Genomic DNA, 115,343 nt, shown 5'->3' on the forward strand with positions numbered 1-115,343 from the left:
GAAGAGCTTCTACAATAGTTGTATCACAGCTTCCTGTCACAAAATGGTTCGAAACTATAGGTGACAGTACCATTGCTGATGCCATTCTTGACAGACTCGTTCATACAGCACACAGAATAGAGCTAAAAGGTGAATCAATGAGAAAAAAACAATAACTTTAATTGCCGTTAAAACGGTAACTGAAAACCCAAAAAGAAGGGGTGGTCAGAATGACCGGATTGGTGGTCAAGATCATCGGATTAAACAATTAACGATTGAACGTTGAACGACTGAACGTTCACCCAACTCCCACTCCCCCAAGTAAGATGATATATTTTGAGAAAAAGGGTTAGTTTTATAAAAAAAGTGCAATTTTTAGTACAATTTTTTAAAAAAAATACCAACAACAGGGTATTTTTTGGAATAAAATAAAGGCTTAATTTTACATCGGTGATTTAAGCAACTTTTCCATTCTTGGTTTACGGTATATAGGAAAAATACAGCGCTATTGTTTTTGAATCCTATTAGTTTTTTTGGGGAAATGAAGTTACGGTATTCATTTCCCCATATTCTTTTATATGTTGAGAGGGTCGAATGTGTTAAAAGTTAATTGTTGAAAGCGTAGAACAATTAGTATTGAACGCTTAACATTGAACAATTAACAATTATCTTCCACCTCCTCAAAGTCTGCCATCAATATGGGATTTTGGTAATATTCCTTTTACATCAAAAACAACCCTGTCTTCTGACTTATTTATTTTGAGTGTTTTGAATTGATCATGGGATACTGCCAATACGATAGCAGCGTACTTATCTAAGTCTAATTCTTCATTTTTTTCCAACATGCTAACATCATACTCCCTTTTCACTCCATCACTATCTACCCATGGATCATATATATCCACATCCATGTCAAAGGACTGTAGCTCGCTATAAATATCAATAACTCTTGTATTCCTATAATCAGGACAATTTTCCTTAAAAGCAAATCCCAAAATTAAGACTTTGGCGTCAAGGACTTTTAAATCCTTACGCATCATCATCTTTATCAACTCTGTGGCAACAAACTTACCCATACTGTCATTTACCCGCCGACCCGCTAGGATGATTTCAGGATGATAACCAACCTCTTGGGCCTTTTGGGCTAGATAGTAAGGATCTACCCCAATACAATGACCTCCAACCAAACCTGGTGAAAACTTGAGAAAATTCCATTTTGTCCCTGCCGCTTCAAGCACCTCTTTGGTATCTATATCTAGCAAATTAAAAATTTTCGATAGCTCGTTGACAAAAGCAATATTGATATCCCTTTGGGCATTTTCTATGACTTTCGCCGCTTCCGCTACTTTTATAGATGAGGCTTGATATGTACCTGCTGTAATTATACTTGCATAAAGCGCATCAACAAACGCCGCAACTTCAGCTGTACTTCCTGATGTGACTTTCAATATCTGTGTGACAGTATGATGTTTGTCACCTGGATTTACACGCTCTGGAGAATATCCTACTGCAAAATCTTCATTAAAGCGAAGTCCTGAAGCCTCTTCCAACACAGGTACGCATTCTTCTTCGGTACATCCAGGATATACTGTAGATTCATAGATTACAATGGCATTCTTTTTCATTGACTTGCCCACCAAATTCGTGGCAGCAATCAAAGGTTGCAAATCAGGCTTGTTGTATTTGTCTATAGGAGTAGGAACTGTGACTATAAAGACATCACAAGCTTCTATAACTTCTGTATCTGATGAAAGTATAAAATCTGGCTTACTTAACACCTCCGCTAATTCTTCATCCGAAATCTCGCGTGTTTCATCTTTCCCTCCTCGAAGACTTGAAATACGCCTTTCGCTGATATCAAATCCTACTACTGAATAATTTTTTGCAAATGCTACTGCTAATGGCAGTCCAACATACCCAAGGCCAATGATTGCAATTTTTGATTCTGTGAGTGATTTAATTGGTGTTTTGCTCATTTTTTTTGAATTGATGTCCAAAGATAAAAAAAGAAACCCCGAATTACCTTAGTAAATCGGGGCTGTGGAAAAAATAATCATAAAACAAAAATAATATAAATTACATTACTTTCATTATGTATAATCAGGAAATATAATTTAATCTCCTTTTCTTTTAAGGTATAAGCTATTTTGAATACTAATGAAGTGCTAAGTACTCAAAAAACACTTTTTTTAAGTTTGGCCTTTTTTTAGAAATAAATATAATTAGGAGAAAGAAGATTACTCTAAGTGGTAAAACGTGGCTCAGTTGCTTTTTCAAAGTCAAATAATTAGGTTGTAAGCTTTTAGTGCTTTGTGATGACAGTTAATGTTAAACTCTTAACATTTAACCTTTAACATCAAACGAGCCTGTGCACCTACTTCCTCGCGTAATCATCCTGCAACCTCACAATATCTTCCTCATTTGATGGATTGTCTCTATCGGTATGTACCCATATTTCGGCGACTACTCCCCAGCCATCTAACCCTATCAGCCTATGTCTTTCTCCTTGTGCAAGTCTGACCACTTCCCCCTCTACCATATCTTTGGCAGGATTTTCAACATCCGTTTCAGACCTAGCTATCGCAGCTTCACCAGCTACCAATTTCCATAGCTCTGATCTTCTAAAATGATACTGCCAAGATAGCTTTTGATTAGGAGCCACCAATAAAATCTTAGGACTGTAAGAAAGATTGTTTTCAAGATCAATTTCAACTTCTTTGAAGAACATCTCTTTGAAAGCTTCTATTTGCTTGGGCTCTATCACGAAAAATCCTCCCCAAGGCCGCATTTGATCTTGGGCAATGATTTCAAACTGAAAGTTTTTCAACTGTACTTCGATCTGTGCGAAGACTTCGCTTTTTTCGAGATTTTGATATAGTGGTTTGAACATTGTTTTTGAAGTTAAGAGGTGAGCTTTTAAGCAATAAGCGTTAGTGTAGATAAACGTTAAGGGTTAAGAGCGTTAAACGTTAAGCGTTAAGAATGTTAAGCGTTAAGGGCGTTAAACGTTAAGCGTTAAGAATGTTAAGCGCTAAACCCTTAACGTTGAACATTTAACGTTAAACGATTAACGTTGAACGTTTAACGCTGAACGATTATCCCTCAAACCAACTCCCTCCTTTACACTCCTACTGCTGCTTTTGAAATAAATATATCAAGCTTACTTGACTATGCACAGAGAATAGGTTTTCGCCTTTTGGGTATTCAGGGGTGCTGTTAGGGGCTAGTTGCCATTGGTAGTTCATACCATTGATTAGTTGAAGTTTTGAACTTAGGAGCAGATTATTCCACTGCTTATCAAATAAGAAACCTACACTGAGATCTATCCAAGGCCGATGTTCTTTTTGCTGACCAAAAACACGGTAGTAAAAATCCTGATGGTTTTCTAAACGCTCAAGAAGAATCCCCATTTTGTTGAACTTTTCTATCAGAGAAACTTCGAGAGTTTGCACATTAGAGCCAGTACCGATGCCAACTCCAAGAGGTTGACCGTAGTTAGCAAACCCCCTAACTTGATAATGAGTATGCCATGAGGTTCCACCTAACAATCCCGCATACCTTATATATCTATTAACAGATTCTTGCTGATGTGTGATTTCTCCCCTGACTTGAATCATTTTATTTTCGAGAGGCAAATCAATTAGCTTTTTGAATCCAAATAAATATGCTCTGGCATGCTCTGGATTGATAATGGCTTCTCTCCAATTAAAATTATGATCTCTCTTTCCAAATTCAAAATACACCTCTGCTTTTGCTTTAGGCGCTACAAATCTCGCAAATACACTCGCTTGCTGGTCACGTGCATCAGAATCAAAATCAACAGAATTTCCATTTTCAAAAACTTTTTCCTTTTGAAACGGGTCAAAAATTGGGAAGTAATCTCTTAATGTATTTCCTCTTTTAACATTGTATTGCTGGTAAGTTCTAGTAAATCCTAAAAAAAGACCTTTTAGCCACTTTGGATTATATGAAATGGTAATTGCATTCAAATACCGCCAATCGCCTGTAAATTTTTTAAAATGCTGATTATTTATGTCATCAAATTGCGTAGGTGCAAATCCAGAGTCTTCTAACCTACCTAAAATCAATTGTCCTTCAAAATTTCCTAAGAAAGTCTTTGCTGGTTTGATTGTATTCAAAGTCAAATGTGGGAATCCCTGTGCATTGTTTGAAAAGGTCAAAGCATTCCATTGACCTGGGCCCCACCAAATGTTTTGCGTGCTGATACCAGTTTCAAATGCTCCAAACTCTAGACTAATTTTCGACTGTCCCCACCATATATTGTTGTATATTCCATCTCCAAATCGCTCTGGAGCATCGTCATTGTTGTAGAAATGAAATCTGTTTTGAATTTCTCGGGTAGTTCTATTATTGCCAAATCCGTCAAATCTCAAATTTTGTGCAATCACAAACTCAGGTTGAATTTGGATTTTTAAGATTGATAATTTCGCAAAAAATCCAGTTGAAGTATATGATTGAAAACCCTTGGAAGGAATCATTGCCCCGTCGGCCCATCCATATGGTCTATTTGAGTTATATTGTATTGTTTGGAAAAATGGCAAAACGCCAAATTTTACTTGTTTAAAACCTTTCTCTTGATTATTGTCTATTATCGATAAGGAAAAGTCTTTGATCTGATTAGGTTGAAAAGGTCTTAAACTTAACAAAGCTTGAATTGTGTCAAGCTCATAATTTAACTGAGTGCTCCTGAATATTCCTGTAATCGAAGATTATTAGAAATAAGATTTTGTGCATTAGTAATCTTAAATTGAAATAAAGATAAAATCAATAAAAATAAAATTCTACCCATTACTAAATCTGTTTCTAATTACATCAATTATAAATATAGGAGTTGAAATCAGATTTCTCTTCCACAATCTTTTTGGTTCTCTTAACAACCTAGGCAACCACTCTAGACCCAAATTTATCCAAAATTTTGACGGTCTTTTAACTGTGCCAGCATAAAAATCAAAAACAGCACCAATGGAACAAATCACTTTTGCGTTTATTTCCATTTTATTTTTGTGAACCCACTTTTCTTGCTTTGGAGCTGTCATTCCTACAAATAAGACATCAGGACTTAATTTGTTAACCTCCTCAATCATAGTTTTGTTATCTTCCACAGAAAAAACTTCCTTGAAAGGAGGCGAAAATGATTTAACTACTATTCTTGGATATTCTTTTTTGATTTTAGATTGAATTAAATCTAAAGTTTGTTCAGATGCTCCTAGAAAAAAACAAGACCCTCCAGACTTGTTTAACTTTTCTAATAAAAATAAAAATATATCAAACCCTGCGATTTTTTCTATTTTCACTTTCTTTAAAATACTTGCGGCATAAACTATTCCAATTCCATCGGGTAATAAAACATCACTTTCGAGTAAAGCATTCCTAAATTCAACATCACTCTTTGCTACATAATAAGAATGAGGATTTATAGTGTTTATAATTGTTCTATTTTCCAAAATTAAATCAGGATATTCAGTTGCAATAGGATAACTTAATAACTCAATCATTATTTATTTAAAATTTGATTCAAAATCGTTACAAACCTTTTTTCAAAACTATCTACTGTACATTCTTCTTCGTATTTAACCTTATATAGAAGATTTCAAAATATCCAAAAGTATTTTCGTGAAATTCTTTTCAAAAATGTCAGTAGTAAACTTATTCAGAAACTTAAGCTCTCCTCTTCTCCCCATTTCAACTCTTAAGTCTTCATTCTCAATTAATTGTAGTAAACGATCAGCTAAAGCAAAATGATCTTTTTTCTGAACAATAAATCCTGTTTCTCCATCTTCAACAATGTCTGGAATACCTCCTTCATTAGTAGACACAATAGGTAGTCTGAATTGCATAGCCTCTAAGTTGACCAATCCAAATGTTTCATTAAAAGTAGGAAAAACAAAAATATCTGAGTTTAGAAAAATTTCATTTTTATCTTCACCATATCTTTTTCCTAAATAATACACATAATTTTCTAAATCTAAATCGATAATTTTTTGCTTCAATTGCTTTATACTAATATCTCCTTCACCTCCAACCAAATTACAACGAAACGTCATACCTCTTTGAATTAAATCTTTACAAGCATCCAATAAAATAAATATCCCTTTTGACTCAATCAAATTTGACAAAAATAGTAGATTAACTTTATCATTCCCTTCCTTTTTCGGTCTAACAAATGAATTAGATATCTTTGGGATACCATTTGGACATATTAATACTTTATTCTCAGGTACATATTTTTTCACGTCACTATACAAAAATCTAGATAATAAAATCACATATACATCATTAAAAAAAATTTTATATAAATAATGGTACAATTTACTATTTTGATTGTTGACCACACCTTTATTGTGGAAATGATACACAAGTTTTTTACCAAAAGATTTTATTAATAAAACGACAATTAAGTCCTTAAATATTCCTTTTTTACTAACAGACGGTGTCATATATACCACATCCGGTTTAAACTTGATTAATGAAACAAAAACTTTCCACAAAATATTAAAAAACCGCAAAAATTTACTTAATCCGACATCTCCAATTTCATCTACTGATAAGGATGTACCTAAATTTATAAATTTAGTATTAAATGTAGAATTAATTAAAAAACTTTCAGATATATACTTTCCAACCATGGCAGCACCATGTATAGGAGGTGGGACATGTAATATAAAAAGTACTTTAGAACGCATTGGTAAGTAGATTATTAATTTTATCTTTTAATCTGTTCAATATGGAAAACTTTTGTTTAAATTCATTGACGAGATTTTCATCAACCTCTTGAAAATGTGAAAATTGAAAATCTCTTTGATTACTTTTATCCAAAATAGTTAAAAAACGTTTTGCACCGACAGTGTGAGTAGCTTCTTTTGAATACCCTATACTTTCAATTTTAGAACGACTTGGGAATACTGTTTTTAAGTTTAATAAAGATTGATGAAAACAGAGCCTAATTGCCCAAGAATCAATTCTCCCCTCCCTCTGATTCTTCAACATTCTAAGCATATCACTACCTCCTCTTAAAAAATTTTTAACTAATTTTTTGTCTTTTAGAAAAACTTCATAGTTACTCATCTCCCAATCTATTTGCTCCCATCTATCCTTCCAAATCCCCCACCCCCAAGATGATGCCCGATATCCATAATAAAAATCCCTATTCCTTGGCAAAGAAGGAAGATTTAAAGTATAACCTGAAACAGAAATTATTTCACTATCATTTTCATAATACTGAAGTGCTTGGTTCATAAAGTCAAGAAAGTTAGGCGAAGTAACAAGATCATCCTCAAGTACTATTATTTTCCCATATTGCCCAACTACATTAGATACACCCTCTATAATTGAATTTGCCAGGCCTTTATTAATTTTAGATTCAAAAATTTTTACGGACTTGAATCCTTCAACTTTATTGATGTATTCTCTTACATCATTAATTTTTCTTTCGGATAAAATATTCTTTGGACCGTCTGAGAAAATAATTAAATCGCTTTCTTTAGCCAAATAATTTTTTCTTAAAGCTTCTATTGTAGAAATTGTTTCTGAAAGCCTATTGTAAGTGAATAAACAAATTGGTGCAAATCTACTCATAACTAAAATTAATTGATTTTAAAACGTTCATAAAAACTTTTGCGGTAAATACAATATTAAATATTCTAAGTTGCGGTACTCCCAAGTACCATAAAACAATTTAAATATAAACCATACCTCAAAAATTATAATAAAAAGTAGTGAAATGTTGAACAACAATTTTTTATTAAAAAAAGATACAGTTCCTACAAAAAGGTATAGTGAAATTGGGAAAAAGAAATATAGATAAAACCCAAATCTTAAAGCTAGTTCAGTATTCTGGTAATTTAACAACACAAATACAGTTAAAAATAGAATTAAATTAAAAATTAAATTTAATCCATTGTATTTATACCTTTTCAAAACAACTAAAAATAAAAGAATATTTAATAAAAATAACAATAAACCCAAATAACCAATTGATTCTAATTCAATTCCTTGGCCTTTATTAGCCATCCTTAAAATTATATAATTCACAAAAGGAACACTTGAGAAAAGTGCTATTATCTTATCAAAAAAAATGTTAAAAAGCATATAAATAATGAATACTATTAATAATAAATTAAAATAATTTTTAACTTTTATTTCCTTGCTCATTAAAGGAAGGTACATTAAGAAAAATACGAGTGAAGTGGAATGAGTCAAAGAGGCTGCAACTAATAAAACAAATGGAGACTTTTTTATAGCAACATATCGCATTAAGGCCAATAAAATCATTGATGAAGCCAAAAACTGTCTTATTAAATGCGCTGAAATTGAAAACAAGTTTGGAAATAGCATTAATATAAGTAATCCAAAAAAAAGAAAATAATCATCAAATTTCATTAATTTTTGTAATAGGCAAAGACTATTTAATATAAAAATGTAACTAATAAATGAATAAATAAAAATAAAAAAAAACTCACTGCCATTTGATAAATGGAAAATTATATAGTTTGAAGCATAAAAAAGTGGTTCCTTGCCTTTTAATATTAAATACTCAATAAATCCATAATCAAAAATTGAATTAAAATCATCCACATAATTGATTAAATCACTTTCTGGGACTTTAAGTGTATTTATAAATGAAAGTATACAACATGAAATAAAAACGAATGACTTTATATCATGATTTTTAAAATTTCCAAAAACAACCTTTAAAGAAATGAATAACCATGAAGATAATGGAGATATTAAAAATAAAAAAAGAAAATAAACCCTAGCCAAATACACTTTTATTAACCTCATTAAAATTAAACCTATATTATACTTACGATTCTTCAGTAATTAAAAGAATACTATGTTGGTACTTCTTATTCATAAAATCAATTTCTATTGGTATTGTCAAAACTTCAGCCATGGCATTGGAATCAATTTATTACCAATGTAAAATGAAAGTATATACTGAATGAAATTAATCACCAAAAGCGAGTAACATGCTCCAATGATTCCAAAATTCACAACTAGAATGTATGATAAAAATATATTCAATAGACCCGTCATAAAAGTAATTTTGGTAACTTCAATTGTTCTGGATGTAAAAAAAATATAATTAACATGTAGTTTGTAAAATCCTTTAAACATTGCTGCCAAAATCAAAGGGAACAAAAACAATTTTACGTCGCTGTAATCCTGGCCAAAAATAAGTTCAACACCAAAATATCCTCCTAGGTAAACTGTTAAGGATACAATTATTAAAATAGCATAAATTCCATAAGACATTTTAACTATATTTCTATTATTTTCTGAGTTTGGATCCTTTAACTTTTCATATATATGAGGCACTATTGCTTTGGATATAGCATCTTCCAATACTGTAATTATTGTTGCTAATGTTACACCAACACCATAACTACCAGTAGCAATTACACCTATTATTGAAGAAATAATAATTTTATTTGCAGCTGACCCTAACCAAATCCCTAGTCTATGTAAAGCAATTGGAAAACTAATTGTTAGTATTGATTTCACATAAACAAACGATTCAGTTACTTTTAATATTTGACTTTTTATAAAGGTTTTAATAGAATAGATCCCAAAAATCGAATAACTAAACAAATGCCCAATTAAAATCCCCTCCCAACCATAATTAAATAATAAAACAAGAATTAGACCTGAAACATTACCAATAATTGATAGTGAAATTGTAAATAAACCATAAGATTTGATTTTATATTCAATACGCCACAAACTTTGCCGTAAATTTGTGAAGTATCTGAATAATATTAAAAAACAGATAATTATTAACCAATTAGGTGGAAAACCTATAATATTTCCCAATGGTTTTGAAAAACAAAAAATGACAAACCATACAAGGAAAAAAAGAATTAAAACTAATAAAAAGGAATTGGAAAAGTATTTTGAAAATTCTTTACTTGTTAATTTATAGTAATTAATTAATATTGAATTATCTATACTTAATGTCACTATTGGCATCAGTACTTCAACCAATGTTTGGTATAAAACAAAAAGACCAACTTCCTCTTTGGAAAGAACCCGCGTTAAAATTGGTAAAATTAAAAAAGGTAGGAGTTTTTCAATAAAGTTAAGTGCAGTGTAGCCCAAAGAATGTTTAACTACCTTGCTGTTTCTTAATTTATTTATATTTAATTTCAAAATATTTATTTACTAATTGTAATTGTTGAAAATGACTATTGTATTTTTGAGCTGAAATAATCGAATGATTTGTATCCATCCAACTTTTTATTGTATTAAAAAGTTGGATGGATAACACTAAAATAAATCATTTTAAACTTTACATGGAATAACACATAATAAAAACAAATTGATTAAGATCATTTATAATATCTAAAGTCCTACTCTAGCAGCTTAAATAGTTTTGAAAAGCTATTATTAACTTTCTCTTTTAAGTCAAAATTTCTTAACTCTAATTTTTCACTATGTTTATCTAACTCTATAGATTCAATAGATTTAAGCGTATTTTCTAAAATTTGATCGTCAAATTTTAAATTCCATTCTGTTTTGTCATACAACTTTAAGAAAGATTCATACTTTGGATTCCATCCAATGGCCAAAGAAGGAATATTTTGTGAAATGGATCCTACCACCACATGGTACCTAGAGCTTACAGAAAATTTTGCATTTTTAAGAATGTATTTAAAAGTTGCAGTTGATACATTATCATTAAAAAGAATGGCGTCAGGGCAGTAATCTTTAATACTCAAACAAACTTCATTATCAGAATTATTTTCATTCAATGTAAAATTATGAACGAGAATTAGTATTTTAAAACGGTTTGATAGTTGTAAATACAATTTATAAAAGTATTCAAGATACTCTTTACCAAATTTTGAGTACATTATAGCACTAGGGGAAAATACTACATAATTCTCATCCAGTTCAAATGGCAGTTTAGCACTTTCTTCTGGATGATATACCAAAGTACTATCTGGAAATGGTCCAAATACTTTTTCTGGACTAACTTTGAAATTTCGCAATACCTCGTTGTAGGAAAACTGACTTCTAGTAAATATTCCTAATGATCTTGATAATATAATTTTTGCTAGAAATATATTATATCCTTTTTTGGCTGGCCCGAAATCTTGAGTAAAGAAAATTAATTTCCCTTTCTTTTTGACAAAGGGTAAATATCTAACTAAATTTCTTAATGTAGAGCGAAAAGAGCCATCATGAAAGTTAATTCCTCCAATGTCGATTGCAAAGTCCATTTCACTTACATCCAAATCAAAAGGATTCAATAAGCTTTTTGGTTTAAATCTCATCACCTTAATTTTATCATTCGATAATCTCGGTAAGAATACATCATTATAATATTCGATTTTACTTGAAACTTCTAAAAAAAGTTCAATTCCGCTAAATCGTTGGGTTAGCTTTTTTATTAAAACTTCTAGCATTGCTTCAGCACCTTTATTCCCACCTGCTTCTGCATTCAATATGGCTATTTTCATAATTCTTATATAAATTGAGAAATTTCATTAATGTATTTTCTTTGAGAATATGCAACATATCCTTCATGTTCTGGATAACCTATGGCAATCGAAACAATGACTTTTTCATCTTCACCCAATCCTAATAGACCTTTCATTTTATCTTCATTTTCTGGAATATCTGCCCAATTAATTAGGCAGGTTCTTAAACCTAAACTTTCTAAAGCCAAAACAAAAGGCATCACTGAAAGACAACTATCTACATAAATTGAATGCCTATTGGCAACATTAGAAAAGGCTCTTTGTTGACCAACAAGAACTGCTATTGCTGGAATATTTTCAGACCAGCCAATCGTACCTGGAGAAACATTGGCAATCTCATTCGTTAATTTCAAATCAGTATTTGAAATGAAATACCTATATGGAAGCCTATTACAACTACTGGGAGATTGTAAAGCAACGTTTAATGCTTTATTGATTAATTCTGAAGGAACAGTTTTTTTTGAAAACCATCGAACTGACTTTCTAGAAATATTTAGATCCAAAAAATCATCAAAAGTAACTTTACTAATGGCGTTACTATTTGGAAAAGGTAATTTTACTGTAGCTTTATCAACATTAAAATGTTCGCTTAAACTTTTGAAAATTTCATTAGCCTTTATATAATTGACATTTTGAGAAGAAACTATTTTAAAATATTGATCAAGCACCTGAAATGACCAATCAAATTCACTTCTCAGAAAATCATTTTTATTATTTTCAACTAATACCTTGAAAGCTACTACGGTTTGATATATGAACCTGACAGCAAATTCACTTCTTCTAGGTCTCATGATCATTCCTTTCTCAATTCTGTGAACATTACGCCTTAGAAAATGAATATTCAAACTGTTTTTTTTTCTAGAGTTCTCGTAAATGAAAGCCCCTTCTAAAAAAGCTTTATGTTCCCTAATATAGTTTTTGTTGAAGCTCAAACTAATAGCAACAAAAAATGTGTTACTTTTTATAATTCTATTTATAAAAAACTTAAAACTCTCTAATGATTCTGCAAGAAACCAGATTCCTCTCTCAGGAATAATTTTTTTTAATAATGATTTCAACATATCCGTTACTCTTCTTGATTAAATACTTGATGACCTGCCTTCACTAAATCCATATCTCTTTTAAATAAATTCAAATCCGACACCATCATATCCTCTACCAGTCCTTGCAGATCATATTCAGGTTCCCATCCAAGCTTAGTCTTAGACTTTGTAGGATCGCCTAATAGCAAGTCTACTTCAGTTGGACGGAAATAGATAGGATCAATTTTTAGTAGTGTATCTCCGATGTTAAGGGTTAAAGCGTTAAGCGTTAAGCCAGTGGATTTTTCGTAGATATCTTGATCAATTGAATCAAGGATACCGACTTCGTTTACTCCTTCTCCTTCGAATCTAATATTGAAACCGACATGAGAGAAGGCCATTTGGATAAAGTCACGAACTTTGGTTGTAACCCCTGTTGCGATCACATAGTCTTCTGCTACATCCTGCTGTAAAATTAGCCACATCGCTTTGACGTAGTCTTTGGCATGTCCCCAATCTCTTTTAGCATCTAAGTTTCCCATGTAGAGTTCTTTTTGAAGTCCTAGGGCTATTTTTGATACTGCTCTGGTAATTTTTCTTGTTACGAATGTTTCTCCTCTTCTTGGAGACTCATGATTAAAAAGTATACCGTTGCAAGCAAACATATTGTAAGCTTCTCTGTAGTTTTTGGTAATCCAAAAACCATAAATCTTGGCTGCACCATATGGAGAACGAGGATAAAAAGGGGAGTTTTCATCATAAAAGCCCTTATCATTTTTGTTTTCCGGCATACCGCCATAAAGCTCTGAGGTGGATGCTTGGTATATTCTAGTTTTCTTTTCCAAACCCAAAATTCTTACAGCTTCCAAGATTCTTAAAGTTCCTATACCGTCCACATTTGCTACATATTCAGGGGAATCAAAGGAAACTTTGACATGAGACATGGCTCCAAGATTGTAAATCTCATCTGGTTTTGTCTCCTGGATTATTCTAATTAGGTTGGTAGAGTCAGTCAAATCTCCATAATGGAGCTTAAAATTGACATTGTTTTCATGCTGATCTACATACAAATGATCTACCCTTTGGGTATTGAAAGAGGAAGCCCTCCTTTTGATTCCGTGAACCAAATAGCCTTTTTCTAAAAGTAGTTCGGCGAGGTAGGAACCGTCTTGGCCTGTTATGCCAGTAATAAGGGCAACTTTTTGTGATGAAGTATTCATGCTTTGATTTGTTGTAATGTTAAGCGTTAAGCGTTAAATGTTGAGGGTTAATTGATTCTAACCTGCAAAACAATTTAGCCTTTAACTGATTTTATATTTTCACTTCTTTGATAGAATCTTGATTATCAAGGAACCATTGGTATGTTGATTGGATGCCTTCCTCAAGTCCAATCTTTGCTTTCCAACCTGCTTGGGTCATTTTTGATACATCCATCAATTTCCTCGGAGTACCATCTGGCTTGGAACTATCCCATATGATATCACCTTGATGTCCAACTATTTTTTGTATCAATTCAGCAAGTTCTTTGATAGTCAAATCAACTCCTGTTCCCACATTGTACAAATTATCCTTAAATTCATTTTCCAAAGCAAACACTACAGCTTCAGCCATATCTTCTACATGAAGAAACTCACGCATTGGAGTTCCCGAACCCCAAAGTGTTACGGGACTATTTCCATTGTTTTTTGCCTCATGAAATTTCCTTATCATAGCAGGCAATACATGGGAGGTGTTTAGATCAAAATTGTCAAAGGAACCATAAAGGTTCGTAGGCATCAAAGAAATATAGTCCTTACCAAACTGTTTTCTAATAGCTTCACATGCTTTTACACCAGTTATTTTTGCTAAAGCATACCATTCGTTGGTAGGTTCTAAAGAAGAAGTCAAAAGACAATCTTCCTTAAGGGGTTGAGGTGCAAATTTTGGATAAATACATGATGAACCTAAAAATATGAATTTTTGAACGTCAGCCTTTAATGATGCATCTATCAGATTATTCTGAATCTGCATGTTTTCCATCAAAAATTGGTATGGGTAATCATTATTAGCAAGAATGCCTCCTACCCTTGCGGCAGCGTCAATGACAACATCAGGTTTTTCTGAATCAAAAAATTCATTAACTTTATTTTGATTTTTTAGGTCAAGCTCTTTAGATGACTTTCCAAGCAGATTGGTATAGCCTTTGGATTCCAAAGCTCTCCAAATTGCAGAACCTACCATGCCACGATGACCTGCGATGTATATTTTGGTGGATTTGTTCATTATTTATTTACACAAAGTTGCGCAAAGGATGCACAGAGTTTCACAGAGATTTAGTGTTAAGGGTAAAACGTTAAGGGTTAATGCTACGCGTTAAAGGTTAAAAGCCCGCCGCGTCGGGTAGATTGTTAAATTCTGGGGTAATTGTGATTATACTAATTTTAATCTTCTTAACCCTACACAATTAACGTTTAACATTTTTACTTTTTCAAAAGCCAACTGCTTGACTGTATCTTATCACCTAATCCATCTATTAATTCTATTCCTAACTCTTGGCAAATAGGAACTTCTGGTATGGATTGGTTATTTTGATCACCTCCGTTGGCGAAAGCAAGCTTATATTCATTTGATAGTTGCTGATGAATCAATCTGATTGTCTCACAAACTGTCCTATCCTTATCAATGGATAAATAGACCTTATCAACACTTTTGATATTAGAAACTATAAATACACGCTCATCTTCTAACTGAAATTCTTTAGATCCCTTCAATGCTCTTTGATGATCACTATTTACAATTACAATCAATTCATCCCCCGCAGACTTTGCATTGTTGAAATATTCAATATGTCCCTTGTGGAGCGGATTAAAATAGCCCGAAACTATGATTGCTTTTTTCATATTTATTAATTTTAAAATATTGTCTCGCAGAGGCGCGAAGACAAGAGAATTAAGGTCGTTAAAAGTTAATGTTTGCCTATGGCTGCACGTTAAACGTTAATGTTTGCCTGCGGCTACACGTTAAACGTTAATGTTTGCCTATGGCTGCACGTTAAACGTTAATGTTTGCCTGCGGCTGCACGTTAAACGTTAATGTTTGCCTACGGCTGCACGTTAAACGTTAATGTTTGCCTACGGCTAAACGTTAAACGTTAATGTTTGCCTGCGGCTGCACGTTAAACGTTAATGTTTGCCTACGGCTACACGTTAAACGTTAATGTTTGCCTGCGGCTGCACGTTAAACGTTAATGTTTGCCTACGGCTGCACGTTAAACGTTAATGTTTGCCTATGGCTGCACGTTAAACGTTAATGTTTGCCTATGGCTGCACGTTAAACGTTAATGTTTGCCTGCGGCTGCACGTTAAACGTTAATGTTTGCCTACGGCTGCATGTTAAACGTTGAACGATTAACGTTGAACGATTAACCTGAATGAGAAGATCGTTAAACGTTAATGCTTTCCTGCGGCTACACGTTAAACGTTAATGCTTCGCGTTAAAATGTTAAATGTTAACGTTTGCCTGCGGCTAGACGTTGAACGATTAACGCTTAACGTTGAACGTTCAACGCTGAACGCTTAACCCTGAACGCTTAACCCTGAACCTCTATCCCGCCTACTTATAACCCTTTCCACCACTATTCTTTAACTTTAAGATTAAACCATTAATTTTAAACTTAATGGTTTCTGTAAGCATAAGTAAGGTTGACAATTGTTCTTTGTTAAAGAAGTTTGCATCAAATGCTCTATAAGCTTGTGATCTAACTTCACCACAAGAGCCTTTTGCAATATATAGAAATTGAATAAATTCTTTATTTCCATCTCTTTCAAACCCCTCCGCAATGTTATCCATAACAGATCCAGCAGCACTATTTATCTGAGAAACAAACCTAAAATCATTTTTAAAAGCTTGATTGGTGGCTTGATCTCTAACAATTTTGGCAAGTTCTCTTGCCTTTTGCCAAATTTCAAGATCTTCAAAAGATTTTATAACCATGATTTTGCCCGTTAAGGTGGGTAAACAGTTAAAACGTTAAACGTTAATGTTTGCCTGCGGCTACACGTTAAACGTTAATGTTTGCCTACGGCTGCACGTTAAACGTTAATCTTTGCCTATGGCTGCACGTTAAACGTTAATGTTTGCCTGCGGCTACACGTTAAACGTTAATGTTTGCCTACGGCTGCACGTTAAACGCTGAACGCTTAACCCTGAACGATTAACGATTAACGTTGAACGCTTAACCCTATACAAGAAGATCGTTAAACGTTAATGTTTGCCTGCGGCTACACGTTGAACGCTGAACGATTAACGTTTAACTCTTAACCCTGAACGCTTAACGCTAATCGCTAAACACCTATCCCATAATGGACAAAGCCCAATTCCTCAAGGTAATTTTTATCGTAAATGTTGCGACCATCAAAGACCACTTTATTATTGAGCAGCTTACCTAGAGCATCCCATGATGGTATTCTGAACTCTGACCATTCTGTCACAAGCAATAAGGCATCCGCATCTACGCAGGCATCATAGGCATCTTTGGCATAAGTAATTTTATCACCAATATAGATATGTTGGGCTTCTTTCATTGCAATTGGGTCATAGCCTTTCACTGTAGCTCCCGCAGCAATCAATTCATCAATAATCACAATCGCAGGTGCTTCTCTTAGGTCATCTGTATTTGGCTTAAAGCTCAATCCCCACATCGCAAAAGTCAATCCTGCAAGATCATCTCCAAAATGGTTTTTGATTTTCTTTACCAAAACATGCTTTTGCGCATCATTGACATCTTCTACAGCTTGAAGTACTTTCAAGTCATAGCCATATTGCTTGCCAGTTTTGATAATGGCCTTCACATCCTTCGGGAAGCAAGATCCTCCATAACCAACCCCAGGGTAAATAAACTTGGTACCAATCCTCGGGTCAGAACCAATTCCTTTTCTAACCATATTTGCATTGGCACCTACTAATTCACAAAGGTTGGCAATATCATTCATAAAGGAAATCTTGGTGGCCAACATGGCATTGGCAGTATACTTGGTCATCTCAGCGGATGGGATATCCATAAAAATAATGCGGTCACCATTTAGTTGGAAAGGCTTATAAAGACGCTTCATAATTTCCTCTGCCCTTTCATCATCTACACCGATCACAATCCTATCCGGCTTCATAAAATCCTCTACTGCCGCTCCTTCTTTCAAAAATTCGGGGTTAGAGGCCACTGCAAAGGTCAAATCAGAATTTCTTTCTTCTAGAGCTGCTTTGATTGACGTTCTTACCTTTTCGCCTGTGGTAACAGGTACGGTGCTTTTGGTAGCTACGACAATGTAATCAGACATCTTCGCTCCTATCTCGTCAGCTACAGCCAATACATATTTCAAATCAGCAGAACCATCTTCGCCAGGAGGTGTCCCTACTGCTATAAAAGCTACTTCAGAACCCTGGATTGCCTCTCCCAAATCAGTTGAGAATTGTAACCTGCCGGAAGCATAGTTTCTTTTGACAATCTCTTCCAATCCTGGTTCGTAGATTGGCATAACACCATTCTTCAATCCTTCGATTTTCTTTTTGTCCACATCTACGCAGACTACATTGATGCCAACTTCGGCAAAACAAGCTCCAGAAACTAAGCCGACATAGCCGGTCCCTACTACAGTGATTTTCATTTTCTATGGCAAAGTTTTATGATTAATGATTAAGGTTGTTTTTGGTTAAGAGGATTAAATAAGTTTAAAAGATTAAAGGGTAAAATGGATTATAGATTAACTTCAATCCATTTGTAATTATCTTCTACGCTACTTATTTTGATTTCTTTTTAAAGTATTTTCTTTATTTCCTAATTGAAATTTATAAAGAGAATTTAACATGTACGCTATCCTGTCTAATTCGAATCTTAATTCCTCGTATTTCTCTTGACTTATGTAATTCATATCAAGGGATGTATTCAAATGATCTATTACTTCCATTGCACTAGAAAAAGCTACATTTGTAAAGTGTGCTTGATCAAAATTAGATGATCTTCCTGATCCTACTGCTATGTTAGTACCTATACTATCAGCTGCCCTTTTAAGCTGACTAACCAAATCATACTTTTCTTCTAATGGAAAAGTTTTTAAGAGTTTTCTTATGTTGACTCGAAATATCCTGCTTGATTTATATACTTCAAGTTTCTCAAAAGAATAGATGTGATAAGCCATAAAAATTATTATACAAATTTAAACTATCCATCTATAAACCTTTTAAACTATTAAACTTTTAACCCAAACTCAATGACATTTAACACCTATTCCTACTCCTCTCCCCACTGCTCTTTCAATCCTTTCAAGAACTCTGATCCGAAGACATATCCTAAGGCAGCTATCACACCTAGTATAGTGAAGATGACTAATATCAATGGTCTATTTGGTGCAGATTTTTCTACAGGTACGGATACAGGTTGAATTACTGAGAATACTGGAGTGTCTTTTGATACTTGGAGCTTGGCTTGCTCGAGCTGCTTGGCGATCTCTGTATAGATATTAAATGCAAAATTGTATTCAGCCTCCAATCTTTGCAATTGGTTCATCGCTGTGGCAGATGATATATTTTGATTTCTATCCCTAAAGTTCGCCAAGCGCGATTGGATTTGATTGAACTCAGCTTTCTTTTCTTCAAATCGTTCTTCAGTAAATTTCAATTGCTCTTTGGCATTGGAGATTTTGTAGGCTATCACTTCTTTTTGCAATAGGTCTTGGGCATACTTCGTCATCTGTGCTGCCATGACTGGTTCAGGTAATACAAAAGACAAGGAAACAAAGCCCTCTTTTTCATTTGGTGCAACTGACATTTGTCTTTCTAACCTTTGGAAATGTTCGAACTCAGTTTGAGAAACACGAATCAAATCATCTTCCATTTGGAAAGTGGAGTCTTCTTGATCTCCTTTCAAATTCTTAATTATTACTCCCGGTAATCCCAGTGTATATTGTTTAACATATCCGAAAAAACCTGGACTGTAAACATCATCATAATACTTTTGATAAGTAATGGGACCTTGAATACCATCCACACTCAGCTCAGCATCTAAAAGTGCTTTCTTAAATGAAACTGAGGAAGTGATCTTCGGATAAAGTAATGGTGGTATTTCTGCTCCTGTAGCATTTCCTCCCAAATTGATCCCTGCCAAAGAAGCAAGTCCACCCAAAGCTCCTCCTGGTCTACTTGGTTCTGAAACTTGAGGTACAAAAGTAGAAGAAGCTGTAAACTCCTTGGGTGAGAACAATGCTACAAAGAGCCCAAAGAGCATAAAAGCAAAAATAATTAATCCTACTTTTTTCTTCTGCTGCCAAACCGTCTTGAAAAGTGCCAAAAGGTCTATTTCTTCCTCAGAGGAATTAGGGGGATTGTGTTGATGGGTTGATGACATGTTTGCGAAAATGAAAGGTTAAGCGTTATAGGTTTAGCGTTCTTGTAAATCTTTGAATTTAATTTGAAGAGCTTTGACCTATTAAATTATTGATTATCAAGGCCAAGGTAGCTACACTTGTACCAAGTCCTATCCAAGCTTGCGCCGGTAATGGTTGCTTTTCTTCTTTACGAGGAACAATAATCTCAGCACCCGGCTCTATATGTGGGTAAAATTTGAAGAAGATAAATCTCCTTGTTCTAGATACATCACCGTTTGCATAGACCACATAAGACCTGCTTCTTCTGGACTTTTCGGTAAATCCACCTGCCCTAGAAATGTAATTTTTGAAACCTGCATGAGCTTTATAACGCGTAGTAGTAGGGAATAAAACCTCTCCACGCATTCTGACAGTTTGAAGCTCTTTAGGAATAGAGAGCACATCCCCTTCCTGCAAGATCAAATCAGAATTTCCTCCCGGATTATCAATGATGGCCTTTAAGTCAATCCCTACCATCTCTCTTGTGTTAACCTTTATTCTTGTCAAACTAGAATCTCTGGAGGACAGGTTTTCCAAAGTCTCTTTTCTAAAGTCATCTGCCAATAGTCCTCCTTTTTTGTTTGCCAAATCTCCTCCACCTTCTGCTATTTTACGATCTATCCTATCGAGCATCAATTTTTCAGACTCAGTATTATCTTTACCATCCCTATTTGCATGAGACTTTACATTGGCAAGGTTTTCTTTTTTGATTTCATTCTCGCTTGGGCCATTGAAAAACTCATTTCTTCTGATGAGTGTAGCACCCTTTGCATAAGCAAATTGATTCAAGCCACCTGCTCTTTTGATTACATCAGATATTCTGTCATCTGCACTGACAAGGGCATATTCACCTGGGTAATATACTTCACCTTCTATACGTACCAATTTCTCTCTTTGAAATCCTGGACTTCTTCTTACAATCACGTGGTCAAAAGGTTGTAAAACAATGTCAGCATTTTTGTCTGTAATCTTTAGATCCTTGTCTATGTCAATTCTAATAATTTCTGCTAATTTACCACTGATATCATCCTTTACCCTTCTTGCAATTTCGATTTGGGAAGAAGTGGCTGATTCCTTGAATCCTCCTGCTTTCAGAATAATATCTTCCACCCGCATATTTTCTCCAAAAGCAAATGCACCCGGTCTGTTGACTTCTCCTGTGATTTTGACATAATATTCTTCTCTTACATCATAGATACTAGGAATGTTAAGGACATCTTCTCTTTTTAATTGAATATCTTCTTCTTCACCCCTTACGATAGCACCAATATTGACTGCAAGAATTTCTAATGAAAAATCAGGTCTAGTTCTATAGAGTGTAGCTCTATTCAAAAAAGCATCATCTCTTAGACCTTCTGCTCTTTTGATCAAATCTCTAATGCCAAGTCCTTCACTCATGGCATAAACACCCGGTCGCATCAAGGCGCCTGTGGCTTGAACTCTATTTTCAAATCTTGTAAGAATTTCGCCAAAAATATAGTTGTCACCTTCTTTGGGAACAAAAGTGTCAAACTGTGCTTGTTCTACATTCTCTACTTTCATCTCAGTGGCTGTAGTTCTATAAACAGTCACCCTACTTGGATATGCAGTACTTCTAAATCCTCCGGCAAATCCGATCAAATCAGCTAATGTCTCCTCTTTTTGTACTTCAAAAAGTCCAGGTCTTCTCAAAGGCCCCTGCACCTCTACCCTTTTCTGTACAGGAGGTACCATAATCACATCATTGTCTTGAAGACTTACATTCGAAGCTTGATTTCCATTGATCAGGAAATCATATACATCTACCTCTGCCAATAACTTGCTATCTCTGTAGACTTTGATAGCCCTAAATGAACCTGATTCAGTAATCCCCCCTGCAGCATAGAGTGCATTGAATACAGTAGAAAAAGAAGACAGGGTATAATTTCCTGGAGCATACAATTCACCTACCATGGATACTTGTATAGAACGAATGTTTCCCACCCTAATCTGCATAAAGGTATTGGGATTTCCACCTGATAAACCTGAATAGATATTGGAAAGTGTGCTTTTTAATCTTGCAGTGGCTGCCTCTACAGTCAAACCACCCAAATTTACCGGTCCTACATTAGGTATAAAAATATTTCCCTCGTTGTTGATGCTTAGATCATAGCGTTGCTGTGAAGCGCCATAGATATCTATCAAAAGCTGATCTCTTGATCCCAACTTATAATTTAAAGGTGTTGGGAGATTCATGTTTGGAGTGAATGTCAATTTGTTATTTCTAAACAAAGAATACCCAAAAATCTTTTTTTGTTCTTCATTCAACTTAGGTCCTTCTTCACGCACTACTACATCTTCGGTGATTCCTTGACGACCTACATCTTCTCCTCCATATACATCGTCATTGTTGCCAGTATTTCTGATTTTTTGAATTCTACTCTGAAGCTTCGAAATCTCTGCGGCAGGCATTCCCCTCTCTCTAGCCATAGAAATAAGCTGCTGCTCATTCATACCTGTACCTTCAGCTCTTTTTACTAGCTGTTCTACTTGTGCATCCGAAAGGTTATCTACATTGATAGATTGGATATCAGAAAGGGATTGTGCTAGCAATATCCCTGACAAAAGGACAAAGTTGATAACAAGAATTAATTTTTTCATAAGGAAATATAGGGAAAAAGGGAAAAGGTTAAAGGGGAAAAGAGGAGTTTAAACGCCTTATTTCTCACTTTGAGCCTTTTGGAAATGTTAATGTGTTTTAGGGACTAGTTTAAAGGGAAAAGGGGAAAATTTTTTTAACTGGAACCTTTACCTCTTTTTCACAGCTTCGCCCTCTCAGTCACATTTCTGTGCTTAGCGAGCAATAAGTATATGTTATAGATGAGAGACCTAGCTTGGACTACTCACCTAGGAATCAATCCTGATTTTGAAACAAAATCAAGGCTTCAGGATCTGTGATAGCGTTTTGTATCTGGAAAACCACATGCTTGTGAATCAAAGACTCTATCTTGTTTTCAAGCAATTCTAAGTAATCCGCATTGAGTTCCTTGCCTGTGATTTGTACTTCGATTTTTCCGGAATCTACACCTCTAGCATAATCTCCTACTAATGCTACCTGATTGACATCGCCCATTCTCTCCAAAACTGTAGCCAAAAGCTTATCAAGACCTAGGTATTTCCTGATAATATCTTGAAGATTGGAAAAAAGGGGATGATCTATATTCGCCTGATAATCAATTTTATTTTTTTCTGCTACCTTGATAAGAAGCCCTGCATCAGTAAGGTTGTTGAGTTCTTTTCTAATGGCATTGGTAGAGTCTCCAAACTCATCTGCAAGTCCGCGCAAATGTCCCTGGTTTTTGGGATTGCTAAAAAACTTTATTAAAAGTTTTAACCTTGTCTTTGACGTAATTAAAGAGTCTAACATAAAAAGCATTACAAGCGAGCAACAAAAGTACTCGCTCAAATATTAATTACAAAAGTTTTTTTTGTTTTTTTTTGAACAAAATTGAGCCAAACCGCTTATGTGCGTTTTATGGAGACTTATCTTAGATATATCTGATAATGAAATCTAAATTATGACTATCCACCTTCTTGCAAGTAGCCAAACAATAGATTGTAGGATGAACGATTTGTGGTACTGTTGGCTATACTGTTTTCTGCTGACGAGTGTCCACAACTTACAAAGCTACTTCTTACCCAACGTGCAACATTGCGGATATTCATAATCTAAATTCAAAAATTTATAACCTATAAACCCCCTCATCTCTTTTTCTTCTTAATATATTTCTGAGCAAGGAACCTGTCAGTCCAGAAAAGCTTCCCAAAATAAATCCAATTACTCCAGTAGCAATCCACAATAAATTACTGTCCGCTAAGCCCATCAGTTCGGCCATTTTGGTAGGTAAGGTGGAATTAGAGGATAAGCTTATATATACTGCTTGAAAAAACCATATCAATCCAAAAGAAAAACCACCTGCCAAAAAAGAGCTTGTTCCATTTCCTCCAATCAAATATGACAAAAGAATTACACCAACCATCATGATTGGGTAAGAGAAAAAAGGTCCAAGTATAAGTATAAACAAGGAGGAAAATACAAGTAGTGCAATAAATCTTATCATGATATTGGTTTAAGTAAAGTGGAAAATAAAATGTTTTGATTGTCTTCTTTTTTCCTCAGTTTGAAATTAACGTATTGTCCATTTGCCCACTTTTGAAGAAAATTATCATAAAATCTACTTCCTGGGTTACCTGATTGCCCTCCTGGATATATGCCAAATGCTTGTGGTTCTTTACCGAGTTCTACCACCATTCGCCAACTCGCACCATGTCTTCCTGATGTAGCATTGAGAATACCTGCTCCTCCTCCCGTAGATACACCTGCATGCGAAAATGATTTGAAATTAGGTACCAAATGCTGGATTGTTGTATTCTTATATGTAGCCCACTCGATATTTCCTTTATCGGTTTTAAAGTTTTCTATTTGCACCAACATGGAGTCAAAACTTACCCTGAGATGATATTTTGCTGTTTCTATTGCAGTTGTTGATTTTATATCAAATAAATTTGACTCAGGTTCAGATTTTAATAATTGGACAGTTTGATATTTGTTTGGTAACACGACCTCTTGTTTCAAACCAATCAAATCTTGCCAAACACTTCTATTCAAATACATCCACCATAAATCAAATATAGTTGCTTCTTCTTGGTTTGGATTGGTGTGGTAATCCCATGTAGAAAGCTGATTGATGATTTTGGCTATGCCATCAAGCTTGACAAATGCACTATCCTCTTGAACCAAGTTCAACATGGTAGGAAGTGCTTCGGAAGCATGCAAATTAAAATTATCAAACTGCAAATTCATCATATCCTCAATGCGAATATCTGTGAGTACTGATAATCTATTATTGAGTCTCCTATTTCTATAATGCTCAAAGCTATTGTCAAAAACAAAGTAAGGATAAGATGGATCTACAGGATGTTGATTTGCGGAAGAGACGTAGCCTCGTTCGGGATTCAGTGTGGCTGCATTGTGCTCATTAGGAATAAACTCCCTCCATTCCATATTTGGATCATTACCATCCATCAAGAACTTTCCTTGGCCCTTCCATTTCAGAGGGAATCTCCCCTGTACCTTCAAAGCAATATCACCAGAACTAGAAGCGAACACAAAGTTTTGTGCAGGCGAAGTATAGAAGTTTAGTGCCTCTATGTAATCCTCATGATTTCGACCTTTATTCAAAAGCAAGAAGGTCTTTTGTTCATTGGAAGGTAAATGTGCTGTCCATTTCAAAGCGAAGTTTAAATCCTTTCTCTCAGAACGGAAGTTTTTATCATATACAATAGGGCCATGATGTGTGTAGACAATCGTATCTACAAAATCAGGTTGTCCTTTTATTTTTATCTCTTCAATTCTAAATGTACTTTGTATCCACTGATCGTTGTAGAGATACTCTGTTCTATCTTCTTTTCGAAACTGAATAGAATACCAGTCCCTTGTATCTCTGGTGGCATTGGTAACTCCCCAAGCTATATTTTCATTGAAACCTGATATTATTCCCAATGCTCCTGGTAATGTAGCACCCTTGACACTATGATTAGGTGTAGTCAACTGCATCGCATACCATAATGATGGTAGATTTAACCCCAAATGCGGGTCATTAGCTAAAATTGGATTACCGCTTTGGGTTTTAGATCCTGCCACTGCCCAATTATTTGATCCAATCCCTGGCTCTGGCTGGATCATTGTTTTTATAAAAATATCTTCTTCGGGATATTTGATACTGTCTGGAATACTTATCTGTAGAGGATCAAAATCCCAAATCTTCCCAGCCTCAATAATGGGGTCATTTTCTTCTGGGAACAAAGGAAACAACTTCTCCAACAGCTCTTCACCCAGTACTTTTCTTAGGTTGGTATATTCTAAATCTCTATCCCCTACAAGCATATCTGCCATGTATTTCAAAAGTAGAATTGATTTGTAAGCCGACCATTCTTCAGGTCTATAATTCAAGATTTTATATTCAATAGGTAACCGAGCGTCAGTGAGCTCAGCAATGTATTGATTGACACCAGCTGCATAAGCTCTCACCAAACGGAATGTTTCAGGGTCATTAACTTCCAAAAACTCGACTCCTTGTTCAGCAGCATGTGGTAATCCTTTTCTTCTGGTCATCCTGTCCAAGTCCAAAGCGATATCACCAACTATCTCAGACAGCCTGCCTGCTGCTGCCATAGTTTGGAATTCCATTTGCCAAAGTCTATGCTTCGCTGTAATGTAACCTTGAGCTCTGTATAGGTCTTCTTCGTTTTGGGCATAAATATGTGGGATCAAATCCTCGTCGTAAGTTACTGTGACAGCTTCTGAGAGTCCTGAGATTTCTATTTCCTCTTCAGAAAGCTGGTCTTCAGAGAAGGCGTTTTGCCAAAATCCATGATACGGATCAAGTAATTTGCCTAGTGACGGAATAGATCCAAACTGAAGGGAAAGTGCTACACCCAGGGATATGGTGACTATTAATGAAAGTGCAAAACCTATGTATCTCATATTAAATTTCCTAAAGGACTGTAATTTAAAGAAAATCTTAGATTTGATATGCGATTATTGGTTTTTTGGATGAAAAAGATGATTGTAAAACGTTATTGGTAATGGGAAGGTTAAGAGGTTAATGTGGTAAAAAGTTGGGAGGTTGCGGGGTTGGTTGGATTAAAGGTTTAAAGGTAGTGAATTGACACATGATATCGGCTAAAATACTAAACCCCTAATCCATAAAACTATTTTTGTTTGATGGATTAGGGGTTAAAGGGTTAGAACTCAAATCTACTTCGCCAAAAACTCTCTCAAAACATAATGAAGTATTCCTCCATTTTTGTAATATTCGATTTCTATGGCTGAGTCAAGTCTGCAAACTACTTCAAATGTCTGGGTGAATTCATCCTCACGTGTTGCTTCTACCTGAAGTGTTTTAAGCGGTGATAATCCATCACTTATATCTTTTATCGTAAAGCTTTCTTTACCTGTCAATCCTAATGTTTCCGCAGTCTCTCCATCGCTATACTGAAGCGGTAAAACACCCATTCCTACTAGATTGCTTCTGTGGATTCTTTCATAACTCTCAGCCAAAACTGCCTTGATTCCCAACAAACTTGTTCCCTTGGCAGCCCAGTCTCTAGAGGATCCACTTCCATATTCTTTACCTGCTAAGACAATCAAAGGTGTGTTTTGGGATTGGTATTTTTGGGATGCATCATAGACACTCATTTCTTCACCACTAGGAATATAAGTAGTGTAGCCACCTTCTTTTTGTGCAAGTTGATTTTTGATTCTGACATTGGCAAAAGTTCCCCTTACCATGACTTCATCGTTTCCTCTTCTTGAGCCATATGAGTTGAAGTCTTTTTTCTCTACTCCCCTGCCATTGAGATATTGTCCTGCTGGACTTTGAAGAGAAAAGGATCCTGCTGGAGAAATGTGATCTGTAGTAATCGAATCACCAAGTTTCAAAAGAACATTCGCTCCGTTGATATCTTTAGGTTCCAAGACTTCCTCAGGCAAGCCATTGAAAAACGGTACTTCTTTGATATAAGTACTTTCGTCAGACCACTGATAGATTTCATCCTTTGGTGCTTCCAAATTCTTCCATTGCTCATTTCCTTCAAAGATCTCTCCATAACTCTTTTCAAAATCTGCTGGTGAGAGCACCTTGTTCATGACTTCAAAAATCTCGTCATTGCTCGGCCAAATATCTTTTAAATACACAGGCTCTAAATTAGGATCGTAACCGACTGGTTCATTGTTTAGATCTACATCTACCCGACCAGCCAATGCATAGGCTACTACCAGCATCGGAGACATCAGGTAATTCATCTTGACCTGAGGATGTACCCTTGCTTCAAAATTTCTATTTCCTGACAATACTGAGCTTACTACCAAATCATTTTCTTCAACTGCTTTTGCAATATGGCTTGGAAGTGGCCCTGAATTACCGATACAAGATGTGCAGCCATATCCGACAACATGGAATCTCAATGCTTCCAAATCATCCAAAAGTCCTGCTGAGGTCAAATAATCCGTCACCACCTTAGATCCTGGTGCCAAGGATGTTTTTACCCAAGGCTTGACATCCAAACCTCTTTCTCTTGCTTTTCTTGCCACCAATCCTGCTCCGATCATTACGGATGGGTTGGAGGTATTGGTGCAGGAAGTGATCGCTGCAATGACTATGGATCCATCATAGAGTGCAAACTTCTCGTTATTGAGCTTTACAACTACTGATTTTAAGCCATTTTTAACCTTAGTTTCGTACTCAACTGTAGCAGAAGTTTCTTTTTGATTGTCGGCATTTTGGCTTCCACCCTCTCCATACCAACGGCCTTCATCCCTTTTGTCTATCGGAATATATTCTCTTCCATGGACTTCACTCAAAAGCTCCCCAAATTTCTGTTTGAATTCACGAACCAAAATTTTGTCCTGTGGTCTTTTTGGCCCTGAGACGGTAGGCTCCACACTACTTAAATCAAGTTCAACTATTGAGCTATACTTTATTTTATCCTCCCCTTCCCTCCACAGCATATTTGCTTTGGTGTACTCTTCCACTAATTTGATTTGATCTGCTTCCCTATTAGTCTTAGACATATAATCCAACGTACGATCATCAATAGGAAAATAGGTAACCGTACAACCAAATTCCGGTGACATGTTGGAAATAGTAGCCCTATCAGGAACTGTCAAGTTATCCAAGCCAGAACCAAAGACTTCCACAAACTTTCCTACGACTCCATGTTCTCTAAGTAATTGGGTAATCGTCAAGACCATATCCGTGGCGGTAGTTCCTAGGGGCAGTTTTCCTGTCAATTTCAACCCTACCACTTCAGGCATGATAAAATAAATCGGTTGGCCTAAAATCGCTGCCTCTGCCTCAATTCCTCCTACACCCCAAGCGACTACACCGATTCCATTGACCATAGGTGTATGTGAATCCGTACCTACCAAAGTATCTGGAAAAACGTTTCCATCTCTAGCAATCACTCCTTGTGCTAAATATTCTAAGTTTACCTGATGGCAAATCCCCATTCCCGGAGGAACAACAGAAAAATTATCAAAGGCTTTTTGTGCCCATTTCAAAAATTGGTAACGTTCACCGTTTCTTTCATACTCTACATCTACATTTTTTTGGTAAGCGTAATTGGTACCAAAATAATCTACTTGAACAGAATGGTCAATAACCAAATCTACGGGAATCAATGGATTGATTTTATTAGGATCCTTCCCCTTTCTTACCGCCTCAGCCCTTAGTGATGCAATATCAACTACCGCTGGCACTCCTGTAAAATCCTGCATCAAAACCCTCGCAGGCTTGAAAGGAATGTCTTTATCGGATGGCTCAGGAGCCCAGTTTGCCAATGTTTCTACATGTTCTTTTGTGATTGCGAAATCATCAAAATTCCTTAAGGCATTTTCAAGTAAAATTCTGATGGAAAATGGTAATTGATCAATCTTGAATCCAGCGTCTTTTAGAGCATTTAAGCTCCAGTAATTAAAATTGCCTTTGGATGTACTGATTGTTTTTTTAGCATTAAAAGGATTGAGTGACATAAATAGACTTCTTTTTTAGTGGAAAATCATTTTAAAAATAATACATATAAATAACCCACTTCCAAAGAGAAAAATTCACTAGTTTGCGATTAATTCACCTTTTGGAGGATATTTTATAATTTAACACCCCCTTTAATAGTTTCAAATAGCTTAAATGTGTTTAATAATGAATTACGTTTTAATTATTCTCTCCAGCTTTTTGATTATTTCAGGAATTCTGCCTTTGATCAAACATGATAATTGGACTTTTAGGGTTTTTGAATACCCGCGAGCACAAAAATTAATTATTTCGATCATTATATTATCTCTTTGGTTTGTAAAAACTGGGCTTAACCATGAACTCTCGGACTTTTTCTTCATATTACCTATTTTCAGTCTAGCGATTTATTTGATGGTGAAAATTTACCCTTTTACTTCATTGGGTAAAAAAATGATTGTGAATAGTACCTCTGATGATATGGAATCAGTGCATCTTTTGGTACTTAATGTCTATCAGTTTAATACTGATTACCAGAAAACCGTTAACCTTATCCAAAAAGTAAAACCAGATGTTTTCTTTCTTGTAGAAACCAATCAGGAATGGGCAGATGCAGTAGCTATTTTTAAAAAAGATTACCCATATCATATTGAAGTACCCTTGGAGAATACTTATGGTCTTCTTTTTTATTCAAAATTTGAAATTACTAATCAATCAGTCAATTACTTGATAGACGAGGAAATCCCTTCTATTGAATTGGACATGATTGTGAATCCCAAAAAGTCAATCCGGGTATACGGCATTCATCCTACCCCACCTGTTCCTGGTGAAAATCCTAGCAGTACAGAAAGAGATGCTGAAATATTGATCATTGGCAAAAAAGCCAAAAAACAAACAGGACCTTGCATCGTCATGGGGGATCTGAATGACGTAGGTTGGTCTTATTCAAGTGAATTGTTTTTGAAAATAAGTGGACTTTTGGATTTACGTAGAGGGAGAGGTCTTTTCAACACCTTTCATGCCAAGTACTTCTTTCTAAGATGGCCGCTTGATCATATTTTTGTAAGCAAACATTTCACAGTTAAAGATATGTGTAGACATCCTGCTGTAGGTTCCGATCATTTTCCAATCGGTACAGTCTTACATTTGGAAAAAAATGGCGACAATGAATGTATGAATGCTGATCAAGCTGATAAGCTAGAAGCTGAACAAAAAATAGAAGCTGCTGAATAAGGGAAGCGTTTTTTCAATCAATGTATACTATTTTGAGCCTCTGCTGAGAACCAAAATCTGCTTGACCCCATTAAAATTATTTGTTGAAAGCTGAATTTTATTGCTTCTATCAATCGCACCAACATAAATCAAATGCTTTTCGGCCAAAATTGATTTAACATGTTCTGAATTTTTCAAATTTGCCTCACTGATATGCTCTCCAACTTCAAGAATGTTAAATTCGGAACCTTCGGCAAATGCCAATTCCGAAAATAAGCTCTCAAGATTTTTTTGAAATGATAATTGGGCAATATATCTGGCTGCCAATTGATGGGACAACACAGTACTAACTTGATCAGTGTGCTCTCTAATCAACTGTTCTACAGTAGGATCCCCAAGAAGCGTAATAATTTTTGACTTGAAGTCAATATTTTCATTTTTGATATTTGCCAAAATCAAGGAAATCCTGAAAGCTAAATCATCTTGCAAGTTAATCACTATGTTTTCATGGTTTGAATGGACAAGAGAGTTTAGAAAATCCTTTTGAAAATAATCCTTTTCTGAATCAAAAACATGGTGAGATTTATTGAGGTTTACAAAGCTGTTGTAATCTATGAAGTCTTCAATGTTTCCAATTGGCCAAGTATTGCCAATGACCGCAATATCTTTGGAAATGAGCTCACTAGGAGCACATATTTCATTCATATCTGCAACTTTTTGCTTAACCAGATGAGGTTGATAATTTAGCGATTTGATATTTCCTGTCAAAAAAATCAACCAATCGTCATTTCCCAAATTTTCACTAAATGGACATAGCTGAACATTTAGCCTACCTTCTTTGGCTCCTGAAAAACCAATCAAGCTTCCACCTGAGAACGACATAAGAAGTTCATGAAAACTTTTTCCAATCAGATTCCTTGCCTTCTTGAATCGCTTTGGATCTACAAAATGAATTCTCGCCCCAGCAAATGAAAGTGTTTCATAGAAAATATTGTAGTAACTCATATCTACCATTGCCCTAGACATCACGCTCCCAATCACATCACTTGGAGTAGTGACTGCAAACAAATTCCCTACTTTAGATGCTGTCAAAAGTTTGGCTATCTGACTACTTTCCTTGTTTGCAGAAAGCTCCAAAAGACATTTTACAGGTTGATTCGCCAAATGCCTGTCATTAAGGTAATTAAAAAACTTTTTGTTGTTGACAAGATTGGTAAGAAGCTTGAGGTTAAAATTATCTGCCTCCAATGTCGAAGTGGTGTTATCGGGTAGCAAAATCACTAATCCTAAGGCTTGAAAGATCCCTTGTCGCTGATATGTCTGAAATGACAATAAATCTCCTTGTCTTAAATAAATTTGAAGATTTGGCCATCTTCCCTTATCCATTTCCAGCCTAAAGCTAGTTACTGTGTTCGTATCTGGAAATAATAACACGACACGCTGTTTTTTTCTGTCTTGAAATGATTTGATATCAAATTCATCCAATATCATTGGCAACTTGATATTGTAATTGACAAAAAGAATATGTCCTTTTTTGTTAAATGGCAAAGTACCGCTTTTGATTTTCTCTATCAATCCAATCAATGCTGCTGACAAAACAGAGATGATAAATGAAAACAATACTAAACCCAACAAAACTTGAATCAACCCAAAAACAAGTTCATTCTTCAACTTCAAATTTGCATAACTCGATGGGTCAGCGAATAACCTGTAGCTCATTGAAAGATCACCGATCAAAACTGACATTCCGAAAATAAGAATCGCACTTACCAGAAAAATTGCTGTTAACTGAACCCAAACAGAAGATAATGCAAAACCATCTAAGGTAAATACTCTGGCTATTTTCCTGAAAAAGGAATTGATCTTATACCACATGAATTGAATTACTCAAAATTTAGAGGTTCAAGATAGGCATAGACCAATAAATAAACAAAGCCAAGGGGATGTAGAAAAGAAGATAATCTCTATTAGAGTGTTTATAACTGCCATTTTACACACTTTGAACTAAGGTCAAACTTTTTTTGATAGGATCTAACAACTTAAAGTATGTGATAATAAACACCAAGAGTATTTATTGAATAATGGTCAATATCTGAAATCAATGATTTTTGTCAATTTCATTGCTCTGGGAAGGATATGGTTTAGATTTGGTTTGTGAGGACACAAACCAAGGGAAGGAGCTTAGTATTGATTGGTTTGTGGGGACACAAACCAAGGTAGAAGGTATATACCATAAAAAAAGCCTCCTTGGGTTGGGAGGCTTTTCTTATGAAGTATTTTGGCGAAATTAATTTCCTTCTGCTTTGTTCATTCTTTTGAATCCTCTTCTAAATGGCCAAGTGTATTCCAATGCTTCCAATCCCCTATTCAAGTTCATTGTTGAGCTATCAAGATTAACAAATGTGCTCTTCAAAGTATTATTGAATTCTGCATCATTGAGCAAAGTACCTAAAGCATTATCAGAACTGTTTAATTTGTTGGTAACAGTATTTAGGTTGTCTGTCATCTTTTGGGCATTTTCAGCAGTTCCTTGTAGGTCTGTGACGGCGCTTTGAAGTTTGCTATACAATTCCTTGTCAGTAGCAAGATCGTTGAATAGCGTCCCTTCTTTGTTGAGATTTGCAGAAAAGGTAGTCATGTCAGCAAGCATTCTATTACTTTTCACAGAAGTACTTTCCAAGTTGAGTAGGATATTCCTGAAATTGATGGCAAGTGTGCTATCCGTCAAAACTGCGCCAATGATACCTTCACCTTCAGCAATTTTCCCAGTGAGGATTTTCAGGTCATTGGTGATTGAAACCAGGTTGTTATTATTTTCTTGAAGAGTTTCCATCATTTTGTCCGTGTCTAGAGGCATTTCAGAGATTAACCTATCACCACTTTCGACCACAGGTGCTTGAGTAGTACCGCCATAGATTACAATAATCTTATTACCAATCAAACCATCCGAACTTATTGTAGCTTTAGAGTCTTTACGAATATATTCTTTTGATTTATCTTCGACATTCATTTCGATCTCTACTTGCGAGTCTCCGTAAAAGTTAATCTTCTTGACAGTACCGATTTTCACACCTGAAAACCAGACATTATTTCCTGTCTGCAAACCAGCTACATCATCAAAAACCGCTTTCAAGCTGATGCTTTTCACAAACCTCTTTTGCTGACCACCTAAAGTCAGGATAGCGGCTACCAAGATTGCAATACCAATCAGTACAAACACGCCAACTAGGACAGATTTCTTATTATCGTTTCTCATTACTTAATGAAATTATAGTCATAAAATGATTTTATTTTTGGGTCTGAGGCATTTGTGAATACTTCATCAAAAGTTCCAATTGCTTCAAATTGACCTTCTATCAATACTGCCATTCTATCTCCTGTTACCTTGGCACAGGTCAAGTCATGGGTAATTACGATAGAAGCAGTGTTATACTCTTCTCTTACTTGATTGATCAAATTATTGATATCAATACATGTCGTGGGATCGAGACCGGCTGTAGGTTCATCATATAGCATGATTTCAGGTTCCAAAATCAAAGTTCTAGCTATACCTATCCTCTTTTTCTGTCCGCCTGACAATTCGGCTGGCATTTGGTTGATTGTTTTGGGAAGTCCCACAGAATCCAATAGTCCTTCGACCTTCATGTTGATTTCCTTTCTTGTCAGGTTCTTGATATTTCTTGTTAGAGGAAATTCCAAGTTTTCTCTAACTGTCATACTATCGTACAAAGCAGAAGCCTGAAAAGCAAAGCCGATTTTCAGACGAAGCTTATTCAATTCTTTAAGCGTAAGATTTGAAGTGTCTTTGCCTAAAATCTTTATTGTGCCTTCATCCTGCTTCAACAAGCCAACCATCAATTTAATTAAAACTGACTTTCCAGAGCCAGATTTACCTAAAACTACTAAATTTTCACTTTTATATAAATCAAGATCTACTCCTCTTAGCACATGGTTTTCGTCAAAAGACTTCTTAAGCCCATTGATCTCTACTACTTTACTTATTTCTTCATTATGCATAACGTATTGCATTTACAATTTGAAGCGCCAATAATTCTTCGATAAAAATTAAAAACATGGACATCACCACAGAAGCATTTGCTGCTTTCCCTACACCTTCTGTTCCATTGGACGAATTGTACCCTTTATAACAACCGACGATTCCTATGGTGAAGCCAAACACAAGCGATTTGATCAGCGAAGAGAAGACGTCTAAAAATGAAACAGCTTCAAAAACCTGAACAAAGAATGTAGAAAGGCTGACCAATTCATTTTGGTTGACATTGATAAACGAGCCAATCAAAGCAACAAAATCCGTATACATTACCAAAACAGGTATCATTAGCGTAGTTGCGATGGTACGAGTTATGACCAAATATTTAAATGGATTGATAGCCGACACTTCCATTGCATCTATTTGTTCTGTTACTTTCATAGAACCAATTTCTGCTCCAATGCTAGAACCCACCTTACCTGCAGCGATTAAAGCTGTGACTAAGGGCCCCATCGCACGAATAATTGCTATAGAGATCAAAGCCGGTAGCCAAGATGCTGCACCAAACTCAGCCAAAGACGGACGAGATTGGTTAGTGAAAACTATCCCGACAATGAAGCCAGTCAATGATATCAAAGGCAACGACCTGTATCCGATTTCATAACATTGTCTAAGAATCTCTTTGAATTCGTAAGGAGGAAACCATACCTCCTGAAAAAACCTCTTTACAAATCTGAAAGCATTTGCCAATCCAATGAAAAACTTATCAATTTTTTTTGAAATGACAGGTTTATTTCTTGCAGTAATTTCTGACATAAGAATTAAATATAAAGCTCTAAAGTAATCAATTTTAAATCACAAATGATGATTTTTCATTTAAGCAAATCTTCTATGATATCTATACCCAACGGCTTTATCAAAAAGCCTTTCACCAAATCAAATTCCTTACTTTTAGCCAAGTCCTCAGGATCCATTGATGAACTAAGCATATTAACATCTATCTTAATATTCTTTTGATTTAGCAATTCCAAAAACTCCCAACCACTCATCTCGGGCATATTGATATCAAGCAAAAGCAAGTCTGCAGTTTCAATCTCAAGCCAATTTAATGCCGAAAATGGATCATCGAAAAATACCAACTCTAAATCAGGCTTGATTTTGATTATATTTTTCTTGTTGATCATATGCTGGATTTTATCATCATCAACAAAAACTATTTTATTTATCTCTTTTTGCATAGTCTCAAAATAAAGCCTCGACTTAAACTATTCTGAATTCTAATTGGGTGTGATACTATCATACGGAAAAACACTAGTCTCAGATCTTTCCAGGCATAGTAAATCTGGTATCAACAAAAGTAAGATTTTATCCATAGTTGTGGCAATTCTGACTTAAAAAACATTTTTAGATTAACCTAAACTTTTTAGATAAGACATATTTAGTCTAGGCTAAATTTATCATATTTTATTATTTACCAATTACTTAGATGCATATATCTAAATATAAGATATAGATTCAATTTTGCTGTTAATTTTTTGTAAAATAAAAACTATCAACAATTGAATCTTTTCCACCAAGGGTGCTTTTTATAGATTTAAATTAAGATTTTGACATGCTTCCATGCGATTTGAATGTTAAAATAGCGTTATATCAAACACCTATATCAAGCTGTTTTCTTCAATACTCCGCTGCCCTCCCCTCTTTCGATTCTTGAAAAATTTGATAAACAATTATCTTGTAAAGGGAGATTTTACCCATGTTAGTTTTAAAAAATTCTTTAACTTGCCCTCTTTAATTGCGTTGAAAATGATCCAAGATAAAGATAAAGAACCATTAGGGATTCGCCGAAAAATAATGATGGCCTTATTATTTTTTAGAGATAGATTTGATCTACATGAAGGAAAAGAAGATGAATTAGAGACCATAGACTATGTTAAGAAAAACATAGAATTCAAAGGTGCCAATCTTTGGATCTTGATATTTGCAATCTTTGTGGCTTCTGTGGGATTGAATGTAAATTCTACAGCAGTCATCATTGGTGCCATGCTAATATCCCCCCTAATGGGACCTATTATGGGGATAGGAATGGCCGCAGGAATCAACGATTTTGAGTTACTTCAGCGATCCTTAAAAAATCTTGGAATTGCAGTTTTGATAAGTATCTTGACCAGTACAATTTACTTTTCATTTACTCCTCTCAATGAAGCCCAATCCGAATTATTGGCCAGAACAGAACCAAGTATCTGGGATGTACTGATTGCCCTATTCGGTGGCCTTGCAGGGATAGTCGCTGGTTCTCGAAAAGAAAAAAGTAACGCTATCCCTGGTGTCGCAATCGCAACAGCTTTGATGCCCCCACTTTGTACCGCTGGCTATGGCTTGGCGACTGGGAATTTGTATTACTTTTTTGGTGCATTCTATCTCTTTTTCATCAATTCAGTATTTATAAGTCTTTCAACTTACCTGATCGTAAGATTCATGAATTTCCCAAAGAAGGAATTTTTAGACCCAAAACGGGAACAGACTGTAAAAAGGTACATCACTATTTTCACACTTTTGACAGTGATACCGAGTGTGTACCTGGCGTATAATATTGTCACTCGGACTTTTTGGGAAAGAAGTGCCAAAGAATTTATCAAAACAGAAATGGACTTTCCTAGAACACAGGTTATCGCTAGCAACCTAGTGTATAATTCTGACAGCAGCGGAATAGAAATCTCCTTGATTGGCGAACGAATAGATGATGATGAAATCCAAAGACTTCAAAATAAACTTAAAGTCTTTAGTCTTAACAAAACACACCTCAAAATCAAACAAAGTGGTGATGGAGGAACTGATTTAAACATGTTGAGATCGGATATTCTGAAAGACCTTTATGAAAGAAATGAATTGTTGATCCAAAACAAAGATCAAAAGATTTCATTTTTGGAGAATGAGCTTTCTCAATATGCAGAATCTAGTAAACAGGTAATGGATCTCGCCAATGAAGCTAAAATCAATCATACTGGCCTGCAAAGCTTCTCATTAAACCGAGCCGTAGTAGCAGATGTGACACAAAACAAACAGGATACAATTCTGATGGCCTATGCCAAGTTTCGGCAGAAACCAAATGACCAAGAAATGAAACGGTTTCAGGAATGGTTAAAAATCCGAACCAAAGCGGATACGGTTTCTTTGATTATTCAGTAGAAGGAAGGGATTGTAGATTTTAGATTTTAGAAGGTAGATTTTAGATTTTAGAGGGTAGATTTTAGATTATAGATTTTAGAGGGTGGATTGTAGAGTGTAGATACTAGTACCAAGTACGAAGTACGATGAACCAAGGAAGCAAGGAAGCAAAAGGCTAACTATAAGGGGCGTAGCTCTGATTTCTTATTTGTAAATTATCTTTATGTATGATAGAATTCTACTAACCCCTATTCGACTAATCCCCTAATCAAAATTAGTTTAGAAGCTTAGGGTTTAGAAGTTTAGAAAAAGTATTAATAGAGAAATCCTAATCCACTAATCTCCTAATCAACTATTTTCCTTAAATATAACACTACGAGACATCTCCCAAGGTCGATGTGACAAGATTGAGTTCACTATTTCACTAATCCCTATTCGACTAATAACTAATCCCTAACCCCAAATCAACATGATGAAAAATCTAACACTAAGTTTTGCTTTTCTTGCTTTCATTTCGACAATCTCTTTTGCGCAAAATGCGGAATATGACTCTGCTCTGGTTAAAAAACTCGGTGCGGATGATTATGGCATGAAAACCTATGTGATGGCATTTCTTTTGGCTGGGGATCGGGTAAATGAATATTCACAAGAAGAGAGGCAAGAAATCCAAAAAGGTCACATGGCAAACATCAACAAACTTGCAGAAGAAGGTAAACTAGTATTGGCAGGACCTTTTATCAATGGCGGAGAAAAAAGAGGGATCTTTATCTTTGATGTTTCTACTAAATCAGAAGCAGAATTGCTTACAAATACTGACCCGGCTGTTCAAGCAGGTGTATTAAAAATGGAGTTGATTGAATGGTATGGATCTGCAGCTTTGGGAATGCTAGGAGAGATTTATCCTAAACTTCAAAAAGTAAAATTCTAGCAACAAATATCAAATTTAATTGAGACAAAACAGAGATTGTTTTGCATCTTCAAATATATCAATCGATTGCATATATTTTTTTTCTCTAATCGTCCATGTAATTCCTCAAAATGCTTTTTTTGACTCATTTATTGGCTTAATTTCGATTTGATGGATTCAAAATCCTACCTCAAATTTATAAATAAACCCTATCAATAAATGAAAAAGCTATTAACCCTATTATTGCTTTTGTGCATTAACTTCTGGACTTATGGGCAGAAAATCACCTCTCCAAATGGCCAACTTGAACTGAACTTTTCCCTGAATGATGGGAAACCTGAGTATGCTCTCGATTTCAAAGGCAAAGCGGTCATTCTACCGAGTAAGCTAGGGCTGAAATTGAAAGACAAACCTGACTTTATAGATGGTTTTGTTACCTACAACTCCGAAGATGACCAAGTAGATGAAACTTGGGAGCCAATCTGGGGAGAAGAAAAAAGCATCAGAAACCACTATAAAGAACTTTTGGTAACGCTGCATCAAGATGCGACACATCAACACAGGACATTGAATATCCGATTTAGGGTTTTTGATGATGGCATTGGATTTAGATATGAGTTTCCCTCACAGGAAAATCTAGCGCATTTCATCATTTCTGAAGAAAAAACCCAATTTGCAATGACTGGTGATCATACTGCATTTTGGATTCCTGGAGATTATGATACTCAAGAGTATGATTATATGGAGTCAAAGCTATCTGAAATAAGAGGATTGATGCCACAGGCCATCACAGCCAACGTATCTCAGACTTCATTCTCCCCTACCGGAGTACAAACTTCCCTGATGCTTAAAACTGATGATGGAATCTACATCAACCTACATGAAGCAGCTTTGATAGATTATGCCACGATGCACCTCAACTTAGATGATGAAAACATGATTTTTGAATCTTGGTTAACTCCAAATGCAAATGGTGATAAGGTGTACCTTCAAAGCCCCTCAGTGACTCCTTGGAGAACAATTATCGTGTCTGATGATGCTAGGGATATATTGGCTTCAAGAATCACTCTAAACCTTAATGAACCAAACAAAATTGAAGACACTTCATGGATAAGGCCAATGAAATATATCGGTGTGTGGTGGGAAATGATCACAGGAAAAAGCAAATGGTCATACACTGATGACTTCCCTGCGGTACAATTGGGAGTCACAGACTTTAGCAAGGCCAAACCAAATGGAAAACATGGAGCTACGACTGAAAATGTGAAAAAACACATTGATTTTGCAGCAGAACATGGATTTGATGGTGTACTTGTCGAAGGTTGGAATATAGGTTGGGAAGATTGGTTTGGGAATGCCAAGGATTATGTATTTGACTTTGTCACTCCCTACCCTGATTTTGATTTAGAAGGAGTAAGAGATTATGCCAAAGAAAAAGGTGTTGAAATGATCATGCATCATGAGACATCTTCATCTGTGAGAAACTACGAGAGACACTTGGACATTGCTTATCAATTTATGAAAGACAATGGCTACAATGCGGTAAAAAGCGGCTATGTGGGCACGATTTTACCATTTGGAGACAATCACTACAGTCAATGGCAAGTAAATCATTATCAATATGCATTGGAAAAAGCAGCTGAGTACCAAATCATGGTCAATGCCCATGAAGCTGTGAGACCAACAGGTATCAGTAGAACCTATCCAAATTTGATAGCCAATGAATCCGCAAGGGGAACAGAGTACCAAGCTTTCGGTGGATCCAAACCAAACCATGTAACAGTTTTGCCTTTCACACGCTTGATTGGTGGACCTATGGATTACACACCGGGGATTTTTGAAATGGATATCAGCAAATTGAATCCAGATAATAATTCTTGGGTGAACAGCACCATCGCAAATCAATTGGCACTTTATGTCACCATGTACAGTCCTTTGCAGATGGCAGCTGATCTACCAGAGCATTATGAAAAATTTATGGATGCATTCCAATTTATCAAGGATGTGGCTTTGGATTGGGAAAAAAGCTTGTATTTGGAAGCAGAACCGGGTTATTACCTAACTATCGCTAGGAAAGCCAAGGGAACCAATAATTGGTTTGTCGGAAATGTCAATGGAAATAAAAGCAGAACTTCAAGCATAAATTTTGATTTCTTGGATGAAGGAAAAAGTTACATTGCAACGATTTATGCTGATGCCAAAGATGCTCACTATAGGAATAACGCCCAAGCATACGAAATCAGAAAAGTCATAGTAAATAAAAAGTCTAAACTTTCACAACTAAGTGCTCCTGGAGGAGGCTTTGCCATCAGTATTATTGAAGGAAATAAGGAATCATTGAAAGGATTGAAGAAATTGTAATCCATCTGGGTGTAGTTCCAAACTACACCCAGATATTTTTAACGGCCACAAATCCCAATATATGGGCAGTATTTACATTTATCAAGGTTGTCCGTCTGTGAAAAAGGAATCTCTGGGTTATATAACTCTTCCAGCAAGGTTCTCAAACCATCTTCATACGCAGCTTTATAATCACGATAATCATTTACCTCAATTCCTGCTTTTCTTGGCTCCTTCTCTTGCAAGTAAGGATTGAAATCCTCCTGAAAAATCTCCTTGAAATTGAAAATTGCAGGTTTCAAGGATAAAGTATTCTCTGGATGAACTGCCTGAAAGAGCAATCCATAGTACAAAGTTTGCATTGCAGCTTTGTTTCTGTTTTTGTCATCCCTATCGAAAAGGCTTTCTATACTTCTAAAATCCTTTTTATCAGCACCTGACTTATAGTCAATTAATCTGATAACCCCATTATTCTCATCAACTCTATCTATCAATCCCTTGAGGGATATAGACATAGAACCATATGAGCCATCGATCTCAAATTTGGCTTTGTGGGAGGCTTCCATGGAAACAATCCTGATAGGAGCTGATGCTTCGTCTATCTCCAAGAGTCTGGACAAATATTTTTGTAAAACATCCCTTACAATTGCCATTTGACCACTTAGCTTGGTGTCTGCATTCTCTTCAAGGTGATAAAATTTCCTTACCCCCAATTCAATGGCTGGAAATATCCACTTTTCCTTCAACTCTTTGAAATCTTCCTTTTCCAGTATATCACGGTTTTTTCTTTCCTGAAATCCCTTATAAAGAAACTCCATGCTAAAATGTGCCAAATTCCCAAAAACCATGGCATCTATCTCCTCTTTCACTTCATCCTTTTCTTGGATACCTGCCAGATATTGAAGGTAAAACTTCAACCTACAATCCAAATAAACACTCAGTGCCGAAGGGGAAAAGGAAGTCACGGATTTTCCGTCAGGCTGAATGACATACCTGTCCAAAAGCTTCAGAACATCTTCATTTTTTTCAATATTGATCGCTTCAGTATTTTTGAGATCTATGGGAACATAGAAAACTTCTTCTTCAATGGATAATCCCATTTCGACCATCATTTGTTGGATATACCGACTCTTTTCCCCTGCTTTTCCCTGATCCGAGGCTGTGGTATAGATCATATGCACTTCTTCTGCGCTGTGCAGCAATCTGTAAAAAGTATAGGCATATATGGCGTCATTCTGCTCTTGAACAGGCAGACCAAAAGCCCTGCGGATATTGAAAGGAATCATCGAGTTCAAGCCCGCAGATGGAGGGAAACTATCCTCATTCATATTACAGATGATCACTCGCTTAAAATCTAAGTTTCTGGATTCCAAAACCCCCATCAACTGTAAGCCCTGAAGTGGCTCACCTTCGAAAGGCAACTTAACTTCGCGAAATACCTGTCTGAAGAGTCGGATAAAAAACTCAAGCTCGACTTGGATGGAGTTTTCATGTTCAAAAATGGCTCTCAGCCTATTCAATTGTTTAAAGCACTGATACAAATAAGATCTTTGCAAAGGTTCATCTTCCAGACTATTGGCCAATTCTTCTATCAAAGTCGAAACGTAAGCAAAAAGCTGATCAGAACTCAGTTTTTGGAAAATGAGTTTGAAAAATCCACCTCCTCCATGCAGGTCTTCTTGGCTGATGTATATTTGATTTTTTTCTTGAATATCTTTGAGCAAAAGGGCAGTATGTAAAGGATTCGCTGATTTTAGATAGATAGACGAGAGCAAGTCCTTGACAGGCTTGTGGTAAAATAGGATCTTCCCATCTTCCAACTTGGTAAAGCGCTGCATTTCCAAAATTGCCTCCAAAAATGCATATACAGGAGCATTTTTTACAGGATAGCCCATTGTGACATTGACTTTGTCAATATTTGTAGGCAAAGTATGCAAAATCGGAAAAAGCATTTGTTCATCAGGAAGAATCACTACAGTCTCTTCCCATGACTCCTGACCCGATACTTTTTCCAAAATCGAGCCTACCAAGTTTGCTTGGTTTGTTTTTAGTGGAGTTGCATAAATCTGGATATTTGCCTTTCTCGACTGAATTGTCTCTGAAATTGTTTCTGGGAAAGTTGGACCAAAAACCAAATCTTTCTGATAATCTCTAAAAAACAAGCCCGCCTCTTGGTTGACATCGTTGAGGTAATAGGCGTCAACATCCCAAAAGATCTCTGCTCCAAAGGATGTAATAAAATGCTTGATAAGTTTCTCCTCCGTAGCTGTGAAAGCATTGAATCCAATAAAAATGTATTTTTTATCGGGCTGAGGGATTTTATCTAAACTTTCAGCAACTTTTCTATAGAGTTTTCCTGAATAAGCCATACCAGAAACTTCCAAAGATGCCTGAAATGCTTCATATATAGGATTCAAAAGCTGCCAAAACTTAAGGAATTTTTCCTGATGACTTCTCTCCTGCTGATGAAAGGACGACCAAAACTGTTTGATCAATTCAATTTGACTTTCAGTCAAGAAACTTAAATCTGATTCAATTTCTTTGATTTCCGAAAGATGATGGTAAAGTTTCTTTGCTTCTGCCATAAACTGATCTACATCATTGAAATCCTTCAGCATCATTTCTCCCCAAAAATAAAACTTGTCAAAAGGCTCAGGTTCTGAATGAACAGTCTGATAAACTTTATACAATTCAAAAATCAATGTCAAATCATCAGCAGGTCTCTGACCTGCGTATTGATAAAATATATCTTCAATCGTCTTAATCTCCGGCATCCAAGTAGCTTCTTGAATTAGATTTCCAAGATGCTGGGTGAAGAATAGACCTGCCCTTCTATTCGGCAGAATAATGACCAAATCTTGAAGGTTAGCATGCTCTTCAAGAATCTGTGCGGCTGTATTTCTTAAAAAACTATGCATAAACTTCCTCTATTTCTCCAGTTTCCAAATAGCATAGATACCCTTTCGCAGGCTTACCACTCAACTTATTCACTAACTCCATATATTCTCTAACTTGTGTTTGGTGCTTTTTGTAAGCTTCTCCAGTTTTAAAATCTACCACCATGCAATGATTTTCCCCTACGATAATCCTATCAGGTCTTTTTTGCCTCCCTCCAGGAAGTAAAATCCCTTGCTCTGCAAGCAATAAGCCTTCAGTATCAAACCAAGAAGCAAAAAGGCTCTTGGAGAACAAGCCTTCCAATTGCAGTTCGACCTCCTTTTTTTCCTCTTCTGTCAATCTTCCATCAAAATAAAATGCGGATAGATTAACCAATGCTTCATCTTTGCTTTTTGAAATCTCTAATATTTCATGTACCATCAGGCCAAAATTCCGCTTTTTGCGTTGCTCTAATCCTTCAAGGGAAAAATCAACGGCATATTTTTTCACTTGAAGCAATTGCGTCCAATTCTGATAGGCCCATCTCAGATCTGGTGTTTTGACCTCTTTATTTTCCTTTTGTGTTGCAACAGGCCAATTTCCCATCTCAAAAACTTTACTTTCATTATCAAAATGCTCAGACAGACTTAATTCTCCGTCTTCGTCAATTGATGATGACAACAATTGCTGTAGCTGAACTTGAACATTATTCAAACTGTTGATTTTTTTCGTAAACGGTGCGATCCCTATAAAAACCTCTTCTGCTCGGGTCAATGCTACATAAATCATATTTAAACTGTCCAAATAGGCTAAAATAGCTTCTTCAGAGTAGGTTTCATGAAAGTCCGACTTAGCCAATGTACCATTCAATGTCAAAGGGATGATAGCTGAAACACCCTTTTCTGTGTCTTCAAAAGGTGACCAAACAACATTTGATTTTTTGAGGTCAAAAATGTCCCACTTCAAAAATGGCATGATGACTACCTTAAACTGCAAACCTTTGGATTTGTGGATCGTCAGAATCCGCATTGCATTGTGTCCTTCTGGAATTTTTACCGTACGCTTAGATCTATTTTCTTCCCACCATTCCAAAAAGCCAGACAAATCAGCTCTATTGTTGGAAGTGAAGTCATATATCGCTTCTTTGAATCCCGATATATAGGCTTTTTCTTGTCCAATTTCCTGTAGATCAAGAATGGCAATCAACTCTTCGAGCGCTTCCATTAATGGCAACTGCAGGAGTAAAACTTCCTTTTTTCCAAACTCTGCTACTTTTTCCTGAAGTGCTAGCGGAACTCTATCCAAAGCAAATAGCTCATGGTCTATCTTCGCATCCACCAAGATGGAGCGGTAATACCACATGGTTTTGAATTGTACTTGGTCATTAGGTTGATGTAAATACTTCAATCCTGCTTCGAGTGCTTTTACTGAGGCAGATTTGAACAGAAACATACTTTCATCTGACAAAACATCAAAGCTGTAATCTGGGTTTTCATTCTCTGCACCATATTGCATCAATGTATCGGCAATCGCTTCCCCTTCAGCTTTTCTCCTGACCAAGAAAGCTATGTCTTGCAAATCATATCCCTTGTCTTGCAATCCCATGACCATTTCTGGGAGTTTGGCCAATGCTAATGCATCAAATTTGCCATCTTCTTCAAGTTCTTGATCTTCTTCCAAGAAAGAAATCTGAACTTTTCCCTTGAAATCAGAAGTAGCTTTTCTCTGGGAAACATTTTGAAAAACGTCCTGATAAGCCTTTGATATTATGGATACATCTTCAGCTCCATACCTGGAACTGACTGTTTCTTCAAAAGCTTTGGGCATTTTCTTAAACAAGGCATTGTTGAAACTGATGATATTTGGAAGGCTTCTGAAATTAGTATCCAGGACTTGATTATCGATATTTTGCATACCGATTTCATCCTCTACTTGCTGCAAGAGCAACTTCATCTCCCCTCCTCTCCAGCGATAAATCGACTGCTTGACATCTCCCACCAGTAAATTAGTCTGACCTTGTGCAAGTGAATTTTCCAAAAGTGGCTTGAAACTCGCCCACTGAAAACCAGATGTATCTTGAAATTCATCTATCAAGTAATGCTTAAACTGATTGCCTACTTTTTCATAAATAAATGGGGCTTCATTTTCCCTTGTGATTTCCTTTAGGAATTCATTGGCATCAGAAATCAGCAACATGTTTTCTTCATCTTTTAGAAGGATAAGTTCTTCGATCATATTTCTGAAAATCCCAAAAACATAAACATTCTTCCCAATCGCTTCCAAAGTATTCCATTTGACTTCAAGAGGAATAAATTGCGCTAAAATCTGACCCAACCCTTGGTGGAAGGCTGAAATAATGGCATCCTTCCTTTTGCTGGTTTTGGCAAACCAACCAGCTTCGTCATGTACCAATAGGCTCTGATTATCAGTCAAACTTGGAATAGGGCTATTTTTATCTCCCAGTTGGTCAAACTTCAGTGCAAAAGACCTAGAAGATCCTGCAAACTCTACCCATTCCAAACCATTGCCAATTCTGATCTGATTGGCTTGGTTTTTCAGTACAAGGGCAATATCAATGATTTCTTTTTTTCTAAGGTTAATGAATTTCTGAAGTTCGGCAATGTTCTTTTTGTCTTTCAAAAACTCCCTGATCTCTGGCGCATATTTCTTGAAATCTTCCTGAAAAATCTGCCTCCCAAGCTCTTTGATATTTTTTCTTACATCCCAAGACTTTCCATTTTGAATCTGTTCTACTGCATAATCCACGAGCCATTTGTGGAGAAACTCATCCTCCATCACTTGTAGCATTACTTTGTCCACTACCCTATCCAAGACTGCATCTTGATCAAGTTCGACCTCAAATTTTGCATTGAGATCCATTTCTCTGGCAAATGCTCGCACTACTTTCTGGAAAAAGCTATCAATCGTACTTACAGAAAACCTGCTGTAGTCATGCAAAATTGCCGTCAAGGTTTGTGCTGCCCGTAGTTTCAATTGCTCAGCAGAAAGTCCAAGAGCTAGCATGATTTCAGAATCCATTTTTTCCTGCGGCTTCACCTCTTCTTTGAGTCGCTTGAGTTCTTTGATAATCCTTTCCTTCATTTCTTGCGTGGCTTTGTTTGTAAAAGTCACCGCCAAAATAGATCTGAAATTATCGGGATATTTGAGTGCCAGCTTGAGGTATTCCATGGTAAGTGTGTAAGTCTTACCGGAGCCAGCGGAGGATTTGTAAATGATAAAAGGTTTGCGTTCCATAATCGAAAATCAAGTTAGGCAAAACAAAGAGAATTTGAAGCGATAAAAAACAGATTGACAAAAATTGTCACAAAAAAAACTCTTCATATTCTAAAATATGAAGAGTTTACGAAGCAATACTAATTAGATTTTATAGCTCAGTTCTAAATGACCAAGTTGGACTATTCCCAACATTTCTCCCATCAGCTCTTGCTACTACATACCAGAAATAAGTTGTGTTTGGTTTTAAATTTGACACCACTACTGATCTTTGACTCAAATTATCCCCTGCTGTTATCTGGGAAGATGAATTAGACTCAAATAGGAAAACATTGTATGTCAGTTCAATATTTCTATTTTGTTGTTCTACAGCCCAAGTAAAAGTTTGTGATAAAGGTTGATTGACCGATCCATTCCCTGGCACAGGATCAAATATTAGAACATTACCTATATTTCTTTCATCCTTGAGTAGGAAAAAAGTAGAGATAGTATTTTCTTCAGAAAAAACGGCAATGTTAATACTTTGCGTTAGGTATTCATTTTTTCTAGCAGTAATTACAACATCCCCCTCTTTAATTTTTTGAAAAGAGTAATTACCTGTAGAGTCGGTAATCATCGTGGTACTAGAAGGTGAAGTAGAAATCATCACTCCAGATAGAGGTAAATATGTCTCCCCATCAACGACAGTTCCAGATATAGAACCAAACTTATCTATACCAAATTGTTCATTCTCACAAGAAATACATGTGAATAGAACAATGAATGCTATTAAACTATTATACTTAGTCATTACTGTATTTTTTTTCCAATGTAAAACTTTATCCCTAGTGAAGCACCTACTATATTGTCATTAAAAGAGCCAGCTTCCACACCATCAAATTTATCATTCAACAATTGATTGATAAAACCTTTCCCAACTAATGCTACATTGGGTGAAATGATATATTCCAAGCCAAGTTCATAATTGATGAATGGCAAAAACTTCTGTCCTGACAACCCTACTTGATCCTCCCAATTCATATAAGTACCACCTCCTATTTTTACAAAAGGAGACAGTTTACCTGTCGGATTTGCAATATAAACCAACCCTAGATTTCCATACAATTCACTTTTCTGAAATACTTCTTTCACACGTAACTGTTGGGAACCAAAACCAAAATCCACATAAATAGTAGGAGATATTCCAATACCAATATTTGAAGAAACTCCCGACCTCAGGCCAACTGTGGGATAATCCCCAACATAAGTTTGCCCTGTACCTGACGCTGATATATAAAAAGAAGTCCTGTCGTTGGTGTTATTTAATCTGCCAATGTAATCTATCTGTGTATTATTTTGTTTTTCCAAGACATATTCTTTCACCACTGGATGCTCAAGTCCAAGTGAATCAGAAGAGGTCCACAAATTCTCCAACATTCCTTCCACGATCATGCTATGTACAGCTTTTTCTACTGCCTCATTGATTGCCATTTCTCGAGGTTCGTTATACGTATATCCTGTTTCTGCCTCTAGTAGTCGTTTAAATTTAACAAATCTAAAGAAGCCTGAGGTCACTTCCTGAGATAATACAGACTTGGTCGTATATACAGACTTTAGGATTTTGCCATTACTAGTCGAAATTGCCCTTAAATATATACTAACTCTATCTTCACGATATTGAGCTGAAGCATCAGCACCGAAGTATCTCACACCTGCTCCACCGGTATATACATTTGACTCGTAAGATACCACTCCGCCTTCCAGAAGTATCCCTGCAAAAAGTAAGGGGGGAAGTACTACATTTGGGTTTTGCTCATATTGTGCCCTACTGGCACTTATGATTTTTCTTTCATTGATAAGGTTACTGATATTTTCTCTTTCAATTGGGATAAACCAGCCAGATTCTTCGAGCGCACGGATCAAAATATTAGTAGCGCCTTGCGTGACAGCTGTAGACCAACTGGCTCCGACGTTTGATTCTTTGTACTGTCCTGTTTGGTCACGAAACTTATATACCGCAGCAACAATTGGTTCTGTAGGCTTAGGAAGTTCCAATAGCTCAGATTTCATATTGGTCTCAGGGCCAAGCCTTGCATCTCTATTCCCAAAGGGTTGATAATAAAATGGGGAACAACTAAATGCGAAAATTGTAGTACTTAATGTCAGCTTTGTTAATACTGATCTTATTCTTATTCTCATCTAAACTATTTTTACCCTTAATTAAAAGGTACCTCAACAACTGTTGTCGCTCCTGTTTTGGTATCAACGATTGTAACACTTACTCCAGAACCTCCTTGACCAATTTCAATTTGGTAATCTCCAAGAGTATAAGTACCATTTTCTAAAGCACTTTCTCCAAACTGCCTTGTGACCAATTCCCTAGACAACCTACTCAAGATCTGCCTGTTCAAACTTTCTGCAAAATCATCAAGTGGACTTCTATTGAAACCAAATTGGTTGCTACCGACAGCATCGGGATCCTTAGTTGTATCCTGTGATTGCGCGGATGCAAGCATCCACTGATAATTGAAATTATTTCCTCCAAATACAGGGTTCTTAGGTTGATAAACTAATTGTTGCGAAATTCCATCAATAGATCCTAATAAGAACAATGTAATGCTTAATAATAATATCTTTTTCATATTGTTTTTAGTTTTAATAAATCCCTGTTCCCCTTACATCAGAGCCTCCTAATTCTAACATCAACGCTTCATAATTTGCTAGATACATCTGTGTCGTTCCTATAGATTCTAAAGCCATTGCTTCAATCACATCAAGCCTAGGTTGTAAGAAGGATTGATATACAAGCGTCTCATTGATTTGTATTTCAATTAAGGTTGAATTTAACCTAAATGGCTTTTCGGATACGTAAATTATAAAATTTTTGGCATTTGCTGGTGCCTCCCAGTCACGGAAAAAAAAATCAAAAAAATCTCTACCACTTTTGGTTTTGGTATCATCAATGACCAATCCATCAATTTCCAAATCAAATCCTGATTTCTTTTTGGAAACTTGTGATTTGGTCAATTCATCGTTAACAATATCTTCAAGAAGTTTTTTAACTGAGTCTGGAGCTTCTTTTGTCACTTTAGTGGTATCTATTTCAGAATACTTAAACTCAATATTTACACTATCCATCCTTACAGAATCAATAGGTATAGTTTGAGAAAAACTAGGGGTTAATCTCACAAAAAAAAATAATATAAATATGATTAGATGTTTTAGCATAATTTAAAACCACAAAGTTTCAGTAAAATTTATACTAGCGCCTCCCTGGAAAACTAAATGCTGAATTTGAGACATTAACAGACATCCCTTGGCCACCAGCTCCGGGGGTTTGTGTGATTTCTATTGGGCTACCAAAATTTTCCATTACTGCAGTGACATTGTTTTGATTGCCAAACTGTGAAATATTTATAGGCTGAGACCCTAGAGTTGTTGATATATTATTACCAACCAAAACTAACTCTATAATATTCTCAGAGCCCAATTGAGAAAGTAATGCAGTTCTTGACATAATACCTGCGTTCTCTATATATGTGTTTACTACATTCTTGTCTCCTTGTTGATCTACGGAGATAGATATTTGATCACCTTTAGACCAAAGATTCGATTGGTTTCTATTTCCTGATTGATTAATAAAAGACCTCAAACTATATCCTGTTTGTTCGACATAACCATAGTTTAAAGATCCATTTTGATTAATTCCAGAAATATTAGATTGATTTGAGTTTAGATCTTGAATTATTCTTGACTCGTTTTGATTCCCTACTTGTTTAATTACCGAAACATTACTTTCATTTTCAATATTTAAGTTTTGAGAATTCAAAAGCTCCTTGAGCTCTCCAGACAAATTGACTTCTACTACTTCTTGCCCATACAAAAGTATTGGTAAGGAAAAGGCTATGGACAATAATATGTAGTTTTTAAAGTTCATTTTGGGTAATTTTTTATTAATATACGTTAAAAAAAAACATACTTCCAATAGATTGGAAGTATGTTTGAAATTATTTTTTATTAGTTAGCTCCACCTGTGAAAGTTTGAGTCACATTAGCTATGTGACCGCTTCCAGTTTGAGAAATCACTGAAGAGTTGAAACCTCCCGTTTGCATTTGATTAGCAGTATTTCCTGCTCCACTTTGGAAGATTGTAGCATAGTTTGCAACTATATCACCACCTGGAGTAGTCTGTACTTGAGAAGCAATGTTTCCTGATCCACCTTCTTGTACGATAGAACCGAAGTTTAGATCTGCATAGTTAGCACCTGTTCTTCTAGCACCAGAGAACTGATCCTGAGTAGCTAAGTTACCATTGCTAGTTTGTAAAATAAAACCGTTGTTCAAATTACCAACTTGGTCTTGTCTTGCTTCATTTCCATTTCCAGCCTGAATGATTTCTGCAGTACTAACCCATGCAGCTACACCTTGTCTTTGAATAGCGCTGTTGTTGTTACCTGATTGCGTAACATAACCTTTGTTAGACCAACCATCTTGATACTGCTGACCATAGTTATTGCTACCTGATTGAACCATTGAAGCAGTATTGTTACTTCCTTCATAATCTTCTGGCAAGAATTTGTCTTGGAATTGAACACCGAAGTTTCCATTTCCACTTTGTACTAGATTAGCATTGTTGCCATACTTTACTTGATACTGCTCACCATAGTTATTATTACCAGATTGAGTAATGAAAGCGTTAGAAACTCCCATTTGTGGGTGTCCACCTTGAGTCTGAATAGCTTCATTATCATTACCTGATTGATCGATCCCTGCATTTAACAAACCTCTCCAAGCTTCTGTGCCTCCACCATTAATTTGAGAAACAGTAGCTTCGTTAGTTCTACCTGTTTGAGAAATTATAGAGTTTGTTCTGTTAGGATCGTTAGCACCTGTGGTCACCTGACTAACAGTAGCTTCATTGTTCCTAGCAGCCTGAAAAATTTCAGAATTATTTCCAACTGTTCCAGTTTGTCCAACAGTTGCCTCATTAGTTTGGCCTACTTGCGTCACTGTGGATGTGTTTACTGGGGCTTGAGCCATTGCAAATGACGCAGCAAATAGCGATGCGAAAATTAATGTTGTTTTTTTCATGATTTTGTGTTTTTTTTTTTGGTAAAAGATTTGGTTTTGTGTTTTAATTTAAATTTAGGTGGTAAAATAGATTCATTTTATAATGCTTGAATCATAGGTTTTCTTTTTTAGTTGTTTTAGGTTTATTGTTATTTTGACTTACTGTTGCTTTATTTCCATTGCCTGTTTGATTTACAATGACCGAACTCTCTATTTCGTTAGTATTTACTATTACATTATTACCTTTCCCATATGATTTAACATGAAGCCCATCTTGTGAAGCTATCTCAATAGAATCTTTCGATGTGTACAGCTTGCCATTGATTACCAATGTATTTTCTGAGTTATTTGTAGACTGAACTAAATGTTTTTGAGAATAATGTTTATCTAACATCTCTTTTCTTAGCAATTGTACCCTTTCCAAATGCTTTGCTCTTACGCTATCCATATGAGCTTTAACTTCCTCTGAATTCATTTCTTGTGAATAAAGCTTGCCTGATATCCCCGTATTAAAAACTATCATCATAAACACTAAAGACTTTATCACTATGAATACTTTTATTTGCTTTTTGAAATATATTTTTTGCATTTCGAAAATCATTTGAACAAATCTAGGTAATTAATACCGATCAAAAAATACGTATTTTCCGCATACTCAAATTAAAAATATTACGTGTAATCACGTAAATTTGTACTAAAATAGAGTCAGGTTTTATCTTAAAATTAGCTATCTTGTATAAAGTGAGAAAAATTTAAAAAAATGAGGATAAAATCTTCCTATTAGAAGCAAAAAATTAAGTCATAGATTCCTAATTGCCTCAATCATATTCTTAGCCCCTACTTTTTCCATTATATTTGATCTGTGCTTTTCGATGGTTCTAGCTGAAAGTTTTAATTCTTGAGCAATGATTTTGATAGGCAATCCTGAAGCCGAAAGTTTAAGCACTTGTCTCTCTCTTTTGGTGAGATTTGAATGCATTAATTTGGATTGATCTATGTAGGAACTCTTTGAGTTTAGAATCCCATTGTCATTGTTGAGATAATCACCTGAAAGTGTAGCTTGTATGATGTAATCTTTACTATCATCCCTTAGCATAAACAAATCAAAAAATAGATTACTATCCGTTTTTACTTTTATTGCTTTCAGGTTACAAAACTTTGTTAAGGACGATTCAAATCTTTTAAATCTTAGAGAGCTATTTTCAGTGTTATTCAAGTCAAAAACTTCAAATATAGCCTTATTATAAAAATGCTTTGATTTCTCCCCTACCAAGTCCACAAACAACTGGTTCATTAATGTAACCTTATCTTTATGGACAAATAATAAAGGAATTGTATTTTCATTAAAATAAGCATCGAAATCTGAATTCAAACTAAAATTAAGTGTAGATCTTTTTGCAAATTCATTATCTACTTTTCTTGATATCGAATCAAAATTAAAGGGAGTGAAAATAAAGTTGCTGACACCTATTTCAAGTGCAATTAGCATGTCATCTTTATTAAATTCATTTACTAAAAAAAAGAATGGTAGGTTTTTCTCTATAAGACTGGGTCTTAGTTTCATGAAAAATTCACAAGAATTACCATTGCAAAAATCCTGATTACATATTATTAAATGGACGATTTCTTGACTAATTAGATTTACTGCGGCATTCTCGTCGGATGTAGATAAAACTCTGTAGCTCTTGGTTTCGAAATAATCTGTCAAAATAGAAATATGATCTTTGTGTAGACCTATAAGTAAAACGGAAGTCCTAAACTGATTCATATATACACCATCATAAATTTGATGGTTCAATATACTATTTTATATACTTAAAAAGCAATTTTTTATATGTAAAATACTGTATTTTGTGACAAGGTGCAAATCACTGATGTGAATGACAAAAAAAATTGCATATCTGCTGTTTTAGATTTTCCGTGACATTAAATTTTGATATAAGGAACTATGCCATGAGCGATAGAAAATTCTGAATTAGCCTAGCTTCAATTTAGATTGCTTATAGCTTCCCATAGAATTTCAACTGGATGCTTTGCATGTCTCTTAGTCCCGTCCATGATTTGGTGTCTGCATGAAGTACCCGGTGCTGCGATAATTGTCTCTGAGGTCGCTTTTCGAACTGCCGGAAAAAGCACCATTTCCCCTATTTTCATACTGACATCATAATGCTCGGCTTCGTAGCCAAAAGATCCAGCCATACCACAACAGCCTGAAGGAATGATTTCAACTTGATAGTTTTCAGGTAAAGACAACATCTTTTGAGTCCAAGAAAGAGAAGACAATGCTTTCTGATGACAATGTCCATGAAGCTTGATCTGCTTGGCATTTTTGGTAAAAATATCTGCTGTGATATTTCCATTTGCAATTTCCCTTCCGATAAATTCATCTATCAATAAGGTGTGAAATTTCAATTTTTTCGCCCCTTCGACTAAGTTGTCGCTAACAAGCTTTGGGTATTCATCCCTAAAACTCAAAATAGCAGATGGTTCTATGCCTACCAAAGGAATACTCCCATCAACGATATCTTGGAAAACTTTGACATTGTTATCTGCATGTTTTCTTGCCTTTTCCAACAATCCTTTGGATAAAGCTGACCTTCCACTTTCATCATGCTCTACCACTTTTACTTCATAACCTAACTTATGAAGTAATTTAATAGCAGTGATTCCAATTTCTGTATCATTGTAATTTGTAAATTCATCTATAAACAAATACAATGCTTTGATTTTCTTACCGTTTGTTGGAAGTGAATGGTAATTCTTATTGTACCATTTCCTCAAACTCATGCCCGAAATAGCAGGAAGATTTCTCTTTTTGGCTACTCCCAATACAGACTTCATCATACCACTTGTCAGTGAATTAGACAATCCAAAATTAGCTAAAGTTGAGATCTTCGATCCTAATTCATTCAAGCTGTTGATATTTGCAAAAGCTTTGGAACGCAATGGTACTCCATGTGTCTTGTGGTATTGGTACTGAAATTCAGCTTTCATGGAAGCCATGTCCACATTGGAAGGACATTCTGCTGTACAGCCTTTGCAAGAAAGACAAAGGTCAAGTGCCTCCTTGATTTCAGGATGATCGAATGCATTTTCTTTTTTGTCCAGAGTCAAAAATTCCCTCAAGGTGTTTGCTCTACCGCGAGTGGTATCTCTTTCATTTCGGGTAGCTTGGTAGCTCGGACACATCGTACCTCCTGATTCGGGAAGTTTGCGACAATCACCCGATCCGTTACATTTTTCTGCCAATCTTAGAATCCCTCCAGATTGACTAAAATCCAGCAATGTATTCTGAACTGGTGTCACCATCTCAGCTTCGTACCTCAAAGAGGTGTTCATCGGAGCTGTATCCACGATTTTACCTGGATTGAAAATATTGTTTTCGTCCCAAGTATATTTGATTCTTCTAAAAAGCTGATAATTCTCTTCACCCACCATCAGTGGGATAAATGGCGCCCTCACCCTTCCATCTCCATGTTCCCCACTAAGGGATCCATTGTATTTTTTCACCAGTTTAGCAACATCCAGTGAAATGTTATAAAACTCTTCTTGACCTGATTTCTTCTTCAAATCCAAAATCGGACGCAAGTGGATCTCTCCTGCACCAGCATGTGCATAGTGCACAGGCTGCTGCCCATAGGCATCCATCATTTTATCAAACTCATCTATATAATCAGCCAAGTCCTCAATGTCCACAGCTGTATCTTCTATACAAGCAACAGCCTTTGCATCGCCCGGAATATTCGCCAACAAACCAAGCCCAGCACTTCTCAATGCCCAAGCCGACTTGGTCATACTTGGCTCAATTACAGGATAAGCATATCCCAAACCATCTTTCTTGAGGTCTTGAATCAGCTTCTCTGCTTTATTTCTAGCTTCTTCCTCCGTCTTTCCAGTAAACTCGACCATCAACAAAGCCATGGGATCCCCCTCTACAAAGTAGCGGTTTTTGCTATACTCAATACTTTCCTTTGTACAATCCAAGATAATCTTATCCATCAATTCCACAGCAGTGGCAGGATGCTTCATCGCTACCTGAGCAGCTTTCATGCTTTCATGAATAGATATAAAATGTGCCGCAACTACCACTTCTATCGGGTCAGGAAGCGGGTCTAGGGAGATTTTTATTTCAGTAGTAAAAGCCAAAGTCCCTTCTGAGCCTGCAAGCAGCTTACAAAAATTAAATTTTTCTCCTCCTTCTGTAAAGATATTCGATTCCAACAGGTAATCTACTGCGTATCCAGTGTTTCTTCTATGGATGGATTTCTTTGGAAAATTTTCTCTTATGTTATTTTGATTTTTGACTTCTGAAAGCTCATCTTTCAATTGCTTGTATAGCTTTCCTTCAAGTGTGTCCAAAGCACATTTTTGATCAAAAGCAGCTTTATCAAGCGCTTCAAATACAGCAGAATTGCCATCGCTTAGGATCGTATTCAATAAAATCACTTTCTCTCTGGTAGTTCCATAGACAATGGAAGTAGTCCCAGAGGAATTATTCCCAACCATCCCACCTATCATCGCTCGGTTTGCTGTAGATGTGATCGGGCTAAAAAACAACCCATGGGGCTTCAAAAAGCGGTTCAACTCGTCTCTCACCACTCCTGGCTGCACACGAACCCATTTTTCTTCCTTGTTGAATTCAAGGATTTTTGTGAAATGCTTTGATACATCTACGACGATTCCATTTCCTACACACTGACCTGCTAGGGAAGTCCCTGCCGTTCTGGGAATCAAAGAAGTTTGATTCTCTTTTGCAAAATGGATCAACTTTTTGATATCTTCTTCTGTCTTTGGAAAAGCAACTGCCAAAGGAATCTCTCTGTAAACAGACGCATCAGTGGCATAGAGCGTTTTAGTAAGTGTATCAAATTTTAGCTCACCAGCAATTTGAGCGGCAAGATTTTGCAAATTTGGCAATAGGTTAGGCTTTGTAATAGACATGCCTCAAAAATAAGTAATAGCTTGTTTGGAATCTCTATTTCCTGAGAAGAAATTTCAGCTAATATTTCTTTTCAAAAACTTCTTTTAAATTACCCTCCATAACCTTACAAAATTTGTTCAATTTGAAATTCTCAAAATCATTCAGTACCTTAATATTCCGAAACCCAAAACGAAACCCAAAATAAGTATGGCAGGAGGAACTTCAGGATTCGACATGATTAATTCCACTAAAAACAATAGAAACCTTAGAAGTGGAAGAACTAAAATGTCAGACAATCCATACAATCAAACAAAAAGAGATTTCCCAAAAAGAAATCCTGGCAATTGTACTGAATTGATCGAAGAAAGATTTGACAGAAAAGCAGAAGGCGACAAGCTTACTGTAACAATATATGTTGGCTTGACTTTTCTTATCGGAGTATTTTTCTACATGCTGATGGTAGGTTTTTAAAAAAAATAAAAGTATTCGCAATGTTTCAATTTGGGTTTCAAGAGGCCATGTTTACTTCGGAATTAACCTCAACAGTCTGTCCACCAACTCATTGTCAACAGAACTTAAAATCGTTCATTCAACAATCAAATGTTTGGCTATGAGGAAGAAAGTGGTTAGTCATTTTTAAAAATCCCCTCTCACAGTCAATAAAATCAAGATCCATGTTTATCTTTCTGAAAATTTCGGATCAACAATGTTTTTCTACCTTTCCCAATTCCTGAGTATTCTAGTAATGCCATTGAGCATTTGTCTGATTTTGATCATTTATGGATTAATTAGAGCTAGAAAGCAGCAGGGAAATGGTATTCTGATTTTTGGAATAGTACTTCTCTTGATTTTTAGCAACCAATTCCTAAGTAATCTTGCAATGAATATTTGGGAGCCTGAGATCAAAGAATTTGCAGGACTACCAGAATATGAAATTGGAATTGTCCTTACTGGAGTTACCAACCTCAACAAAACTGTGGGGGATAGAACCCTTTTCAACAAAGGTGCTGACAGGGCTACACATGCAGTACAACTTTATAAATTAGGGAAAGTAAAAAAGGTTTTGATCACAGGAGGGCAAGGTTTGAATCCTACCAATCAAAACCCAGAAGCTGTATTGTTGAGGGATTTTATGATTGTTGCAGGAGTGGAAGAAACAGATATCATCTTGGAAGATAAGGCCAAAAACACCCACCAAAACGCAGCCTTTTCGAAAGAAATACTGAATCAAATGGGCATTTCCGAAAGCCAAAAACACTTATTGATCACCTCTGCTTTTCACATGTATCGATCCAAAGGATGTTTTGATAAAGTAGGACTAAATACTGACACGTTTCCTGTTGACTACTATTCAAATGATAGCAAGTTCGACCTGCCCACCTTATTGTATCCTGACCCCTATTCCATCTATATTTGGCAAAAGCTATTCAAAGAGTGGGTGGGAATAGTGATGTATAAGGTAGCGGGGTATCTTTAAATTAGTTTTTTGAAATCAATCTAAACTGCATCTTATCCTCATCCAAATCTGCATTGTCGGGATGATCTGTAGAAAACCAAATACCTTCCTTTGTATCAAAAATATAGCTTCCATTGGCTGCTTTTTCAGGAAGAACAAACTCCCCTAATTTGGCAAAATTTTCATCAAGAAAAACCAAAATCCATTTTGAAGCAACATAACTCCGCATCGCATCAGTCTCGGGAGTTTCTTCAAACTTTGCTATACGGATATAGAGGTTTTGATGCGGAAGAAATTCCATTTTTTCATAACTGTCAGAATAATTCATCAACCTCATGATCTCATCCATGTCTTCAAAAATATCCCGGTCAGAAACTGGCGGGTTTGGTGAAAACTTTGAACACGATGCTTCCTTTCTCTTTACCTCCCCATCGTGATAAACAAAGATGTCTTTGTAGTGATGGTTGATGATCATTTCATCATTTTTCCCCCTTCCAATAGATGGCATGATGAATTTGTTCAGATTATCACCCAAATATTCCTTATCGAAGAAACTCAATTTTTCGTAAGAATGGTCTTCAACATCATACACAACCAAATTTGGCAAGGCTGCAAGTTCATTGACCGAAAGATCATTGTATTTGAAAATCATCGGAAAAGAAGGTGTATAAAACTTTGATCCAATGAGTTGAAAATTATATGCTGTAATTGCAATATTATCTTCAACTAACCCAGAGGTATCCAAAGCTATATCCTTTAAAATCAAGCTCTCCTTGCTCATTTGGTAAAGATGATCATTGGAAGCATATAGCCAAATGCTTTCATCATCATCTATCATAAAATCATAGACTTGACCTCCTATACCATTTGGACCTTCTTTTTGGAAATTTGTCAAGAAAATAAGTTCTTGGCTTTCTTTATCAAAAGCTGCTAAAGAAAACCCACTATTATTGAAAAAATAAACTCTATCAGTCGTATTCCTAAATCCTAGGTTGAAGTGTCCCCAACCTTCTGGAAGTTGAAATGAAATGGTTTGGGAATCTAATTCAAACGCTAAGTTTTGTACTGTTTCTTCTTTTTCTTTTGGAGAATTGCAAGCCAAAAAGAAGAATACTAAAATGATGGACCGTTTGAAATTAGTCATTTGGATTGGGATTTTGATGATATAAAATCCTAAGCTAGTAAATAACAGTTAGTTTAAAAAACTAACTTATCTTAATCTCATCCTGAGACTCACCACTTTCTATTTCCTCAACCAATTCTGCATACCAAGCTTCCCCAAATTTCCTGATCAAAGCATCTTTGAGAAACTTATAGATAGGCACTCCAAGTTTCGACCCCAAGACACATGCAGCACTGCAAATGTCCCAACGATCATAGTTCAAAGCCTCAAAGCCGTCATATTTCTTTACCCTAATTGGATAGAGGTGACAGGAAATAGGTTTTTTGTAAGCAATTTTCCCATCAAGATATGCTTGTTCAATCCCACATTTTAGAATTCCTTTTTCGTCATAAAGGGCATAAGCACACTCTCTGTTGTCACCGATGGTAGGTGTACCTTTATCTCCATCTTTATCGATGACCCAAGTCCCTTGCTTTTCGATCGCTTCCCTACCTTCTTGGGTTATATAATCTTTCACAATTGGATAAATATCCTCGATAATTTGCGTCTCTTCATCTTCCAAAGGAGCACCCGCATCGCCTTCGACACAGCATGCTCCTTTGCATTTTTCAAGATCGCACACAAAAAATTGTTCTTTTATATCATCACTGATCACAGCGTTGCCAACTAGTATCATTTTTTTTCTTTCTTTGGCTGCAAAGCTACAAAAAAGGATTCATCAATCAACTGCATTGATATTTCCAGTCATAGCTGCATGTCTTCCACACATATAAGGGGCAATTTGTGTAGCCATCTCAGAAGTAAGTGTAAATATCATAGTCGAATCAGTCGCTACGAAGTTGACAGCTGGGTTACTTTCAAAAGTCCCAACCACATCGTTTTGAGCCAAGAGTGTTGTGTTTCCAATCCCCATAATCAAAAAAGGATGAGGTCTGCCGGCTTCGTTGTTGATGGCATACCTTGACCCTATTTTCAGAGTGAGGGCTGTATTTTCCATATTTAGGCCTGCACTTGCTCCCGTCCCTTCGATTGCTGTGAATACATAAGCAGAAGTTCCTACATTATTGACAGTGATGGTAGCATTTATAAAGTTTGGATCTGGCATTTCTTCTTTGTCTTCAGAGCATCCGAAAGCAAGAATCATTGTAAATAATGCTGTGATAAATAATTTGGGATAGGTTTTCATATTCTCTTTTTTTATGGAAGGAAATACGATGAAAACCAATGCCTTGGATCTAAAAAAAAGAACCGTCCCGATTACTCGGAACGGTTCAACCCAGCACTATGAAGAAAAGCTATTTAAAGCCTTACTGACAATGAAACAGTGCTACTCAAAGATTGTTTATAAGAGTATGAAAAAAACTCAAATATTTTTTCTTAGAACCTAAACTCGTAGCCTGCGGTGATGAATCTTGGCAAACCCATTCGAATACCTTCTGGTCTTCTTGAGGCTATATACCTCTCATTTGTAAGATTTTTGGCAGTTATATTGAATCTTGAATTCCATTTTTTCACATCATACATCAAAGTCACGTCAACTGTAGTGAATGAAGGCATCAAACCTATTCGACCACTAAAATTAGGCTCGACAGTATTGACTTGATCTGTAAATTGTTGACCAACATGGTTTACGGTAACTCGGCCACCAATACCCATTTCCGATTCAAAAGTAACTGCTGTATTTATCAACCATTCCGGTGCATAGGGTGTTCTAAAACCATTTACATTTACTTCATTGATGATACGATCTGCTCCGAAGACTGAGTTTACATATGTAATATTTGCATCGTAGAACAAATTCACTTTCTCCCACTCAAAGAGTTTTGAAAAATCTACATTAATCATCCCTTCTACACCCTGATGAAGCGTACGCCCTGCATTGACTACACCAAATCCAGCTGTGCCCAAAGATTGCGCTACAGGAATAATCTGATTGCTGAAGTCCATTCTGAAAGCTGCAAACTCTACGAACAACCAAGGTTTGAACTGAGAACGGATTCCAAATTCAAGATTTACGGAAGATTCTGCATCTAAATCAAGAGCTTGCCCCTCTCCTGTCACAGCATCCTGCAACCTAGGAGGACCAAATCCTCTATGGACACCTCCGAAAACATTGATTTGTTTAATTGGACGATAATTGAAACCTGCACCTGGAATAAACTCACTCACCACATTCGATCCTACCAAGACAGTGTCACGTACCACATTATTAAACACCCCTCGCAAAATATCCCTTTCCGCTACATAATTTTCATAACGAAGACCTACATTCACATCAAATTTTGAAGTGATTTTAGTGGTATTTTGAAAATAACCGCTGACAGCGTGTCCTATACGAATTTCGTCTTCACGCAAAACCCCACTTCGAACACCTGCTTTAGTCCCATTTACCCTTTGTACATATGCTCTTTCATAATGCAATCGAACACCCGTTATCAATTCATTTTCCAAATTGAATAAACTATGGTTGGCTTCGATTCTTGGTTCTACACCTGCTACCTCATAAGAACGATCCCTGTTTCCAGTACCATCTCTCATAAATATGGCACCTCCCGGTACATCTAAATCGCCCCAGAATTCACCTGTCCAATTTGGAGGTGCTGTATTTGTAGCGTTTATTGCAAAGTCTTGCCTACTCCAATTTCTTTTTGTGGTATATCCATAAGCTATCGTTCTCAAACGGACGTTGTCACTAATATTATATTTATGTGACAAACTGAGAGATAATCGTCTTACTTCCAACTTATCATCTGGCGCCAAATGGTCGAAATCATTTTCACCCCTTTCAAACATCAACTGATTCATCCCTATATAGGTGGTGTTCGATATTTCGTCATAGATGCCTATTTTCATTCCAAGCTCAGAACGATCGCTAAGATCAAACAAAAATTTTGCATTGAGATCTGTCATCCCAAAAGTCGTCGGTCCTAATTTGTCAGCACTTCTTCTCAACAAACTCACATGATAGCCTGTATTTCCTACTGTATTTCCATAATTTACCAATCCTGAAAAATAACCTCCCTGACCACCTTGGATATTGATTCTACCTTCGGAAGATTCCGGTGGATTTGCTGTGATAAAATTCACAACTCCTCCGACAGTCCTAGGGCCATAAAGAATTTGACCTGAACCTTTCAAAATCTCCATGCCTTCCATGCGGTCAACAGGGGGAGTATAATACATTTCAGGTTCTCCATAAGGATTCAACGCTACAGGAACACCATCCTCCATTATTAAGATAGATCGACTCATATTGGGATCTAGACCACGAATACCCATGCTCAGCCTCATCCCTGTAAGATCATCTTCAACGACATTCACTCCAGGAGTACGTCTAAGAGCCTCTGCAATACTGATAGGATTGACGAAATTCAATTCCCTTTTATCTATATAATTAACCGACCCAGGAGTCTTGGAAAATAAGCGATCTTTGCTCGAAATGATTGTAATTTCCGGCATATCTACACCTGACTCAGAAAAGACAACCTCAACTTCTTGAATTTCGCCATTTACGATTTCCACAGATCTAGTCACAGATCTATAACCGACCGCCGAGACCTTCAATTCATAATTGCCATTTGGAAGATTGACTAACGAAAACTCTCCATTGCCATCTGCGACTGCTCCTTTTATAGTTCCCAATACTTGAATATTGGCAAAAGGAACTGGATTTCCTGTATTTCCTTTAATTACACCTTTAAGAACTTCATCCTTTTCATTGTTCGAAAGCATTGTTTCTTTTTCATTCAACATTGGCTTTTCCTCTTTCAACGCATTTGCTTCCAAATGACCCGAACCGGTCATAAGCATCCCAAAAGCTAAAATAAAAGCAGTAATTTTTGTTGTCATCCTTCCTGAGATTAAGCTATTCTTATTTAGATTTAGTATAATTAATACGCAAAAGTATCTTCTATTTAAACTTAATCCAAATAAGATTAGAGATTTTTTTGATTAAAATTATCCATCTACGTAATTGATAATTTTGAATTTGATGGGGTGAAATACGTGAAAAAACGACCTTTCAGATTGAATATCCTGATCAAAAGGAGAATAGATAAGTTTACGGATATCAAAGAATGAAATAAAATCCTTTTCTTTGCGTCGTGCAAGCTGGCTTGTCGCTGTCTCGTAATTCGGGAGAGAGGAAAGTCCGGGCAACATAGAGCGCCATACTTCCTAACGGGAAGGGGTCAAGTTGGTGACGGCTTGATTACAGAAAGTGCCACAGAAAATATACCGCCTCGATCCCGATAGCTATCGGGATCGGGGTAAGGGTGAAATGGTGGGGTAAGAGCCCACCGTCCCGCTGGTGACATCGGGAGCAGGGTAAACCTTATGGGTTGAAAGACCAAATAGGTCCCGCACCAGATTCAATTCTGGAAAAGGCTGCTCGTCTTTCTGCGGGATGGGTAGGTTGATTGAGTCTGTCCGTGAGGGCAGATCTAGATAAATGACAAGTAATCCAATTGCCTAGCAATTGGAAGACAGAACCCGGCTTATAGGCTTGCACTCTTTTTAACATTTAGAAAACAATATACTCATATGCCAAAAATTCTAATTATCGACGATGAAAGGGTGATCAGAGCCACTTTGAAAGAAATTTTAGAATATGAAAAGTACGATATCTCCGAAGCTCAAGATGGTGAAGAAGGATGGAAAAAAATCCAAGAAGAAGATTTTGATCTTGTCCTGTGTGATATCAAAATGCCCAAAATGGATGGAATAGAGGTTTTGGACAAGGTAGCTACTTTGGATAAACAGCCTCAATTCATCATGATTTCGGCACATGGAAGTATAGAAACTGCTGTGGAAGCTACCAAAAAAGGAGCTTTTGATTTTGTGCCAAAACCACCTGATCTCAACAGACTCTTGCTGACAGTCAGAAATGCCCTTGACAAAAAAGTGTTGGTCACAGAGACTAAGGTCTTGAAGAAGAAGCTGTCAAAAAAACTGGATATGGTAGGAGAATCTGACCCTATCAAGCAGGTGAAAGATACTATCGAGAAAGTTGCTCCAACAGATGCTCGGGTACTGATCACTGGTCCGAATGGTACAGGAAAAGAACTTGTTGCCCATTGGTTACATGCCAAGAGTAATCGTTCTGCCTCTCCATTTATTGCGGTAAACTGTGCTGCCATACCATCAGAACTGATAGAAAGTGAACTTTTTGGGCACGAGAAAGGAGCTTTTACGTCAGCAAATAAGCAAAGACAAGGAAAGTTTGAGCAAGCAGATGGAGGGACTTTGTTTTTGGATGAAATTGGCGATATGAGTCTTTCTGCACAAGCAAAAGTACTGCGCGCGCTTCAAGAGCATAAAGTAAGTAGAGTCGGTGGAGATAAAGATATCCGAGTAGATGTCCGAGTACTTGCGGCTACCAACAAAGATCTAAAAAAGGAAATTGAAGAGGGAAAATTCAGAGAGGATCTCTACCATAGGTTGAGTGTGATATTGATTCAGGTACCTGCTTTGAAAGATCGTAAGGAAGACATCCCTTTATTGGTTGAGAAATTTTTGGAAGACATATCCAAAGAGTATGGTACTGCCAAAAAAGATATTGACAAAGCTGCATTATCCAAATTGCAAGAATTTCCATGGACAGGAAATATTAGGGAATTGAGAAATGTGGTGGAGAGATTGGTGATTCTAGGTGAAAAAACTATATGTCTTGACGATATAAAAAAATATGCTGACTATTGATAGTCAGCATATTTTTTTATCCTTTAATTTCTTTCGCGTCCAATGCTTTGGCATAAGCCGGACATGGTCTGCTCGATGCACAAGAACTTAGTGCTAAGATACCTACAGTAAGCACTGCTATCAATACTCTTTTCATAATTCTCTTTTTATTAAAGTCCAAAGATGTCTAATTCTTAGAGGAATACAAAATTAATTCACCATTAAGTTACATCCTCTTACTTCACTATTGTCAAATCTTCCCAAAATCTCTAAATTTCCATCTTGATCAAATCTACCCAAATCTTGTGTTTCTATAAATGAGCAAGAATGGAAATTTGCCAAATCAATTACATTGATTCCACCTTGACTTTTTTCAGATACAGAAAAAGGATCATTAACATCTCTTATCACAACGTGCATCGTGTTAGGTAAAGTATATTTTCCATTTCCTTTTGAATAAGCTTGAGACATCAGTTCAGTCATGCCGTATTCCGAGTGTATATTTTCTAAGTGAAATGCTCCTGTCAAAATATCATGAACTTCCTGTCTAATCATTTCCTTTCTTCTCCCCTTCATCCCTCCTGTTTCCATCACGATCAAATTTCCCATTTTGGGGAAATCCATCCCTCCTTCCGCTAAGTCCAACAACGCAAAAGTCACCCCAAGCAAAATTATTTTCTTCTCACTGTTTTTTAATAAATCTAGTTTCTCAATAAGTTCTTTATGATTGTACAAATAAGTTCCTGAATGTGGTGATTCGGATTTTTGGATAAAATATTCCGCCATACTCACCAACGAGCTCCCAGGTCTTTCCATATAGGCCGGCAAAAGCGCTAAAACATGATAGTCAGAGATCTTCCCATATTCTTTCTCAAAAAGATTGAGGGCATGATTTAAGTAAAACTCCTCTGACCAAATATAGTGTTTGCTTGTAATCATTCCTGTCGTTCCACTACTTGAGTAAAACTTACCAAGATCACCAATCTCTCCTGAGGTAATTTGATGATCTTTAAAAAACCGGATTGGTAAAAATGGAATATCATCTAATTTCGTTACACTTTGAGGATCAACTCTCCTTGCTTTCAAATATGATTTGTAGACAGCGTTGCTTTCTGCCTGAAACCTAAAAAGTTCCAAAGCCTTTTCCTCGAAATTTTTAATATTAAAATTAAGGATATCTTCAGAAAAACTTTTGAAATAATTCATCGTTTTATAATTTGTCTTGACAAAATTAAGCAATTTTACCTCAGAAGACTTTATTGAAATTAATTTGGAACATGAATAGTGTTAGAAACTACCTCCACATCGTATTGTTTGCAGCGCTTTTGGGTGCTTGTATTAGCCCTCCTGACAATTTCCCCTCAGTTCCTGAAATCACTTTTGAGGATCTGAACTTCGTAACCTCTCAAAATGGAGACTCTCTAAAAGTAAAAATAAGCTTCAAAGATGCAGAAGGTGATTTGGGACTGAATGCTATTGATATCAACCCACCATTTAATAGCTTAAATTTCATCAGAGACAATAGCGGCGCAATAATCACCTATAGCAATAGACCAAACAATGCACCTAGTTACAACCCAATAGATTGGGCTATAAACCCAAGAGTAAACAATACCATTGTAAATGACACAATATGGGTAGAGCAAAACCCAAATCACAATAATATTTTTGTGAAGTTTTTTATAAAAAGAAATGGTGTTTTTAATGAATTTCGATGGGAAGCCCCGCCATTTTTCACCACATTCAATGGCAGATTCCCAAGAATACTCACAAACAACCAACCAAAAGCTGTAGAGGGAACGATTGAGTATGCCATGCTTTCTTTCGGTTGGGAATCCATATTTAGAACCGATACGCTTAGAATAGATGTCCAAATTCAAGATAGAGCGCTAAACCGCAGCAATGTGGTATCTAGTCCAGAACTTACACTAGCACAAATAAGAAGGAATTAGATTATCCACATTATATAATTAATTCAATTTTATTTATAGTTTTTCTTTTTGGACGGGTTTTTGCGATATTGTACAAAGAAAATTAATTGTTACAATTTTGTTGTTTGAAATTTGTTCGACACCCAAACCTAATTTGAAAAATCATGAAAAAATCACTCTATCTCACCCTAATCTTGGCACTCGTGGGTTTCTCAGAAACTTATGCCCAAGGATTGAATTTTGGTCTTAAAGGAGGTGCAAACTTCTCTAACTTCGAAGGTACAAGCGCAAATTTTGACTCAGAAAGTATCACAAGCTATCATGCTGGTGCATTTGTAGAACTTGGACTAGGAAGTAGATTATCTATTCAGCCAGAGCTTCTTTATTCTACAATGGGTGCCAACGTATCTTTTGCGGGAGCTTCTGATGATTTCAAAAATGAATTGGGATATATATCCGTGCCAATTTTGGCAAGGATTTATTTGATTCCAAACAGACTATCTCTCGACGTAGGACCTCAAGTATCTTTTTTGATGAATGAAAAAGAAAACGTAAACCTTGAGAAGTCAAACACTTTTGATTTTGCGGTTTCGGGGGGAGTTACACTTCAGGTATTCGGACCATTGTTTATTCAAGGAAGATATAATTTAGGCCTCACTGATGTGAAGCCAAATGCAGATGTGACCAATAGAGTTGTTCAACTTTCTGCTGGAATAAGGTTCTAAACCAATTAATACCACTCCAAAAAAAGTTCCTCCGGGAACTTTTTTTGGTTATAGTGAATATAGATTTACTGAAATCATTTTCACTTAATATCGGTTGTATAACTGTCGACCGTTTTTTTCTCTAACCACAAAACCAATTATGAAAGCATCAGACCTTTTTGTAAAAGCTTTAGAAAATGAAGGAGTAGAGTACATCTTTGCCGTACCCGGTGAAGAGAATCTAGACTTACTTCAATCTCTCAAAAATTCATCAATCAAACTCATCCTCAACCGTCATGAACAAGGCGCTGGCTTTATGGCTGCTACTTATGGGCGGCTTACGGGCAAACCTGGAGTTTGCATGGCAACTCTCGGTCCTGGAGCGACCAATCTAGTTACCCCTGCCGCTTACGCCCAACTTGGAGGTATGCCAATGATGATGATCACAGGTCAAAAGCCGATCAAAAAAAGCAAACAAGCTAGATTTCAAATCATAGATGTGGTGGACATGATGCGTCCGATCACCAAATACACCAAGCAAATCGTCAATAGCAATAACATTGCTTCCCAAATAAGAGAAGCTTTCAGAATTGCCATAGAAGAAAAACCAGGCGCAGTACATTTGGAATTTCCTGAGGATATTGCCCAAGAAGAATGTGATGATAACGTATTTGAAGTCACAGGCCATATCATCCCAAAACCTGATGACAAAGCCACTGACCAAGCGATCAAAATGATCCAAGATGCAAAGATGCCACTTCTTCTTATAGGTGCTGGAGCAAATAGAAAAATCACTTGCGATGCGCTTAAGAGTTTTGTGGATCAGACCGGGATATTTTTCTTCAATACACAAATGGGAAAAGGTGTCATTGATGAAAGACATCCTCAATATTTGGGCACGGCTGCCTTATCTAGCAATGATTTTGTCCATGCTGCGATAGAAGCTGCTGACCTAATCATCAATGTAGGGCACGACGTGATCGAAAAGCCACCATTCTTCATGAAACAAGGAGGCAAAAAGGTTATCCATATCAATTTTTCACCTGCGGAAGTTGACCCTGTCTATTTTCCACAGCTCAATGTAGTCGGTGACATTACCAATGCAATCAAAAAAATCACTTCCAATATTGCGAAGCAAAGTCATTGGGAGTTTGAATTCTTCGAGAAAGTCAAGAAAGAGGTAGCTGGTCATTTGAGTAAGTATTTTGAGGATGAGCGATTCCCTACCCTTCCCCAAAGGTTGGTAAATATCCTTCGGAACAAGCTAGCCTCTGAGGATTTCATCACTTTAGACAATGGTGTATATAAACTTTGGTTTGCAAGGAACTACGTTTGTCACCAGCCAAATACCCTTCTCCTAGACAACGCTTTGGCCTCTATGGGGGCTGGCCTGCCTTCAGCCATGATGGTCAAAATCCTCAATCCTGAAAAAAGGGTGGTATCAGTATGCGGAGATGGTGGATTTATGATGAATTCCCAAGAAATGGAAACTGCTGTCAGATTGGGCTTGAACCTAACAGTAATCATTTTGAATGATTCAGCTTATGGAATGATCAAGTGGAAACAAGAAGATATGGGCTTCGAAGATTTTGGTTTGGATTATAAAAACCCAGACTTTGTCAAATATGCCGAAAGCTATGGAGCAAATGGCTATAGACCTGAAAGTGACGGTGATTTCCAAAAAATCCTTGATCATTGTCTCAATACCGATGGAGTTCATTTGATAGATTTACCTGTCGATTACTCCCTCAACCACCCGATTTTGAATGTAATGTTAAAAGAAAAAGTAGATAAGCTATGAGTGATCAGAAAACATTGAAGATATACAACCCATTTAATCAAGAATTGATCAAGGAAATCCCGATGATGGGCAAAAAAGAAGTGATGGATTCCCTTGAAACCGCATACGGACTTTTTCAAAATCGAAGCAAATGGATTCCTACTTTCAAAAGAATTGAGATCTTGGAGAAAGTTCAGGAAATCATGAAGGGAAAAGTAGAGGAATTGACCAATACTGCAGCAGAAGAAGGCGGAAAACCTTATCAAGACTCCAAAGTGGAAGTTTTGCGCGCTATCAACGGTGTGAAAATAGCTGCTGAGGAAATCGGAAGATTGACTGGAGAGCAGATTCCTATGGGACTGACAGAAGCATCTGTAGGAAGAATAGCATTCACCACCAGAGAGCCGATTGGCGTAATAGCTTCCATTTCTGCTTTCAATCATCCCCTTAATCTGATCATCCATCAGACCGTCACAGCGTTTGCTGCAGGATGTCCTGTGATTGTAAAACCTGCATCTACTACCCCACTTTCTTGTTTTGCATTCTTGGAGATTCTGAAAGAAGCTGGAGTTCCAGAAGGTTGGGTTCAGATAATCATCACAGACAACGACATAGCAGAATCTTTGGTTACCGATCAAAGGATAAATTATCTCTCATTCATCGGGTCAGCAAAAGTGGGTTGGTATCTAAAATCCAAACTAGCTCCTGGAACTCGTTGTGCACTCGAACATGGCGGTGCTGCTCCTGTAATAGTAGAAAAAGACGCAAAAATTGAAGAAATGATCCCTGCATTGGCAAAGGGAGGTTTTTACCATGCCGGTCAGGTTTGTGTTTCGGTACAAAAGGTTTTTGTCCATGAATCAATTGCTCGAGATGTAGCAGAGAAAATCGCAGCGGCTGGTAAAAAAATGGTCGTAGGTGATCCACTGGACAAGAAAACGGAAGTTGGTCCATTGATCACTCCAAAAGAAGTAGATAGAATAGAAGAATGGGTAAATGAAGCTGTAGAAAATGGTGCTGAAGCAATTTCTGGAGGAAAGAGGATATCAGACACCTGCTTCGAACCTACGGTTTTATGGGATCCATCGCAGGACATGAAAGTCTCTAAGGAAGAAATTTTCGGCCCTGTGATATGTGTTTATCCATATTCAGATAGAGAAAAAGCCATTGAAATCGCAAACTCTCTTCAATATCATTTTCAAGCAGCTGTGTTTACACAGAATTTAGACATTGCTTTGGATACCGTTCAAAAACTCAATGCAACCGCTGTGATGGTCAATGACCATACTGCATTCAGAGTAGATTGGATGCCTTTTGGAGGTAGAGATGCTTCTGGAGAAGGTTTAGGTGGGATTCCATATTCTATGCATGAAATGACAAGAGAAAAATTGATGGTAATCAAAAGTAAACTTCTATAAAATATGGCAACTATAACACATCAAAATACTGGAGATAAGAGTCAGTTTATTTTGCTTGAAGATGACAAGCAGATAGGCCTAATGACATATAAAATGGAAGGAAGCGAAAAGATGGTCATAGATCATACTGAGGTGGATTCTGAACATGAAGGCAAAGGACATGGTGAGAGTTTGGTGAATGCAGGAGTAGCCTATGCAAGGGAGGAAAACCTTAAAATTCTTCCTCTTTGTCCATTTGTCAAAAAAATCTTTCAAGAAAATAAGGAAATCCAAGATGTAAAAGCTTAATTAATGGTATGAAAGAATATAGCAACGGTGAAGTAACCATCACTTGGGAGCCAGAAAAATGTGTACATTCTGGTGTATGTGTAAAAGGTTTGGGCGAGGTTTTTCAGCCGAAAGAGAAACCATGGATAAAAATTGATGCCGCTTCAAGTGAAAAATTGGTTAATCAAGTTAAAAAATGCCCTTCCGAAGCATTGGGTTATTATTTGAATAACGAAGACAAAGAAATCGAATCTAGCACCAATGAACAAATCGTCGAAGTAATTCCAAATGGCCCCTTGATGGTGTATGGCAATATTGAAGTAAAATTCAAAGACGGGCATACAGAAAGAAAAAGCAAATCTTCAGCTTTTTGTCGCTGTGGATCATCTCAAAACAAACCCTTTTGCGATGGGGCACACAAAAAAATTGGCTTTGAAGGATAGATGAGAAGGATTCTTCCATTGATAGTCCTTTCCCAATTTCTTTGTACCTCACTTTGGTTTGCGGGAAATGCTGTGATTCCAGAATTAGCTAGTGCCCTAGACCTTCCTTTGGCTTTTTTGGGGAATTTGACAAGCGCAGTTCAATTTGGCTTTATTGCAGGCACCCTTGTGTTTGCAATTCTTACTATCGCAGATAAATTTTCCCCTTCTAAAGTTTTCTTTTTCTCTTCGATCATTGCTGGAATACTGAATCTTGCGATTGTTTTGGATGGGATATCTAGCTTTCAAATTCTCCTGTTTCGATTTGGAACAGGTTTTTTCTTGGCAGGAATCTATCCTGTGGGAATGAAGATCGCTTCAGATTATTTTGACAAAGGGCTTGGAAAATCTTTAGGATTTTTGGTTGGAGCTTTGGTTTTGGGAACTGCATTTCCTCATTTGGTAAGAAGCCTTACAGACCAACTTCCTTGGGAATTTGTAATCTACGCAACGAGTATATTGGCCTTTTTTGGAGGATTGTTGATTGTCTTTTTGGTGCCTGATGGACCATTTAGAAAAGGCAGCCAAGAATTCAATCCTTCAGCTTTCATAAAAGTTTTTCAAATCAAAAAGTTCAGAGCTGCTGCCTTCGGGTATTTTGGACACATGTGGGAACTTTATGCTTTTTGGGCATTTATCCCATTGATTTTGATTAATTTCCAATCAAATAATGAAATACAAATTAATGTCTCATTTTGGTCATTTTTAATAATAGCTATTGGCGGAATATCTTGTGCTTTGGGCGGATTGCTTTCCCAAATAACCCCTCCAAAGAAAATAGCTGTTTTTGCCCTTGCCACCTCAGGAATCTGTTGTTTGCTTTCCCCTATTTTCATTGGCCAAAGTTCTTTTGTATTACTCATTTCATTTCTATTGACTTGGGGCTTTGCTGTGACAGCGGATTCACCAATGTTTTCTACCTTGGTCGCCCAAAATGCCCCAGTGACCTCCAAGGGGACTTCTTTAACAATTGTCAACAGCATCGGTTTTACCATCACAATCGTCAGTATTCAACTCATAAATATTTCCTTAAATCATATACCGGTTGCATATATGTTTCTAATTTTGGCAATAGGACCAATACTTGGATTAGTTTCAATTTTTGATAAAAACAGAACTTAAATATTGATTCCAAAGTTTAATTTACAATGAAGTATAAATTCCTTTTTGCGCTTTTGATCCCTGCCTTGCTGATCTTTATGATAACTGATAAAGAATACAAAAACTCTCCTGATTTCCTTTCAAACCCCAAACTTAGTACAACTCCTCCATCTCCTAATTGGAAAGGGACGCCTTTGGATGAAAATGGGAAATTTACAAATATTTACCATCCATTTGAATCTTCATTAAAAGATGTTCTTAAATGGAAAACGAGTAAAAACCCTCAAAAAGAGGAAAAGAAAACTGATTTAAGAACATTGCCTGTTGCGGAGGAAATTTTTGATTTTGATCAAAATGAAGATTTTTTGATTTGGCTGGGACATGCCAGCTACCTGATCAGACTAAATGGGGAAGTATATATAACAGATCCATTGTTGATGGACAACATGTTTCTAAAGCGAAAAAGTGAATTACCATTTCCCTTAGAATCCTTTCCCAAAATAGATTATTTGTTGCTTTCGCACAATCATCGAGATCATTGTGACAAAAACAGCATTAAATGGCTAGTTAAAGAAAATCCTAGGCTAAAAATCATGACAGGCCTTGGTATGGAGAATGTTATAGATTCATGGCTTGATGACCAAGAGGTTCAAGAAGCAGGATGGTATCAATCTTTTGATCTAAATGAAGCTAATCCCAAAATTCACTTTGTACCTAGCCGTCATTGGTCAAAAAGAGGTTTGAGTGACGACAACAAAAGCTTGTGGGGTGGATTTTACATAGAAACTAAAGAAAAATCCATCTATTTCATGGGAGACAGTGGACACGGAGAACATTTTGAAGATATCAAAAATACTTTTGGATCACCCGATTACTGCTTGATGGGATTAGGCGCATTCAAGCCTGAGTGGTTTATGCATCAAGCACATATCAGTCCCACAGACGCTATTGAGGCATTTAATACACTTGGAGGCAAGCATTTTATTCCTATGCATTATGGAACTTTTGACTTGTCTGACGAGCCAATTATGGAACCATGGGATATAATTGACACCAACAAAAATTTGATCAATGGAGAGTTGATCGAGCCCCTTTTAGGTGCGAATCTTTTTATGGATTGAAATAAAGCTAAATTTATATACGGAATGATACCAGTAATTTAAGAAGAGAGTTCTCTTTGATTCATTTCGATCCACCAGAGGCGGACAAGTTTTTAATTGATATTAGATATTGATCTAAATCAAATATTAATAATAGAATATGATTATCCGCAATCATACCACTAATCAATTAAACGATTGTTTTTTGGCAAACTGATACTAATAGATATTGGATATTTATTGAAATTGATTCGAAATCACAGGTTAATTCAATTATTTAGATTCTACTGGTATGAAAACGGATATACATATAATAGAATTATAATCTACCGGAAAAGTAGTGTTTAATCATATAAAACTATGTGAGGAACTGAATTGAAAAATAGCTTTATCTTTTAATGGCTTGTGAAGACACAAGCCAAGGTAGAATTGGTAAACAATGGTGTTTTTTATGACCTGTGAGGACACAGGCCATGAATCTGTTTAGGAAACAAACAATTACATCAAAAACCCATTTTCGACAGGATAAGGTTCTGGGGTGTTTTTTTCTTCCAGCATTTCAAGTAAATCTATTTCAATGGCACGTGCGATAGAGGAAATGGGAACATCGTTGTAAGCAGATTCAAAAGGATTTTCTGAGTAGTCACCTATTTTATCCATCAAAAAGAAAACCCATATTATCAATCCTGAGAAAGGAATGGTTAACCATACAAACATCACTTGAGACTGTTCGAAAATATTGAGAAGACCAAACGGAATAAGTGCACAAAAGACATAGTTGATCCAAAGCGCAGTAGAAGCATATTGCCTTGGAAGGGGAAAGTTTTTGATCCTTTCGCACATCCCTTGGTCATCATAAAGACTACTGATGATTTGATGCAACCAAACTTGTTTATAATCTGAAATTAGTCCATCGTTTTTCATTTTTTCAATTTCTTCACTTTGCTTTTTGAGAATATGTGAAGGGATATTTCCCTTAGTCTTGAAATATGCAAATTCGGATTCAGATAGATATTTCTTTACTTCTGCATCAACTCCACCAACATATTCATCACAGTATCTTGGGGCAAATTTTAGTTTCTTCGGATCTTCATTATGCTCCCATGATTTTTTGACACGTAAGGCATGCTTCAAAGCAAGCATCCATGCGATATGTCTATAGATCATTTCTTTTTTTAAGACTTGATTGGATTCTCCATCCTTGGATTCCAGCATTGTCAAAACTGCCGTGGTAAATTTTCGGCTATCATTGACAATTGCTCCCCAGATTTTTCTAGCTTCCCATGTCCTATCATAGGAACTATTGTTTTTGAAACCAAGGTAAAATGCCACTGCCACGCCTATGACACTGATTGGTTCCCATGCCAATGTGAAAGGAACTTCTGACATTCTATAAAAAACAATGATGATAGCTGAATACAGCATTCCATAAATCAATGGCTTTCTTGACCATCGAATTGTCATCCATAAACTGTAGTGCCTTTTTACATACATAGTGAAATAATTAAAATTCGAAGTTTAATTTAAAGAACTTTACCGAAAAACCACCTTATCACAGTTCTAAATTAATTTATCTTATCTTTGCATTACTTTGTAAAAAGATCGGCAAGTTGTAAGCCGCTTTTAATTAACATTTCCGCTGATTCAGATCATACAACGTCTTTTCCAGCCAAAATCACATTCAGCCACATGGCATTCAAAAATTTAGAATTAATTGAACCAATCCTCAAGGCATTGACCGAGGAAGGTTACACCACACCCACACCTATACAGCAAAAAGCCATTCCATTGGTTTTAGAGAAAAGAGACCTATTGGGTTGCGCACAGACTGGTACTGGGAAAACAGCTGCTTTTTCTATACCAATTATCCAATTATTGGCTTTACAAAAGCAGAGAAGACCAGGAATCAAAGCTTTGATCCTTACTCCTACCAGAGAACTTGCTATTCAAATCGATGAAAGTATTGCTGCCTATGGGAGGTTTACAGATATCAAACACACAGTTATATTTGGCGGTGTGTCCCAGTTACATCAAACAAATGCTCTCAAAAGAGGTATAGATATCCTTGTCGCTACACCAGGAAGACTTTTGGATCTGATCAATCAGCGTTTTATTGATTTACGACAATTACAATTTTTTGTGTTGGATGAAGCAGATAGGATGCTCGACATGGGATTTATCCATGATGTAAGAAAAATAATTGCATTGCTTCCTGCAAAGAGACAAACGCTGTTTTTCTCAGCTACAATGCCACCTGAAATTCAGAAATTGGCAGATGTCCTTTTGAAAAACCCATCTAAAGTGGAAGTGACACCACCCTCTTCTACTGTGGATAAAATAGACCAAAGACTTTATTTTACCAACAAAAGTGATAAGCCAAAATTGCTTTATCACTTATTGGAAGAATATAAAATCAGGACAGCTTTGGTGTTTACAAGGACCAAGCATGGTGCCGATAAGGTCGTGAAATTTCTTGCAAAGGATGGAATCAGAGCTGCAGCAATTCACGGCAACAAAAGCCAAAACGCTAGACAAAATGCTCTGAAAGATTTCAAAGCTGGAAAATTGCAAGTATTGGTAGCAACAGATATCGCAGCCCGTGGTATTGATATAGATGAATTAGCACACGTGTTCAATTATGATTTGCCAAATGTATCTGAAACATACGTACACAGAATCGGTAGAACAGGAAGAGCAGGAAATTCAGGTATAGCCATTTCAATCTGTGATGAAGAGCAGAGAAAAGAATTGAAGGATATAGAAAAATTGATAGGAAAAGATATACCTGTGATTTTGGATCACCCATATCCTTCCAAAATGCCGGCAGGCTCTGGACTTGCTCAAAAAGTGAAGGCTAAAACCCAAGGCAGAAAGCCCCACAGCAAGCCACATCATAAAGGAAGAAACTAACATAAAAAAAGTCGTCAGAAATTATCTGACGACTTTTTTTATGTTGAAAATTCTATTTTTTATCTAAAATTATAATCCACTCCAGACACCTGCGTGAGTAATGTAGCAGGAGCATCCAGTGCTTTTGCTGCACCCTTTGGTGTCGGTGTGACTGGTGAATTGTTTGCTAAATAGCTCTGCATAACTTGGTGTAAAGTCAAATCTTTGTTCACTACATCTTTAACATTGTTCATTCGACAAACAACATCAGCTGGGTCGCCATCTCTTTCACAAGCGCTTATTGAGTAGAGTTTGTTTAAATCAAGAGGCTGCCCTGCTACTTTTACAGATTTAACCCTCTCTCCTTCATTTCCAAAGGCATTGAATTCCACTTCCATTCCTTTGAATTTGATCACCCATCCACCAAAACGCTTGGAAGCATCTTCTGCAAACACATTATTGAGCTCTTTTTCCAACCAATTCATCAGCTGAAGTCCTGTAACCTTCCCTGTTCTCACTATACTATCTACTGGCAACATGTCATAGACATTTCCTCTCGTGATTGGGATATTTCCTGTTTGGTCAGGTGTAGCATTTGGTGGGCAAAATCTAAAGCCATTCGATAAGACAATATCTATATCAGGCATGTTCCATTCCAAAGCATCCAAAACCATCTGATCAATGGGGTTCTCGATCACAAAGTACCTGTAAAGCGGAATTGTACTATATCCAATGACCGTCTCAATATCAGCCTTAAAAGGAGCTTCAACGGTCTCTATAATTTTTTCAATTTTCTCAGAAGCTTTAATTTCATCTGATAACACATCCATCAATTCATAGGAATCAGCCACAACTTTTCCTTTTTCAAAGGTCAATTCAAGTTTGCCTAAGAAAGAGCCAAATGCTCCTGGCTGAACCACTTTTGCATATTTTCCCTGAATTGGTTTTCTAACTCTCTCGTGTGTATCAGCTCCCAAAATATAATCCACACCTTCTGCTGCTGAATTGTTAGCTAAAGCGATTTCTTGAGAAAGTCCTATATGTGAAACGATGGCTACAAAAGCACATTTTTCCTGATTTTTCAACACATCTACATAATGTGCTACATTGTCTTCGGGTTTGGTAAAAATAATTCCTTCACTGTAATTTGGAGATTGTCTGTTGGGAACAAGGTGATCATTGTAGCCCAAGAAACCGATTTTCACGCCATTCACTCTCCAAATATAGTAAGGCGGAAAAATCAGTTCTCCTCTTTGACCATTTCCAAGATCATGATACATGTTGGCACATACCTTTGGAGCATTCAAGGAACCCATTAAATCCTGCATGGCATTTTTATAATACACTACTTCCCAGTTCCCCGGTAGATAGAGATCATAACTCATTCCATTCAGAATTGGCACCATTGCTTTACCTTCCGTTTTTACAGAAAGCATAGAGCCCTGAAACATATCTCCTGTATCTATCAGAAAAGAGTTTTCAGCTTTTGCTCTTTCTTGCTGAATAAAAGTATGAAGGTTTGCATATCCACCTGCTTTTTTGAAAATAGACTCTCCATTTTCCCAGTATAGTTCATCATGCGGATGAATCTGACAATGGACGTCAGTTGTTTGAAATATGGTCAGTTTAAAGTTTTCTTTGATGGTATCGTCAAGTTCAGCAGTTTGATTTTTAGAATCACTTGCACAGCCGGGTGCGAGGGAAATCAAACCTGTACCTGCACTCAAAGCGCCGAGCTTTGCAATAAAACTTCTTCTAGATTTTTTCATGTTTGGGTATTAGTGTATGATTCAAGCTACTATCAGAAAGGTAGTTTGAAATTTCAATAAGTCACAAAGCAAAAATGTAAAAATCCTGAAAGCAATGAAGTGATAATTGTTACATAGTTAAAAAAGAAAAAATTGTCTAATCTTCATCTACTCCTCTTGGATGTAACAAACATCACCAAACCTTTTCTCAATTGTTAAGACTTTTGTGAGGTGAAATCAGAAAATGGTGTGACCTATGCTGATTTTTACTAACTTCAAATAGCATTTAGACTATGAGCAATACGATTTCAAATAAAATAAAAAGCTACCTTCCTATTTTAGAGTGGTTGCCCAATTATAAAAAAACAGATCTGCAGGGTGACCTTTCAGCAGGTTTGACTGTAGGTATCATGTTGATTCCTCAGGGAATGGCTTATGCCATGCTTGCAGGTTTGGAACCCATACATGGATTGTATGCAGTGACTGTACCATTACTTTTGTATGCGATTTTCGGAACTTCAAGGCAACTCGCAGTTGGCCCTGTGGCGATGGTATCACTATTGACAGCATCAGGTATAGCGAGTTTGAATGCTGGATCTCCCGAACAATATTTGATATATGCACTAACACTCGCTTTTTTGGTTGGCTTGATTCAATTTGGAATGGGAGCACTCAAACTTGGTTTTGTAGTCAACTTCCTCTCCCACCCCGTAATCAGTGGCTTTACTTCCGCTGCTGCTATCATTATTGGTCTGAGTCAGATCAAGCACCTTTTCAGAATCAACCTGCCTAATTCTGAGCATATTCAAGAAATGGCTGTAGCCATATTCCAAAATATTGGAGACATCCACTGGATCACTTTTGGAATCGGCGTAATTGGTATCATCATCATCAAATACGGTAAGAAAATCCATAAAAGTTTTCCTGCTCCTCTGGTAGCCGTGGTTGTTGGAATTGCTTTAGTAGCAGGTTTTGACCTAACACAATATGGCGTCAAAATCGTAGGTGATGTACCAAGTGGATTACCAACATTTTCTTCACCATCATTTGACATGCAATCTTGGAAAACACTCTTCCCAATTGCATTGACGATTTCATTGGTTGGATTTGCAGAGAGTTTTGCAGTGGCCAAAACGATCCAAGCCAAGCATAAAAATTATAGACTCAATGCCAATCAGGAATTAATTGCCTTGGGGATGGCCAATTTTGGTTCAGCATTCTTTAGAGGGTATCCCGTGACAGGCGGATTTTCTAGGACTGCAGTTAACAATGATGCTGGCGCTAAAACTACCATGGCATCAATCATTTCGGCAGTACTTATTGTATTGACTTTGCTTTTCTTCACGGGCTTATTCTATAATTTACCGAGTGCAATCCTAGCTGCTGTGGTATTGGTAGCTGTATCAGGATTGATTGATTTCAAAGAGCCTGTTCACTTGTGGCACAAAGATAAGTTTGACTTCACCATGCTTGTGGCGACATTTATCATTACACTGACTTTGGGCATTGAGACAGGAATTATATCTGGGATGGTTTTATCTCTTTTAGTGGTAATCTACAAAGCTTCAAGACCTCACATGGCACAGTTAGGAAGAGTTCCAGGCTCCAATATCTATCGAAATATTGATAGATTTACCGATTTGGATGTTAAGGAAAATCTTTTGATGGTCAGAATCGATGGCCCAATCTATTTTGCCAATGTAGAGTTTATCAAAGACAAACTAGACAAATGGATTCAAGAGCGCAATGATCAGGTAAAAATGATCGTGTTCAACATGGAGTCTGTCACCAATATCGACAGTACGGGTGCGCATGAACTCAATGAATGGATCAATGCTTGGAGAAAATCGGATATAGATATTTGTATGACAAGCATCAAAGGCCCAGTACGAGATGTGCTCAACAGGTGGGCAATATTAGAGACTGTGGGTGCAGACCATGTATTTGTGGATGACAATTCAGCAGTCTCTTCATTTGACCATACGATGGATTCAGAGACATTGGAAAAATATACTCCTTACGCTATCCAATCTAACTTGAAGAAATAATGTGTCAGTTTAATGTCGATCGATACCTCTCCAAAAATCAAAATTGGGCAAAGGAAGTTTTGGCAAAAAATCCAGAATTTTTCAAAGAATTAAAAGTAGGTCAAAATCCAAAAGCATTATTACTTGGCTGTTCGGATAGTCGGGTAAGTCCCTCTCAGGTCTTTGGGACAGAATTAGGCGAGTTTTTTATTCACAGAAATATCGCTAATGTCGTCTCCCATACAGACCTCAATTTCCTATCTGTCATGCAATATGCGGTGGAGGTATTAGGAGTGAGAGACATTATCGTCTATGGTCATTATGGCTGTGGCGGCATCAAAGCAGCTTATGAAAACAAAGCAAATGGACTTATCGATAATTGGCTCGCCAACATCAAGGACGTGATCAGGCATTATAAAAAAGACTTGGAGGCTATAGAAGATGAAAATGAAAGGCTCAATAGATTGGTGGAATTGAATGTCCTAGAGCAAATTGAAAATATCAAGCAAACATCTGTCTACAAAAAAGCAATTTCAAATGACATTGAACTTAATTTACATGCTTGGGTATTTGATTTTTCTACTGGCTTGGTGAGGAATTTGAAAGAATAGGTGGTTGTTTGAGCTAGACAATATTCAACATTACATAAATAATTTGGATGGAATTCTAAATACCTGAAAACTAAAATTGAGATATTTTGACCTTTATAGCAATTATATCGTTCGTCCCGATGGGACTTTAGGGTGGTAGTGAGACTTTTTGTCGGTAGGTTGAAACCTACCGTTAATAGATCGCTCGTCCCCCTGGGACTTTTAGGACTATGTCATGATTAAGTCTCCCTTAGCGGTTGTTAGCGATCCTCAGCAGGTTCAAAAAAACAAGGAAGACATGATACGATTCAGATATATTCCTATTTGACATTCTTTCTTTGCGTATCTCTGCACCTCTCTTCCCTTTGCTAGAAACCTTTACCCAACCAACTCCTCAAAATCATCTCTGATATAGATTACATTCCTGCCCAACTCTATCCATTTTTTCTTTTCCAATTGCTTGAGCAATCTTGAGATTACTTCCCGGGAAGTTCCTAGTTCATTGGCGATTTCTTGGTGGGTGATTGTTAATTCATTGGTCTTGAATTGCTTCATCTTGGTGACTATGTATCTCATCAATCGCTCATCCATTCGCTTGAATGCTACTGCATCAAGTGCTACCAGCAGTTCTTGAAATCGACTTTGGTAAGTACTGGACACAAAATCTTTCCATTGCTTAAACTTATCTGTCCATTGTTCATGGATATTTACAGGTATTCCTAATATCTTGGTATTTTCCTCTGCTACAGCTTTGATTTCTGAAGGCTTAGATGCTGAGCAGCAAGTCAGAGAAAGTGCGCATGTCTCTCCTGGTTCAAGATAATAAAGAAAAAGTTCTTTACCATCTTCGTCCATCCGCATGATTTTGATAGCTCCCTCCAGTACAATAGGCACCATTTTTACAAATTGACCTGGCTCGGTGATGATTTTGCCTTGCTCGAAAGTGTGAATAGAACCTTGATCTATTAATGCATGAAGTAAATGTGGATCGGTAATGTTTGGCAATATTTGCTTGAGTGTACTTATTTCCATTTTATGAAAAGACCATTTTATAAAGTATAAAGTAGCAACGAAAGAATCACCAAAATAGTGACTTTAATCACAAATAAAAAAAGAGGTTGGGAATGATCCCAACCATTTTTGCATAAATATTAAACCAAAACGCTCAATTAAGTTGTAAATCCACCATCAATAACATAAGTCGCGCCCGTTATAAATTGACTTTGGTCCGAAGCAAGGAATGATACCAAATTAGAAATATCCTCATTGACCGCATACCTTCCAAGTGGTATCATTTGTTCGAATCCTTTTTTCACTTCATCTCCAGCTCCTGGTGCAAAACCTTCTTCCAACGAGCGCATCATTCTATTATCAACTGGGGAAGGATGTACGGAATTGACCCTTATATTCATCGGAGCACCTTCCAATGCTGCTACTTTCATCACTCCTATTGTTGCATGTTTACTCGCAGTGTATGCCATCATTTTTGCAGTACCTCTCAGGCCTGCTACTGAAGATGTAATGATAACCGACCCCCCATTTTTCATGTGTGGAAATCCAAATTTCATCCCCAACCAAACCCCTTTGACATTGACAGATATCACTTTATCAAAAACTTCTTCAGAAAGTTCTGTCAGTGCACATACCACGCCCTCAATCCCTGCATTTAGAAATAAAATATCGATCTTACCCATGACTTTGTAAGCTTCATTGGTATATGCTTCCACTTCTTCGGATCGACTTACATCAGCCGCATGTATATAAACTTTTTCACTTTTCAGCGAATCCTTTGCTTTTTGCAACTCGTCTTCACTCAGATCTACCAACATGATACCTGCTACGCCTAAGTCTAGAAATTTTCTTGCAGTAGCCAAACCTATTCCTCCAGATCCACCTGTTATCAGCGCCATTTTCCCTTGTAGTGTCATCATTTTCGTTCTTTAATGAGGTATCAAGTTACTCATAGCGAATACAGTATTCGCTATTTATAATCAGCAAGTCAGATGACTTTTGTCATAAAAAATTTGAGAGTTTTGAGGCAATTTTGGAGTAGGAAATATAAATAACCTAACCATGAAGTTGAGTATGAAAAAACTATCCAATTAAGGGATAGCAATTTATTATGCAAAACTCCATAAGAGCATTATAAACCAAAATATAAAGAGATGAAAAGAATCATCGTTCCAATAGACTTCTCTAGTTATTCAGAAAACGCTTTTTTGAGTGCATTGAAAATAGCGGCAAAGGGTAATAGCAGTATTACTTGTGTGAATGTAATCTCATCTTCACTTAACTGGGAAAAACTTTCTAAAGAAGAAAAAGAAAGACACCAAGATATTTTAGACCTGGAAGCAGAAAGTAATGACAAGCTAAAGGCATTTATCCAAGACCACCGGTCACCTGGCACTCCTATCGAAGGGGTCGTGGAGGTAGGTACGCCACATGAAATAATTGTCTCACTTGCCGAAAAACAATCAGCAGATTTGATAGTAATAGGAGCATATGGCAAAGGATATATTGATGGCAAATCCATTGGATCAAATCTCCAAAAAGTACTAAGAATGGCACACTGTCCTGTTTTGGCTGTAAAAAAAGTATTGAATGGAAATGATTTAAGAAAGATGGCTTTTGCCTCACTATTCAACGAAGAATCCAAACCAGCATTTACTAGAATGAAGCCCTTGGTAAAGCAATTACGTTGCGCTGTGCATTTTCTTTTCGTCAACACTCCAGAGAAATTTATGTCATCTAAAGAGTCCGAACACAAGATGCAAAAATACGCTATTGGTCAAGAGGAATTGATTATCCACAAGCATGTTTACAACCACTTGGACGCGGAAAATGGAATCATTGAATTTGCAGAACGCAATAACATTGGCTTTATCGCTATGGCTTCTAACAATAGGAAATCAGCCAAAACTTATATGATAGGAGCAACTGAAACTGTACTTTTCAAATCTGACATCCCAGTGTTGAGTGTGAAATTTGAATAAAAAAAATGGTTAACTCACAAAATTGTTACAGCTATTTAATCTATGCAAATCCGCTCGATTCGTTTTATTCGTGTTATATCCTTCACTTATCTATTACTGATTTCTCCAAATGCTTTAAATGAATTATTGCACTTCCAAAATTGTCCAATCCTGAAATCACCTGTTTGATGACATTGGTAAGAGTTGACATTGGAAAATCAATTTGCCTTTTTTGAGCCTTTTGGTACAAGTTACTTATTAGCGCTTGGTATTTTTCATCATGCTCACGAATCCAGTCTGGAGCTTCTGCCACCTCGTCCAGTCTGCTGTATTTTTCTACTTTGTGCAATACCTCTGATATATATGTCTTCAACGAAAAATTAAGATCTTTAACAAACTCATCTTCAGACTCTTCCATCTCAAGGATATTGTGTAAAACATCCTTGAAATCTTTGGCTGCATAAACACACATTCTCAGTGCAAGCATGATAGAAGTGGTTTTATTTGCCAAATACAAATCCAAATTCTCTCCTTGCAATGACAAATGATAAGCTGTCAACTCATCTTCAAGCGCTTTGATTTCCTTATATTGGGACATCAAATCAAACGGTTGTCTGATTATTTTTTTCCACAAGGATGTCTTTTTACTCTCTATATTTCCATTCTCCCAAATTTTCATAATAAAGTCGGAGGTCATCTCAATGGCTAATTTTACATCTTTTTCCAAAGCTGTAGTTGCTGCTTCTGGGACCTCTTTATTCACCTTATGGATGTAGACTGACGCATTTTTGACTTCTTGACTCTCAAATTTGGATCTTAGCCAAGTCTCTAATGGAGAAATCAGCGGGTAAAAGAGAAAAATTCCGAAAAGATTAATGATTGAATTTAGTAATACCAATTCCATCAAGGGATCTTTTATAGAAAAGAAAGACATGGTATAGAATATGATTTTATCAATAAAAATAAATACGATCAAACCTGTCACTGCATTGAATAAAAAATGCGCTAAAGCTAGCCGTTTCTTATCTGCAGTACCATTGACAGAACCGATACCAACAGTTACTGTAGTGCCAATATTTGCCCCAATGATCAAAACAGCCCCTGCTGTCAAATCTATTACACCAGAACTTATTGCGGAAAGTACAATGACAACCATCGCAGAACTAGATTGTATCAAAGCCGTGATTACAATTCCAATAACCAAATATATCCATAAACCATAAGCACTGAATGCTCTCAAATCAATTTGATCAGCTACTGCCTCTATCGCAGTTTTCATAAAATCCAACCCCAAAAAAAGTAACCCAAAACCAACTGCAAAAGCCCCAATATTCTTTAAAAAAGGACGACTTGAGAAAAAAAGAAACATCAAACTGCCTATTCCCAAAAAAGGCATAGAGAAAGCTGCTACGCTAAACTTAAAACCCAAAGTAGCAACAATCCAAGCTGTAATTGTAGTCCCTAAATTGGCTCCCAAGATCACTCCAATAGAATTTTTTAAGTTGATCACTCCTGCTCCTAAAAAAGCCAATACCATCAATGTCACCAAAGAACTACTTTGAAGTACTGCTGTGATCGAAGCACCTATTAAAATCCCTTTCCATGCGCTGTCTGTTGACTTTTGAAGAAGATTTCGGAAAGATTTCCCTGCCATGTCTTTGATAGACATTTCCAGTTGATTCATTCCCCATAGAAACAATCCTATCCCAGCTATGAATTTCCAAGTGTCAAAAATTTCTTGTTCCATTTTATACCAAGCTTGTTAGGATAATTAGCCATTATTCAAATTAAATAAAGGAGATTTATTTATTTCAGATAGAACACAGAAAACGCGGATTTGGCAGATTATCACTGATTACTACTATTCCCAACTGTGCAAATCCGCTCAATCCGTGGAATCGGCATTCTATGTTTTTTGTATTTTGCTGACATCAAGCAAAAACTACATTTGCAATCTTCATAGCCTCATTGAATTCAAGGTTGTTGATCTCAAATGGTTGACCACATTTTTCCAATACTTTAATTAAAGATTCAGTAGCAATGTTGCCAACCAAATCATCTTTAGCCATAGGACAACCCCCAAATCCCTTTAAGGCCGCATCAAACCTTACACAACCAGCCTTTAGTGCCGCTTTTACTTTTTGTTCTACCTCTTCAGGTTTGCTATGAAGATGTGCACCAAATTCTATATGGGGAAAGGCCTGGATATTGACTTCAAAAAGCTTTTGAATCAATTCTGGGTTGGCAGAACCAACAGTATCGGCAAAAGAGATAATTTTGATACCCATTCCATCTAGTTTTTCTACAAATTCTGCGACCAACTCAGGTGAATAAGCATCTCCATATGGATTTCCAAAACCCATACTCAGATAGGTCACAAGTGTTTTCCCTTTTACTTCTGCCAAATTTTGGATTTCTTCGACTGAATGAAGTGCTTCTTGTATAGATTTATTTGTATTCCGTTGCTGAAAGGTCTCAGAAATAGAAAGTGGAAAGCCTAGATAATCAATCTGTTCGAATACCAAAGCATCCTCTGCACCACGGGTGTTTGCTATGATAGCTAAAAGCTTTGACTTACTGTCAAAGAGATCTAGTAAATCCAAAACATCCGCAGTATCCCTCATTTGAGGTATTGCCTTTGGGCTTACGAAACTGCCAAAATCAATAGTATCGAATCCCACCTGCAGCAATTGATTGATATAAGCTGCTTTGATGGCTGTATCGATGAAATCAGGAAAACCTTGCATGGCATCCCTAGGGCATTCGATCAATTTTATCATACCATGAAGATAGACTTGTGACTTTGGAGGTACAAGTTTTTTGTGAAAAAATAGAAAACCTTCGAGGTCTGGAAAAAGACCTCAAAGGTTGAAGGGGGGGGAACGAAAGTTTTGCTAAAATACCTCTTTGGCTATTTTATAGGTAGCGTCTGCTTTACTCATGGTATAGTAATGAAGACATGGGGTGCCTGCTGCTATTAGTTCTTTGCTTTGAAGGATTGCCCATTCGATACCAACCTGCTTGACTTCTGCATTGGTCTTGCATTTTTCCAATTCATCCATCAATTCATCTGGAAAATCAAGAAAGAAAGTCCTTGGCAACATGGTGATCTGACCTAAAGTGGTGATAGGTTTCAAGCCTGGGATTATAGGAACGGTGATACCTGCTTCTCTTACTTTTTTTACAAATTCAAAATACTTCTGATTGTCAAAAAACATCTGCGTTACGATGTATTCTGCTCCTGCATCTACTTTTGCTTTGAGATGCTTGAGGTCAAATTTCAAACTTGGGGCTTCAAAATGTTTCTCAGGATACCCTGCTACGCCGACACAAAAATCTGTCTGAAAACCTGTTTCTGTCTCTTCATGAAGGTATTTCCCATGGTTCATCCCTACTATTTGGGAAACCAAATCCTTGGTGTATGAATGTCCATCTGGCTCGGGAATAAATTTATTTTCACTTTTCGGAGCATCTCCTCTAAGTGCCAAGACATTTTGTACACCTATAAAGTTGAGATCAATCAGTGCATTCTCTGTTTCTTCTTTTGAAAAGCCTCCACATAGCAAATGAGGGACCGCGTCTACATGAAACCTATTCATAATCGCAGCACAAATCCCTACGGTCCCAGGTCTCTTTTTGGTACTTACTTTTTCCAATAGTCCATTTGGATGCTTTTTATATATAAACTCTTCGCGATGATAAGTAACATCTACAAAAGGCGGATTGAATTCCATCAATGGCTCTATCCCTTCACATAAATCTTTAAGACTTTGCCCTTTCAAAGGAGGTAAAATCTCAAAAGAAAATAGCGTCTTATCTGCTTGTGAAATAAATTCTGTAATTTTCATTTTTATGACTTTTGAACATTTAATGATGGTGAATACGCGAGATTAGGGGAAAGCCATCTTTCTGCCTGCTCCATACTTACTCCTTTTCTTCTTGCATAATCTTTGACTTGATCCTCCCCTATTTTCCCCAATCCAAAGTATTTGCTCTCTGGATGACCAAAATAGAATCCACTTACTGAGGAGGTAGGATACATTGCAAAACTATCGGTCAATGTAATCCCTATATTTTTCTCTACTTCCAAAAGATCGAATAAGGTTCTCTTTTCAGAATGTTCTGGGCAAGCTGGATATCCTGGAGCAGGCCTAATACCTTGGTACTCTTCTTTTATCAATGAATCATTTTCAAGACTTTCATTTTCCGCATAGCCCCAAAGCTCCTTTCTAACCAAAACATGAAGGTATTCTGCCCCAGCTTCCGCAAGTCTATCTGCCAAAGCTTTGAGCATGATATCATTGTAATCATCTCCTGACTCTTTGAATTCATCCAGTTTTCGTTCGATCCCCCAGCCAGCGGTCACAGCAAAACCTCCCAAATAATCTATTTGATCTGGGTGGATGTAATCTGCCAATGACCTATTGGGAACTCCTTTTCCTTTTTTCCCTTGCTGACGCAAAAAGTGAAAGCTCATTCCATTCTCAGGCAACACCAAATCATCTTCAACCCTCTGAACTGGATACAGACCTACAACAGCCTTGGCTTTGACCCAATTTTCTTCAATAATCCTATCAAGCATTTGATTGGCCTCATCAAAGAGCTTTTGTGCTTCTTTTCCTACCACTTCATCTTTGAGGATCTTGGGATATTTCCCCGAAAGCATCCAAGTACTAAAAAATGGAGTCCAATCAATGTAGGATCTCAATATCGATAAATCCAGTTCTTCATATACAGTGGTTCCCAATTTCTTTGGAACAATCGGCTCATAATGTTCCCAGTCGATAAATGTAGGATTCGCTTTTGCCTCGGCATAAGTAGCCATTTGTTTCACTTGCTGCTTTGCTTCATGCTCGATTCTCAATTGTCTGTAAGTCTCCTTGATTTGCTTGTGATATGCATCTTTGGTTTCCTCAGATATTGACTCTCCAGCTATTGGCACTGACTTGGAAGCATCCGTCACATGGATGACTGTTCCACTATATACTGGATCTACTTTTACTGCTGTATGGATTCTAGAAGTTGTCGCCCCACCTATCAGCAAAGGAATATTTAGGCCTTGCCTTTCCATTTCGGATGCCACATAGACCATTTCATCCAACGAAGGTGTTATCAATCCGCTCAATCCAATGATATCTACTTTGTTTTTGATTGCTTCATCGATAATTTTTTGGGCATCCACCATGACGCCCAAATCAATAATCTGATAGCTATTGCAAGCCAAGACTACTCCTACTATATTTTTTCCAATATCATGCACATCACCTTTCACTGTCGCCAAAAGGATTTTTTTGATACTGCTTTGCTCTTCGTTGTAATCCAAATCGCCGACTTTGGGCATGAAAGGTTCCAAATAGGCAACTGCCTTTTTCATCACCCTTGCAGACTTCACTACTTGAGGCAAAAACATTTTTCCCTCACCGAATAGGTCTCCTACGACATTCATCCCATCCATTAGCGGCCCTTCAATTACTTTCAGGGGATTTTTCAGTAGGATTCTAGCTTCTTCTGTATCATCAATAATGTGATCAATTATCCCTTTTACCAAAGCGTGCTCTATTCGTTTTTCGACTGGACTTTCCCTCCAAGCCTCAGTAGCAACCTCTTTTTTGTCAGAGGCTTTTACAGTTTCTGCAAATTCCAAAAGAGTTTCTGTAGCTTCTTCATTTCTATCGAAGAGAACATCTTCCACCTTTTCCAACAGATCCTTAGGGATATCATCATAGATTTCCAGCATGGTAGGGTTGACTATTCCCATATCCATCCCATGACGAATGGCATGATACAAAAAGGAAGCATGCATGGCTTCCCGAACGGGATTGTTCCCCCTAAATGAAAAACTCACATTACTCACACCTCCACTTACTTTTGCTCCAGGGAGATTTTGTTTGATCCATTGTGTAGCATGGAAGAAGTCGATGGCATTTTTTCTATGCTCATCCATTCCCGTAGCTACAGGGAATATGTTGGGATCAAAAATGATATCTTGATGGTTGAATTTGACTACATCCACCAATATATCGTAACTCCTTTTACAGATATCAATTCTCCTTTGATAAGTATCAGCCTGCCCATCTTCATCAAAAGCCATAACTACTACCGCAGCCCCAAATTTCTTGATCGTCTTGGCTTGGTTGATAAACTCAGCTTCACCATTTTTCAAACTGATTGAATTGACAATCCCTTTTCCTTGGATACACTTCAAACCAGCCACAATGATTTCCCAACGGGAACTATCAATCATAATCGGAATCCTGCTGATTTCAGGTTCTGAGGCTATCAAATGTAAAAATCTCTGCATGGCGGCTACCCCATCGAGCATTCCTTCATCCATGCAGACATCCAATACTTGTGCCCCACCTCTCACTTGGTCCAAAGCTACTTCTAAAGCTTCGTCAAACTGTCCATTGAGGATCAATCGGGCAAATTTCTTAGAACCTGTCACATTGGTTCTTTCACCAATATTGACAAAATTGATTTCCGGAGTAAATACCAAAGGTTCCAACCCCGAAAGCTTCATCACGTCTCTGTTTTTTATATTACTCATCTGATTCTGTTACTAATTCAATTTTTCTGGGACCATATTTCTGAGATAAAGCAGCCAAAGCTGCAATATGGTCTGGAGTGGTCCCACAGCATCCTCCTAATATATTTATCATTCCATTTTTGAGAAAATCCTCTACTTGATCAGCCATCTCAAGTGCATCTTGATCATACTGTCCAAATTCATTTGGAAGTCCGGCATTAGGGTATGCGCTTACATAAAATGGTGCGTTTTCAGAAAGAATTTTCAAATATGGTCTTAGCTCTTTTGCACCCAAAGCACAATTCAACCCAACACTGAATAATGGGACATGTGATATAGAAATCAGAAAAGCTTCCGTAGTCTGCCCAGAAAGTGTCCTCCCCGAAGCATCAGTGATAGTCCCCGAAATCATCACTGGAATCCCTCCTTCTTCAGGCCTTAAAGGCAGGCCCCTTTCTTCAAATGCTTCTTGAATGGCATAAAGTGCAGCTTTGGCATTTAGCGTATCAAAAATAGTTTCTACCAACAAAATATCTACACCACCATCCAAGAGACCATGGATTTGTTCTTTATATGCTTCTGCTAACTGGTCAAAAGTGACTGCTCTATAACCAGGATCATTAACATCAGGAGATATGGAGGCAGTTCTATTGGTAGGCCCTATCGCACCAGCTACAAACCTAGGCTTATTTGGTGTTTTTTCTGTGAATTCTTGAGCTACTTCCCTTGCAATCAAAGCTGACTGATAATTAATTTCATAAGCCAAATGCTCTAATCCATAATCTGCTTGTGCAATAGTAGTTCCACTAAAGGTATTGGTCTCAATGATATCCGCTCCTACTTCAAAATAAGCAGCATGAATAGCTTTGATGATATCAGGCCTGCTTAATGAGAGCAAATCATTATTTCCTTTGAGTGGTTTGGAATGATCTTTAAGCGCAGGCGTTCTGAAATCCTCCTCAGAAAGCTTATATCTTTGGATCATGGTACCCATGGCTCCATCTAGAATCAATATTTTCTTTTTGGCTTGTGCTAGTAATAATTCCGTTCTAATCATGTCGCTTTGATTCAAAATAAAAACTTATGCGAGCAAGAACCGGGAGAAAAAAGACAATTTAATCTACCGCTCATCTTTTTCCGACAAATTCGGAATGGGAGTTAGCACCTTGTATTTTCAGGTTGCTAAGACGTCGTAGGGCCCTTCCCTCGGTCTTTCTCGATAAGCAATCTCAAAGGTAAGTTGTATAATTTAAATTAATGACTTTTTTCAAAAAATGTTTGATTAAAAATTCAAATCAATAAAAAATAGAAGCTTTTGATGAAAATATGATCTTTAGGGATGTGATATACTAGAAGACCTTATGGCCTTATTCCTATAGAGAATTGAAGATATGGGTTAGCCATATATTTATACATAGCTATATCATTCAGTCTAAATCTACTCAAAGGAGCCTCATAACCAGCATGAATTCCAAACACCAAATTAGCGACATTATTGGAATTGAAAGGCATTGAGTAAGCCATATACACCTCAGGCTTTGCCATTAATCCTGCTTTTCTTACATAACCATCATAATTTGGTTCTTCAAAAAGCAAGGGAAAATCTGGTTTATCCTTATCTAAAATAGTATACCTCAAATTGGCATAACCAATTCCGGCAAGACCACCAAACTCCAAATTCTTTCTTTCAAAAAGCTTAAGTCCTGTATTAGCATATAACCTTACACTGTTTAATGTGTGAGATTGGTTTTCTTTAGCTGACCCTTTCAAAGCGAGATTATACACATCAACACCATATAGCCATCCTTTGCTTTCTCCCAAAATCTTAAGACCCCAATTGTTGGGCCTTTGATCAAAAGGCTCATAACCATTTTCTATCAGGACCTGATTGAATTCATTAGCTTTTGTAAAATGAAAACCAGTAAGTAGGTGGATTCCCAAAGAAGCGTCTTTGTAAAAAAAATTGTGATCGGGTAAAGATATGCCTACTCCAGCCCTGATAAATGCTCCACTTTGTGTACTACTAAATTGCATTCCATTGAGCTCCCATGAATTTTCGAATGGACTAAAAGCATAGCCAAACTTAGCCATTACTTCCAATACCTCTTCTCTCCCTGGTATTGGTATATCATAACTTGTCTGAAATCCGATTTCTGTCAGTAAACCTGAGAAATACCTACTTCCTTTGTGAATATTTCCATCCCTAAGAATGAATCCTTGCTGTGGATTTTGGAGAAATTCATTCATATTTTGTTCTGGTCCTTCTTTGAGCATTTGAAAATTCAAAAAGCCCGAACCAATGGACATGTAATGAATAAACTGAAATCGACCTTCTTCAGTAAGCGCATAACCAACGTTCAACAACACCCTACTCGTACGGTAGTCAATACTATAATCATTAAAATTAGAGCCTAATCCCGAATTTTGATACAATTCAAAACCTAAAATAAAATCATTGTATCTAGTTTGATATCCTAATCCTAGGTTAGTGTAACCTTTTCTCATTGGAGACAATCCTTTATTCTCCAGCATTTCATTGAAAAGACGCATGTTTGCACCAGTAGTGCCATAAGTAACATACATCGTAGATCTGTTTTCCTTGTGTGACTGTGCAAGGGAAAAACTCGAAATCAGGAAAAGATAAAAGATTAAGACTGTTCTCATTTATATATTTTATACCTCAAAATTAATCGAAATACCTCAAAGTGAAACATTGTGATAAATATTATACATTGATGTACTTGATTATTTTAGCATATAAATTATCAGGACTAAATGGTTTTGGGATATAGTCGTTCATTCCTACAGCTTCAAGCTGCTCTTTTACTTCAATTAAAGAAGAAGCTGTCAATGCTATAATTGGCAATGTTCTTATTTTATTATTTTTGTGGGATCTAATATACTCCCCTACTTCAAAACCATCTTTGTCAGGCATTTGCAAATCCAGAAGAATCAAATCAAATTCTTTACTTTCGATTGCTTCAATAGCTTCATTCCCATCATTCGCCATTACTACCTCTTTGACCCCCCACTTATTTAGGAATTTTTTGATCATTATTTGATTAACTAGATTATCTTCTGCCACCAAGATGGATGCATGAGATAGGTTTTTTTCAATATTTACTTGATCTTCTTCGTTGTCAAGAAAATTTGCTTCAAGCTTTTTGAATTCAAGTTCAAAGCTAAACATCGTACCACCATGAGCAAGCCTAGTGACAAAAATCTGCCCGCCAAAAAGCTCAACTAATCTCTTAACAATAGCTAAACCAAGTCCTGTACCACCATATTTCCTTGTAGTTTCTGCGCTCGCTTGAGTAAATGCCTCGAAAATCGTAAATATCTTGTCTTTTGGTATTCCGATTCCACTGTCCTCAAATTCAAATTTGATTTTTACTGCTGAAGCACCTTCATAAACCTTTTTTAAATGGATTTTCACAAAGCCTTTCTCAGTAAACTTGATAGCATTAGATATCAAATTGTTCGCAACTTGCGCTAGTCTGACAGGATCACCCATTAGTATTTTTGGAAGTGTACTATCAATCTCAAAACTTACATCTAAACTTTTTTCCCTTGCCTGATAGGTATAAGAGTGAATAATTCGATTAAACACCACATTGATATCAAAGGCTACATTTTCTAACTCTATTTTTCCCGAATCAATTTTATTGAAATCCAAAATATCATTAATCAAGCCCAAAAGATTCTCAGCTGAAAACTGTAGCGTCTTTAGATTTTCCAATTGATCTGGTCGTGGGTCATCTTCAATTAACAAATGTGCCATACCAATAACAGCATTCATCGGTGTTCTGATTTCATGACTCATGATGGATAAGAATTGAGACTTTATCATAGAAGCTTGCTCTGCTTTTTCTTTAGCATAGAAAAGTTCTCTTTGAGCTTCTTTCAATCTTGTTATATCTCTTGCTATTCCCGTATAGTGCCTTATATTTCCCAATTCGTCTTTAATCAAGCGCCCATTGGAGCTAAAGACCTTATAATCTCCGTTTTTGTGTCTCAATCTGTATTCTAAATATTGATGATTCTCAAAAACACTGGCTGTTGAATCCTTTAGCATATTGGAAAATACCACCAAATCATCTTTATGTAGAAAATCTGTCAACTTTGCTTTTGTCACCTCCTGATGTTCGTAACCCAAAAATTGCTTCACATTTGGAGAAACGTACGTCAAATCAAAATCTATTGATAAGGAAAAAATAATTTCAGTAGACTCTTCGACAAGTGTCCTATACTTCTCTTCACTAGCTTTGAGATTTTCCTTGGCTACATATTCTTCATTAATATCTCTTACTATACCAAGTGCATACTCTACATCTCCTTGATAGATGATAGGCCTTACTGTCATCTCATAGACTCGCTTTTTGTACAGTAGGATTTTCTGTACGATTTCCCTATTTTCTAAGGATCTAATCACAGCAGGCTTGATCTCGTGTAGATTATATTTATGTATCTCCTCCAACGTTTTTCCTTCAAAATCTGCTGAAGTCATATTCCAATTAGAGAAATTTGTCCCTTCTGCTACAATATACCTTAGGTCTCTATTAATTAGAAAAACATTTGTCAAAGGTATATTTGAAGCTAAGACTCTATATCTTTTTCTAGATCTTATAATTTCCTCCCTATCCTTTTTTCTTTCCGTCACATCTTGTATCAAACCCTCGTGAAGAATTATATTCCCATCAGGCCCGACCACTTCTTGTGTTTTATCTTCTACCCAGCGATAAGTCCCATCACTCCTTTTTATTCTATACTCTCCAGAAAAAGAAGGTATACCCTTATCATCCTGATTGGAATAATGAAATTCCTCGATATTCTTAGCATCATCAGAATGGATGATATCCAACATACTTGCTCCTGAATTCATTAATACTTCAGCACTATAGCCATACTGCTTTATATTTTCAGTAATGTATATTATTTTGAAATTTTCATTTGGATCTACAGTGAACAACACAGCTGAACTGTTTTCAACAATCATTTTAGCCTTTTTCGCCAAAACTTCCTGCTTGACTTGCTGTGTGAGGTTTCTGATCAAAAAGGAGTAACCTATCTTTTCATTCATTTCATTTAAAAAAACCCGCACAGACAGTTCATAGGGAGCAGTGATTCCTGAAGAAGTTTTAAGGTAAATTTTCTCCCTAAACTCTTCATCATCCCTAAGATTTGCTATTAAACTCGAAAAGTCACTATCACCATCAATTTGGAACTCAAACAATTCTGTTATCTTAAAATCATTTTTTCCAGTATCTTCTATATTCACCTCTTTTGAGGCTGCTTTATTCATATAGATCACCTTCAACAGACTATCCGTCACAAAAATCGGATCATTCACCTGCGCTAAGATCTGGGATTGTAGTTTTAGATATTTTTCTGTATCCCGCTTATCAGTAATATCAGTACAATACCCATAAATCTCAAAATTAGAAAAACCCAGAACTTGTCTTACCTCAATGGTGTAACTTAAATATTTGTTACCTCCTTCCTTGGTTAAATTAAATTCTCCTGAAATTGACTTTCTTGAATTAACTGCCTTATTAAAATTGTAAAGAAGTAGATACCTGTCTTTTTTATCTATTCTTTTGAACAAATCAAATAGTGAAGCCGAAGTTATATTTTTGTCCAAGCCAAAAATTTTATTTAGACCTCTTGAGAAAAACAACTTGTTTTTTGAGTTGCTAAATCTCCATGATCCTGATTTAGCGAGAATTTCGGTTGATGCCAAAAGGTTTTCGTTTCTTTCCAACCTTTTTTTAATGGATCGGTTGATAAATGTCCCTGCATAAATATCACCTAATTGACTCAGGACATATTCATCTTTTTCGTGCCAAGCTCTTGGCTGACCGACAGCATCCAAACCAAAAAAACCAATCAGTCTATTTTCAGAAAAAATAGGGATTAAAATCACTGAAGCAATATCTTGCTGAAGATAGATATCTCTTTCATAAGCATAAATATCTTCCATTTTGGAAACGTCAGGAATAATAAAAATATTACCTTCTTTAAGCGACTTGATCGTTAGAAGCTGCTCTGTAATTGGTATACTTTTCAAAAAATCTATCTGGGGCTCAATTCCATCAGCAGTCCATTCATATGCATATTCAATTTCACTCTTATATTCATGAAATAGAAATATATATGCTCTATCAGCTTTCTCAAACTCCCCCAAAATCCTTAATGAATCATTAAATACAGCATCTATTTCATCAAGTGTTGCATTTACAAAATTCTTTGAAATTCTATTGATCAATTTTTCTAACTCATACCTTTTTTGAAGTGATTTTTCGGCCCTTTTGTATGAAGTAATATCTCTCGAACTTAACAGTATTCCATTAACCTGAGGATCATGAGTTAAATTTTTACCATAACTTTCTACATACACTTTAGCTTTGCCAGGTATATTCACCCACATACCAAATCTCACTTCTTCCTTTGTATTCAACAATTTATTGAAGTCGCCTTCAATGATTTCAATAAATCCTTTTTCTACAAATTCAAGATACGATTTACCAATAATCCCCTCCGGCAACACTCCTAACTTATCAATCACAGAGGCACTTACAAACTTGTAAACGCCTCTGATGTCCAAAATAGCAACCATGTCATGGCTATATCTCAAAATTTTGTTGATAAAATTAAGATCTCTTTGATTGCTTTCAGAGTCCAAAAGGCTATTACTCTGTCCCTCAATTGAGGTTACTTTACCCTTGGCTACGAGCAAATTACTCATCCCATCAAATGAAACCCTTATGATTTCCCAGTCGAAATGGCACATTTTTCCAGATTTATCTTCAATGGAATACATAAATTCCACTTTCGGTAATTCGACTTTATGAAAAAAGTCGTTAATTACTTGCTGAATTTCAATTTCTGAAAAAAAATCCACCCAACAATCTGGTTGATTGTGAAAATTATTAACACAATAGTTGTTAAAATAAATGAAGTTTTCTTGATTGAAGATTACTACTGGTCCTTGTGTTTGGTCAAAAAAACTAAAAATATCAGTGTTGGGAATAAGATTCATTTCAGATTATGGGTTCAATGCCTCAAACGATAAGTATTTATTTGCTTGCGCATCTAAACTACAACAATTTTCTTAAAACATATTTGTAATTTAAATTAAGACAATGTTTCAAAAAACAAAAAGTATAATTCTAGTCTCTCTTTTGCTTTGGAATTACTCCATAGCTCAAAATGTCGAGACAATACAATTGACTGATTTAACTCAAATTGTCACTACTTCCTCTCACCAAATCACGCCAGATGAAAGAAAAGTAGTATTTGTAAAAAACTTTATTGAAGACAAAGGTAAAGAGCAATACACATATAAAAGTCAAGCTTGGATGACAGATATTTCTGATCCCAGCGAGAGTATACCTCTGACATCTAGTGAATACAATGTTTCATCAATCGCCCTTTCCCCGGATGGCACCAAGATTGCCTTTACGAGAGTTAAGGATGGCAAAGCTCAAATTTGGATATTATCACTCAAAGGAGGAGAAAGTCAAGTTTTTACCGAAGAAAAATATGGCGCGAGTAATCCACAATGGTCTCCCGACGGTAAAAAAATCCTTTTCAGCACTACCTATCCACTATGGGCTATAGATGGAAGGCCAGAGTGGGAGCATCAAAGACCAGGCAGAGAATATGGTGATGAACCAAACTACAAAGCTATCAACGCAGGAATTGGAATGGAAGAAACCAAGCCAAATCCTGATGGAAACATTGAAGAACTCCGAGCTTGGCTAGCCAAGAATGCAGCCAAAAATGACCCTAAAGTTATTGATAGGCTGAATTTTTTGGGTGAAAGAGACTTAAGCCCAGACTTGTATTTCTCACATCTGGGAGTATTGGATATAGAAAGTGGTAAATCGGAAGTCTTGACTCAAGGTTTTCAAAGTTACTTTGGAGCAACATGGTCTCCTGATGGTAAGTATTTGCTTGCTTCTTCTTTGAAAAATGAAGAGCATCCAGACCTCACAAGCCATACTGAAATCTGGAAAATAGACTTAAACACAAAGGCATCAGAGGTTTTTTTCAAACTTGAAGGACACCGAGTAGGCAATCCAACTTTCTCCCCAAATGGTAAATTGATTCTATTCAATGGTCAAAACATAGAAGAGCCTAGTTATAACATGGGAATGCTCGGACTGCTAAATGCAGATGGCACAGGTTTCAAATGGTTGACAGAAGATCTTGATCGAAGTATTTCAAGTGGAGAATGGACGGAAGACAGCCAGTCAATCTACTTCACTGCTGGTAACGAGGGCGGGACGTCCCTTTGGAAAGTGGATGTAAGCAATGGTAAAATAGACCCAATTATCACAGGGCCAGTTGGAGTTGGAAACCTTGATATTGTTGGAAAAAAAATGGTATATAGCTTGGTTCAAATAGAGAATCCGTCAGAATTTTATGTAGCAGACCTCTCAAATAAAAACCCAAAGCAAATCAGTCATTTCAACAAATCTTGGCTAGAAGGAAAGAAAATTTCTAAGCCAAAAGCACACCAACTAAAAACTGAAGATGGATTTGTGGTAGATTATTGGGTAATGGAACCTATCAATAAAGTAGCTGGGGTAAAATACCCTACTGTTCTTCAAATGCATGGAGGGCCATCTGCAATGTGGGGGCCAGGAGAAGGTTCTATGTGGCATGAGTTTCAAGTTATGACAGCCATGGGCTATGGTGTGGTATATGCCAATCCTAGAGGTAGTGGTGGGTATGGCAAGGCTTTCCAAAAAGGAAATTTCCAAGATTGGGGCGATGGCCCTTCTTCTGATGTTTTGGGAGCTCTTGATGAAGCCACTGCAAAATATGAATGGATAGACAAAGATCAATATTTCCTTACTGGTGGATCTTATGCAGGCTATCTTACCGCATGGATTGTAAGCCATGACCACAGGTTCAAAGCTGCTTTTTCGCAAAGAGGCGTATATGAATTGACTTTTTTCCTTGGTGAAGGAAACGCATGGCGATTGGTACCAAATCATTTTGGTTATCCATGGGAAGATGGCGTAAAAGAGATAATGGACTATAACAGTCCCCAAACTTATGTTCAAAACATCAAAACTCCTCTACTTATCAAGCATGGAGATGTCGATTATAGAACAGGTGTAAGGCAGTCCGAACTATTATATAAAAGCCTCAAAATCTTGGGAAGACCTGTCGAATATGTGCGATACCCAGAAGAAGGCCATGAAATGTCAAGATCCGGAGCAATTCACAGGAGAATCGACAGAATGGGTAGAATCGTGGAGTTTTTTGAAAGATATGTATCACATCCTTAAGAAAATAAATTAATGAAAATGAAAAAAAATCTAATCTATTTTCTCTTTACTTACCTGCTTGTATACAGCAGCTATGCACAAGAGGTCAAAGATCCAAAACCAATGGGCTGGAAAGATATCCCATCATGGAAATCCATCTCCATGAACAGCGTCAAGATGTCACCTGATGGTAAATGGATGGCTTATGCGATGTTACCTGTAGAAGGCGATGGAGAACTGATTATTCGAAAAACTAATGATCCTGATAGCAAAAAAACCTATCCGATTGGCTCTACAAATTCTGCAAATATTGAGTTTTCAGAAGATAGCCGATGGATAGCATTCAAAGAATATCCTAAAGAAAAAGAGAAAAAAGCAAATGAAAAAGGTGGAAAACCACTTCCTGAAAAAGTTATACTTCTCGATTTGAATGAAGACAAAAAAACGACTTTTGAAAAAGTATCTAGCTTCTCCTTTAATGGAAAGGCTTCCACTCATCTAGCAATCAACCTATCCAAAGAAGGTTCCAATGGAGATGCAAAAGGTTCGGACTTGCTGTTAGTTCATCTTACATCTGGTAAAAAACAAAACTTGGGAAATGTCCTTGAATTTTCTTTCAACAAATCTGGAACGCATATGGCATATATCATAGATGCTGCGAATCAGTCGGGAAATGGAATTTATCTAGTAGACATAAATGGAGGGAAAACTCAAGTGCTAGACAGTGATGCCGCTTCTTACAAATCAATCAATTGGACGGAAAAAGGTGATGCTTTTGCCCTTTTGAAAATGGTCAAAGACAAGAAATACAAACAAGATCATGGCAAACTTATAGGTGTCAAAAACTTAAGTAATCCGCAACTGACAATCTATGATCCTGCAAAGGATTCAGTGAATTTCCCTAAAGAATACACCATCAGCCCAAATAAAAGAGCGCAATGGTCCGAAGATCAGAACAAACTGTTTTATGGAATTCATCCATTAGTATTGGCTAAAAAAGAAGAGAAAAAAGAGGATGAAAAAACTGATGAAGATTCTCTGAAACAAGTGGAAACAGCCAAACTTTCAAAAATACTAGCGGACTCTACTATCAAATCAATCGCAGATCTACAAAAAGCAATTGCAAAAGCCGATAGTTCAAAAACAAAAAATGCAAAATCCTCAACTGAAGACCTCAAAAAGCCTGATATGACTATTTGGCATTGGCAAGACACAAGGCTTCAATCAAGGCAACAAATTTTGGAAAACCAAGATAAGAACTTCAGCTTCTGGGCAATGTACGATCTCAAATCGTCCAAGCATACTACACTACAGGACAGCACCATGAAAGGCCTTTCTCTGTTGCCTAAGGAAAAATTCGCTATAGGAACCGATCAGCGAGCATATGAACTGGATGTCAATCTGAATGGTCAAAATTTCCAAGACATTTATATTGTAGACTTATCAAACGGTGAGAAAAGTCTGCTTTTTGAAAACTTCTATTTGCCATCTTATGCCTCTTTCCCAAGAGCTTCTCCAGACGGAACCAAGTTGATGTATGGATTAGATGGTCATTATTATGTGTATGACATACTATCCAAGAGCAAAAAGAATGTTACAGAATCTATACCTGTAACTTTTGTAGATGAAGAAGATGACCATAATGTCACCAAACCACTTCATGGCGCATTAGGTTGGAGCAATGACAGCAAATATTTGCTATTGAGAGATGGTTGGGATATCTGGCAAGTACCCGCCAGCAATGGTGAGAAAGCTGTCAATTTAACTCAAAATGGCAGAAAGGAAAAAATCCGCTACCAAAGTCGGTTTGTATTAGAAGATGAAGAAAAAGGTTTTGATTGGAAAAAAGCACAGTATTTTAAAACATATGGGGAAAAAACCAAAAAAAGTGGCATCGTAAGAATTGAACCTAGCAAATCTGGTCTTCAGGCAGGCGCAAAAACTTTGCTTTGGGAAGATGCAAATATCAATAGATTCTCAAAAGCTAAGTCAGCCGATGTTTATTTCTTTACCAAAGAAAAATTCAACCTGCCTACTGAATTTTATCTAACTGATGCACAGATCAGTTTCCAGACCAAATTGACAGAAAACACACCTGACGCAAAGAAATATCTTTGGTCTAGTGGAACAAGGTTGATAGATTATGTATCTGACAAAGGTGATTCTTTGCAAGGAGCTCTATTTCTTCCTGCAAACTATCAGGAAGGAACCAAATACCCAACTATCGTCTACTATTACGAAAAACTCTCCCAAACACTTCACAACTACGCAGCACCTGGATTTAGTGGTACTGGCTGGAATCCCAATATCTACACTAGCAATGGCTACGCTGTATTTATTCCAGATATCGTATACACCATGGATGATCCAGGGATGTCCGCAGTGTGGTGCGTACTTCCTGCAGTCAAAGAAGCGCTCAAAACCGGAGTAATTGATGAAAAAAGAATGGGGCTTCACGGACATTCTTGGGGAGGATATCAAACATCGTTTTTGATAACCCAAACAGATATGTTCAAAGCTGCTGCCGCAGGAGCTCCATTGACCAATATGATTTCCATGTATGATTTGATTTATTGGAATTCAGGAGGTGGCAATATGTCAATCTTCGAAGCTTCACAAGGCAGATTTAAAGGTGCTCCTTGGGAAAACTGGGAATCTTATCAAAGAAATTCACCTGTGTACCATGTGAAAAATGTCAACACTCCACTCCTCTTGCTTCATAATGACAAAGATGGCGCTGTGGATTTCACACAAGGAATTGAGTATTACAATGCACTTAGAAGGTTGAAAAAGCCAGTAATAATGGTTCAATACAAAGGAGAAAATCATGGTCTTTCAAAACTTGAAAACAGAAAAGATTACAGTGTTCGAATGATGGAATTCTTTGACCATCATTTGAAAGGAGAAGATGCTTCCGATTGGATCAAAAGTGGTATTGAAAAATTGAAACTTGAAGAGCATTTGGAATCAAGAGTTTTTGGGAGTAACTAAAAACAGTTTAAATTTATATAAATTTTCAAATATTTAATCTACTTATTTCAATAAGTTTTACTAAAAAATACCTACAAGTAGGTATTTTTTATGAATTAATTATTCTAGATATTTGATATGCTTTTAGATTTAATCTTAAAGGTGTTTAAGTTTTATGTGGGATTTTATTTCCAGTTACACAAAAGTCTCTGTCATTGACAGAGACTTTTTTTAATTTTAAATTAAAATTAATTAACACGAATATAGCCTTCGGTTTAAATCTCAATTCGAATCCCTGATTCAAATGATTAACTCCAACCCCCACCCAAGGCTCTAAATAATTTGACTTTCGTTTGTAACTCTTTTACCTTCAATTCTACTAGTTCAATTTCTGCTTCTAATGCTCTTCTTTGTGCATTGGTAACATCTAGATAGTTGGCATATCCAACCGAAAACATGATATTAGAATTTTCCACTGATCTTTTCTGTACTTCTACTTCATTTCTCTTAAGGTTCTTTTGATTACTATATTGATCAATGGAATTGACGAGATCTAGGATTTCCAAATAACTTTTGAATACTGTTTGTTCATAGTCCAAATAGGCTATCCTTTGTGAAGTATTAGCTATTTCGTAGGCCATTTTTACTTGATTTCTATTGAAAATAGGAGCTGTCAAACCTGAACCTAACTGATATACAGTGGAAGCAGGATTGAAAAACAATTTCCCAAAATCAAAAGCATTGAACCCAGCCATACCAAATAAATTGATTGATGGGAAAAAAGAAGCCCTAGCTGCAGTAATGTCAGCTTTTGAGGCTATAAGTTCCATTTCGGCAGCTCTTATATCAGGTCTATACAATAATAATTGTGAAGGGATTCCGATTTTTATGATGTTTTTAGCCAAAACAACTTCTTCTAAAGATATTTTTGAATATTCGAAATCATACACACCCAATAAAGTATTGAGATAAAGTTCTGCAGACCTGAGTTCTCTATTTCTTTCTACCAATTGCCCTTTGGAGTTTAGTAATAGCGCTTCAAATTGATCCAAGGCTAGTTGATTTTCTCTACCAGCCTCTTTGAGATCTTTTGTAAGGTTGAATGCTAACTCTTGGATAGCTATATTTTTCTCCAAAATCTTTTGTTGCTCTTCTAATCCCATCAAGGTGTAATATGCATTTGCAATCTCCGATACCAACCATGTTTTTACATTTTTGGCCATTTCTTCAGAAGCCATAAACCTAGCAAGGGCAGCTTTTTTTTGATTTTTAAACTTTCCCCAAACATCAATTTCCCAATTGAATTCTGCACCGACTATAAAATCCCTATATGGATCAGGGATTTTCTTATTATCTGGAACTGTCGGTGAGAGGTTTGAGTCAGCATTTCCTACACCATCCATAGTAAATTCCCCAAACTTCCTCGTTGAACCACCTGCGATACCATTAATCTCTGGAAGATAACCCAGTTTTGCGATGTTAAAACTAGCCCGGGCAATCCTTATTTTCTCAAGTGTTTTGAGGTTGTCCTGATTATTTTCCAACGCGATATGAATCAATTTTTGAAGATTTTCATCTTCAAAAAAACTGTCCCACTTAAGAAGAGCTACATTCGAAGAAGAATCCTCATTTATTTTTTGCGTTCCATAATATGAGTTTGGTAAACTTACATTTTTATCGACTAATTCAGTTTTGGTGGATTTGCATGAAAAGAGTATGAAAACAAACCCAATTCCCATCCAAAATCTATATTTAAATAATTTCATTAATTCAGCTTTTTAATTATCAGAAGAAGTATCACTTTTTTTGAACTTCGAATTCAAAGTTTCAAAAACAACATAAAGTCCAGGAATCAGAAAAATCCCAATAACAGTCCCGATTAACATCCCTCCTGCTGCGGCTGTACCTATCGTCCTATTACCTATCGCTCCGGCACCTGAAGCTAGGGTCAATGGTATTAACCCGCAAATAAATGCCAAGGAAGTCATCAATATTGGTCTTAACCTTTCTACTCCACCATTGATGGCGCTTTGGAGGATTGAAAGACCTTTTTCTCTATTCTGAATTGCTATTTCAATAATTAAAATGGCATTTTTCCCAAGTAACCCAATCAACATCACTAAGGAAACTTGTGCATAAATATCGTTTTCCAATCCAGTCAATTTGAGAAAAAGATATGACCCAAACACACCTGCAGGCAATGATAGTATTACTGGCATGGGTAAGAAGTAACTTTCATATTGTGCTGAAAGCAGCAAATACACAAAAAGCAAACATATCAAAAACACAAAAACAGCTTGATTTCCTGAGGCTATTTGTTCTCGTGTGATACCAGACCAATCAATATCAAAACCTCTAGGTAATATTTGAAGGGCTACCTCTTCGACAGCTTTGATTGCATCTCCAGATGAGAACCCATCGGCAGCATCACCACTCACCAATGCCGAAGTGAACATGTTATATCTTCCCAACTGCTCTGGACCATATACTCTCTCTAAAGAAATGAAATTAGAATATGGAACCATTTGTCCTTGGTTATTTTTGGTGTACATACTTAATATTGACTCTGGAGAACTTCTGTATTCTGGAGCTGCCTGAATCATCACCTTGTACATTTGTCCATAGCGTATAAAGTTTGATGAATAGAAGCTTCCTACATAACTTTGAAGAGTTTCCATCGACTCTTCTACCGATACTCCCAACTTTGCAGCTTTGTCATGGTCAACATTGATGATATATTGAGGGAAGTTTGGTTCAAAGTTCGTAAACACATTTTTTAACTCAGGCCTTTCATTCAACGCTTCGACAAAATCTTGACTGACTTCCGCCATCACATCTAAGCTTCCACCTGTCTTATCCTGAAGTCTCAGCTCAAATCCTGATGCATTTCCAAACCCCGGAACGGGAGGAGGTGAAAAAAATTGAATATCAGCACCTTTGATATGAGAAACCCTCTCTTGGTAATCCAGTATAAGTTCATTCACATTCTTTTCCCTATCTCCCCAATCTACCAAATTGATCATTCCCATTCCATAAGATGCTCCTGCTGTTTCAGTCAGCAAACTATATCCCGCAAGAGTGGAAACAGTCTCTACCTCATCCAAAGGAAGTAAGCTAGCCTGAACTAGATCCATGACTACACTTGTTCTTTCTACGGTGGCTCCTGGAGGTGTCGTCACATTCACATAGATCATTCCTTGATCTTCATTTGGTATAAATCCTCCAGGCACAACTGAAATCCCACCATACGACAATCCAAAAAACACCAACAAAACCATAAATGTTACTGTCCTTCTGCCCGCAATCTTTTTGATTACATTTTCATATTTGAAAGAAAGCCTATCATATTTCTTATTGAAACCATTGAAAAATCTTTGGAGGACACCTTTTTTTGGATCATGATCCATATCTGATGGCTTCAAAAGAAGTGCACAAAGTGCTGGAGATAAAGTAAGGGCATTGATCCCCGAAATCACAATAGCAATCGCCAAAGTCAGGGAAAATTGCCTATAAAAAATCCCAACAGGACCTGAAAGAAAACTCACTGGTACAAATACAGCTGACATTACCAATGTTATGGCTACAATTGCACCGCCTATTTCTTTCATCGCGGCCAAAGTTGCATCTAGGGCATTCATTTTCTTTTCATGCATTTTTACATGCACTGCTTCCACTACGACTATGGCATTATCAACTACAATCCCTATCGCCAAAACCAAAGCAAACAATGTCAATAAGTTGATTGAGAATCCAAACAACTGCATGAATGCAAATGTACCAATCAAAGAAACAGGCACTGCAATAGCTGGTATCAACGTAGATCTAAAATCCTGAAGAAAAATAAATACCACAATAGAAACAAGAATAAATGCCTCAATCAAGGTTTTGATTACTTCGTGAATAGAAGCATCAAGAAATCTAGAAACATCATAGGAATAATTATATTCCATTCCAGGTGGGAAAGAGTTTTCTTGTAGTTCCTCCATTTTGATTTTTATGTTTTCAATTACTTCACTAGCATTTGACCCAGGTCTCTGCTTGAGCATAATGGATGCTGAAGGCCTTCCATCTGTCATTGACACCATATTGTAATCTTGTGAATCAAATTCTACTTCAGCTACATCCTTGAGCTTCAGCAAAGATCCATCAGGAAGTGCTTTAAGGGTGATGTTTTCAAAATCGGCCTCTTGATTGAATTTTCCCGTGTATCTAAGTACATATTGGAGAGCTTGTGCATCACGATCAGAAGAAATCCCTGACTTACCGGGTGCTGCTTCCACATTCTGCCTTCTGATGGCTTCAGTGACATCTTGAGGGGAAAGATTATAGGCTACCAACCTATCTGGGTTCAACCAAATGCGCATAGCATAATCTCTAGATCCCATTATCTCCGCGAATCCTACACCATCTATCCTTTTTAACTCAGGGAGAATGTTGATATCTGCAAAATTATATACAAACTTTTCATCCTGTGTGGAATCGGAAGTCATCAAATTGAGGTAGAGGAGCATGCTATTCACCTCTTTTTCAGTCATTACTCCAGCACGGATAACCTCCTCTGGCAATTCATCAATAACAGTTGAAACTCTATTTTGCACATTCACAGCAGCTTGATCAGGATCAGTTCCTACGGCAAAGACGATGTTAATCAATGTAATACCATCATTAGTATTTACAGATGTCATATAGCTCATACCAGGCACTCCATTGATAGCCCTTTCCAAAGGAGTGGCGACAGCTTTTGACAACACTTCAGCATTCGCCCCTGTATATTTGGCTGTTACTGTAACAGATGGAGGGACTATTTCAGGAAATTGGGTGATTGGAAGTGAAACTAATGCCAGTAAACCCAACAATGTGATAAACACCGATATTACAGTCGATAATATCGGCCTTTTGATAAATAATTCTAACATGATTGTGGCTTTTTACTATTAGTCCAGTGAATTGAAAAGTGTGTCATACGCTTCTTTCTCAGAAACACTCACAGGATTTATTTTCATACCATCTTTCAGTTGTTGGATTCCTTCTAAGATGATCTTGTCTCCAGGCTGAAAACTATCACTGATATAATAAACACCAAACCTTTGCATTGGAACAAAACTTCTTACTTGGACTTTATTTTCCTTGGTAAGTACATACACATAACTGTAATCCTGAATTTCAAAAGTCGATTTTTGTGGAATCAAGAAAATATTCTCCAATTCATTATTCATTTGTATTTTCCCACTTGCACCATGTTTGATCAATTGATCTGGATTTGGAAATCTTACTCTAAAGGCGATGGATCCTGTTCCTTTTTCAAAATCAGCTTCCATAGTCTCCAATTTCCCGGTATATTGGTAAGTTTCTCCATCCGAAAGAATCAAACTCAGTTCCTCTTGTTCTTTTTGCAAACTGTCGGTTTCCAATGTTTCGATTTTATCTCTCATATACCTCAGATATTCATTTTCGGTCACTTTGTAATAAGCGAAAACTTCATTAATATCTGTAATGTTAGTTAGTAAATCTCCAGAAGTCACCAAACTTCCAGTTTTGTAAGGAATACGATCCACTATTCCATCAAATGGCGCTCTTATAGTAGTGTAAGAAAGTCCTGTCTTAGCATTTTGCAATAAAGACTGAGCTTCTACGATTGCTGATTCTGCAACAGAATTTTGGGCTTTAGCCAAATCTAGTTCAGAAGACGAAATAATATTTTTATCAACTAGGATTTTCAAACGCTCTACCTCAAGGGCTGTTGCTTTAGCCTCAGCTTTTGCTTGCATCAGTTTAGCATTTGAAGAATTAACTATTTCATTGAATTCATTTGAAGTCAACTGAAACAACGGTTGATTTTTCTTCACAAACTCACCTTCATCTACGTAAATTTTATCTACAAAACCTTCGACTTTTGCTCTAACTTCCACAAACTGAACAGCCTGGATATCGCAAACATATGTCTTGGGAACCAAAATAGATTTAGTCTGTAATTCTAAGACTGGTATCTCGCTAAGTACCATCTTATTTTGATTTTTAGAATTACCAGTATTGCAAGAAATCAACATGATAGATGATATCATCATCAAAATACAAATATTGATTAGGGAACAATTGGACACTTTTTTCCCCGTAAGATTTTTAAAACCTTTGAAATTCATAATGGAAGAGTAAATAATTGATAAAGCCCTTTTACAATTGAAAAAGGAATAGAAATAATTGAAAATAAAATTGAAAAATGAATTAAGGAGCGTTTGAAGCTATAGAAATCCTCAAAACATGGAAAAAATATTCAATAATTCCAGTAAAGGTTAAGAAAGAAACTTTAATTATTTCACTTTTTGATTCGATTCTAGGCACCAAGTAATCAAAAACTTTGATGATAACTAACCTTTGGACTTTACTTAATTGAGAGCTTGACTGTGTCCTTATGATTGAAGTGGGAAAATCAACAAAGTCATACTCTAATTCACTAACAAATTCACCAACATAAACAGATTCCTCAACTTTTTCAAACCCATCAGAAACAGCCAATAACAGGAAAAAAGTAGCCATAAAAATCGCTACACTCTGAATAAATATCCTAATTCCTGTTTTTTGATGAATCAACATAAATGTAAAATTACTCAATAATTAAAAAATCACACTGATTATTTTATGATTGGAAATTAATCTTCACATTTGTTAAAGAATTTATATTTATTTACATAATGTTTTGTAAACTTAAATTTTCAAACTATTACCAAATTCAAAATAAAAATAGGGCAAACATCATATTATCAAAATTAAAAATTTATTTAATTGAAATTTTAATAATTTAAATCCCAACTCAAAATTTTTTATCAAAAATATCTTTAGACCTTTGTATCAATTAATTTTGAAAGAAATGAACAAAGATTTGAGAATCATTTATATGGGGACACCAGAATTTGCTGTACCTGGCTTAGAAATATTAATTGAAAATGATTGGAACGTAGTAGCTGTAATCACTGCTCCAGATAAACCAAAAGGACGAGGGCAAAAAATGATCCCCTCTCCTGTCAAACAGGCTGCATTGAATTTCAACATTCCAGTTTTGCAACCTACAAACCTCAAATCTGAAGCCTTTTTGGAAGAACTAAGAAGCTTCAATGCCGACATTCAAGTGGTGGTAGCTTTCAGGATGCTTCCAGAAGTAGTCTGGAGTATGCCACCAAAAGGAACTTTCAATTTACATGCCTCTCTTCTCCCAAATTACAGAGGCGCAGCACCAATCAATTGGGCAATAATTAACGGTGAAAAAGAAACGGGTATCACTACATTTTTCCTAAAGCATGAAATTGATACTGGAAGTGTGATTTTTCAAGAAAAAGAAACAATTCTCCCAGAAGACAACATCGGAACATTGTATGAAAAATTGATGGTAAAAGGTTCGAAACTGATTTTGAAGACAATAGAAGCTGTTTCAAAAGATCAAGTTGAGCCAAAACCTCAAGATGAAAGTATGGCCATTCACCATGCACCAAAGATCTATAAAGAAACCTGTCAAATCGATTGGAACCAATCTGCCGAAAACATTCATAATCTTGTGAGAGGTCTTTCTCCCTACCCCGCTGCATGGACTACAATCAATGATAAAAACTGCAAGATTTTTGAGACTGAAGTAAGCGAGAAAAACCTTAACAATCTAAACATAGGAGAATTTGAATCAGATGGAAAGACAAATCTCACTTTTCAAACAGGAGAAGGAAGTCTCAAAATCCTAGAGCTACAGTTAGAAGGAAAGAAAAGAATGACTGTAGGAGATTTCCTTAGAGGAAATAAGATAAAATAAAAAAAAACTTGACAAATGTCTTATTTTTTTGGACATTTACGCAAAGACAAAAGGATATGGGTATAGTAAGTGATTATGTAGCCAATTATGGTTTTTCTGGAGATAGGCTATCTCTAAGATTAGCCAAGACCAGCCGTAGAGGTCTTACTTATGAAGATTTCGAAAAGGTAATGGAAGAAAGTCCTGTTTCCGAAGATTCTTGGGCTGTATTGTTACACTTGTCAGATAGGACACTCCAACGCTACAAAAAAGACAGAAAATCATTTGAACCCATCCAAAGTGAGCGGATTCTGAAGCTTGCGATACTTTTTAAGTTTGGTGAGGAGGTTTTTGGTGAATTGGAGTTGTTTAGATTGTGGCTTCATGAGTCTTGCATACCCCTAGGTTCGCAGTCTCCACTTTCTCTACTTGACACGACTTTCGGAATAGACCTTGTCAAAGATGAATTGGGTAGGATTCAGCATGGTATTTTTGCATGATTTTATACAGGATTTCAAGAGAAGCTTACGCCAAGGACTTAAGTGGTATTGGGGCCATGCTATATGGTGGAAGATGGAACAGTAAAGGAAGGGCAGCACTTTATACTGCTGGTTCTATTTCATTGGCAATGCTTGAAGTAGCAGTCCATATTACTCCTAACCATGCCCCAAAAGATTTTCAACTGGTTAAGATACAAGTCCCTGATCTCCAAATAAAAAATATAAAAATAGAAGATCTTCATAATTCATGGCGTGAATCTCCTCCTTCACAATTCACACAAGATATCGGAGATGAATTTTTGGATAAACAAAACCATTTTATTCTTCAAGTTGCTTCCGTAATTGTTCCAGACGAGTTCAACTATATCATCAACCCTAAACATCCACAATCCAGCAATATTCAGATAATTTCCATAGAGCCCATCCGGTTTGACCCAAGGCTCTTCCCCTGATAATTAATTGTTTGTATTTAATTTTTTGAATTTCATACCAGTAGTCATTACCTTTAGTAGTAATTTTAAACCCACTTGTTATGAAAAAAATTTATACGATACTTACCATACCGATATTGATGTGCATATCTTTTGAGTCAGAGGCTCAGCTAGGAAATAGACTAAAGCAAGCTGCGTCTAGAGGTCTTGGGAATGCACTTGAAAAAAGAGTTGAAAAGGAAGCTGAGAAGATAGCACAACGACAACTTGAAAAAGCTTTTGAAAATATTTATGGGCCAGATATGCCAAGTGGTGGTGGTTTTAACATTGGCAAAATATTGGAAGGCATCGATGCAAATGTAGAAATTGCAGATACTTATGATTTTTCAAGCTATTCAGTAATGGAAATCAACAGTTTGGATGAAAAAGGCAAAGCTTCGGAACCCTTTCAGATGAAAACGTACTTTAGTCCAGATGGTAAGACTGCCGCCATGGAGATTGAGAATAAAGACCAAAAAAACAATTCGGGAAAAACAGTAATCATCAGTGATTTGGAGAGAAATGCTTCAATAATTCTGATAGAATCTGAAGGTAAAAAAAGCAGCATAGCTTATGGGTATGACTTTGATGCACTAGAACAGGCCGCTGCCTTGGAAAATTGGGAAGAATGGGAGGAAGAAATGGAGGAAAGTGATTTTTCGATAAAAAAGACAGGAAACACCAAGACTATCCATGGATACAAGTGTGATGAGTATGTAAGTGAGTCAGAAGAAGGAACTGCCACTTTTTGGATTACAAAAGAACCAATAGATGGAGGTGGTTCTTTTTGGACAGATACCAATCCAATGCTTGGCACTTCAGCATATCAAAGAGGAAAAACAGCATGGGGCGATGTCCCAATGGGAAATATGATGGAGATGTTGTTTGAAAGCAAAACAGACAAAAGTAGGTCTGAGTTAAAAATCACTGATATGAACAAAAACTCATCTACTTCTTTTGTGATGTCAGATTATCCGAACATGCTAAAAACCGAAAAGTAATTTTGGTTTCAAAAGTTTATAGTTGTGATTATTTGTTGCCCTACTATTTGGTATTTACCCAGAGATGAGGATACGAATAATCACATTTTTCTTTTTTATAACAGCTGATATTTAATTTACAATTTTTTGACTTAAAAATCCTTGGTATCTTGTAAGCCAAACCTTCAAAATATCAAATTGAATATATCCATTATAGTCGCCAAAGCCAAAAACAATGTGATTGGCAAAGACAATCAACTTATTTGGAAACTCTCATCTGACTTGAGATTTTTCAAGAAAACCACAACAGGTCATCATATCATCATGGGTAGAAAAACCTATGATTCAATGGGAAAGCCCCTTCCAAATAGGACTTCAATTGTAATTACCCGAAATACAGATTTCGAAATACCTGAAGGTCACTTTGTGGTTCATTCTTTAGAAGAATCAATAAGGCTCTGCATCAGTAAAAATCTTGGGCAGGTGTATATCATTGGAGGGGCTCAGATTTACAAAGAGGCCATCAATATATGCGATGAAATGCTAATTACAGAAGTAGATGCCCATCCAGAAGGTGATGTATATTTCCCGAATTTCGAAACATCAAATTGGAAAAAAGAAAATGTAGAGCAATTTCAAAAAGATGAAAACAATGAATATAACTTTGAAATTGTCACTTACAAAAGGATCAAACAATGAATAGCAATGTAGTCTGGATCACTGGTGCTTCGTCTGGAATTGGAGAGGCTTTGGTTCATCAATTCGAAAAATCCAACTATAAGGTAATCATTTCCTCCAGAAAAAAAGATGCTTTGGAACTTGTGAAATCAAGAACCCAAAACCCAAATAATATTTTTGTTTTACCGTTGGACTTATCAAAAAATGAAGATTTTGAAATACTTGCATCTGAAGCTATCGCTGCATTCGGTCATGTGGACATATTAATCAACAACGGAGGTATCAGTCAAAGGTCTCTTGTCATAGATACAAAACTAGAAGTAGATCGAAAGATCATGGAAGTAAATTACTTTGGAACAATTGCATTGAGCAAAGCGATCTTACCTCATTTTATTGAAAGAAAAAAAGGACATTTTGGAGTAGTTAGTAGTCTTGTAGGTAAGTTTGGTTCGCCATATCGATCTTCATATGCAGGTGCAAAACACGCATTGCATGGATTTTTTGATTCACTAAGAGCGGAAAACTATAAAGAGAATATTAAAGTTACAATGATATGTCCTGGGTTTATCAAAACAAATGTCTCAATCAATGCACTTACAGGTGATGGAAGTCCATTGAATGAAATGGATGCAGCACAGGATAAAGGCATGACACCTGAAGCTTGTGCAAAAACTATCAAGAAAGGAATTGAAACAGGAAAGTTAGAAATTCTGATAGGAGGAAAAGAAACCATAGCAGTTTACATCAAGCGATTTTTCCCGAAAATTTTCGCAAAAATAATTCAGAAAGCTAAAGTGAGATAACAGAATACGCTAAGTTTTCTTAAAGTAGGCATAAAGTTAAGCCCAAATCAAACCAAAGATGACTAACTATATAGAGATAAAAGCAGAAATAATAGCTATTGGCGACGAATTGCTCTACGGACAAATAATCGACACCAACAGTCATTGGATAAGCCAAGAGCTTGATAAAATTGGAGTAAGAGTCATTCAGAGAACTACAGTAGGCGATCATAAGGAATCAATGATGGCTGCATTTAAAGCAGCAGAAAAAAGAGCTGATATTGTATTGATAACAGGAGGACTAGGCCCCACAAATGATGATTTGACAAAGCCTTTGTTGGCAGAGTATTTCAATTGTGAAATAAAGCTTGTCCCAGAAGCCCTTGAAGCCGTGCGTAATTTTTTCGAAAAAAGAGGTCGTGAACTTACAGATCTGAACAAATTGCAGGCACATCTACCGACTAAGTGCACTTACATCCCAAATGAAATAGGTACCGCCCCAGGCATGTGGTTTGAAGAAAATGACACAGCATGGATGTCCATGCCAGGAGTGCCCCATGAGATGAAAAAGTTGATGAAGGATTATGTGATTCCCAAAATCAAAAGCATGTATGCGCTGCCTATCATTTATCATAAAATAATCAAAACCGTTGGCATAGGTGAAAGTTGGCTTGCTGACTTGATTAGGGATTGGGAAAGTAATTTGCCGAATAACATCAAACTTGCATACTTGCCTTCATTGGGACAAGTCAAGTTAAGATTGACAGCTTTTGGTGATGATTATGATGAATTGCAGGCAGATGTTGAGACCCAAATCGAATTGGTGAAGCCATTGATCGAAAAATATATATTTGGTTACAACCATGAGACGCTTGAAGAATCCATCGGCAGACTTTTGAAACAGAAAAATAAAAAAGTAGCTTTGGCAGAAAGCTGTTCAGGAGGATATATTTCCCACCTAATCACTAGTATCCCAGGTAGCAGCAAGTA

88 protein-coding genes, 1 other RNA gene and 1 riboswitch (1 of these 90 running past the window's edge) are annotated in these 115,343 nt (G+C 36.6%); of the genes, 30 read left to right on the forward strand and 59 right to left on the reverse strand.

From position 1 onward, the window contains the following. Nucleotides 1-155 (forward strand): ATP-binding protein (locus MM213_RS14060; RefSeq protein WP_241413393.1); only part of this gene is annotated, 155 nt, incomplete at its 5' end. A gap of 504 nt (nt 156-659) precedes the next feature. Here the strand turns inward: MM213_RS14060 and MM213_RS14065 are convergent. The 23 genes from MM213_RS14065 to acnA form a co-directional block, all read right to left on the reverse strand. Next, the gene (locus MM213_RS14065; protein ID WP_255806973.1) at nt 660-1,955 is read right to left on the reverse strand and encodes a nucleotide sugar dehydrogenase; all 1,296 of its coding nucleotides are present in this window, start codon (nt 1,953-1,955) and stop codon (nt 660-662) included. Nucleotides 1,956-2,353: 398 nt separating this feature from the next. Continuing rightward, nucleotides 2,354-2,869, reverse strand: coding sequence for a cupin domain-containing protein (locus MM213_RS14070; protein WP_241413209.1), 516 nt, complete (start codon nt 2,867-2,869; stop codon nt 2,354-2,356). Nucleotides 2,870-3,107: 238 nt separating this feature from the next. Next, nucleotides 3,108-4,541, reverse strand: a complete 1,434-nt coding sequence (locus tag MM213_RS14075; protein WP_241413211.1) for a capsule assembly Wzi family protein — start codon at nt 4,539-4,541, stop codon at nt 3,108-3,110. 240 nt (nt 4,542-4,781) lie between these two features. After that, nucleotides 4,782-5,495: a WecB/TagA/CpsF family glycosyltransferase gene (locus tag MM213_RS14080; RefSeq protein WP_241413213.1), complete on the reverse strand. Its 714-nt coding sequence runs from the start codon at nt 5,493-5,495 to the stop codon at nt 4,782-4,784. Between the two features lie 81 nt (nt 5,496-5,576). Further along, nucleotides 5,577-6,683, reverse strand: a complete 1,107-nt coding sequence (locus MM213_RS14085; protein ID WP_241413215.1) for a glycosyltransferase family 4 protein — start codon at nt 6,681-6,683, stop codon at nt 5,577-5,579. Beyond that, nucleotides 6,673-7,575: a glycosyltransferase gene (locus tag MM213_RS14090; protein WP_241413217.1), complete on the reverse strand. Its 903-nt coding sequence runs from the start codon at nt 7,573-7,575 to the stop codon at nt 6,673-6,675. The genes MM213_RS14085 and MM213_RS14090 overlap by 11 nt, the downstream gene beginning before the upstream one ends. Nucleotides 7,576-7,602: 27 nt before the next feature. Then, on the reverse strand, nt 7,603-8,760 hold the full coding sequence (locus MM213_RS14095; protein ID WP_241413218.1) for an EpsG family protein: 1,158 nt from the start codon (nt 8,758-8,760) through the stop codon (nt 7,603-7,605). Nucleotides 8,761-8,877: 117 nt separating this feature from the next. After that, nucleotides 8,878-10,149, reverse strand: coding sequence for a lipopolysaccharide biosynthesis protein (locus MM213_RS14100; RefSeq protein WP_241413220.1), 1,272 nt, complete (start codon nt 10,147-10,149; stop codon nt 8,878-8,880). Between the two features lie 200 nt (nt 10,150-10,349). Beyond that, nucleotides 10,350-11,462, reverse strand: coding sequence for a polysaccharide pyruvyl transferase family protein (locus MM213_RS14105; protein ID WP_241413222.1), 1,113 nt, complete (start codon nt 11,460-11,462; stop codon nt 10,350-10,352). Between the two features lie 5 nt (nt 11,463-11,467). Beyond that, nucleotides 11,468-12,544, reverse strand: a complete 1,077-nt coding sequence (locus MM213_RS14110) for a nitroreductase family protein (RefSeq protein ID WP_241413223.1) — start codon at nt 12,542-12,544, stop codon at nt 11,468-11,470. Nucleotides 12,545-12,549: 5 nt separating this feature from the next. After that, a complete protein-coding gene (gene gmd, locus MM213_RS14115; protein ID WP_241413224.1) occupies nt 12,550-13,725 on the reverse strand; it encodes a GDP-mannose 4,6-dehydratase in 1,176 nt (391 codons plus the stop codon). A gap of 91 nt (nt 13,726-13,816) precedes the next feature. Beyond that, a complete protein-coding gene (locus MM213_RS14120) occupies nt 13,817-14,767 on the reverse strand; it encodes a GDP-L-fucose synthase family protein (RefSeq protein WP_241413228.1) in 951 nt (316 codons plus the stop codon). A gap of 197 nt (nt 14,768-14,964) precedes the next feature. Then, nucleotides 14,965-15,384, reverse strand: a complete 420-nt coding sequence (locus tag MM213_RS14125; RefSeq protein WP_241413230.1) for an adenylyltransferase/cytidyltransferase family protein — start codon at nt 15,382-15,384, stop codon at nt 14,965-14,967. Nucleotides 15,385-16,096: 712 nt separating this feature from the next. Then, on the reverse strand, nt 16,097-16,477 hold the full coding sequence (locus MM213_RS14130; RefSeq protein WP_241413232.1) for a four helix bundle protein: 381 nt from the start codon (nt 16,475-16,477) through the stop codon (nt 16,097-16,099). Between the two features lie 350 nt (nt 16,478-16,827). Further along, entirely contained in the window at nt 16,828-18,144 is a 1,317-nt protein-coding gene (locus MM213_RS14135; protein WP_241413234.1) for a UDP-glucose dehydrogenase family protein, read from the reverse strand. Between the two features lie 129 nt (nt 18,145-18,273). Beyond that, nucleotides 18,274-18,675, reverse strand: coding sequence for a four helix bundle protein (locus MM213_RS14140; RefSeq protein WP_241413236.1), 402 nt, complete (start codon nt 18,673-18,675; stop codon nt 18,274-18,276). Between the two features lie 92 nt (nt 18,676-18,767). Then, nucleotides 18,768-19,880: a Wzz/FepE/Etk N-terminal domain-containing protein gene (locus MM213_RS14145; protein WP_241413238.1), complete on the reverse strand. Its 1,113-nt coding sequence runs from the start codon at nt 19,878-19,880 to the stop codon at nt 18,768-18,770. A 58-nt stretch (nt 19,881-19,938) separates the two neighbouring features. After that, a complete protein-coding gene (locus tag MM213_RS14150; RefSeq protein WP_241413240.1) occupies nt 19,939-22,518 on the reverse strand; it encodes an SLBB domain-containing protein in 2,580 nt (859 codons plus the stop codon). Nucleotides 22,519-22,771: 253 nt separating this feature from the next. Beyond that, nucleotides 22,772-23,203 (reverse strand): ArsR family transcriptional regulator, encoded by a 432-nt coding sequence (locus MM213_RS14155; RefSeq protein ID WP_369413930.1) that lies wholly within the window; start codon nt 23,201-23,203, stop codon nt 22,772-22,774. Between the two features lie 236 nt (nt 23,204-23,439). After that, the gene (locus tag MM213_RS14160; RefSeq protein ID WP_241413245.1) at nt 23,440-23,583 is read right to left on the reverse strand and encodes a hypothetical protein; all 144 of its coding nucleotides are present in this window, start codon (nt 23,581-23,583) and stop codon (nt 23,440-23,442) included. Between the two features lie 17 nt (nt 23,584-23,600). Then, a complete protein-coding gene (locus tag MM213_RS14165; protein WP_241413247.1) occupies nt 23,601-23,978 on the reverse strand; it encodes a hypothetical protein in 378 nt (125 codons plus the stop codon). Beyond that, nucleotides 23,975-26,404 (reverse strand): penicillin acylase family protein, encoded by a 2,430-nt coding sequence (locus MM213_RS14170; protein WP_241413249.1) that lies wholly within the window; start codon nt 26,402-26,404, stop codon nt 23,975-23,977. Before MM213_RS14170 ends, MM213_RS14165 begins: the two co-directional genes overlap by 4 nt. A 273-nt stretch (nt 26,405-26,677) precedes the next feature. Next, the gene (acnA, locus tag MM213_RS14175) at nt 26,678-29,452 is read right to left on the reverse strand and encodes an aconitate hydratase AcnA (protein WP_241413251.1); all 2,775 of its coding nucleotides are present in this window, start codon (nt 29,450-29,452) and stop codon (nt 26,678-26,680) included. A gap of 166 nt (nt 29,453-29,618) precedes the next feature. Between acnA and MM213_RS14180 the strand changes: the two genes are divergently transcribed. Next, nucleotides 29,619-30,662 carry an endonuclease/exonuclease/phosphatase family protein gene (locus MM213_RS14180; protein ID WP_241413253.1) on the forward strand — a complete coding sequence of 348 codons (1,044 nt, stop codon included), beginning with the start codon at nt 29,619-29,621 and terminating at the stop codon, nt 30,660-30,662. A gap of 27 nt (nt 30,663-30,689) precedes the next feature. On the opposite strand, the gene MM213_RS14185 is transcribed toward MM213_RS14180, so the two are convergent. The 5 genes from MM213_RS14185 to MM213_RS14205 all read right to left on the reverse strand — a co-directional run bounded on the left by MM213_RS14185 (nt 30,690) and on the right by MM213_RS14205 (nt 35,870). After that, complete coding sequence (locus MM213_RS14185; protein ID WP_241413256.1) at nt 30,690-32,516, reverse strand: hypothetical protein; 1,827 nt, start codon at nt 32,514-32,516, stop codon at nt 30,690-30,692. 412 nt (nt 32,517-32,928) lie between these two features. Continuing rightward, entirely contained in the window at nt 32,929-33,897 is a 969-nt protein-coding gene (locus MM213_RS14190; RefSeq protein ID WP_241413259.1) for an MlaD family protein, read from the reverse strand. Then, nucleotides 33,897-34,658, reverse strand: coding sequence for an ABC transporter ATP-binding protein (locus MM213_RS14195; RefSeq protein ID WP_241413261.1), 762 nt, complete (start codon nt 34,656-34,658; stop codon nt 33,897-33,899). The genes MM213_RS14190 and MM213_RS14195 overlap by 1 nt, the downstream gene beginning before the upstream one ends. Further along, complete coding sequence (locus tag MM213_RS14200; RefSeq protein WP_241413263.1) at nt 34,651-35,448, reverse strand: MlaE family ABC transporter permease; 798 nt, start codon at nt 35,446-35,448, stop codon at nt 34,651-34,653. The genes MM213_RS14195 and MM213_RS14200 overlap by 8 nt, the downstream gene beginning before the upstream one ends. Before the next feature lie 56 nt (nt 35,449-35,504). After that, complete coding sequence (locus MM213_RS14205; protein WP_241413265.1) at nt 35,505-35,870, reverse strand: response regulator; 366 nt, start codon at nt 35,868-35,870, stop codon at nt 35,505-35,507. Between the two features lie 568 nt (nt 35,871-36,438). Between MM213_RS14205 and MM213_RS14210 the strand changes: the two genes are divergently transcribed. From MM213_RS14210 to MM213_RS14220, 3 genes are all read left to right on the forward strand, one after another. Next, nucleotides 36,439-37,821, forward strand: a complete 1,383-nt coding sequence (locus tag MM213_RS14210; protein WP_241413267.1) for a TIGR00341 family protein — start codon at nt 36,439-36,441, stop codon at nt 37,819-37,821. 448 nt (nt 37,822-38,269) lie between these two features. Beyond that, nucleotides 38,270-38,728 carry a YciI family protein gene (locus tag MM213_RS14215; RefSeq protein WP_369413931.1) on the forward strand — a complete coding sequence of 153 codons (459 nt, stop codon included), beginning with the start codon at nt 38,270-38,272 and terminating at the stop codon, nt 38,726-38,728. 198 nt (nt 38,729-38,926) lie between these two features. Next, a complete protein-coding gene (locus MM213_RS14220) occupies nt 38,927-41,068 on the forward strand; it encodes a glycoside hydrolase family 97 protein (protein WP_241413269.1) in 2,142 nt (713 codons plus the stop codon). 38 nt (nt 41,069-41,106) lie between these two features. On the opposite strand, the gene MM213_RS14225 is transcribed toward MM213_RS14220, so the two are convergent. The 11 genes from MM213_RS14225 to MM213_RS14275 form a co-directional block, all read right to left on the reverse strand. Next, nucleotides 41,107-43,965, reverse strand: a complete 2,859-nt coding sequence (locus tag MM213_RS14225; protein ID WP_241413271.1) for a PD-(D/E)XK nuclease family protein — start codon at nt 43,963-43,965, stop codon at nt 41,107-41,109. After that, a complete protein-coding gene (locus MM213_RS14230) occupies nt 43,958-47,179 on the reverse strand; it encodes a UvrD-helicase domain-containing protein (RefSeq protein WP_241413273.1) in 3,222 nt (1,073 codons plus the stop codon). The genes MM213_RS14225 and MM213_RS14230 overlap by 8 nt, the downstream gene beginning before the upstream one ends. Before the next feature lie 130 nt (nt 47,180-47,309). After that, nucleotides 47,310-47,948 carry a carboxypeptidase-like regulatory domain-containing protein gene (locus MM213_RS14235; protein WP_241413275.1) on the reverse strand — a complete coding sequence of 213 codons (639 nt, stop codon included), beginning with the start codon at nt 47,946-47,948 and terminating at the stop codon, nt 47,310-47,312. Then, nucleotides 47,948-49,336, reverse strand: a complete 1,389-nt coding sequence (locus MM213_RS14240) for a CsgG/HfaB family protein (protein WP_241413277.1) — start codon at nt 49,334-49,336, stop codon at nt 47,948-47,950. The genes MM213_RS14235 and MM213_RS14240 overlap by 1 nt, the downstream gene beginning before the upstream one ends. A gap of 17 nt (nt 49,337-49,353) precedes the next feature. Continuing rightward, nucleotides 49,354-49,779, reverse strand: coding sequence for a curli production assembly/transport component CsgF (locus tag MM213_RS14245; RefSeq protein ID WP_241413279.1), 426 nt, complete (start codon nt 49,777-49,779; stop codon nt 49,354-49,356). A gap of 13 nt (nt 49,780-49,792) precedes the next feature. Continuing rightward, the gene (locus MM213_RS14250) at nt 49,793-50,275 is read right to left on the reverse strand and encodes a CsgE family curli-type amyloid fiber assembly protein (protein ID WP_241413281.1); all 483 of its coding nucleotides are present in this window, start codon (nt 50,273-50,275) and stop codon (nt 49,793-49,795) included. Between the two features lie 124 nt (nt 50,276-50,399). Then, entirely contained in the window at nt 50,400-51,074 is a 675-nt protein-coding gene (locus tag MM213_RS14255) for a hypothetical protein (RefSeq protein WP_241413283.1), read from the reverse strand. A gap of 80 nt (nt 51,075-51,154) precedes the next feature. Further along, nucleotides 51,155-52,228: a hypothetical protein gene (locus MM213_RS14260; protein ID WP_241413290.1), complete on the reverse strand. Its 1,074-nt coding sequence runs from the start codon at nt 52,226-52,228 to the stop codon at nt 51,155-51,157. A gap of 91 nt (nt 52,229-52,319) precedes the next feature. Beyond that, on the reverse strand, nt 52,320-52,796 hold the full coding sequence (locus MM213_RS14265) for a hypothetical protein (RefSeq protein WP_241413292.1): 477 nt from the start codon (nt 52,794-52,796) through the stop codon (nt 52,320-52,322). A 210-nt stretch (nt 52,797-53,006) separates the two neighbouring features. Further along, a complete protein-coding gene (locus MM213_RS14270) occupies nt 53,007-54,005 on the reverse strand; it encodes a LuxR C-terminal-related transcriptional regulator (protein WP_241413295.1) in 999 nt (332 codons plus the stop codon). Between the two features lie 188 nt (nt 54,006-54,193). Beyond that, nucleotides 54,194-57,148: an FAD-binding and (Fe-S)-binding domain-containing protein gene (locus MM213_RS14275; protein WP_241413296.1), complete on the reverse strand. Its 2,955-nt coding sequence runs from the start codon at nt 57,146-57,148 to the stop codon at nt 54,194-54,196. A gap of 187 nt (nt 57,149-57,335) precedes the next feature. On the opposite strand from MM213_RS14275, the gene MM213_RS14280 reads away from it, so the two are divergent. Continuing rightward, complete coding sequence (locus MM213_RS14280; RefSeq protein ID WP_241413297.1) at nt 57,336-57,599, forward strand: hypothetical protein; 264 nt, start codon at nt 57,336-57,338, stop codon at nt 57,597-57,599. 235 nt (nt 57,600-57,834) lie between these two features. Next, entirely contained in the window at nt 57,835-58,605 is a 771-nt protein-coding gene (locus MM213_RS14285) for a YdcF family protein (protein WP_241413298.1), read from the forward strand. 1 nt (nt 58,606) lies between these two features. On the opposite strand, the gene MM213_RS14290 is transcribed toward MM213_RS14285, so the two are convergent. From MM213_RS14290 to MM213_RS14305, 4 genes are all read right to left on the reverse strand, one after another. Beyond that, nucleotides 58,607-59,728 carry a DUF4221 family protein gene (locus MM213_RS14290; protein ID WP_241413300.1) on the reverse strand — a complete coding sequence of 374 codons (1,122 nt, stop codon included), beginning with the start codon at nt 59,726-59,728 and terminating at the stop codon, nt 58,607-58,609. A 61-nt stretch (nt 59,729-59,789) separates the two neighbouring features. Then, on the reverse strand, nt 59,790-60,383 hold the full coding sequence (locus MM213_RS14295) for a DUF3109 family protein (RefSeq protein WP_241413301.1): 594 nt from the start codon (nt 60,381-60,383) through the stop codon (nt 59,790-59,792). Between the two features lie 42 nt (nt 60,384-60,425). Further along, complete coding sequence (locus MM213_RS14300; protein ID WP_241413303.1) at nt 60,426-60,893, reverse strand: hypothetical protein; 468 nt, start codon at nt 60,891-60,893, stop codon at nt 60,426-60,428. A gap of 191 nt (nt 60,894-61,084) precedes the next feature. After that, the gene (locus MM213_RS14305) at nt 61,085-63,556 is read right to left on the reverse strand and encodes a TonB-dependent receptor (protein WP_241413305.1); all 2,472 of its coding nucleotides are present in this window, start codon (nt 63,554-63,556) and stop codon (nt 61,085-61,087) included. A 253-nt stretch (nt 63,557-63,809) separates the two neighbouring features. On the opposite strand from MM213_RS14305, the gene rnpB reads away from it, so the two are divergent. Both rnpB and MM213_RS14315 read left to right on the forward strand, forming a co-directional pair. Continuing rightward, an RNA gene (gene rnpB / locus MM213_RS14310) (RNase P RNA component class A) lies at nt 63,810-64,222 on the forward strand. A gap of 27 nt (nt 64,223-64,249) precedes the next feature. Then, nucleotides 64,250-65,407 carry a sigma-54-dependent transcriptional regulator gene (locus MM213_RS14315; protein WP_241413306.1) on the forward strand — a complete coding sequence of 386 codons (1,158 nt, stop codon included), beginning with the start codon at nt 64,250-64,252 and terminating at the stop codon, nt 65,405-65,407. A gap of 189 nt (nt 65,408-65,596) precedes the next feature. Here the strand turns inward: MM213_RS14315 and MM213_RS14320 are convergent, their stop codons facing one another. Further along, entirely contained in the window at nt 65,597-66,592 is a 996-nt protein-coding gene (locus MM213_RS14320) for a LuxE/PaaK family acyltransferase (protein WP_241413308.1), read from the reverse strand. 71 nt (nt 66,593-66,663) lie between these two features. On the opposite strand from MM213_RS14320, the gene MM213_RS14325 reads away from it, so the two are divergent. The 8 genes from MM213_RS14325 (at nt 66,664) to MM213_RS14360 (ending at nt 74,190) form a co-directional block, all read left to right on the forward strand. Continuing rightward, nucleotides 66,664-67,338 (forward strand): hypothetical protein, encoded by a 675-nt coding sequence (locus tag MM213_RS14325; RefSeq protein WP_241413310.1) that lies wholly within the window; start codon nt 66,664-66,666, stop codon nt 67,336-67,338. 143 nt (nt 67,339-67,481) lie between these two features. Further along, complete coding sequence (locus MM213_RS14330) at nt 67,482-68,042, forward strand: porin family protein (protein WP_241413311.1); 561 nt, start codon at nt 67,482-67,484, stop codon at nt 68,040-68,042. 139 nt (nt 68,043-68,181) lie between these two features. Continuing rightward, nucleotides 68,182-69,822 (forward strand): acetolactate synthase large subunit, encoded by a 1,641-nt coding sequence (locus MM213_RS14335; RefSeq protein WP_241413312.1) that lies wholly within the window; start codon nt 68,182-68,184, stop codon nt 69,820-69,822. Next, complete coding sequence (locus tag MM213_RS14340) at nt 69,819-71,219, forward strand: aldehyde dehydrogenase family protein (RefSeq protein WP_241413314.1); 1,401 nt, start codon at nt 69,819-69,821, stop codon at nt 71,217-71,219. The genes MM213_RS14335 and MM213_RS14340 overlap by 4 nt, the downstream gene beginning before the upstream one ends. Before the next feature lie 3 nt (nt 71,220-71,222). Continuing rightward, on the forward strand, nt 71,223-71,507 hold the full coding sequence (locus MM213_RS14345) for a GNAT family N-acetyltransferase (RefSeq protein ID WP_241413315.1): 285 nt from the start codon (nt 71,223-71,225) through the stop codon (nt 71,505-71,507). Between the two features lie 8 nt (nt 71,508-71,515). Continuing rightward, nucleotides 71,516-71,929: a (4Fe-4S)-binding protein gene (locus MM213_RS14350; RefSeq protein WP_241413316.1), complete on the forward strand. Its 414-nt coding sequence runs from the start codon at nt 71,516-71,518 to the stop codon at nt 71,927-71,929. Next, on the forward strand, nt 71,930-73,090 hold the full coding sequence (locus MM213_RS14355; protein ID WP_241413317.1) for an MFS transporter: 1,161 nt from the start codon (nt 71,930-71,932) through the stop codon (nt 73,088-73,090). Nucleotides 73,091-73,116: 26 nt separating this feature from the next. After that, nucleotides 73,117-74,190 (forward strand): MBL fold metallo-hydrolase, encoded by a 1,074-nt coding sequence (locus MM213_RS14360; protein ID WP_241413319.1) that lies wholly within the window; start codon nt 73,117-73,119, stop codon nt 74,188-74,190. A 477-nt stretch (nt 74,191-74,667) separates the two neighbouring features. Here MM213_RS14360 and MM213_RS14365 read toward each other — a convergent pair whose 3' ends face one another. Continuing rightward, nucleotides 74,668-75,663 (reverse strand): bestrophin family protein, encoded by a 996-nt coding sequence (locus MM213_RS14365; protein WP_241413320.1) that lies wholly within the window; start codon nt 75,661-75,663, stop codon nt 74,668-74,670. 195 nt (nt 75,664-75,858) lie between these two features. Between MM213_RS14365 and MM213_RS14370 the strand changes: the two genes are divergently transcribed. Continuing rightward, a complete protein-coding gene (locus MM213_RS14370) occupies nt 75,859-77,079 on the forward strand; it encodes a DEAD/DEAH box helicase (RefSeq protein ID WP_241413322.1) in 1,221 nt (406 codons plus the stop codon). Nucleotides 77,080-77,138: 59 nt separating this feature from the next. Here the strand turns inward: MM213_RS14370 and MM213_RS14375 are convergent, their stop codons facing one another. Continuing rightward, the gene (locus MM213_RS14375; protein ID WP_241413324.1) at nt 77,139-78,827 is read right to left on the reverse strand and encodes a bifunctional metallophosphatase/5'-nucleotidase; all 1,689 of its coding nucleotides are present in this window, start codon (nt 78,825-78,827) and stop codon (nt 77,139-77,141) included. A 272-nt stretch (nt 78,828-79,099) separates the two neighbouring features. Between MM213_RS14375 and MM213_RS14380 the strand changes: the two genes are divergently transcribed. Both MM213_RS14380 and MM213_RS14385 read left to right on the forward strand, forming a co-directional pair. After that, a complete protein-coding gene (locus MM213_RS14380) occupies nt 79,100-80,854 on the forward strand; it encodes a SulP family inorganic anion transporter (RefSeq protein WP_241413325.1) in 1,755 nt (584 codons plus the stop codon). Then, complete coding sequence (locus tag MM213_RS14385; RefSeq protein WP_241413327.1) at nt 80,854-81,444, forward strand: carbonic anhydrase; 591 nt, start codon at nt 80,854-80,856, stop codon at nt 81,442-81,444. Before MM213_RS14380 ends, MM213_RS14385 begins: the two co-directional genes overlap by 1 nt. Before the next feature lie 357 nt (nt 81,445-81,801). On the opposite strand, the gene MM213_RS14390 is transcribed toward MM213_RS14385, so the two are convergent. Both MM213_RS14390 and MM213_RS14395 read right to left on the reverse strand, forming a co-directional pair. Beyond that, the gene (locus tag MM213_RS14390) at nt 81,802-82,455 is read right to left on the reverse strand and encodes a Crp/Fnr family transcriptional regulator (protein ID WP_241413329.1); all 654 of its coding nucleotides are present in this window, start codon (nt 82,453-82,455) and stop codon (nt 81,802-81,804) included. A gap of 137 nt (nt 82,456-82,592) precedes the next feature. Next, nucleotides 82,593-83,351, reverse strand: a complete 759-nt coding sequence (locus tag MM213_RS14395; RefSeq protein ID WP_241413409.1) for an SDR family NAD(P)-dependent oxidoreductase — start codon at nt 83,349-83,351, stop codon at nt 82,593-82,595. A gap of 237 nt (nt 83,352-83,588) precedes the next feature. Here MM213_RS14395 and MM213_RS14400 point away from each other — a divergent pair, with 237 nt between their 5' ends. Then, a complete protein-coding gene (locus MM213_RS14400) occupies nt 83,589-84,416 on the forward strand; it encodes a universal stress protein (protein WP_241413331.1) in 828 nt (275 codons plus the stop codon). Nucleotides 84,417-84,498: 82 nt separating this feature from the next. Here MM213_RS14400 and MM213_RS14405 read toward each other — a convergent pair whose 3' ends face one another. The 7 genes from MM213_RS14405 to MM213_RS14435 form a co-directional block, all read right to left on the reverse strand. Next, a complete protein-coding gene (locus MM213_RS14405) occupies nt 84,499-86,142 on the reverse strand; it encodes a Na/Pi cotransporter family protein (protein ID WP_241413333.1) in 1,644 nt (547 codons plus the stop codon). 184 nt (nt 86,143-86,326) lie between these two features. Further along, nucleotides 86,327-87,175, reverse strand: coding sequence for a hydroxymethylglutaryl-CoA lyase-like TIM-barrel protein (locus tag MM213_RS14410; RefSeq protein ID WP_241413335.1), 849 nt, complete (start codon nt 87,173-87,175; stop codon nt 86,327-86,329). 114 nt (nt 87,176-87,289) lie between these two features. After that, a complete protein-coding gene (gene metF, locus MM213_RS14415; protein WP_241413337.1) occupies nt 87,290-88,243 on the reverse strand; it encodes a methylenetetrahydrofolate reductase [NAD(P)H] in 954 nt (317 codons plus the stop codon). A 2-nt stretch (nt 88,244-88,245) separates the two neighbouring features. Further along, nucleotides 88,246-90,942 (reverse strand): methionine synthase, encoded by a 2,697-nt coding sequence (metH, locus tag MM213_RS14420; protein ID WP_241413345.1) that lies wholly within the window; start codon nt 90,940-90,942, stop codon nt 88,246-88,248. Continuing rightward, complete coding sequence (locus tag MM213_RS14425) at nt 90,935-91,978, reverse strand: homocysteine S-methyltransferase family protein (protein ID WP_241413348.1); 1,044 nt, start codon at nt 91,976-91,978, stop codon at nt 90,935-90,937. Before MM213_RS14425 ends, metH begins: the two co-directional genes overlap by 8 nt. 67 nt (nt 91,979-92,045) lie before the next feature. After that, nucleotides 92,046-92,147: riboswitch (SAM riboswitch) on the reverse strand. 133 nt (nt 92,148-92,280) lie between these two features. Continuing rightward, nucleotides 92,281-93,585 (reverse strand): hypothetical protein, encoded by a 1,305-nt coding sequence (locus tag MM213_RS14430; RefSeq protein WP_241413350.1) that lies wholly within the window; start codon nt 93,583-93,585, stop codon nt 92,281-92,283. A gap of 61 nt (nt 93,586-93,646) precedes the next feature. Further along, a complete protein-coding gene (locus MM213_RS14435) occupies nt 93,647-97,822 on the reverse strand; it encodes a PAS domain S-box protein (protein WP_241413352.1) in 4,176 nt (1,391 codons plus the stop codon). 241 nt (nt 97,823-98,063) lie between these two features. Between MM213_RS14435 and MM213_RS14440 the strand changes: the two genes are divergently transcribed. Both MM213_RS14440 and MM213_RS14445 read left to right on the forward strand, forming a co-directional pair. Beyond that, on the forward strand, nt 98,064-100,223 hold the full coding sequence (locus MM213_RS14440; RefSeq protein WP_241413355.1) for a S9 family peptidase: 2,160 nt from the start codon (nt 98,064-98,066) through the stop codon (nt 100,221-100,223). A gap of 18 nt (nt 100,224-100,241) precedes the next feature. Continuing rightward, nucleotides 100,242-103,193: a S9 family peptidase gene (locus MM213_RS14445; RefSeq protein ID WP_241413356.1), complete on the forward strand. Its 2,952-nt coding sequence runs from the start codon at nt 100,242-100,244 to the stop codon at nt 103,191-103,193. 287 nt (nt 103,194-103,480) lie between these two features. On the opposite strand, the gene MM213_RS14450 is transcribed toward MM213_RS14445, so the two are convergent. From MM213_RS14450 to MM213_RS14465, 4 genes are all read right to left on the reverse strand, one after another. Beyond that, on the reverse strand, nt 103,481-104,938 hold the full coding sequence (locus MM213_RS14450) for a TolC family protein (RefSeq protein WP_241413357.1): 1,458 nt from the start codon (nt 104,936-104,938) through the stop codon (nt 103,481-103,483). 12 nt (nt 104,939-104,950) lie between these two features. Then, complete coding sequence (locus MM213_RS14455) at nt 104,951-108,088, reverse strand: efflux RND transporter permease subunit (RefSeq protein ID WP_241413358.1); 3,138 nt, start codon at nt 108,086-108,088, stop codon at nt 104,951-104,953. A gap of 18 nt (nt 108,089-108,106) precedes the next feature. Further along, nucleotides 108,107-109,237, reverse strand: coding sequence for an efflux RND transporter periplasmic adaptor subunit (locus tag MM213_RS14460; RefSeq protein WP_369413935.1), 1,131 nt, complete (start codon nt 109,235-109,237; stop codon nt 108,107-108,109). 157 nt (nt 109,238-109,394) lie between these two features. After that, nucleotides 109,395-109,763 (reverse strand): hypothetical protein, encoded by a 369-nt coding sequence (locus tag MM213_RS14465; protein ID WP_241413360.1) that lies wholly within the window; start codon nt 109,761-109,763, stop codon nt 109,395-109,397. Between the two features lie 274 nt (nt 109,764-110,037). On the opposite strand from MM213_RS14465, the gene fmt reads away from it, so the two are divergent. The 7 genes from fmt to MM213_RS14500 form a co-directional block, all read left to right on the forward strand. Beyond that, nucleotides 110,038-110,964, forward strand: coding sequence for a methionyl-tRNA formyltransferase (fmt, locus tag MM213_RS14470; RefSeq protein ID WP_241413362.1), 927 nt, complete (start codon nt 110,038-110,040; stop codon nt 110,962-110,964). 56 nt (nt 110,965-111,020) lie between these two features. Further along, nucleotides 111,021-111,443: an Xre family toxin-antitoxin system antitoxin gene (locus MM213_RS14475; protein WP_241413363.1), complete on the forward strand. Its 423-nt coding sequence runs from the start codon at nt 111,021-111,023 to the stop codon at nt 111,441-111,443. After that, nucleotides 111,440-111,895: an RES family NAD+ phosphorylase gene (locus tag MM213_RS14480; protein ID WP_241413365.1), complete on the forward strand. Its 456-nt coding sequence runs from the start codon at nt 111,440-111,442 to the stop codon at nt 111,893-111,895. Before MM213_RS14475 ends, MM213_RS14480 begins: the two co-directional genes overlap by 4 nt. A gap of 80 nt (nt 111,896-111,975) precedes the next feature. Beyond that, complete coding sequence (locus MM213_RS14485; RefSeq protein ID WP_241413367.1) at nt 111,976-112,914, forward strand: DUF4412 domain-containing protein; 939 nt, start codon at nt 111,976-111,978, stop codon at nt 112,912-112,914. 177 nt (nt 112,915-113,091) lie between these two features. Beyond that, nucleotides 113,092-113,592 carry a dihydrofolate reductase gene (locus MM213_RS14490; protein ID WP_241413368.1) on the forward strand — a complete coding sequence of 167 codons (501 nt, stop codon included), beginning with the start codon at nt 113,092-113,094 and terminating at the stop codon, nt 113,590-113,592. Beyond that, the gene (locus MM213_RS14495) at nt 113,589-114,374 is read left to right on the forward strand and encodes an SDR family oxidoreductase (protein ID WP_241413370.1); all 786 of its coding nucleotides are present in this window, start codon (nt 113,589-113,591) and stop codon (nt 114,372-114,374) included. The genes MM213_RS14490 and MM213_RS14495 overlap by 4 nt, the downstream gene beginning before the upstream one ends. 58 nt (nt 114,375-114,432) lie before the next feature. Further along, nucleotides 114,433-115,343: the 5' portion of a competence/damage-inducible protein A gene (locus tag MM213_RS14500; RefSeq protein WP_241413372.1), read on the forward strand. The gene runs 355 nt beyond the window's last position; the window shows 911 of its 1,266 coding nt (coding positions 1-911); the start codon lies at nt 114,433-114,435; the stop codon falls past the right edge of the window.

The organism is Belliella alkalica, from assembly GCF_022549785.1.
GTDB classification, from domain to species: domain Bacteria; phylum Bacteroidota; class Bacteroidia; order Cytophagales; family Cyclobacteriaceae; genus Belliella; species Belliella alkalica.

Coding starts and splice junctions, on each gene's coding strand:
- MM213_RS14065 (WP_255806973.1), bottom strand. CDS start 1,955: ATGAGCAAAACACCAATTAAATCACTCACAGAATCAAAAATTGCAATC.
- MM213_RS14070 (WP_241413209.1), bottom strand. CDS start 2,869: ATGTTCAAACCACTATATCAAAATCTCGAAAAAAGCGAAGTCTTCGCA.
- MM213_RS14080 (WP_241413213.1), bottom strand. CDS start 5,495: ATGATTGAGTTATTAAGTTATCCTATTGCAACTGAATATCCTGATTTA.
- MM213_RS14085 (WP_241413215.1), bottom strand. CDS start 6,683: ATGCGTTCTAAAGTACTTTTTATATTACATGTCCCACCTCCTATACAT.
- MM213_RS14090 (WP_241413217.1), bottom strand. CDS start 7,575: ATGAGTAGATTTGCACCAATTTGTTTATTCACTTACAATAGGCTTTCA.
- MM213_RS14105 (WP_241413222.1), bottom strand. CDS start 11,462: ATGAAAATAGCCATATTGAATGCAGAAGCAGGTGGGAATAAAGGTGCT.
- MM213_RS14110 (WP_241413223.1), bottom strand. CDS start 12,544: ATGTTGAAATCATTATTAAAAAAAATTATTCCTGAGAGAGGAATCTGG.
- gmd (WP_241413224.1), bottom strand. CDS start 13,725: ATGAATACTTCATCACAAAAAGTTGCCCTTATTACTGGCATAACAGGC.
- MM213_RS14120 (WP_241413228.1), bottom strand. CDS start 14,767: ATGAACAAATCCACCAAAATATACATCGCAGGTCATCGTGGCATGGTA.
- MM213_RS14125 (WP_241413230.1), bottom strand. CDS start 15,384: ATGAAAAAAGCAATCATAGTTTCGGGCTATTTTAATCCGCTCCACAAG.
- MM213_RS14130 (WP_241413232.1), bottom strand. CDS start 16,477: ATGGTTATAAAATCTTTTGAAGATCTTGAAATTTGGCAAAAGGCAAGA.
- MM213_RS14135 (WP_241413234.1), bottom strand. CDS start 18,144: ATGAAAATCACTGTAGTAGGGACCGGCTATGTCGGCTTAGTTTCTGGA.
- MM213_RS14140 (WP_241413236.1), bottom strand. CDS start 18,675: ATGGCTTATCACATCTATTCTTTTGAGAAACTTGAAGTATATAAATCA.
- MM213_RS14145 (WP_241413238.1), bottom strand. CDS start 19,880: ATGTCATCAACCCATCAACACAATCCCCCTAATTCCTCTGAGGAAGAA.
- MM213_RS14150 (WP_241413240.1), bottom strand. CDS start 22,518: ATGAAAAAATTAATTCTTGTTATCAACTTTGTCCTTTTGTCAGGGATA.
- MM213_RS14160 (WP_241413245.1), bottom strand. CDS start 23,583: ATGAATATCCGCAATGTTGCACGTTGGGTAAGAAGTAGCTTTGTAAGT.
- MM213_RS14165 (WP_241413247.1), bottom strand. CDS start 23,978: ATGATAAGATTTATTGCACTACTTGTATTTTCCTCCTTGTTTATACTT.
- MM213_RS14170 (WP_241413249.1), bottom strand. CDS start 26,404: ATGAGATACATAGGTTTTGCACTTTCATTAATAGTCACCATATCCCTG.
- acnA (WP_241413251.1), bottom strand. CDS start 29,452: ATGTCACTCAATCCTTTTAATGCTAAAAAAACAATCAGTACATCCAAA.
- MM213_RS14180 (WP_241413253.1), top strand. CDS start 29,619: ATGAATTACGTTTTAATTATTCTCTCCAGCTTTTTGATTATTTCAGGA.
- MM213_RS14185 (WP_241413256.1), bottom strand. CDS start 32,516: ATGTGGTATAAGATCAATTCCTTTTTCAGGAAAATAGCCAGAGTATTT.
- MM213_RS14190 (WP_241413259.1), bottom strand. CDS start 33,897: ATGAGAAACGATAATAAGAAATCTGTCCTAGTTGGCGTGTTTGTACTG.
- MM213_RS14195 (WP_241413261.1), bottom strand. CDS start 34,658: ATGCATAATGAAGAAATAAGTAAAGTAGTAGAGATCAATGGGCTTAAG.
- MM213_RS14200 (WP_241413263.1), bottom strand. CDS start 35,448: ATGTCAGAAATTACTGCAAGAAATAAACCTGTCATTTCAAAAAAAATT.
- MM213_RS14205 (WP_241413265.1), bottom strand. CDS start 35,870: ATGCAAAAAGAGATAAATAAAATAGTTTTTGTTGATGATGATAAAATC.
- MM213_RS14210 (WP_241413267.1), top strand. CDS start 36,439: ATGATCCAAGATAAAGATAAAGAACCATTAGGGATTCGCCGAAAAATA.
- MM213_RS14215 (WP_369413931.1), top strand. CDS start 38,270: ATGATGAAAAATCTAACACTAAGTTTTGCTTTTCTTGCTTTCATTTCG.
- MM213_RS14220 (WP_241413269.1), top strand. CDS start 38,927: ATGAAAAAGCTATTAACCCTATTATTGCTTTTGTGCATTAACTTCTGG.
- MM213_RS14225 (WP_241413271.1), bottom strand. CDS start 43,965: ATGCATAGTTTTTTAAGAAATACAGCCGCACAGATTCTTGAAGAGCAT.
- MM213_RS14230 (WP_241413273.1), bottom strand. CDS start 47,179: ATGGAACGCAAACCTTTTATCATTTACAAATCCTCCGCTGGCTCCGGT.
- MM213_RS14235 (WP_241413275.1), bottom strand. CDS start 47,948: ATGACTAAGTATAATAGTTTAATAGCATTCATTGTTCTATTCACATGT.
- MM213_RS14240 (WP_241413277.1), bottom strand. CDS start 49,336: ATGAGAATAAGAATAAGATCAGTATTAACAAAGCTGACATTAAGTACT.
- MM213_RS14245 (WP_241413279.1), bottom strand. CDS start 49,779: ATGAAAAAGATATTATTATTAAGCATTACATTGTTCTTATTAGGATCT.
- MM213_RS14250 (WP_241413281.1), bottom strand. CDS start 50,275: ATGGATAGTGTAAATATTGAGTTTAAGTATTCTGAAATAGATACCACT.
- MM213_RS14255 (WP_241413283.1), bottom strand. CDS start 51,074: ATGAACTTTAAAAACTACATATTATTGTCCATAGCCTTTTCCTTACCA.
- MM213_RS14260 (WP_241413290.1), bottom strand. CDS start 52,228: ATGAAAAAAACAACATTAATTTTCGCATCGCTATTTGCTGCGTCATTT.
- MM213_RS14265 (WP_241413292.1), bottom strand. CDS start 52,796: ATGCAAAAAATATATTTCAAAAAGCAAATAAAAGTATTCATAGTGATA.
- MM213_RS14275 (WP_241413296.1), bottom strand. CDS start 57,148: ATGTCTATTACAAAGCCTAACCTATTGCCAAATTTGCAAAATCTTGCC.
- MM213_RS14280 (WP_241413297.1), top strand. CDS start 57,336: ATGGCAGGAGGAACTTCAGGATTCGACATGATTAATTCCACTAAAAAC.
- MM213_RS14285 (WP_241413298.1), top strand. CDS start 57,835: ATGTTTTTCTACCTTTCCCAATTCCTGAGTATTCTAGTAATGCCATTG.
- MM213_RS14290 (WP_241413300.1), bottom strand. CDS start 59,728: ATGACTAATTTCAAACGGTCCATCATTTTAGTATTCTTCTTTTTGGCT.
- MM213_RS14295 (WP_241413301.1), bottom strand. CDS start 60,383: ATGATACTAGTTGGCAACGCTGTGATCAGTGATGATATAAAAGAACAA.
- MM213_RS14300 (WP_241413303.1), bottom strand. CDS start 60,893: ATGAAAACCTATCCCAAATTATTTATCACAGCATTATTTACAATGATT.
- MM213_RS14305 (WP_241413305.1), bottom strand. CDS start 63,556: ATGACAACAAAAATTACTGCTTTTATTTTAGCTTTTGGGATGCTTATG.
- MM213_RS14315 (WP_241413306.1), top strand. CDS start 64,250: ATGCCAAAAATTCTAATTATCGACGATGAAAGGGTGATCAGAGCCACT.
- MM213_RS14320 (WP_241413308.1), bottom strand. CDS start 66,592: ATGAATTATTTCAAAAGTTTTTCTGAAGATATCCTTAATTTTAATATT.
- MM213_RS14325 (WP_241413310.1), top strand. CDS start 66,664: ATGAATAGTGTTAGAAACTACCTCCACATCGTATTGTTTGCAGCGCTT.
- MM213_RS14330 (WP_241413311.1), top strand. CDS start 67,482: ATGAAAAAATCACTCTATCTCACCCTAATCTTGGCACTCGTGGGTTTC.
- MM213_RS14335 (WP_241413312.1), top strand. CDS start 68,182: ATGAAAGCATCAGACCTTTTTGTAAAAGCTTTAGAAAATGAAGGAGTA.
- MM213_RS14340 (WP_241413314.1), top strand. CDS start 69,819: ATGAGTGATCAGAAAACATTGAAGATATACAACCCATTTAATCAAGAA.
- MM213_RS14345 (WP_241413315.1), top strand. CDS start 71,223: ATGGCAACTATAACACATCAAAATACTGGAGATAAGAGTCAGTTTATT.
- MM213_RS14350 (WP_241413316.1), top strand. CDS start 71,516: ATGAAAGAATATAGCAACGGTGAAGTAACCATCACTTGGGAGCCAGAA.
- MM213_RS14355 (WP_241413317.1), top strand. CDS start 71,930: ATGAGAAGGATTCTTCCATTGATAGTCCTTTCCCAATTTCTTTGTACC.
- MM213_RS14360 (WP_241413319.1), top strand. CDS start 73,117: ATGAAGTATAAATTCCTTTTTGCGCTTTTGATCCCTGCCTTGCTGATC.
- MM213_RS14365 (WP_241413320.1), bottom strand. CDS start 75,663: ATGTATGTAAAAAGGCACTACAGTTTATGGATGACAATTCGATGGTCA.
- MM213_RS14370 (WP_241413322.1), top strand. CDS start 75,859: ATGGCATTCAAAAATTTAGAATTAATTGAACCAATCCTCAAGGCATTG.
- MM213_RS14375 (WP_241413324.1), bottom strand. CDS start 78,827: ATGAAAAAATCTAGAAGAAGTTTTATTGCAAAGCTCGGCGCTTTGAGT.
- MM213_RS14380 (WP_241413325.1), top strand. CDS start 79,100: ATGAGCAATACGATTTCAAATAAAATAAAAAGCTACCTTCCTATTTTA.
- MM213_RS14385 (WP_241413327.1), top strand. CDS start 80,854: ATGTGTCAGTTTAATGTCGATCGATACCTCTCCAAAAATCAAAATTGG.
- MM213_RS14390 (WP_241413329.1), bottom strand. CDS start 82,455: ATGGAAATAAGTACACTCAAGCAAATATTGCCAAACATTACCGATCCA.
- MM213_RS14395 (WP_241413409.1), bottom strand. CDS start 83,351: ATGACACTACAAGGGAAAATGGCGCTGATAACAGGTGGATCTGGAGGA.
- MM213_RS14400 (WP_241413331.1), top strand. CDS start 83,589: ATGAAAAGAATCATCGTTCCAATAGACTTCTCTAGTTATTCAGAAAAC.
- MM213_RS14405 (WP_241413333.1), bottom strand. CDS start 86,142: ATGGAACAAGAAATTTTTGACACTTGGAAATTCATAGCTGGGATAGGA.
- MM213_RS14410 (WP_241413335.1), bottom strand. CDS start 87,175: ATGATAAAATTGATCGAATGCCCTAGGGATGCCATGCAAGGTTTTCCT.
- metF (WP_241413337.1), bottom strand. CDS start 88,243: ATGAAAATTACAGAATTTATTTCACAAGCAGATAAGACGCTATTTTCT.
- metH (WP_241413345.1), bottom strand. CDS start 90,942: ATGAGTAATATAAAAAACAGAGACGTGATGAAGCTTTCGGGGTTGGAA.
- MM213_RS14425 (WP_241413348.1), bottom strand. CDS start 91,978: ATGATTAGAACGGAATTATTACTAGCACAAGCCAAAAAGAAAATATTG.
- MM213_RS14430 (WP_241413350.1), bottom strand. CDS start 93,585: ATGAGAACAGTCTTAATCTTTTATCTTTTCCTGATTTCGAGTTTTTCC.
- MM213_RS14440 (WP_241413355.1), top strand. CDS start 98,064: ATGTTTCAAAAAACAAAAAGTATAATTCTAGTCTCTCTTTTGCTTTGG.
- MM213_RS14445 (WP_241413356.1), top strand. CDS start 100,242: ATGAAAAAAAATCTAATCTATTTTCTCTTTACTTACCTGCTTGTATAC.
- MM213_RS14450 (WP_241413357.1), bottom strand. CDS start 104,938: ATGAAATTATTTAAATATAGATTTTGGATGGGAATTGGGTTTGTTTTC.
- MM213_RS14455 (WP_241413358.1), bottom strand. CDS start 108,088: ATGTTAGAATTATTTATCAAAAGGCCGATATTATCGACTGTAATATCG.
- MM213_RS14460 (WP_369413935.1), bottom strand. CDS start 109,237: ATGATGATATCATCTATCATGTTGATTTCTTGCAATACTGGTAATTCT.
- MM213_RS14465 (WP_241413360.1), bottom strand. CDS start 109,763: ATGTTGATTCATCAAAAAACAGGAATTAGGATATTTATTCAGAGTGTA.
- fmt (WP_241413362.1), top strand. CDS start 110,038: ATGAACAAAGATTTGAGAATCATTTATATGGGGACACCAGAATTTGCT.
- MM213_RS14475 (WP_241413363.1), top strand. CDS start 111,021: ATGGGTATAGTAAGTGATTATGTAGCCAATTATGGTTTTTCTGGAGAT.
- MM213_RS14480 (WP_241413365.1), top strand. CDS start 111,440: ATGATTTTATACAGGATTTCAAGAGAAGCTTACGCCAAGGACTTAAGT.
- MM213_RS14485 (WP_241413367.1), top strand. CDS start 111,976: ATGAAAAAAATTTATACGATACTTACCATACCGATATTGATGTGCATA.
- MM213_RS14495 (WP_241413370.1), top strand. CDS start 113,589: ATGAATAGCAATGTAGTCTGGATCACTGGTGCTTCGTCTGGAATTGGA.